This window comes from Variovorax sp. R-27 (assembly GCF_049913215.1).
GTDB lineage: Bacteria > Pseudomonadota > Gammaproteobacteria > Burkholderiales > Burkholderiaceae_C > Variovorax.
Genome location: NZ_CP183984.1, coordinates 6393742 through 6502590, shown reverse-complemented (window position 1 = coordinate 6502590; position 108849 = coordinate 6393742). Strand labels below are relative to the sequence as shown.

The following is a 108849-nucleotide window of genomic DNA, read 5'->3' as shown; positions in this document are numbered from 1 at the left end:
CGGCACGCACGTCTGAAAGGCCCGTCCACTGGTTGTGCGCCAGCTCGAAGAAGAAGCCGTGCGTGATCGTGCGGCCGCGCTGCGAGCGGTCGGGCGCGTCGAACACGTGGCTGGCCTTCATGCTGCCGTTGAGCACGGGCACGGGCACCTTGAGGCGGGTTTCTTCCTTCAGCTCGCGAACGGCCGCGTCCTGCAGGCGCTCGTGCTGACCAACGAAGCCGCCGGGCAGCGCCCAGGTGCCCTTGCCGGGATGGAACTTGCGCTGCACCAGCAGGATGTGGCCGGCCTCGACCACGATGGCGTCGACGGTGGTGTAGATCGGCGGAAAGTCGCTGCCCGCATAGCGGTACTTGTCGCGGTAGTCGACGAGGAAGGCACGTTCTTCGCAGAGATCGGCGTAGTCGGCCGTGGTGGTGAACTGCTCGAGAAAGGCGGCGGTGCCGTCGGGCAGGTCGGCGCGTGCGAGCTGGCCGCGGTTCTCGGGATCGAAGTAGAGGCCGCGCACGTCGGTGGCGTTGAGGCTTTCCACGCTGTTCTGGCCGACGAACTCCCAGTGCGGGAAGAGCTTGAGGTAGTAGCTCGATGCGTCCTTCAGGTGCCCCACCAGCGCGACCTTGGCCTTGGCGGGTGCATGGCCGTCCTGCACGATGAGCCGTTCGACCGCCGACTGGATCGACGCGATCCAGATCTGGTCGTTGTAGGGCGAGTCGCCCACGCCGACCACGCTCACGCGCATCTGCTCGGTGCCGCGCAGGCAGGCGCGCACCATGCGTTCGCGTTCGTCGAAGGTAAAGGGGTTCTTGACGCTGCGTGGCTTGCGGTCGGAGCCGACCACCACGATGACCCGATCGGCGGCGCGAAGGCCTTCTTCGATGAGTCGTTGATGTCCGAAATGAACGGGCTGGAAACGCCCGATGACGATGGCGTATTGAAACTTGCGTGTGCTCACTTGGGAATCCCCCAAAAAGGGCGCGATCAACTCGCGCTTGCGTTCAGGATAGCATCGGTGCCGCACATTGATCAAGCCTCCGATGACCGAGCCCTCTTCTCCCCCTACCGATGCCGTTCGCCTCAACAAGCGCATGGCCGAGCTCAAGATGTGCTCGCGCCGCGAGGCCGACGAGTGGATCGCCAACGGCTGGGTGAAGGTCAACGGCAAGCCGGCCGAGATGGGCGTGAAGGTCACGCCGTCCGACCGCATCGAGATCGACAAGGCCGCCAAGGGCCAGCAGGCGAACCAGGTCACCATCCTCATCAACAAGCCCATCGGCTACGTGAGCGGGCAGGCCGAGGACGGCCACGAGCCGGCGGTCACGCTCTTCACACCGCAGAACCGCTGGACGGAAGACAACGCGCGTTTCTTCTTCAGTCCCCAGCAGCTGCGCGGCCTGGCGCCGTGCGGGCGGCTCGACATCGACTCCATCGGCCTGCTGGTCATGACGCAGGACGGCCGCATCGCACGCCAGCTCATCGGCGAAGACTCCGTGATGGAGAAGGAATACCTGGTGCGCGTGGCCTACCACGGCCTGGGCCAGCCCGCGCCTACCGGCCAGCTGGTGCGCATGGACGACGACGACCCCGTCACCACCAACGTGCAGGCGGTCTTTCCGCCGGCCATGCTGGCCAGGCTGCGACACGGCCTGAGCCTCGATGGCCAGCCGCTCAAGCCGGCGCGCGTCGAATGGCAGAACCCCGAGCAGCTGCGCTTCGTGCTCACCGAGGGCAAGAAGCGGCAGATCCGCCGCATGTGCGAACTGGTCGGCCTGAAGGTGGTGGGCCTGAAGCGCGTGCGCATCGGCAAGGTGATGCTCGGCAACCTGCCAGTGGGCCAATGGCGCTACCTCGGGCCGCACGAGAAGTTCTGAGCCTGCGCGCGCTGAACCGCGCCACGCTGGCGCGGCAGATGCTGCTGGCACGGCGCAGGCTGACGGTGACGCAGGCCGTCGAACGCCTGGCCGGCCTGCAGGCGCAGGCGCCCAACCCACCCTACATCGGCCTCTGGAGCCGGCTCGAAGGTTTCCGGCGCGAGCAGCTGACCGAAGCACTGCAGAAGCGCCGCATCGTGCGCATGTCGACGATGCGCGCGACCCTGCACCTGATGACCGCGAGCGATGCGTTGGCGTGGCGTCCGCTGCTGGAGCCCGTGCACCAGCGCGGCCTGCTGGGCAACCACAAGAAGGCGCTCGACGGCATCGACCGCGCGGCGGTGGTCGAGGCAGGGCGTGCGCTGCTCGCCGAACGGCCGCACACCGGCGCCGAACTCGGGCAGGCCCTCGGCGTGCGATGGAAGGGCCGCGAGACGGCCTCACTGGCCGGCCTGATCCGCAACAACGTACCGCTGGCGCACCTGCCGCCGGCCGGCACCTGGAACTCGCACCAGAGCGCGCTGCTGCAGCCCCTCGGCGATTGGCTGGGGGAGGCCGTCGACGCAACCCCGGCCACGCAAGACGACCTGCTGCTGCGCTACCTTGCCGCCTTCGGCCCCGCCACGCTGGCCGACGCCGGCGCCTGGTCGGGCCTCACCGGCTGGAAGGCCGTGGCCGAGCGCCTGCGGCCGCAGTTGCGCGTGTTCACCGGCGAAGACGGCCAGGAACTGTTCGACCTGCCCCGCGCGCCGCGCCCTGACGCCGACACGCCCGCGCCGCCGCGCCTCGTGGCCGAGTGGGACAACCTGCTGCTCTCGCACGCCGACCGCAGCCGCGTGCTGAGCGAGGCGCACCGTGCTCGCGTGTTCACCGTCAACGGCATCGTGCGTGGCACGGTGCTGCTCGACGGCTTCGTGGCGGGCGTCTGGAAGATCGAGCGCGCGAAGAACACTGCCACCGTGGTGCTGGAGCCGTTCACGCGCTGGTCGAAGGCCGACCGCGTCGGCGTCGAGAAAGAAGCCCTCGATCTGCTGGCCTTTGCCTCGGACGGCGAAGGCGAACACCATGCCGTGCGTCTGCCTTGAACGGGCCATGACCAGGCCATGACCCCGTGGCGCACCCGCCGTCTAAGCGTGCCCTAAGTATTCGTTTCTACGCTGCGCCACGGCGCAGACACTTCCGATCATCCCGGTCGCGTGCTACCTTGCGGCCGAAGGAGTCGCCGCGATGCGCGTTCTACTGGTGGAAGACGATGAAATGATCGGGCGCAGCCTGAAGCAGGCGCTCGAGGGCGCGGGCTGGTCCGCGGACTGGGTGCGCGACGGCGAGCTGGCGCAAAGCGCGCTGGGTGACGGCGGCTACACCTGCGTGCTGCTCGACCTTGGCCTGCCCAGGCAGGACGGCACAGAAGTGCTGCGCCGCGCGCGCGAGCGCGGCGATGCCACCCCGGTGCTGGTACTCACCGCGCGCGACGGCCTCGACGACCGCATCCACAGCCTCGACCTCGGCGCCGACGACTACCTGCTCAAGCCTTTCGAATTCCGCGAGCTGCTCGCGCGCATGCGCGCCGTGGTGCGCCGCCGCGACGGCGCCGCGCATTCGCTGGTCGGCAGCGGCTCGTTGCAGCTCGACCTCACCACGCGCGAAGTGGTGGTCAACGGCGCGCGCGAAGCGCTCACCGCGCGCGAGTTCGCGCTGCTGCATGCGCTGCTGGAGCGGCCCGGCGCCATTCTTTCGCGCGAGCAACTCGAAAACCGCATCTACGGCTGGGGCGAGGAAGTCACCAGCAACGCAATCGACGTGCTGATCCACGGCATGCGCCGCAAGCTCGGTGCGGACGCGATCCGCAACGTACGCGGCCTGGGCTGGCGCGTAGCTGCATGACCGGAGCTCCGCGCAGCGGCGGCCGCTGGTGGCGGCCCCGTTCGCTGCGCACGCAACTGCTGCTGTGGCTCATCACGCTGCACCTGGGCGCGGCCGTGCTCACGGCGTGGTTCTCCTTCGAGGCCTACGGCAACCTCGTGCACAACGCGCTGGACGACCAGATGCGCCTGGTGGCCGAGTCGTACGAAGGCAGCGACCCGCAGAAGCTGCCGCACCCGATGGACGGCGAGGCCGCCTTCTCGCGCGGCGCTTTCATCGTGCAGATCTGGAGTGCCGACGGCCAGACGCTGCGCGCCACCTCGTGGCCCGTGCTGACGGTGCCCTTGCAACCCCAGCCCGGCTTCAGCGACGTGAACACGGGCGCGCATGCGGGCTCCGACTGGCGCGTGTTCACCGCCAAGCCCGGCACGCGCGCCGACCAGCCGCGCGTGCAGGTGCTGCAGAACGAGGACTACCGCCGCCGCCGCGCCCTGCGCCGCGCAATGTTCGAAGGCCTGCCGATCGCGCTGCTGCTGCCGCTGGCGCTGCTGATCCTGTGGATCATCGTGTCGGCGGCTTCGCGCTCGCTGCGCGCGGTGGCGCGCGACGTGGCCTCGCAGGACGAGCGCAGCCCCACCGAGCTGTCGCTCGCGCGCGTGCCCGACGAAATCGCGCCGCTGGTGGGCGCCTTCAACAACCTGCTGACACGCGTGCGCAATGCCTTCGCCACGCAGCGGCGCTTCGTGCAGGACGCGGCCCACGAGCTGCGCACGCCGATGGCCGCCATCGGCCTGCAGATCGAGAACCTGCGCGCGCACGTGCCGGCAGGCGAGGCCACCGAGCGTTTCAACCAGCTTGAGGCCGGCGTCACGCGCGCGCAGCACCTGATCGAGCAATTGCTGCATCTCTCGCGGCAGGACGCGCCGCAGAGCCTCGGCAATGCGCGCGAGCGCGTCGACATCGAAGTGCTGCTGCGCGAGAGCGTGAGCCAGCTGATGGTGCTGGCCGATGCGCGGCGCGTGGACATCGGCTTTGAGGGCAGCATTGCCGCGGTGGTGTTCGCGCCCGCGGCCGAACTGCGCAGCGTGTTCGACAACCTGATCGACAACGCGCTGCGCTACGCGCCCGAAGGCGGCGTGGTCGACGTGAAGCTGCACGAGGTCGATGGCCACGCGGTGGTCGATGTGCTCGACAACGGCCCCGGCATTCCGCAGGCCGTCATCGGCCGCGTGTTCGATCGCTTCTTCCGCGTGCCCGGCGCTGTGGCGGGCGGCAGCGGGCTGGGGCTGGCGATTGCGCGTACGGCGGCCGAGCGGCACGGCCTGCGCATCGAGCTGCGCAATCGCACCGGTGGGCCGGGGCTGATGGCGCGCGTGCATCTGCCCGTGCTGCCGGTGTAGCGAAGGCCTGCCGGCAAGCGAGGCACCTGCGGTCCAAAGTTTCAGGAAAAAGCGTGCTGCTCACGCGTGCGTAACTCTTCCCTCACATTCACCTCAGTCTGCGTGCCTAGAGTGCACTCAGGTCCTGCCACGCGCAGTTCGCGCGATGGCACGTGACCGGGGACAACCTGCAATCAGGAGAACACGTCATGCGCACTTCCTTCAAGCTTCTCGCCGTCGGTTCCTTTGCTGCGCTGGCAGCCATGGGCGCTGTCACCGCATCGGCCGAAACCACCGATGGTTCGGATTTCCATCCGCTGCAGATGAATTCGCCCGCGAACCCGGACGTCCAGGCCGGCGCGATGGCCGCGGCCCGTCCGAGCGGCACCGAGCCAATGGGCCAGTCGACCAGCGCACCCGCGATGAGCTCGACGATGCCGGTGGCCGACATCCAGGCCGGCGCCTATGGGGCGTCGCACCCGACCGGCACCGAGCCGATCGGGCAATCGACTTCACTGCCGATGGTGAAGTCGGGCAGCGGCAGCTGAACTGAAGCTGCGCTGCCGGTGATGACGACGAACAGCGATCAGTCGTCGTTGCCGTTGCTGAGCAGGGCGCGGTAGATCACCGCGCCGATGATGGCCCCCGCAATGGGCGCCGCCCAGAACAGCCACAGTTCCGACACCGCATAGGACGGCCCGAACAGGGCCGGGCCCGTGCTGCGCGCCGGGTTCACCGAAGTGTTGGTCACAGGGATCGAGATCAGGTGGATCAGCGTGAGGCACAGGCCGATCGCAAGACCCGCGAAGCCGCCGGCCGCGCGCTTGGCGGTGGAGCCGAGGATCACGATCAGGAACACGGCAGTCATCACCACTTCGCACAGCAATGCGGCCGTCATGCCGTACTTGCCGGGTGAGTGCTCGCCGTAGCCGTTGGTGGCGAAGCCGCCGATGTCAGCGCCCGGCTTGCCCGTGGCGATGAGGTACAGCACACCGGCCGCCGCGATGGCGCCGAGCACCTGCGCCACGATGTAGCCCGCGAGCTGCGAGGCCTTGAAGCGGCCCGCGGCCGCAAGGCCGATCGACACGGCCGGGTTGAAGTGCCCGCCCGAGATCGGGCCCAGTGCATAGGCGCCCGTCACCACCGTGAGACCGAAGGCCAGCGAGACCCCGAGCAGGCCGATGCCGACACCCGGAAAGGCCGCTGCCAGAACTGCGCTTCCGCAGCCTCCGAGCGTGAGCCAGAAAGTACCAATGAACTCGGCCGACCATTTTTTGTAGGTACTGTGTTCCATAACTCTCCATCCTGAAGTTGAGAAAGCGCGCAATGCACGAGGCCGTGCGCGGGCGGATTCTAGGAACGCCAGGAGGGGGCGTCGAGCGTGTAATTCGTACTAACGGAACCTGTTCACGGATGGCGCGGCTTTTGTGCAGCGCCGCAACTGCGTTGCGTCTTCGTTCAGAGCGTCACGACGATCTTTCCGAACGCACCGCGCTCGAGGTGATCGAGCGCGGCGGGCAGCGCATCGAAGCCGTACTGCGCGGCAATCACCGGCTTGAGCGCATTCGCATCGACGGCGCGCACCAGGTCTTCGAGCGCGCGACGGTGGCCCACGCCGATGCCCTGCACCGTCACGCGGCCCAGCACCATGGCGTAGAACGACGCGCTCAGCGTCTCGCCGCCGAGCATGCCGATGATCGACACGCGCCCGCCCTGCTTCACGGCCTGCAGCGAGCGATCGAGGTTGGGGCCGCTCGCGAGTTCGAGCACGTGGTCGGCGCCGCGGCCTTGCGTGAGCCTGCGCACTTCGGCGGGCCAGTCGCCGTCGCGCGCCAGCACGTGCGTGGCGCCGAGTGCGAGCGCCTGTGCGCGCTTGTATTCGCTGCCCGTGACGACGATGGCCTGCGCGCCATGCAGCCGCGCGATCTGCAGGCCGAACAGCGCGACGCCGCCGGTGCCGTGGATCAGCACCGTCTCGCCCGCGCGCAGCGCACCGGTCTCGGCGAGCGCGAACCACGCGGTGAGGCCTGCGCACGGCAGCGTGCTGGCTTCGGCCAGGCTCAGCGTCGTGGGCGCGGCCACGGCCCAGGCGGCGTCGAGCAGCACATGCGAGGCGAGCATGCCGGGGCCGGGTCCGCCGAGCAGCGTGGCCTCCGCGTGCCAGTGGCTGTCGATCCAGCCGCCCCAGAAGGTGTTGACGACCCGGTCGCCGACGGCGAAGCGCGTCACGCCGGGGCCGATGGCCGTCACGGTGCCCGCCATGTCGGAGCCGGGTGTGAAGGGCAGGTCGAGCGCCATGCCCATGCCGTCGCGAATCATCAGCAGGTCGCGGTAGTTGAGCGACACCGCGCCGACCTTCACGAGGATCTGGTTGGCGCCCGGCACGGGCAGCGGCGCTCCGGCCTGTTCGAGGTGGGCGCGGCCGAGCGTGGGGAGCTGCCAGCGGCGCAGCGTTCGAGGTTCCTGCATGAAAAGACTCCGCGGAAGGAAAAAGAAAAAAGAGGAGCCTTCATGCTATTGACGATGCCGGGTACCCGGTGGCGGATAATTTTCCTTTCACTGGTGCTTGAAAGTCTCCAATGGGCCAACGTCTGCAAGGCATCGAGGAATTCGTCGCGGCGGCCGAGGCGGGCAGCTTCGCGCTGGCCGCGCAGCGCCTGCATGTCACGCGCTCGGCCGTCGCCAAGAGCATTGCGCGGCTCGAAGCGCGCCTGAACACGCGGCTCTTCTTGCGCACCACGCGCAGCCAGAGCCTCACCGAGGAAGGCCACGGCTACTACGAGCGCTGCCGTCGCGTGCTGGCCGAGCTCGAGGCGGCCGAAGCCGTGACCGACGCCGCGCGCAGCACCGCCTCGGGCCTCGTGCGCCTGAGCATGCCGGCGATGCTGGGCCGGCTGAAGGTCGGGCCGCTGCTGCTGGCGCTGGCGCGCCGGCATCCGCAGCTGTCGCTCGAGCTCTCGTTCAATGACCGGCGCGTGGATCTCGTGGAAGAGGGGCTCGACCTGGCCATCCGCAGCGGCGAACTCGCCGACAGCGCGGAACTGGCTGCCCGGCCGGTCGGCATGCAGTGGATGGCGCTGTGCGCCTCGCCCGCCTACCTGCACGAACACGGGCATCCCGCGAACATCGATGACCTGAAGGAGCCGCACGAGGCCGTGCTCTATGCGCGCGACGGCCAGATCTCGTCCTGGCGCTTCCACGACACCGAGGGCCGTCTTGTCGACGTGACGCTGCCTTCAAGGCTGCGCTGCGACAGCGCCGAGGTGCTGCTCGAAGCAGCCATCGGCGGCATGGGCCTCGCGCGCCTGCCGGCCTGGCTCGCGGCCGATGCGCTCGCGGCAGGCACGCTGGTGCGCGTGTTCGACGAGCCGCGGCCCTTCGGCTTCGCGCTGCACGTGATCCGCCCGCGCAGCCGCTACCTGCCGCTGAAGACGCGGGTGGTGATCGACTGGCTCGCCGAGCACCTGCCGCCGCTGCTGGCCGCGCGCTGAAGCGGACGCTATCCTGCGCGTTCAAACAACGAACGAGGAGATCCGCGCATGCATCCTTTTGCCGTCCGACACATCGCCACCGCCGCATGCATTGCCACGGCGGCCCTGCTGGGGGTGTCGAACACCGCGGCGCAGGGCACCGTCAACGCGCTGTGCAGCACCGACGCGGGCTGGTGCGAGGCGGCGGCCACCGCATTCACGCGCGAGACCGGCATCAAGGTGCAGCAGGCCCACAAGGGCACAGGTGAAATCGGCGCGCAGCTGCGCGCGGAAGCCGCCAACCCCAAGACCGACATCTGGTGGGGTGGCACCGGCGACCCGTTCCTGCAGGCCGCCGAGCAGGGCCTGCTCGAACCCTACCGCCCGGCCTACATCAACGACCTGCACGACTGGGCGGTGCGCCAGTACGCGCTGTCGCAGAACATGGTGGGCGGCTTCTACACCAGTGCCATCGGCTTCGGCTTCAACACCGACCTGCTCAAGAAAAAGAAGCTGCACGAGCCCAGGTGCTGGGCCGACCTGATCAAACCCGAATACAGGGGCGAGATCGAGATCTCGCACCCGGCATCCAGCGGCACGGCCTACACCATCATCGCGGGCCTGGTGCAGCAGATGGGTGAAGAAGCGGCCTTCGAGTACCTGAAGAAGCTGCACCGGAACGTCACCAACTACACCCGCAGCGGCCAGGCCCAGGCGCCCAACGTGGCCAAGGGCGAAGTGGCCATCGGCGTGAGCTTCATCTTCGGCTTCGAGCGCTGGCGCTACGACAAATTTCCCGTGAAGACGGCCGCGCCCTGCGAAGGCACGGGATACGAGATCGGCGGCATCGCGCTCGTGAAAGGCGCGCGCAACAAGGAGAACGCCAGGCGCTACTACGACTGGCTCATGAGCCCCGCGGGCCAGGCCATCGGCGGGCAGTCGGGCAGCCTGCAGTCGCCGGCCAACAAGACCTTCAAACCCGACCCGCGCATCCCGTCGATGGCCGACGTGAAGCTCATCAAGTACGACTTCGAGAAGTACGGCAAGGCGGCCGAGCGCAAGCGCCTGATCGACCGCTGGACGCGAGAAGTGGAGTCACAGCCGAGGTAGGGCTCGCCCCCAGGCTTCGCGCACGCCTTCAGGACGTGCAGGCCTTGTTGTGCGAGGCGTGCATGCCCTTGGCTTTGGCATCGACCTCGCTCAGGTACTCGCCCTTCTTGGTCTTGCCGTAGTAGCGGTCGCCCATGCAGTGATAGACCTTGGTCTCGTCGTTCGCCCACACCTTGCCTGCGCCGCCACCGGGCGCGGCCGCCATCTTCGTGAGGTCGGGCGAGCCCGGCGTCCTGGTGGCCGTGCCGGTGCTCGGCGCCACACCGGTCTTGTCGACCTTCGCCGACTGGGTCTCGACCGCGGGTGCGGGTGTGGGCGCAGCCGCTGCGGCCGGCGCAGTTGCCGCCGCAGCACCGGCAGCAGCCGGCGCGGCCTTGCCGAACCAGGTCTTGATGCCCTTGTGACCACGGCAGGCGCCGGACTTGGTGTCGGGCGATGCGTAGCTGCCGTCCTTGCATTGCACGGTGGTGCCGGCGGGCGCATCGGCCGGAACCTGTGCCTGCGCGCCGAGCGAGGCGAGCCCGAGGAAGGCTGCGACGCACAGCACGCGGGATTTCTTGTTGTTCATGCAAAGCTCCTGGAGGGGTGAAGGAAAAGATCCACCGCGCAGCTTTGGCGAGCGATCCCAGCGCCAGCTGACTTGCACGCCGGAAAGAGCCAATCAGGGCGAACTGGCCGTGAAGGTGACTTGCCCGGTGTAGGTGCCGGCGGTGCGGCTGGCCAGGTTTGCGTACGAGAAGGTCCAGGTCGCGGTGCGCTGGGTGACGAGGTTGGCGAAGCTGGTGCCCACGACATTGACCGTGGTGCCCGTGCCCGAGTTGGGAATCGGCGGCGCGGGCAGGTTGCTGTCGCTGCTGGCGATCGTGATCTCCGACAGCGGGATCGTGTTTGCCCCGCTCGTGAGCGGCGCGGTCGCGGCTGCCCGCAGCGTGACCTGTCCTGCGTTGCTGCGCACCTCGACCGGCAGCGCGTTCCCGCTCGGCGTGACGCTGAAGGTCGGCGCCGCGCCGCTCCAGTTCACGGGCGTGTTGTTGCCCGCGACCGGCGTGGTGGGCCCGCCCGGGATCGACGGCGTCAGCACGAAGCTCACCGTGCTCGTGGTGCCGCCCGGCGTGGGCCACGCGCCGTCGCCGATGCGAAAGAAGATGAACTTGTCGATGGCGATCGTGAAGTCGAGGTTCACCAACCCGGTGGTCAGCGGCACCGAGGCGCTCGGGCCGACGGTGCTCGACGCGGCGTGCGTGGCCCCCATCGGCGCCATGCCGACGGCCGTGGCGAGCAGGCCCGAGAACGTGCCTGCCAGGGGGCCCATACGGTGCGTCACTTGAGCTCCATGTCCACCTTGAAGCTGCCCTTGTCCCAGTCCAGCGTACCGCTGGCCTTGACCGGGTAGGCGGGCTGCGGCGCGGGCTGGCCGCTCTCGCCCTTGGGCACCAGTGCCAGCGTGCGCGTCTGGCCCGGCAGGATGGGGGTGCCTTCGGGCACCAGCTCGAACGCGCGGCCCTTGCTGTCGGTGGCGTCCAGGCTGCCTTCGAGCCGGCCGTGCGCGTCGCCCGTGTTGCTCACGGTCACCAGCGTGCGGCGTGCGCCGTTTGTTTCTCCGCTGGCGATCTGCTTGATTTCGAGCTTGGGCTCGGCGCCGTTGAGCATGACGTACACCGCCACCGCGATGCGGCCCGTGACCGGCAGGCTCAGGCTGGCGCCGCCGCTCTGGATGACGGTCTGCTGCGCCGGCTCCGTGCCCTCGATGGCGATCATGAAGCGGCACTCGCCGCGCGGCGCGTCGGCCGGCGGATCGACCTGGAAGCGGAACGCCTTCTTGCTGCGCGCCGGCACCGAAACGCTGCGCCGCTCCAGCACCACCCACGGCCTGCAGCTGCCGGGCAGCAACTCGTCGTGGTAGCCGATGTTGCCTTCGGCCGAATAGCTCCAGTCGATGGTGCGCATCGTCACCTCGGTGGCGGTCGGCGCCAGGTTGTGGATGTCGAGCGACTGCCCCAGGCGCGCGCCGGCCTTGCCCGAGAGTTCGAAGCGCGACGGCGTGACCGCCAGCTCGAAGGGCGCGGCTGTTGCAGCGCCGGCCACTGCCAGCAGCAGGAGGACGAGAGAAGAGGGAGAGAGAAAAACGTTCATGGCAGGGTTTCGATTTCGAAGAACGACTCGAAGCTCAGCGCCGAGCCCGAAGGCATGCGCAGCTCGCGGGGGTCGACGCGCAGCGTCAACTCGAAGGTCTCGTTCATCCATGGCGCCTGGACCACGCCGTTCCACACCTGCACCCGGTCGCCGGGCCGGCCGCTGCCGCTTGCGAAGGCGCCGTTGCCGCGCCATTGCACCTGCATTCCGGCCGGCGAGCGCAGGCCCGCGACCATCGACGGAATCACATAGAAGATGCGCGCGCGCCGGCCCACATGGGGGGCGGTGGCCAGTCGGTACTCGATGCGCCCGAGGGGCAGCACGACCATGTTGCCGTCCATCCCCTGGGCGTTGCTGAAATCGCTGCGCACCTGTGCGCGCGGGGAGGCCGAATCGTCGAGCCGGGCGACCGCCGCCCATGCGGGGGCGAGCGCTGCACCGCAGAGCAGCAGTGCAGCGGCTGGCCATCGGCGAAGGCGCGGGGAGGTCATTCCATCGACGCCGTGAAGCGCACGGTGCCCTTGTAGTTGCCGCCCGGGTACACCACGTCGTTGTCGTAGGAGAACTGCAGCCGCGTGGCAGTCACGTTGCGCGACAGGTAGGTCCAGGTGCCGACGCCCAGGACGCAGGGCAGGCCGAGCAGGCCGACGCAGAAGGTGGCGTTCGCGTCGTAGCTCGCGATCGACTGGTTGGCGGCGGCGGTGAAGCGGCCGCCCTGGATGTCGCCCGAGGCGGCGTTGCTGTTGTTCGTGGCCACCCAGCTGATCTTGCTGAAGGGAATGGTCGTGGCGCCGCAGCCGCCCGACTGGCAGGTCAGCGCGATGGAGGAATCGACGCGCAGCGTCACCGGCCGAGCCACCGTGGTGTTGGCTATGGGGCGCACCGGCATCACCCAGACGTCGATGGTCGGCGCGCCGGTCACGGCCGTGGGGGTCAGCCCGGCGTTGGCGCCGGTCACGCTGAAGGCCACCGTGTCGATGGTCGCACCGGGCGATCCCACGCGCAGGGTCAGGCCGTAGCTGCTGCCCGTGTCGGTCACCGTGGTGATGACGGCGTGGGCGGGCGGGGCGAGGCTCGCCGCCGCCACGAGCGCCGTCGTGGCGATCGCCTGGCATCGGCGGCTGCGCGTCATCAAATGCCCTGGGCTGTGTACGTGATGGTGTTCGTGTACGTGTTCGCAGCCCAGCCGGCGGGCGTGCCACCCAGCGAGTAGGCCCAGGTGCCGGTGGCGACCGCGTTCGAGGGGAACGAGGTCGAGGCGCAGGCGCCGAGGTTGGCGCCCGGATGAGGCAGCGTGCCCGTTGCGGTGACCGTGAAGTCCGCGTTCGTCGGGCCGCCCGTGAGAGGCGCCCAGGCGCCCATGGCGCAGTTGATGGTGCCGGCGCCGGCGTTGGTCCAGGCGTACACGGTGAGCGTGCTCGCGGCGGACGTGGTCGTGACGGTGGGCGCCGCGCCGTTCCAGTCCACGTTGGTGTTGTTGCCCACTACCGGCGTAGTGGGCACGCCCGGAATGCTGAGGGCTGAAGTCCAGGTCACCGTGTCGACCGTGGTGTTGGTCGAGCCGACGCGCAGCAGGATCAGCTTGGGCACCGTCACGCTCAGGTTCACCTTGGCCTGCGCCGTGATCGTGCCCGTGCCGGAGCCGTATTGGCTCTCGGCCATGGCGGGTGCTCCGGCAAGGGCGAGGCCTGTGAGAGAGGCGGCCAGCGCGAGGCGGGCAATGGGTTTTCGGGTCATGAAGTCTCCTTGGGGTTGTGTATGCGGGGAAAAAAAGAAATCGAAAGGTCGGTGTCGTGGTTCATTCGCCCACCTTGACCACGGGAATCGCAGCAGTGGCCTGGCCACGCAGCGGCACGTTCACGCTCGTCCCGCTGTCGCCGGCCGCGCCCCAGGGCAGCGGCACGCTTTCGAGCGTGAGCGTCAGTTGATGGCGGCCGGTGGTCACCAGCGGAAATTCGAAGCGGCCGTCGCGATCGGTGATGGCGCGGTAGCGGCCGTCGAGCAGCACCTCGACGCCGGCCACGCCGCCTTCGCCCGACTGCTGCTCGCCGTCGCGGTTGGCGTCGTAGAACACACGGCCCGACACGCTGCCGCCGCCCGCACCCTCGCCGCGCGCGCCCACCGCCCGGTAGGCCGTGCCGGCGCTGCCCTCCCAGCGCAGATAGATGTAGGCGGTCTTCTCATTACTGCGATAGAGATTGGGTGCGGAATAAGAGGTCGGCAGCAGCGATGCGCGCGCCTGGTTGAAATTGGCCATGAAGCCCACGCGCCAGCCCGCGCCCAGCTCCTTCTCGGCCATGAGCGAGCCCGACAGGCCGCGGCTGGTGTAGAGGCCGCCGCTTTGCGAGGTGTAGCGCAGGTTGCCGCCGACGTTGAAGCCGCTGTCGATCCAGTAGCGGAACTGCAGGCCCGCCGTCGGGTAGCTGCGGGTGGTGCCGCCGCTGCTGTCGCGCGCATGGCCGAGGGTGGTGGTGAGCTCGGGGCGCATCGTCTCGTAGCGCCCGCCGATCCAGTCCTGCTCCCATTGCACTTCCTGGCCGGTGGCGGCGCTGTCGCCGAGCACGATCAGCTCGTTGCGCCGCACCGTCAGCGTGAAGCGGCTGCGCGGCCAGTCGAAGAAGCGGGTCTGGTAGAAGGCGCTGCCGTAGAGGCTGCGCCCGTCGCCGCTCGCTATGGCGTTGGCGGTGCCGCCGTCCGGCAGCCCGTCGTAGCGCGTGCGGTACGCGCTCAGGCTGCCGCCGACGGAGTTGTAGCGGTCGAACAGGTACTGGAAATTGCCGCTCGCGCCGAAGCGCCGGTAGCCCGAGAGATGGAAGCTGGTGTCTGGCGCCGCGCGCTCGTAGTCCAGGCCGGCGCCCCAGCTCATGCGGCTGGTGTTGCGGTCCACGCGCCAGTACGCGCCGCGCGTGCCGGTCGCCAGTGCGTAGTCGCCGAAGTACAGGTTGGGCCGCGCGGTGTAGATGCCGAATTCATGGCGGTACAGGCCGGTGCGCGCGCTCGCCTCGATGAAGAGGCCCTGCGAATTGCCGGTTGCCACGCCCGGCGTGGGCGAGTTCACGCGGCTGCCCACCAGCGTGGCGCGCGCCTTGAAGTCGCCGTCTCGCACCACCTCGCGGCCGTAGCCGATCGACGTTGCCCAGCTCGTGACGTCCTTGCGGCCGATTCCCATCGCCGTGATGGGGTCGATGTAGTAGGCCGGAATGTCGCGCGCCTGGTCGAGCTGGAACGAGGCGAACCATGGATCGCCCAGACGCAGCGTGGCCCCGAGCCAGCCGAGCGTGCCCTGGCTCTTCTCGAAGCCGGGGTACGGCCCGCCAGTGAGGTTGCCGCGCTGGCCGATGCCGGCGCGCACGTCGAGATCGGTGTTGAAGACGCGCGTCGAAGCGCCGCGCACCGTGGACGAGCCCAGCGTGAGCCTGTAGTTGCGCGCCAGGCCATCGGTGACTTCGCTGTAGATGTCGCCCACGGCGGTGTCGGCGAAGGTCTGCGTGGTCAGCGGAAAGCCGAGGTTGCGCAGCGTGAAGCGGCCGCTGGTGGCCTCGCGCGCATAGCCCAGCGAGCCGATGCCGATGCCGCTCGCGCTGTTGTCGCCGCCCAGGTGGCGGCCGTCGGCCTGCAGCACGAACTCGCCGTAGTTGAGGGTTTCGCGCCGGTACTCGAAGCGCTGGCCGAACTCGGTCGCGCGCTGGCGGCCGTAGCCGGTGGTCGTGGCGTCGCCGAAGCCGATGCGGCTTTCCACCAGCCAGGCGCGATAACCCTGCGGCTGCTCGGCTTCGGGCGTTGCGTCGGCCGCCGCGGTATCGGCATCGAGAGTCTCGAAGCGATCTTCGTAGGCCTTGGGCGCGGAGTCGACGAGCGCCTTCAGCCGCGCCTGCTCTGCCTGTGCACGGTCGAGGGTCTCGATGCGTGCGTCAGCCACGGCCTGTGGTTTCTGGGGCTCGGCCTGCGCCTGGGCGCAGGACAGCCATGCCAGGGCGGTCGTGCATTCGAGCCACGCGAGCACGCCCCTCGGATGCCACAGGGCTCCGACGGGACCAGGTACGGTCCACGGCGTTGTTCGAATCATCTGGCGACATCCCTGTTTTGTCTCCCGGGGTGTTGCGGCCCTGTTCCGGATCAGCGCAGGATATTTCAGAAGTGTTGACGACCGTTAATATTTCGTGACCCGGAAGGCTTCCCCGGGCGAGAACGTTGGTCTTACGCCTTCAGGGGTGCGCAAAATGGAGCCTTTCGACCCCATTTGCCTCTTGATGAGGTCGAAAGACCACCCATTTGAAGAAGTTGGCACAGCGTCACCGCATGGACGCCGTGCCCGGCATAGAATTTTTTGGCTTCGATATTTCTCTTTCCATGGCTGATTCCTCCAAAACCAAACTCCCCTTCCAGGCTGAAGTCGCGCAACTGCTGCACCTCGTCACGCATGCGCTGTATTCGAACAAGGAAATCTTCCTGCGCGAGCTGATCTCGAACGCATCGGACGCGTGCGACAAGCTGCGCTTCGAGGCGCTCGACCACCCCGAGCTGTATGAAGACCAGCCAGAGCTCGACGTGCGCCTGAGCTTCGACAAGGCCGCGCGCACCATCACCATCACCGACAAGGGCATCGGCCTGTCGCGCCAGGAGGCCATCGACAACCTCGGCACCATCGCCAAGAGCGGCACAAAAGACTTCATGAGCAAGCTCAGCGGCGATCAGAAGGCCGACGCACAGCTCATCGGCCAGTTCGGCGTGGGCTTCTACTCGGGCTTCATCGTGGCCGACAAGATCACCGTCGAATCGCGCCGCGCCGGCCTGCCGGCCGACCAGGGCGTGCGCTGGGCCAGCGGCGGCGCCGGCGACTTCGAGGTGGCCGACATCACGCGCGCAGAGCGCGGCACCAGCATCACGCTGCACCTGCGCGACGACGCTGACGAATACCTCAACGCCTGGAAGATCAAGCAGATCGTCGGCAAGTACTCCGACCACATCTCCCTGCCCATCCTGATGGAAAAGGAAGAGTGGAAGGACGGCGAGAACGACCAGCCCGGCGACATGGTGAAGACCGGCGAGTGGGAAACCGTCAACAAGGCCAACGCCCTGTGGAGCCGCCCCAAGAAGGACATCACCACCGAGCAGTACGAAGAGTTCTACAAGAGCATCAGCCACGACTATGAGGCCCCGCTCGCCTGGAGCCACAACCGCGTGGAAGGCAGCACCGAGTACACGCAGCTGCTGTACATCCCGGCCAAGGCCCCGTTCGACCTGTGGAACCGCGACAAGAGCGCGGGCGTGAAGCTCTACGTGAAGCGCGTCTTCATCATGGACGATGCCGAGGCGCTGATGCCCAGCTACCTGCGCTTCGTCAAGGGCGTGATCGACTCGGCCGACCTGCCGCTGAACGTGAGCCGCGAGCTGCTGCAGGAAAGCCGCGACGTGAAGGCGATCCGCGAAGGCAGCACCAAGCGCGTGCTCGGCATGCTGGAAGACCTGGCGAAGAAGCAGAAGACCGCGCCCGAGAGCGGCGAGGGCAAGATCGACGTGGGCTCCGGCGAATCGGTGCCGGCGCCTGAACCGACCGAAGGCGTGACCGATGTCGTCGACAAGAACACGCCCACTGCGGCCGAAACTGCTGCCGCGGCTGCCGATGAATCCGGCAAGTACGCCAAGTTCTACGCCGAGTTCGGCGCGGTGCTGAAAGAAGGCCTGGGCGAAGACATGGGCAACCGTGACCGCATCGCCAAGCTGCTGCGCTATGCCTCCACCACCACCGATGCGGTGAGTGTGAGCTTCGCGGATTACAAGGCCCGCATGAAGGAAGGCCAGGACGCGATCTACTACATCACGGCCGACACGCTCGCCGCTGCCAAGAACAGCCCGCAGCTCGAAGTCTTCAAGAAGAAGGGCATCGAGGTGCTGCTCATGACCGACCGTGTCGACGAGTGGGCGCTGAACTATCTCAACGAGTTCGACGGCACCCCGCTGCAGAGCGTGGCCAAGGGCGCGGTCGATCTCGGCAAGCTGCAGGACGAGTCCGAGAAGAAGGCCGCCGAGGAAGCCGCCGAGTCGTTCAAGCCCATGCTCGAGAAGCTCAAGGAAGCGCTCAAGGACAAGGCCGAAGACGTGCGCGTGACCACCCGCCTGGTCGACTCGCCCGCCTGCCTCGTGGTGCAGGACGGCGGCATGAGCACGCAGCTCGCGCGCATGCTCAAGCAGGCCGGCCAGCCCGCGCCCGAACTGAAGCCGGTGCTCGAAGTGAACGCCGAGCATCCGCTGGTGAAGAAGCTCGAGGGCTCGTCGCATTTCGACGATCTCGCGAACATCCTGTTCGACCAGGCGCTGCTCGCCGAAGGCGGGCTGCCAGCCGACCCGGCCGCCTACGTGAGGCGCGTCAACGCGCTGCTGGTGTGAACGACCGGCCGCGCGTCCCTCGTGCAGCAGCCGTCGTTCCGGCGGCGCTGCTGTTGCTTCTGGCGGGCGGCTGTTCTCACTATCACGTCGGTATTCCGCTGGTGCCCGGACTCTCGCTGGGGCTGGGCGCCACCAAGGACGGCAATTTCTCGGTGGGGCTCAACACCGGCTTCGGTCCGCTCGGTGCGGGCGTGGCCGTGAACAACGGCGGGCAGGTGTCGGGCTCGGCCGGCGTGGGTGTCGGCGTAGGGCCGGTGGCCACGGGGGTCAGCAAGGGCGCTGTGCTTTATGACCCCAAGGCCGCGCCTGCGGCTCCCGCTGCTGTGGCGGTCGCTCCGGCCGCTGCACCTGTAGCACCCGTGGCTTCGGCGCCGACCGCTGCGGGAACGCCGGCGACGGTTGTCCCCGTGCGCTATTCGACACCTGCCGATCCGTTCACGCCCATCGCCACTCCTGCTGCCGCGGCCCAGGCACCCGCTGCCTCCTCGGTGGCACGCACCGCGACACCGGCCCGGCCGCCCCTCGTCAAGATCACGCGTCCGCCCCCGGAGCCTCCGGCGCCCGCCGTGAACATCAAGTACCGCACCCCGGCCGTGGCTGCCGCCGCGGCCTCGGCCCGCGAAACCGGCACGCCCGGAAACCCCGTCGCGCCCTGATCGACGCGCCTTTCACACGAACACGCGACCCGGCCTAACATCGCGGCTGGTATCTCCTCCGGAGACAGTCGTCCATGACCCGTCGACCGCTGCTGCTGCACCTCTTGTCCATAGCCGCCCTCGCGGCCACGGGACTGCCCCGCGTAGCGAAGGCGCAGGCCGCATACCCCGCCAGGCCCATCCGCTGGATCGTGCCGTACCCCGCGGGGGCCGGCGCCGACATCGTCGCGCGAACCATCGGCACGCAGCTCGCCATCGACGCAGGCCAGCCGGTGATCATCGAGAACCGCGCAGGCGGCAACACCGCGCTCGGCGCCATCGAGGCCGCGCGCGCCCCGGCCGACGGCTACACGCTGCTGTCGGCCGACAACGGCACGCTGGTGTTCAACCCCGCGCTGTATCGCAACCTCAGCTACAACCCCTCGCGCGACTTCGCGCCCGTCACCCTGCTGGGCCGGCTGCCGATGGTGCTGCTGGTAGGCCCTTCCAGCGGCGTGAGGGACGCGCGCGCCTTCATCGACGATGCGCGCGCCTTTCCCGGCAAGGTCAGCTTTGCCTCGGCCGGCACCGGCAGTCCGCAGCACCTGGCGATGGAGCTGCTCGAACGCGAAGCCGGGCTGGAGATGGTGCACGTGCCCTACCGCGGCGCCGCGCCCGCGCTGGCCGACGTGGCGGGCGGCCAGTTGCCGGTGCTGATGTGCGACCTGGCCGCGTCGCGCCGCTTCATCCAGGGTGGCAAGCTGCGCGCGCTGGCGGTGGCGCACCCGCAGCGGCTGAAGGAACTGCCCAACGTACCCACCTTTGCCGAGCTAGGCATGCCGCGCGTCGAAGCTGCCGCGTTCATGGGCCTGGTGGTGCCCGCCAACACCCCGGGCGAGATCGTGACGCGGCTGCAGCAGTCGGTGGCCAGCGCCATCCACAACCCCGCCGTGCTGCGCAAGCTTGCCGAGTTCGGTGTCGAGCCGGTGGGCGATGCGCCTTCGCAGTTCGCGGCGCTGCTGCAGGGCGAGTCGGCGCGCTGGCATCCGCTGATCCGCGATCTCAATCTCTCGCTCGACTGAGCCGGTCCTTTACGGCAACTTTGCGCATGTGCCGAGCCTTCCTCACTTTGAACTAAGAGTCGCTGCCTAGATTGGCGCATCGCACAGAAAAGGTCGGCGAGGCGGGTCGCAAGGGGCAGGCCGGTCCTCCCGAGACCCATGACCACGAGCCGGTTCCACCACGTCATTTTTGCGGACGACTTCTTCCGCTCTCCAGCCAACGGGCTGCAGTATCACGCCGCCAACCGGCGCTTCCTCCGGGGCTTCTTCGACACCGCGCTGGGACGCCTGGGCCTGCCGGTGCGCGAGATCACGCCGCTGTCGGAAGGCGGCCGCATCGACGTCGAGCGCCTGATGGACCGGCTGGAGCTGCCCTGCACCCCGGTCGGCTGGGCGCGCGCTTGCATCGCCAACCTGTTGCCGCTGGCCGGGCGCGAGGGCCTGCCGATGTTCGACCCCGGCTGCCTCGTGATCGGCTGGGGCCTCACGCCCGCGCTGCAGCAGTGCATAGACCGCAGCGGCGCGAGCTACCTGGACATCGAGATCGATCCGCGCCGCTTCACCGAGCATCTGCACTTCTGCGCGCGCACCAATGACCCCGTGATCGAAGCCGTGCTGCTGTCGCGTCGCGTGGACGAAGAGCTGTTCTGGAACCACGCGAGCGCGCTCAAGGGCCGCTTCGCGCGCCACGGCGCGGCCTCGCTGTTCGACCCGCGGCTGCGCGTGGGCCTGTTCTTCGGCCAGAGCCTGGTCGACCTGTCGCTGGTCAGCGGTGGACGCACCATGCACCCGGCCAGCGTGATCGCACCGCTGCGCGAGCTGGCGAACAGCGTCGACCTGCTGGTCATCAAGCCGCACCCTTATGAGAATGCGTTGCACGACCTGGCGCCCATTGCGCGCGCCATTCCCAATGTGGCGTGGACAAAGGAGAACACGTACGCGCTGTTGTCCGCGGCAAACGTGCATTTCGCTGCCAGCCTGTCGTCTAGCGTGCTGACCGAGGCGCGCTACTTTCGCAAGCCCGCGCACGCGCTGATCCGCGCCGACCGCAATGCGGCCGGGTTGCTGCCTGAGACCTGCTCAGACTGGATCCCCGTGGGCGCCGCGTTGGGCGCGATGGATTTCATGGCCGCGGCCTGCGGCGCCGACGACAACAACAATGCCAGGCCGAGCCTCACGGCCTGGCCCGAAGCGGCGATCGACCGCGCCTTCCTCACGCGCTGGGGCCTCGACGACCAGACACAGGGCCTGCCCGAGGTGGCCGAGCTGCAGATGGGCCGTTCCTACCTGTTCCATCCCGGCAGCCCCGCGATGAGCTGGCTCAGTCATGGCTGGGCGGGCTTCGACGGCGATGGCGCGCGCAGCGAGGGCGAGCTGGCCTGCCTCGTCATTCCCCTGCCTTCGTTGGCGCAGTCACCTGTGCTGTCGCACCAGCGACCGTACCGGCTCGAGGTGAGCATCGACTACCGCAGCAACGCCAAGGCCACCAGCGTGCTCGCCATGTTCGACGGCACGGTGCTGCCGGGTCAGCGCGGCACTGGCGCACGGCGGCGCAGCCTGGTGTTCGAGATCGAACCGACGGCGGGACGCAAGTGCCTGGTGCTGCAGTTCGTCGTGGCCGCCGGCACGGGGCGCCGCATGGCCCAACCGGCCTTCACCATCAGGAAGCTGCAGGTGTCGCTGCGCATGGGCCGGGGAGTGATCTCCGCGCCGCCGAAGACGACAGCGAAGCAGTGGTCCGAGATGCATCCGGTGCGTGCGATGACGCGGGCGTTTCGCGCGTTGATCGATACGGCGCGTGGGGTTATCGGGTAGCTGTCGAGGCAAGGCCGTACAGCAGCGTAGTCCAGTGCCGGAGCCGTTCGATGGCCCCCTGTCGCCCCGCAGTGGAATCCGCCACGCTAGCCGGCAGTGCAAGCAATTCGCCGGCCGCGGCGGCAACTGCCCGCGCAAACTTCGGCGCATCGCCGCGCCACACCACCACGCGATGCGCCAGACCAAGCTGCGCCGCGCGCCCCGCGTTGATCGCCTGCTCCGGCTGGTCGGTCAGCAGCAGCAGGATCGGTTTTCGGTAGACCGCCGCGATAGACAGCGCCGCCATGCCCGGTGCCGAAACGATGAACGCGCTGTGCGCTGCCGCCTCTATCCAGTGCTCGTCGCGCGCATGCCAGTGCGGCCTGTGGGCATAGCCTTCGCCGACGAGATGTGCTGGCACGCCTGCGTCGGCAAGACCCTGTTCGAGGCCGTCGGCCAGTGCCGGCTCCTGGAAATGCGGGTTGAGGTACACGGCAGCCGCGCGCTGTGCCGCTTCGCTGTGGTCCACCGCATCGACCACCGCAACCGGCGTGGCCAGCCGGTGGCGGCCGTGGCCGTCGTGCTGCGGCTCGCCATAAGCGAAGTCGTGCTCGATGCGCGCGAGGCTGCGGTCGATCTGCCACGCCACGATGCCGCCGAACAGCTTTGCAATCGCGCCGGGCATCCGTCCCTTGAAATTGGTTTCGAGCGCGCGGCGCAGGCTGGCGCCGTACACGTGCACGACCTTGCGCCGCCAGAACGGCAGCCAGCCCATCAGCAGCAGCGCGGGGTGGAACGAGTCGTTCACCACCAGGTCGGCTTCACGAAAGCGTGCGCGCAGCCGCCACACGTCACGCAGCATGCGTTCGGGGCGGAACATGTAGTGCGCCACGTTGCGGTCGGTCTCGCGGCGCAGCATGTTCTGCTGCGTGTCGAACTGCACGGCGTAATGGCGCGAGAGCACTGGCGCATCGATGCCGAAGCCGGCGAGAAAGCGCGCGCCTTCGTCCGAGGTGGTGAGCACCTGCACCTGCGCGCCGGCTCCGCGCAGCGCATGGGCCAGCAGCTGCGCACGCATCAGGTGGCCGCGCGCGTCCGCGGTCGCGAGGTAGAGGATGCGCGGCGGCATCGCTCAGGCGTGATGCTGCTGCACCGGCCGCGCTGCGCCGGGGCGCAGCCGCAGCGCCACGCCGGCGATCCACATGCCTAGTGCGCCCGTGACGCCGAAGCCGCGCTCGGTGTCGCGCACCTCGCGCATCAGTTGCACGAGCCGCGCCTCTTCATGCGGCGCCACACAGCGCTGCAAGGTGTGGCTGCACAGACGGATGTGGCGGTCTTCATCAATCAGCACGCGCGACAGCAGCGGGTGCAGCGCATGTTGCGGGCCGATCAGCGCGCAATGGCGCTGCAGGATGCGCGAGGCCATCTGCTCCGCCGAGAGGCCGATGGCATAGGCCGGCACCAGCCCGCCGTGCGCAAAGTGCGGCGCATGGCGGCGAATGAGCGCCTGCCAGCGCGCGAGCTTGCGGCGGCTGAACCAGTCGGGCTGCGGCGCCTCTTCGGGTGAAGCTGCCGCCTGCGCGTTGCCGCCGCGCTCAACGATGGCCTGCGCGAACAGCCGCGCATGGTGTTGCTCGTCGGCCAGGTGCTGGTCGAGCTGGCGCGCCAGCCACTCGGGCGGGGCGATGCGCAGTTCGCGCTGCAGCGCCTGCTCGGACGATTCCTCGCCCACCAGATAGAAGCGCAGCAACAGCATCTCACCAGCATTGCTCGCATGCAGCTGGCGCAGTGCGGCGCGCTTGACGTGGTGCACGAGGCGGGCCTGCAGGGCCGGCCAGCCGCGCAAGGTGGGCGCAGAGAGGCAGTCGAAGCCGGCTGCGATGTCGTCGGGCGGCTCAGCGGCCATCGGCCTTGGCCTTCGTGGTCTGTGGTGTCTGCTGCTGCCAGCCCAGCACCAGCCCGATGAAGCTGTCCTGCAGGAAGGCGCGCGCGGCGGCATCGGCACCCGCGAATTCGCGTTGCTGGCCGTCGTAGCGCACATAGCCCTTGCCGTTGGTGGCGCCGAGCACGAGCTTCTCGTTCTTGCGGAAGCCGCGCTGCAGCAACGGCTGCAGCAGCGACTGCGATTCGAGCCCGTACAGGAACATGTCGCGCTGCACCACCTGGTGCGGGATCTGGCCGCTCAGCGCCTGCAGCTCCAGCGTCCAGTTGCCCTGCTGCATGGCCTCGGCCAGTTGCATCCCCCTGGCGGCCGGCGCATGAAAGCGCGCGCGCGCCACCGACTTCGAGGCCTTGCTCAGGCCGAGACCGATGGTGATGTCGGCGTCCCTTGCGCCATTCGTGCGGTTGTCTTCCACCTGCACCAGCACGTTGGCCAGGCGCGCGGTCAGCGAAGGCTTGGCCAGCGCCTCGACGACCTGGTCGGCTGTGAGCAGCACATGGTCGGTGGTCGCCTCGTTCACCGCCACGATCTGGTACGGGTCGATGCGGATGTCGCTGAACTCGCCGCCCATGGGCGAGTGGGCGTGGCTGCTCACCGACCACTCGCTGCCCGAACGGCTCACCAGCGCATGAAAGGTCAGCGGCACGCGCTGGCCGCTGCGCGCCTGGCCGGAACCTTGCAACAGCACGTCGCCGACGATGGTTTTCTCGTTGTAGCTGCGCGTGTTGACAAAGCGGATGGTGTGCGCGGCGCTGTCGAGCGCGGCACGGGTGTCGGGGTCGTCGAGGGCAAGGCGGTTGCAGTCGTTGCCGGGGCCCGCGAGCGCGGCGAAGGGGCAGCCGGCGTCGGACTTGAAGTTGAAGACGCCGCGGCCGACAAAGTCGGCTGCACTCGCCAGCGAGAAGGCGCCGGCGAGCGCGAGGCCGAGCGTCAGCTGGCGAGCGATGAATGAAGAGCGAATTGGCATGTTCTTGTCTTGTTGTTCTTCTGGAAGAGAAGGAAGGCGCGAAAGGCGTTCAGGGCCGGTGATACGAAAGCGCCTGCGCGTCGGCGTTGGTGCTGCCCGTGGTGTGCCACCCGATGCCGCGCGCGAACGCACCCAGCATGTCGACCGCCGAGAAGCCGAGGATCAGCGCCACGCCCGCGAGCCAGCGCAGCCCGCGCAGCGGCGGCAGGTCTTGATGATTGAGCGCCTTCACGCTGAACCCCAGCCGGGTGAACAGCACGGCCAGCGGCCCGATCGGCCCGCTCTTCGCGAGCCACTGCCAGCGCGGCGATACGTAGCTGCGCAGCAGGTGCGGCGTGAGCGAGTACGTGTCCTGCCCGCGCATCCAGCGCAGCTTGAGCGCCTCGGCGCGCGTGTCGGGCAGGCGGTGTTCGGTGTGGGCCTGTGCCGCGTAGTGGATCGGCACGCCCGCCGCCTTCAGCCGCATGCCCAGCACCTGGCAGTGCGCGCGGTACACGCCGTCGAGCGCCTGGTAGCTGTGCTGCTCGAACACGTCGCGGCGGAAGGCCACGTTGTTCGCGTAGAAGTTGCTCGTGGCGCCGGCATGGTCGGCATTGGGGAAGTACATGAAGTCGATGGTCGTGAGCGCTGTGCCGACCACGTTGGCCGCGTAGCTGGTGCGGCCAGCCACCACGGCGGGCGCGTCGCTCCACGTGAACGGCAGCAGCATCTGCAGCAGCCAGTCGTCGTCGGGCAGGCAGTCGGCGTCGGCGAACACCACGTGCGTGCAGCGTTGCGCATCGGTGGCCTCGAAGCCGACGTTCTTGGCGTCGTAATAACCGGTGGCGGCGTCGATGCGCACGAAGTCGACCGGGCAGCCTGCGAGCTTGCTCACGGCCTCGCAGGTGGCCGGGCTCAGCCCGTCGTGCGTGACGACCACCTGCGCGAGCGCGGTGAGCGGCAGTTTCTGCTTCGCCAGCAGGGCGACGAGACGCTGCAGGCTGGTGCCTGCTTTGGCCTCGGCATCGGCTCCGCCGCGCAGGTTGTTGGTCTCCAGGACCAGCGCGCAACGCGCGGCAACTTGATCGGGCATCATCGAATTTTCCTGTCCGGACATTGTTTTGAAGGCTTGCATCCTGCTTTTATCGCACAACCGCGCCCGCCACCAGTGCCGTGCGCCATGGGCTCGCCCATGAAAGTCAGCATCTTCGGCGCCGGCTACGTGGGCCTGAGCTTTGCCGCCTGCCTGGCCGAAGCGGGCCACGAAGTGCTGTGCGCGGACGCGGATTTGGCTCGCATCGAAGGGCTGCAGCGCGGCCTGATGCCCTTGCATGAACCGGACCTGGAGGCGCTGCTGGCCGCTGGCCTGGCCGCGGGAACGCTGCAGTTCACCGCCGACGAGCGCACGGCCTGCCTGCATGGCGACGTGCTCTTCATCGTGGTGAACACGCCGGCCGATGCCGAAGGCCGCGTCGACCTGCGCCATGTGATGGCCGTGGCCGCTGGCATCGGGCGGCACCGTGACCGCGAGGCGGTGGTCGTGTGCAAGTCGACCGCGCCGGTGGGCACTGCCGACCAGGTCGAGGCGGTATTGAGCGGCGAGCTTTCGCAACGCGGCGCGCGGCTTCGCATCGCGGTGGCGGCGAACCCCGAGTTCCTGCGCGAAGGCTCGGCCGTGCGCGACTGCCGGCGGCCCGACCGCGTGGTGATCGGCAGCGAAAACCCGTGGGCCGTCGACCTGCTGGCCCGGCTCTACGAACCCTTCATCGAGGACCCGAAGCAGATGCTGGTGATGGACCGCCGCTCCGCCGAGCTCACCAAGTACGCGGCCAACGCCATGCTCGCCACCCGCATCAGCTTCATGAACGAGATGGCCCGCCTGGCCGAGCATGCGGGTGCCGACATCGAGATGGTGCGACGCGGCATCGGCGCTGACCGGCGCATCGGGCCCGACTTTCTGCAGGCGGGCGCGGGCTATGGCGGCTCGTGCCTCGCGAAGGATGTGCGGGCGCTGAGGTACGCGGCCGACCGCGACGGCCATGCCTTGCGCATCCTCTCGGCGGTCGAGGCCACGAACCACGAGCAGAAGAGCCGGCTGTTCGACCTGATGACGCACCACTTCGAAGGCCGCATCGCGGGCAAGACCATCGCCGTGTGGGGCCTGGCCTTCAAGCCAGATACCGACGACATGCGCGATGCGCCGAGCCTCGTGCTGCTGGGGCGGCTGTGGGCCGCCGGTGCGCGCGTGCAGGTCTACGACCCGGCGGCAATGCCGAACGCACGCGGCCTCATCGGCGAGCGCGATGACGTGCGCTGGTGCGACACGGCGCAAGAGGCGCTGCAGGGCGCCGATGTGCTGGCACTCGTCACCGAGTGGGCGGAGTTCCGGCGGCCTGATTTCGCGGGCATCGCGAAGGCACTGCGCACGCCGGCGATCTTCGATGGCCGCAATGTCTACGACGCCGCGGAGGTCGAGTCCGTGGGCATCGCGTACTACGGCATCGGCCGCGGCCGATCGTCACTGCTCCATTGAGTCGTCCAGCGGCAGGAAGGCATCGCCCGGTGTGAGCGGCGCATGCCGGTAGCTTGCCGGCGTGCGACTCAGCTTCACCGGCGCGCCGATGCCGCGATATCCGCCGGGCATCTCCACCACCATCTCGCGGTGCAGCGTGTGCGGATGCTGCAGCGCGGCATCGACTGGCAGCACTGGCGCGGCGGGCACGCCGGCCGCCATCAGTTGCTCGACCAGCGCGCGGCCATCGAAGGCCGCCATCGCCGCCTCGAGTTGCTGCTTGAGTCCGTCGCGATGCACCGAGCGCGCGCCGGCCGTGCGGTAGAGCGGATCGTCCGCCAGATCGGGCAGCCCGATGCAGCGGCACAGGCTGGCGAACTGCCGGTCGTTGCCCACGGCCACGAACACCGGGTCGGTGCCGGTGGCCAGCGCGTCGTACGGGTAGATGTTCGGATGCGCATTGCCGGTGCGGCGCGGCTCGGTGCCGTCCATGAACCAGTTGGCCGCGTGCGGATGCAGCAGCGACAGGCCGCTGTCGTACAGCGCTGCCTCCACGAACTGCCCACGCCCGCTGCGCTGGCGCTCCTGCAGAGCGAGCAGCACGCCGATGACCGCGTTCAGCCCGGTCACCATGTCGACCACCGGCAGGCCCACGCGCAGCGGACCGCCGTCGGCTTCGCCGTTGATGCTCATGATGCCGGTCATGGCCTGCACGGCGGCGTCATAGCCCGGCAGCGCACCCAGCGGGCCGTCGGCGCCGAAGCCCGACACGCGGCACCACACGAGGCGCGGAAAGCGCTGCGACAGCGTTTCGTAGCCGATGCCCCAGCGTTCCATCGTGCCGGTCTTGAAGTTCTCGATCAGCACGTCGGCTTCGGCCACCAGCGCGAGCAGTGCAGTGCGGCCTTCTTCCGTCGAGAAGTCGAGGTGCTGCACGCGCTTGTTGCGGTTGAGCCCGTGGTAGTACGAGGCCACGCCTTCCCTGAAGGGCGGGCCCCATGTGCGCGTGTCGTCGCCCTGTGGCGGCTCGACCTTGAGCACGTCGGCTCCGTGATCGCCGAGGATCTGGCCGCAGTAGGGGCCGCCGAGGATGCGGGAGATGTCGAGGACGCGGATGCCTGCGAGGGCGCCTTGGGCTTGTGTCATTGCTGGTCCTTGGATTTGTTTTGTTCGTTCATTCGGGGCGAGTGCACAGGCCACCGGGTACTCCCCTCCGCGAATGTCCCCCGGCCTTCGGCCTCCTCCTTTATTTCGCTGCGGGGAGTACCCGGCGCCCTGTGCACAGGGAACGCCATGCTTGTTCCGGCGGTTTAACCGCTGCGCTGAACGATCACGCCGATGGGGTGCCTTGCGCAGCGAAATAAAGGAGGAGGCCGCAGGCCGGGGGACATTCGCGGAGCAAGGTACCCCGTCGGCGTGAGCGCGCCCCGAATGACGGCATCAATCGAGCTGCGCCCCCGACTTCTTCACCACGTCTTTCCACTTCACAGACTCGCTACCAATGAACTGCCCCAGCTTCTGCGGCGAAGTGTCGGCCGAAGCTTCGAGGCCTTGCGCCGCGAACATCTGCTTCACCTTGGGCGAGTTCAGCACTTCGGCGAAGGCATGGTTGAGCTTGCTCACGCGGTCGGCTGGCGTGCCGGCCGGCGCGACGATGCCGAAGAACACGCTCACGTCGTAGCCCTTGTAGCCCTGCTCCGAAATCGTCGGTACGTCGGGCAGCGCCTGCGAGCGCGCGACGGTGGCCACGCCCAGTGCGCGCAGCTTGCCGGCCTTGACGTAAGGCAGCGCGGTGAGGATGTCGGTGAAGGTCATGCTGACCTGGTTGCCCAGCAGGTCGTTGAGCGCAGGGCCGGTGCCCTTGTAGGGAATGTGCTGCAGGTCGGTGCCGGCCACCGAGTTGAAGAGCACGCCCGCGAGGTGCGACGACGCGCCGTTGCCCGACGATGCATAGCTGAGCTTGCCGGGGTTGGCCTTGGCGTAGGCCACGAGCTCCGGCACGGTCTTCACGGGCAGGGCGGGGTTCACCACCAGGATGTTGGGCAGGTAGCCGACCTGGATCACCGGCGCGAAGCTCTTCACCGGGTCGTAGTTGATCTTGCGGTACAGGCTCGCGTTGATGGCCAACGGGCCCGAGGTGCCGAACAGCAGCGTGTGGCCGTCGGCCTCGGCGCGCGCCACGTATTCGGCGCCGATGTTGCCGCCGGCGCCTGCGCGGTTCTCCACGATCATGGACTGGCCGAGGCGGTCTTTCATCTCGGCGGCCAGCGTGCGGGCCATCGCGTCGGTGGGGCCGCCGGGCGGGAAGGGAACGACCAGCATCAGGGGCTTGGTGGGGAAGGCGTCGGCGGCTTGCGCTGCGGGCATTGCTGTCAGCAGCGTGGCGCAGGCGGCCAGCAGGAAGGTGAGGCGTTTCAAGGGATGTCTCCGTTTTTGTAAGAGGGAAAGGAAGCTCAGGCCGGCACTGTCGCGGATTGAACGGTGGCGGCGTTCCAGTCCGCGGGCATGGCATCGGGCGAGAGCGGATCGCGCGGCAGCACGCGATGCAGCAGCACCAGTTGCGCCCAGCGCATGCGTGGTGCGGAGCCGCCGTGTGCGGCCTCCCAGGCCATCGCGATGGCGCTGGTGCAGTGATAAAGCGCCGATGCGGCCTGCCGCGCGAGCACGTCGCCGCCTTCACGCGCGGCGGTTTCGGTCAGCGCGGCGGCGCGGTCGAGCGCATCGCGCAAGGCCTTCGCGAAGCCAGGAGCGAGCGCCGCATCGCCCAGCAGCTTCGCGCAGTGCGCGCGCAGCACCGGCAGCGAGCCTTCGCGCTTCACCGCGCGAATCACGTCGAGCGCCACGATGTTGCTCGTGCCTTCCCAGATCGAGCCCAGGTGCGCGTCGCGCACGAGGCGCGCATCGCTCCATTCCTCGATGTAGCCGCAGCCGCCGCGCACTTCCATCGCGTCGCCCGTGACCTTGCGCGCATCGCGGCAGGCGCGGAACTTGATGAGCGGCGTGAGGATGCGCAGCAGCGCATACGCGTCGGGCTCGGCCGCGTCGGAACGCGCGAGCGCCAGGGCCGTCTGGCACACCATCGTGCGCGCCTGCTCGGCCGGCAGGCGCAGCTTGTCTAGTTGACGCTGCATCAGCGGCATCTGGTCGAGCGTGCGGCCGAAGGCGCGGCGCTCGGATGCGATGAACTCGGCCTCGGCCACCGCACGGCGCATCAGGCCGGCAGCGCGCACGCCGTTCGACAGGCGCGAGTTGTTGACCATGTCTGCCATCTGCACGAAGCCGCGGCCCGCTTCGCCCACGAGGTACGCGACCGCGCCTTCGAGGCGGATCTCGCCGCTGGCCATCGAGCGCGTGCCCAGCTTGTCCTTCAGCCGGATGATTCGGTAGTGGTTGAGGCTGCCATCTTCGAGCCGGCGCGGCAGCAGGAACAGCGACACGCCCTTCATGCCGGGCAAGCCGTCGTCGGCGCGTGCCAGCACCATCGCGAAGTCGGCATCGGGGTTGGAGCAGAACCACTTGTCGCCAGTGAGGCGCCAGCCGCCGTCGGCTTCCTGGTGCGCCATCGTGGCGGTGGCGGCAATGTCGGAGCCGGCGGCCTGCTCGGTCATGAACATCGCGCCTTGCGCCAGCTCGTCGAAGTCGAGAGAGGTCAGGCGCGGCAGGTACTTTGCGAGCAGCTCCGGGCTGCCGAACTTCTTCAGCGTGCGCGTGAGGGAGTCGGTCATCGACACCGGGCAGCACAGGCCGAATTCCGCCTGCACGAACAGGTAGGTCAGCACGTACTTGACCAGCGGCGGCATCTTGCCCTTCCAGCCCAGCGTGTCGTCGCGATGAGAGATGGCGGCCAGGCCGAATTCGCTGAGCGCGAGGCGTTCCATTTCGACGTAGGCGGGGTGCTTCACGACCTTCTGCTCGTCGAGGCCGGTGCGCGTGCGTTGCTTCAGCACGGGCGGGTTGCGGTCGGCGGTGCCGGCCAGCTCGTCGAGCAGGCCGCCCGCGAGGCCGCCCAGGCGCTCGAAGTGCGGCTGCATGTGGCGGCGCAGGTCGTCGGGCAGGTAGAGCGCGAGCAGTGCGTGCAGCTCGGCGTCGGTGGTGAACAGGTTCTGGCCGTGGCGATCGGGGATCGGATGGGCGTGCTCTGCGGACATGCGCTTTGTCTCCATGGTTTCCTTGGTTTGGCGCATTGTTGAAGCCGCGACGATCCGTGTCTAATATCGATTTGGTCTTGTTCGATTCGATCTGACTATCCATGGAACTGCGGCACCTGCGCTACTTCTCCGTGCTCGCCGAAGAACTGCACTTCGGGCGGGCAGCGCGGCGCCTGTCGATCTCGCAGCCGCCGCTGTCGGTGGCGATCCGGCAGCTGGAAGACAACGTGGGCGCGCGGCTGTTCGAGCGCAACAGCAAGGAGGTGCGGCTCACGCCCGCCGGCGAGGCGCTGCGCATTTCGGCACGGCGCGTGCTGCTGCAGGCGGAAGAAGCCGCCATCGAGGCGCGCGACGTGGCGCTGGGCTCGGCAGGGCGGCTGCGCATCGGCTTCGTGGGCGCGATGCTGTACCGGGGCCTGCCGCAGGCGCTGCGTGCCTTCCAGGCGAAGCACCCGGCGGTGCGCATCACGCTGAGCGAACTCAACTCCGGCGTGCAGATCACCGAGCTGCTGAACGACCGGCTGGACATCGGCTTTGCCCACACGCGCCGCGTGCCGCTCGAACTGCAGCACCGGCTGTTGCTGTCCGAACCCTTCGTGGCCTGCCTGCCGGCTGGGCATGCGCTGGCGCGCAAGCGGGTGCTGGCGCCGGCCGACCTGCGCGACCAGCCCTTCGTGCTGTTCTCGCGCGAGGCCTCACCCGACTATCACGAGCGCATCCTGTCGATCTGCGCCGATGCGGGCTTTCTGCCCGAGGTGCGCCACGAGGTGCGCCATTGGCTGGCCGTGGTCTCGCTGGTGTCGCAGGGCATGGGCGTGGCGCTGGTGCCGCAGGCGATGCGGCATTCGGCCCTGCGCGGCGCGGTGTTCAGGCCGCTCGACCGGGTGGTGGCGCAGTCGGAGGCCTATGGCATCTGGCGCAACGGACCGGCCAATGTGCTGGTCGAGCGGCTGCTGCAGGGCGTGGTCGACGCGCAGCCGGCCGCCGCCGGGCCGCCCCAAGGCGGCCGGGCCTCCCCCTTGGGGGGTGGAGAATTACACGCAGCGAAGCGGAGTGAAAAGCCGGGGGGCCGACATTTCTAGGCGTAAAGGGGCTCTTCGGCCATCTGCTCGCACTGGTCTTCCAGCACGAGGATCTGCCCCTTCCAGTAGTCGCTGGAGCCGAACCACGGAAAGTTGATCGGGAAGATCGGGTCTTCCCAGCGCCGTGCCAGCCAGGCGCTGTAGTGGATGAGCCGCAGCGTGCGCAGCGGCTCGATCAGCGCCAGCTCGCGGCGGTCGAATTCGCGGAACTGCTCGTAGCCGTCGAGCAGGCCCGACAGTTGCGACGTGCGCTGTGCGCGGTCGCCCGACAGCAGCATCCACAGGTCTTGCACCGCGAAGCCGGTGCGCGCGTCGTCGAGGTCGACGAAGTGCGGGCCGCCGCCGGGGCGGTCGGTGGGCGTCCACAGGATGTTGCCGGGATGCACGTCGCCATGCAGGCGCAGCTTGCGGGGCTTGAAGTCGGAGGCCGGTGGCTGCAGCGCGAGGGCGGTCGCGCGAACCATGTCCAGCGCCTCGTTGCAGATCTTTTCCCAGTCGCGCTGCATGTCGAGCGGAATCTTGTCGTTCTCCAGCAGCCAGTCGCGCGAGTCGAGGCCGAAGGTCTGCAGGTCGAGCGCGGGGCGGGCCTCGAAAGGCTTGGCGCTGCCCACGGTATGGATGCGCGCCAGAAAGCGGCCGACCCATTCGAGCACCTCGAAGTTATCGAGCTCTGGTGCGCGGCCGCCGCGGTAGGGGCTCACGCTGAAGGCGAAGCCGGCGTGGTGATGCAGCGTCTTGCCGTCGAAGGCCAGCGGCGGCACGGCCGGCACTTCGCCGGCGGCCAGTTCGAGCGAGAAGCCGTGCTCTTCGAGGATCTCGGCTTCGCTCCAGCGGCCGGGGCGGTAGAACTTGACCACCACGGCACTGCGATCCTCCAGGTAGACCTGGTAGACCCGGTTTTCATAGGAGTTCAGGCCTGTGAGCCGGCCGTCGCCGTACAGGCCGAGCGTCGCGAGCGCGTCGAGCACCACGTCTGGCGTGAGGCTCTCGTAAGGATGTGTGTTCGCGGGCGCCGCGGAAGAAAGGGTCATGCGGCGATTGTCGCCACACGGCGCCCCGCGGGCTCACGCGCTTGCAGGTTGTTTGTAAAGAGAAAGGATATGGCCCGTGCGCGGGTCGCCCTTGCCCGCGAGCACCTGCGCGTAGGCGGCCTGCACTGCCTCGCCGCCATCGTGGTGTTCGGCGTGCAGCCAGGGGGCCTTCGCATCGGTGACGGTGGCCAGGAAGTTGTGCCAGGCCGCGACCATGCGGCGCCCGAATTCGTCGGGGCCCCATTCGGTGGTGCGCTTCTTGATCTGCGCCGGTGCGAAGAACAGCGTGGCGCGCGGGCCCGACAAGTCCTTGCCCGCGCCCTTGGTTGCAAGCTGCTCGACGTGCGTGCCGCCGATGGAGCTGCTGTATGCGAGATTCGTGAAGCGCTCGTGGATGGCGTTGCGCAGCGCGCCGTTGCCGGCGAAGTCGACGTACACGCAGGGCGTGTCGGCCGCGATGGTGTCGAGTGCTTCGTAGGTCACCACGCGGTCGTAGCAGCCCAGGCTTTCGCAGAAGGCCACGTTGGCGGGCGAGGTCAGGCCGATCACCTCGATGCCCTCGCGCTGGTGCAGCTGGAAGGCGGTGCCGTAGGCCGTCTTGCTCGATGCGCTCGACAGCAGCATGGTCTTCGCGCCGAAGAAATCGTTGTCGGCCATGAAGTCGTCGATCAGCCACGAGGTGATGAACAGCGGGCGCAGCAGGGCCTGGGTGTCTTCGGTGTCGGCCGTGTAGAGCGGGTCGCTCGCGCAGCGGAAGTACTGGTTGTAGACGGCGGGCAGCTCTGCGCGGTGCGGCGCCACGTCGGTGAAGCGCTCGGGCGAGAGCCGCCCGGGGCTCAGCACCGCGGCTGAAGCCATTGGCCAGTAGCCGTAGAGCCGTTCGCCCACCGCCACGCCCGGGTGGAGCGACTGCACGACGCTCGCAAAGCCCCACACGGGAATGCTGCCCCAGCCCTCTTCGCCGCTCGGGAAGAACTGCCAGTAGCTCATCGCGTCGCCGAAGGCGGCATATGTGATGTTGTTGGAAGTGAGCGCAAAGCTGTCGATGCGCACGCGCACCTGGCCGCCGGCGAGCGCTTCGTCGGTGGCGGTGTGCAGGCGCGTGGTGGCGAGCTGGTCTTTGCGGATGAGGAAGCTGGTGGTGCTCATGAGCGAGGCTCCTGGCAGTTGGTGTCCAGCTACGTTAGCCAAGCTTGATGAAAGGCGCTATCTCGCGGCGGGTTTTGGCGTCACCCGTGAGACATCGGCGGGCATGAAAAAAGCGGCCCGGCTTGTGGCCGGACCGCTTGTTCGCGTGTGCTCGGGGGAGCTTAGGCGATGGTGAGTTCGACGTCGATGTTGCCGCGGGTGGCGTTCGAGTAGGGGCAAACCTGGTGAGCGGTGTCGACCAGCTTCTGCTTGGCATCTGCATCCAGGCCGGGCAGCGTGATCGCCAGCTTCACGGCGATGCCGTAAGCCGCGCCGCCGTTCGTCGGGCCAAGGGAAACGCTGGAGTCGATGGCGACGTCTTCAGGCACCTTCACGCCGATCTTCGGGCCGACGGCCTTCATCGCGCCGATGAAGCAGGCGGCATAGCCGACCGCGAACAGCTGCTCGGGGTTGGTGCCGGGCTTGCCGGAACCGGGCGAGCTCAGCTTGACGTCGATGGCGCCGTCGCTGGACTTGCCTGCGCCGTCACGGCCGCCGACGGTGTGAGCTTCTGCGGTGTAGAGAACTTTGTCGAGCTTGGTGGTCATGGTGATTCCTTTGGTGATGATGAAGTGGAGGGAGGTTGGTGAAAGGCTTCGTTCTCTCTTGATGGGATCGACCGAAGCGGGAGAAAAATGTTGCGCTGCGTCAGGCTGCCTTCTTGATGCGGTCGCGCAGGGTCTGGATCTGCTGGGTGAGCGAAATCAGTTCGGGCACCGAGCATTCGGTGGCGGCCATCAGGCAGGCCGGCACGTTGGATGCGCGGCTCTTGAGCCTGCGGCCGGCAGCTGTCAGCGTGATGTGCACGCGGCGCTCGTCGGTCACGTCGCGCACACGGGCCACGTAGCCGTTGGCTTCGAGGCGCTTGAGCAGCGGCGTGAGCGTGCCCGAGTCGAGCGAGAGCTTCTCGCCGAGCTCGGAGACCATGAGGCCGTCTTGCTCCCAGAGGGCGAGCATCACGAGGTATTGGGGGTAGGTGAGCTGCAGCTTTTCCAGCACCGGCTTGTAGAGCCGCGTCATGGCCAGGGAGGCGGAGTACACGGCGAAACACAGCTGGTTGTCCAGCTTGAGCATTTCGTCGGCGGGGACTGGGGTGGAGCGCATGAGCTGAATTGTAGCGAGCAATTAGATTGTGTGCAATCTAATTTGCAAGCGTTGGTTTCAACGGAGGCTACAGTCTGCCGGGAACGGGCATTCTGAACCTGCAAGGCCAGTGAATCCAACTTTCATGTCCGCCTGTTGACCCGGCCCCTGGGGCAGCCCTTAAAAAGGGAAGAACGTCGAAAAAGGTTCTCTTCATGCAATCCACCGCTCGCTCTTTCAGTCCATCCGAAGCCGCGAGGCGGCTCGGTGTTTCGGCCAAGGCCTTGCGGCTCTATGAGCAGCGCGGGTTGGTGGAGCCTGGTCGTACCGCGGCGGGGTGGCGGGCGTATGGTCAGAAGGAGATGGCCCGGGCAGCCGAGATCGTCGCGCTTCGCGCGCTCGGCTTCAGCCTTGCGCAGGTGGAGCGGGCGCTGGAAGGCAATTCCCAGGGACTGGAGCCAACGCTGGCGGCGCACCAGACAGCGCTGGAAGCGCAGCTTCGCCAGCTTGCTCGCACGGTCGACAAGGTCCGTGGCTTGCGAAGCGAACTGGCGCAAGGCCGGACGCCGAGCATCGGCGAACTCACCGGCCTGCTGGCACCTGCTGCAGAGGTCCGCATCGCATTCGAACTGCCGTGGCCATGGGGCGGGGAGCTCTTCGAGCTTCGCGACATCCGCTCCCTGAACTACATCATTGGTCCGCTAGGCAGTGGCAAGACCCGGCTGGCGCAGTGCCTCGCCAATGCACTGCCCAACGCCGCCATGCTGGGTCTGGAGAGGCTTGAAGATGACGAGGTGGCAGCAGCAAAGTCGCGGCTGGATGGCGATCCCCTGCTGAGGTCCCGCGTCGACGAAGCCCTGACCTGGCTCGTGGAAGACGGCGCCACGCCGTCGGATGCCTTGATCGCATTGCTCGCGGGGCTGCAGGCCGATTGGCCGGATGCTTTGGTCATCGACATGATCGAACAAGGCCTCGACCACGCAACCCAGGAGGCATTGATTGCCTGGCTGCGCCGCCGCGGGCCCGGCGTGCGGCCCCTCTTCATGCTCACCCGCTCCTGCGCCATTCTCGACCTGACTGCCGTCGGCCCGGACGAAACCATCATCCTCTGCCCCGCCAACCACAGCCCGCCGACCCAGGTGACGCCCTATCCCGGCGCGCCTGGCTACGAGGCGGTTGCCACTTGCCTGGCTTCGCCTGAAGTGCGAGCCCGGACCGCGGGAGTCATGCAGCTGCAGGTGATGAAGAGACCCAGCCTCACCCCTTGAACCGCTTGCGCGTCAACGCCAACGCAATCCAGAACGCCACTACCGCATATACCGCCAGCACCGCCGCATGCAGCCACCAGTCGGTCGGCCACTGGTCCATGAAAAGCGGCCGCACCAGCGCCACCGCATTCGTCAGGGGCAGCCACGCCGCCACGGCCTTGACTGCGGAGGGCAGCTGTTCGAGCGGAAAGAACACGCCGCTCAGGAACATCATCGGCGTCATGAACAGCGTGAAGTAGTACGTGAAGAAGTCGTAGCCCTTCGCCAGCGCATTGAAGATCAGCGCGATCGACGAGAAGGTGATGCCCGCCCCGATCAGCACCATCCACGCAACGATGAGCTTCGGGCTGTGGCTGATGCCCAGCCCGAGCATCACGAACAAGATGGCCGTCACGGTGAAGATCGACTTGAACGCCGCCCACAGCATCTCGGCCATCACGATGTCGTCGAGCCCGACGGGCGCGTTCATGATGCCGTCCCATGTCTTCTGCACGTGCATGCGCGAGAACGCCGAATACAGCGCCTCGAAGCTCGCCGCGTTCATCGCGCTCATGCAGATCGACCCGCTCGCCAGGAACAGGATGTAGGGCACCTTCACGCCGTCGACCGACACCTGCCCCACAAGCGCGCCCATGCCGTAGCCGAAGGCCACGAGCCAGATCAGCGGTTCGGCGATGTTTCCGATCAGGCTGGGGATGGCGAGCTTGCGCCACACCAGCAGGTTGCGCAAAAACACGGGCCACCAGCGCAGCGAGATTTCGGGCGGGCGCCACACTGAAGGCGAAGGAGGCGCGGTCGCTGCAATCGGTGCGGTCGTCGTTGTCGTCATGTTCATGATCTAGCCGTCCTCGCGAATCTGGCGGCCGGTGAGCTTGAGGAACAGGTCCTCCAGATTCGCCGGCCGATGAAAGGTGCGCAGGCCGCTGTGCTGCGTCAGCGCATCGAGCAGCCGCCGCGCGTCCTGCGTGTAGAAGAACACCGTCTCCCCACTGACTTCCACGCGTGCCGCCATCGCCTTCAGCTCGGGCGATTCGGCCAGCGACAGCGCGCCGTTGCCATACACCTCGACCACGTCGGGCTCCAGGTGCTCGGCGATCAGATCGCGCGGGCGGCCTTCGGCGATCTTGCGGCCATGGTCGAGCACCAGCAGGCGCGAGCACAGGCGCTCGGCCTCGTCCATGAAGTGCGTGGTCAGCAAGATCGACTTGCCCTGCTGCAGCAGCACCTGCAGCCGTTCCCACATCAGGTGCCGCGCCTGGGGGTCGAGCCCGGTGGTCGGTTCGTCGAGCAGCAGCAGCTTCGGGTCGTTGACCAGCGCACGCGCCAGCGACAGCCGCCGCCGCATGCCGCCCGAGAGCTCGCCCGGCTTCGCATCGGCCTTGTGCGACAGCGCCGCGAACTCCAGCAGCTGCGGCACGCGTGCGCGCACATGCGCCTTGCTGAAGCCGAAGTAGCGGCCGTACACCACGAGGTTCTCGGCGCAGCTGAAATCCGGGTCGAGCGTGTCGAACTGCGTGACCACGCCCAGTTGCGCCTTGATGGCCAGTGCGTCGCGCGGCATCTGCAGCCCGAGTGCGGAGATGTCGCCGCCGTCGGGCGCGGTGAGGCCCAGGCACATGCGGATGGTGGTGGTCTTGCCCGCGCCGTTCGGGCCGATCACGCCCAGGCATTCGCCGGGCGCGATCTCGAACGACAAGTCGTCGACGACCGTGGTGTCGCCATAGCGCTTGCGCAAGTGGCTGGCGTGAAAGAGAGGTGCGGGGGAAGGGGAAGAGGATGTGGGCGGCACACAACCATTCTGACGCAGTCACCTGAAAATCACGGGCGCTCCAAGCCCTCGATAACCCGAGTCGAACCACGCCCCGGCGGCCTCACAATCGACGCCCAGTTGCATTGCGCGGTGGGAGGCCCAAGGATGCTGCGTTTCTGGTTGGTGCTGTCGGCTGCGCTGCTGCTCAGCGCCTGCGCACCTTTTCATCGGCCCCTGGCGGCTGCGGACCGCAACAAGGTCCAGGAAGTCGACGTACGCGTCGTCGTCGCGCAGGAGAGCTTCATGTTCTCCGCGCAGCCCCCGGGCGTGAGCGCGGCCACCGGCGGCGGGCTGATCGGCGCGCTGATCGACTCGTCGGTGCAGCAAACGCGCCAGAAGGAGATGAGCGCCGAAGTGCAGGCCATCGTCGGCCCGCTGCTCGACTACGACTACCGCGTGGAGGCGGGCAAGGCGCTGACCACGCTGCTTGCCGAGCCGAGCTCGTTCCCGCTGAAGATCCGCTCCTCGCAGGTGCTCGCGGCGATGCCGCTGAAGGCCGAGCAGGAGGCCCGCATCGCTGCCACGAAGACTGGCCCCGCCTACATGGTGCTGTTGCTGCAATACGCGCTGGAGCCAGGCCTCGGTGCCTTCACCACGCGCACCTCGGCCCTGCTCTGGCAGGACGGCCGCAGCGAGCCGAGCTACCGCGCCTCTGCCATCTTCCAGACGCCCATCGGCGGCACCGCGCGCGCTGCCGTGCTGCGAAGGCTCACCGCGAACGACGGGAAGGTGCTGCGCGGCGTGATGCGCGAGTCGATGGCACAGACCCTGCATGCGGTCGCGCTGGACATTGCCGGCGCCCGTTCAGGTAGCGTTAAGACTGCGCGATTCAATGTCAACGGTTCGTGGGTGACACTGGCCGGCCAGAGCTTCGACGAGCAGCCCGGCCGCGTGCTGTTCCGCGACCAGGACGGCGCCATGTATTCGGTCAGGAACACCGCCCCATGAGGCCACGCCAAGGACTTGCCATCGCCACCACTCTGGCCATACTCTGCGCCATGCCCACTCTCTCGCATGCCGTCACCGAGAGCGAGCCGCTCCCCATGATTTTCGAGCCCGCGCCCGAGCCGGCCGAACGCCCCAACAGCGTGCCGGCCGTGTCGCTGCGACTCGCGCGCGGCTGCACGCTGTACCTGCCGTCGATCGAAGATGCGCGCAGCAACAAGGCCAATGCCGGCAACCTCACCGTGATGCTGCCGACTGTGCACGCCACGCCCCGGTCCGTGCAGTCGCTGCGCAGCGGCGATGCCACCGGATGGACGCGCGGCGCGCTGCAATCGACGAGCCGCTACGGGTTCCAGGCGGTGCTGGGCGCACCGCCCGCGAGCGCCGGTGCCAGGCAGGTGACTGCGGACGTGGCCCTGCGCCTGGCCCACGCGTGGTCGGTCGATCTGAACCTGGTTTCGCACGTCGTGCTCAAGGTGAACTACCGCCTGCCCGGCGGCGAGACTGTCTTGCGCCAGTACCACGGCATGGGCACGCGCACCAACTGGGCCAGCGCCAATGGCGAGTTCATGTCGGTGCTGAATCTCGGCCTCGAAGAGGCGGTGCGCGGCATGGCGAGCGATGCCGCCGCGCTCTGCGATGGCCTGCCTTTGCCTGCGCCGGTGGTCGTGCCATGAAGAGCAGGCTGGAACTTCACCTGACCTGCGATGTGCCGCACGAATCGCAGATCCCGTTCTTTGTCGCGGTGTGCGAGCAGATCGGGCTGCGGCCGCTGCTGATCGACCATCACCGCGACAACGGCGGCGAGCGAAATCGGCAGCTCTCGGCTACCGCCTGGTTGCGCGCCGATCTCGAAGAAGCCAAGGCCGAAGCGATGGCGCTGGCGCAATGGCTGGCGCGGGCGGGCATGGCAGTGCTGGGCGTGAAGGTCGATGCGCCTGTGCAGGACGCCGACCAGCTCGACTGCGACGGCCAGTATTTCGAGTGGCGCGGCAAGCTGCGCCAGCAACAGTGCGACATGTCTGCGCTGCAGCAGCTGTGCGAGGCGCACGGCGCGCAGTTGTCGCGAGACAGCCTGCGTGAGGAAGCCTGCACCTGCTTCGTGACGCTGCGCAGCTGCGAATCCCTGGAGGAATTCACGTCGCGCGTATCGGCCGTGACCGGACAGCTCGAGCGCGACGGCTGGCCGGTGCTGAAGCAGGACTCGGAAATCTGCCTGCTCGACAGCCGCGAATTGCCCCGCAACTGCAGCTGCAATGACAGCTGCACCTAGAGCCTGAGCCCGCTGAACTCCATCTTCATCCACTCGATGAACGCCCGCGTGCGCGCGGGCAGCAGCCGCGCATTGGGATAGATCACGCTCACCGGCCGCGGCGGCGGCTCGAAGTCTTCCAGCACCAGCTTCAGCCGTCCCTGCGCCACGTGCGGCATCACCTGGTACGAGAAGAAGGTGCCGAAGCCCATGCCCGCTGCGCACGACTCGATGGCCGGCGCAAGGTGATTGAACTCCAGGCGATTGTTCGGCGTGACGCTGATCATCTTGCCGCCTTCGTGGAACAGCCACTGCGCCGGCGCGTCGACGCGGCCTCGCACGCAGGGCGCGCCGTTCAGGTCGCGTGGATGCGTTGGCGTGCCGTGCCGCGCCAGGTAGTCGGGGCTCACGGCCACCACGCGGCGGATGGTGCCCAGCGTCTGCGCCACCAGCGACGAATCTTCCAGCGGGCTGATGCGAATGCCCACGTCGATGCCCTCTTCGAGCAGGCTCACGGTGCGGTCGTACAGCCGCACGCTGCAGCGCACTTTTTCGTAGCGCTGCATGAAGCGCACGATGGCCGGCGCCACGTACATGTGGCCGAAGAGCACCGGCGCGGTGATGGTGAGCTGGCCCGCCGGCTCGCGCGCCTCGGCCTTCAACGCGAGGTCGGCGGCGTCGGCCGCGAGCAGCACCTCGCGTGCGCTCGACAGGTAGTGACGGCCTTCCTCTGTGAGCGAAAGGCGGCGCGTGGTGCGGTGGAACAGGCGCACGCCCAGGTGTGCCTCCAGCGCGGCGAGCGAGCGCACTACCGCGGGCAGCGAGGTGCCGAGCGCCTCGGCGGCGCGGGTCAGGCTGCCCTGGTCGGCAATCTGCACGAAGGTCTGCATGGCCTTGAAACGATCCATGGGGGCGATTAAACCGGAAAACGCAGTAGTCAAATACAGGAATGGCTATTCATTCATTCGGCGCAAGAGAGAAGAATCGAGGCACTGTCCCAGCCATCTCGAAAAAGGAACGCCTCCATGAACGCCGCAGTCGCCAATCGCCCCGCCCAGCCCATCAAGCTCTACGGCACCACGCTCTCCGGCCACGTGCATCGCGTGCGGCTGTTCCTCACGATGCTCGGCCTGCCCTTCGAGAACGTCGAGATCGACATGCGCAAGCGCGACAACCGCGCGCCGGAGTTCCTGGCGCGCAACCCCTTCGGCCAGGTGCCGGTGATCGAGGACGGCGACCTTACGCTGGCCGATTCCAACGCCATCCTGGTCTACCTCAACGAGCGTTATGCACCCGACCCCGCGCGCTGGATGCCGCGCGATGCCGTCGGTGCGGCGCGCGTGCAGCGCTGGTTCTCGGTGGCGGCGGGGCCGCTGGCGTACGGCCCGGCGGCCGCGCGGATCATGGCGCTGTTCGGCCACACCACCGACCCGACGGAGACCGTCAAGCGCTCGCATGCGTTGCTCTCGGTGATGGAGATGCACCTGCAGCAGCAGCCCTTCCTTGCCGGTCCCGCCGCCACGCTGGCCGACATCGCGAACTACGCCTATGTGGCGCATGCGCCCGAAGGCAGCGTGGCGCTCGATACCTACCCGAACGTGCGCGGCTGGCTTGAGCGCGTGGAAGCCTTGCCGGGCTTCGTACCAATGGTGCGCACGCCCATCGGGCTTGCGGCGGTCGCATGATCGCCGCGCCCTTCCACGCGGGCGAGCGGGCGTTGCAGGCCCTGGCGGGCTCGCGCGAGCAGATGGAGGTGGCCGGGCCGCGCGTCATTCGCGACTACATGCCCGACCAGCACCGCGAGTTCTTCGGGCTGCTGCCGTTCCTCGTGGTCGGCAGCCTCGATGCGGAGCTGCAGCCCTGGGCCAGCGTGCTCGCGGCACCTGCCGGCTTCGCGCATTCACCAGATGCCACGCACCTGCGCGTCGATGCGCTGCCCGTGTCGGGCGATCCGCTCGTTGGCCAGTTGAAGCAGGGCGCCACGCTGGGCCTGCTCGGCATCCAGCCGCATACGCGGCGGCGCAACCGCATGAACGGCACGGTCGAGGCGCTCGATGACGCGGGTTTCATGGTCGCTGTGCAGCAGAGCTTCGGCAACTGCCCGCGCTACATCCAGGCGCGCGAGCCGGTGTTCGTTTCGCCGCGTGCCGATGCGGCGCCGCAGGCGCAATGGCTCGACAAGCTCGACCTTGCGGCGCATCGCCTTATCGGCAGTGCCGACACGTTGTTCATCGCCACCGCCTATCCGAACGAGGTTGCGGCGGGCGACGAGGCCGATGCGAGTTCGCACGGCGTCGATGTGTCGCACCGCGGCGGTCGCCCTGGCTTCGTGCGCGTCGACGGCGATGACGTGCTCACCGTACCGGACTTCAACGGCAACCGCTTCTTCAACACGCTCGGCAACCTGGCGGCGCATCCGCGCGCGGGGCTGCTGTTCGTCGACTTCGACAGCGGCGATCTGCTGCACGTGGCGGTCACGGCAGAGATCGTTTGGGACGGGCCCGAGGTGGCTGAATTCGAGGGCGCGGAGCGGCTGATGCGCTTCCACGTCACGCATGCCTTGCGTCGCCCGGCGGCGTTGCCGCTTCGCTGGGGCGATGCGCAGCTGTCGCCTCACCTGGCGGGCACGGGTCAGTGGAATACGGGAATGCGCCCGTTGACCGACGGCCGGTAGCTCCAGCCGCGCAGGCGTTGCGCATCGAGGTCGGGCGCGCGACGCAGCAGGGCGTCGAGGCTGGCCGCTGCCAGCGTGCATGCCAAGGCCTGGCCGGGACACGCATGCATGCCGTGGCCGAAGCCGAGCATACGGCGACGGGCGCGCACGAGCATGAAGCCGTCGGGGTCGGGGTTGAACGCCGCGTCGCGATTGGCCGACGCCAGCAGCACCAGCACCGCATCGCCTGGGGCCAGCGGTGTGCCGGCGATGGTGACGGCTTCGGCGGCAAAGCGCCGTGTGTTGTGCACTGACGGATCATGCCGCGCCGTTTCTTCGACGATGGCCTGCAGGCCATCGCGCGTGTGAGTCGACGTGCGCAGCGAAGGCTCGCGCATCAACGCGATCAGGCTGTTGCCAACCAGGCCCGCCGTTGCATCGCAGGTCTGGGACAGCAGGCCGGCCACGTTCGCCAGCAGCGAGCGTGACAGCGTTGCGTCGCCCGCACTTTCGGCGAGCACGGCGGCGAGCAGCGTGCCGTGCCGTGGCGACTCGCTTGCCACCAGAACTTCAAAGCGCGTCATCAATTCGCCCGCCGCGGCGCTCGCACGCTGCAACTGCTCGGGCGTGGACAACGGCGACAGGCAGGCCACGAAGTCGCGCATCCACCGGTCCACCTGCGGCAGCGCGTCGTCGGCAAAACCCAGCAGGTGCGCGACGGCCTGCACAGGCATCGAGAACAGCGCGTCGGACAGCGGCTGCTGCTGCGGAACCCGCAGCGCTATCTGCAGGGCTGCCGCGTGCACCGCGTTCAGATCGAGCCCGGCCAGTGCGCGTTGCAGCGCGGGCCGGTGCGCCTGGTGCGCCACGCCGTCGTTCATGCGCACCAGATGGCCGAAAACCTCGCCGGCCGCACTGCCCACGATGGCGCGGGGCACCGGCTCGGCGGTCGGCCGTACACGCAACGCACCGTGCGCGAGCAGCACCTCTTCGATCACGTCCGCGCGGCTCGCGACCCAGAGCCGCAGCTTCTCGTTCCAAGCGAGCGGTGGCCCGTCGCGAAGGGCGGTGTAGTACGGATAGGGATCGGCATGCGTGACGGCCGCGACCGGGTCGGTGGGCATGTCGGCAAGAGTGGGGCTGTTGCTTTCGTTCATGGCGTCAGTGTGCGATCGAAGCCGCCGCCACACTTCGTCCGCGAACGAAGTGTCGGATGCGCCGCCGTCTTACGATGGGCGCATGGACACCACTGCTTCATCCGCCGATTTCCAATTGGCCCGCCTGGCCGGCGCCATCGCCGAACCGGCGCGCGCCCGCATGTTGAGCTGCCTGATGGACGGCCACGCGCGCACTGCCACCGAGCTCGCCACCGTGGCCGAAGTGGCCGCATCGACCGCCAGCGCGCACCTCGCGCGCCTGAAGGACGAACGGCTGGTCGATCTGCTGGTGCAGGGCAAGCACCGCTACTTCCGCCTCGCCAACGACGACGTCGCCGCCGCGCTCGAAAGCCTGATGGTGGTGGCCGGCGCGCCGCGCACGCCAGAGTTCAAGCCGAACACGCCGAGCCGCCTGCGCAGCGCGCGCACCTGCTACGACCACATGGCGGGCACGGCGGGTGTCGCGCTGCACGACAGGCTGCATGCGCAGGGCTGGCTCAGCGGCCTGCAGAGCGGCTCGTACGAACTCACGTCCGAAGGCGCGATCGCGCTGGAGAGCCTGGGCGTGGAGGTCGATGCGGTGCGGCGCTCGCGCCGCCGCTTTGCCTGCGCCTGCCTCGACTGGAGCGAGCGCCGTCCGCACCTGGGCGGTGCGCTGGGCGCTGCATGGCTGCAGCTGTCGCTGCGCCGCGGATGGGTGAGGCAGGAGCTCGACGGGCGGGCGCTCACGCTCACGCCGAAGGCGCAGCGCGAAATGCCCGAGCTTTTCGCGTGATGCTTCGAGCGATCAGGCCTTCAGCTTGAGCAGATAGATCAACGGCCCGGCCATCGCCGTATCGAGATCGAGGAAGCTCTCGAAGTCCTTGCCCGCCATCCAGTACGCGTCCCAGTTGTTGCGCTTGATGGTCTTCTGCCAGACATCGGCCGTGGTGGCGCGGCGCACGGCTTCGAGCAGCACGGCCTTGCGCTCGACCGGGACCTTCTTGCCGGTGAGCACGCCGCGCCAGTTGGCGAGGTCGGCGTCCACGCCCTGTTCACGCACCGACGGAATGCCCAGGAATGGCCGCTTCGACGACACGCCGATGGCGCGCAGCTTGCCGCTGGCCAGGTGATCGCTGAATTCGCTGTAGCCCGAGATGCCGGCGGCCGCCTTGCCCGTTTCGAGCGCCTCGACCACCTGTGCGCCGCCGGGGTGCGGCAGGTAGACCAGAGCCCCCGCGTTGCCGGCCACACGCGCCAGCATGCCGGCGTACATGTGGTCCACGCCGCCGGCCGAGCCGCCCGCGATGACCGTCTTTGCAGCATCGGCGCGCAGCTGCGCGATCAGGTCCTTCGGGGTCTTGATGGGCGAGTCGGCCTTCACCGCCACCACTTCGTAGTCGCTGGTGAGCCGTGCCACCGGCGCGACCTGCGCCATCGTGACGGCGGGCTTCTGCAGCGCCACCGCGCCGACCATGACCATGCCGCTCATCAGCAGGGTGTCGGGGTCGGCGTCGTATTTCTCGACGTACTTCGCCAGGCCGATGGTGCCGCCCTTGCCGCCGATGTTCTCGTAGCTGATGTCGCCCACCGCGCCCGACGCGATCATCGCGGCGCCGAGGGCGCGGCCGGTCTGGTCCCAGCCACCGCCTTCATTGGCGGGAATGACGATGCGCAGCTTGGTGGCGAGCTGCGGTTCGGCCGCGCTGGCCATCGTGGGCCAGAGCGCTGCGGGCATTGCGCCCGCGGCAGCTGTCGATGCGATCCATGCCGCAAGGCTGCGGCGAGAGAGGCCGGTCGGCACGAAATGCGACATTTTGTTTCCAGTTCCCTGTAAAAGTAACCGGATGATGTCCGAAAAACGTGTCAATCCCTTGCCTTCGTGGCCTAGGGAAAACCCGCAGGAGCGGGCGCTCTCAGGCTTTCAGCTTGAGCAGATAGATCAGCGGGCCGGCCATTGCGGTGTCGGTTTCGAGGAAATTCTCGAAATCCTTGCCCTCCATCCAGAAGGGGTCCCAGTTGTTCTGTTTGATGGCTTTTTGCCACACATCGGTGGCGGTGGCGCGCCGCACCACCGTCAGCAGCGCCGCCTTGCGGTACGGCGGCACCTTGCGGCCGGTGAGCACGCCGCGCCAGTTGGCAAGGTCGGCTTCCACGCCCTGCTCGCGCACCGAGGCGATGCCCTGGAACGGCCGCTTCGACGACACGCCGATGGCGCGCAGCTTGCCGCTGGCCAGGCCCTCGCTGAACTCGCTGTAGCCGGAGATGCCGGCTGCGGCCTTGCCGGTTGCCAGCGCCTCGACCACTTCGGCGCCGCCGGGGTGCGCCTGGTAGACCAGCGACTGCGAAGCGTCGGCCACGCGCGCCAGCATGCCTGCGTACATGTGGTCCACGCCGCCGGCCGAGCCGCCCGCGATGACGGTGTTGGCTGCATCGGCGCGCAGCTGTGCGATCAAATCCTTCGGCGTCTTGATGGGCGAATCGGCCTTCACCGCCACCACCTCGTAGTCGCTGGTGAGGCGTGCGATCGGCGCCATGTTGGCCATCGTCACGGCGGGCTTCTGCAGCGCGACCGCGCCGACCATGACCATGCCGCTCATCAGCAGGGTGTCGGGGTCCGCATCGTATTTCTCGACGTACTTCGCCAGTCCGATGGTGCCGCCCTTGCCGCCGATGTTCTCGTACACCACGCTGCCGACCGCGCCGGACGCCAGCATCGCGGCGCCGAGCGCGCGACCCGTCTGGTCCCAGCCGCCGCCTTCATTGGCGGGAATCACGATGCGCAGCTTGCTGCTCACGGGTGCGTCGGCGGCGGAGGCGGTGCGCGGCCACAGTGCGGCATGTCCTGCGCCAGCGGCTGCGGCCGAGGCCGCGATCCATGCAGAGAAGCTGCGGCGGGAGAGGGGAACGGAACGCGACTGGGTCATCTTCTTTCCGGTTGCTGTGGGGTAAACCGGATGATGTCCGCGAAACGGCGCAATCCCGCGCGATGGCGGGCAGGACAAACCCTGAGGGCCCGACCTCTGTCGGGGCCCTCCGGAAGCCCTTCTTCTTACTGGAACGCCACCTCGGCAAAGCTGCGCAGCTTGCGGCTGTGCAGCCGCGTCGAGCCCTCTTCGCGCAGGATCTCGATGGCCCGCATGCCGATGCGCAGGTGCTGCTCCACGCGCTCGCGGTAGAAGTGGTTGGCCATGCCGGGCAGCTTGATCTCGCCGTGCAGCGGCTTGTCGCTCACGCACAGCAGGGTGCCGTAGGGCACGCGAAACCGGAAGCCGTTGGCCGCGATGGTCGCGCTTTCCATGTCGAGCGCCACCGCGCGGCTCTGGCTGAAGCGGCGCTGCGGCTGGTTGCCGGGCAGCAGTTCCCAGTTGCGGTTGTCGGTGCTGGCCACGGTGCCTGTGCGCATGATCTTCTTCAGGTCGGGCCCCTCGTAGCGCGTGACGTCGGCCACGGCCTTCTCCAGCGCGAGCTGGATTTCCGACAGCGCCGGAATCGGCACCCACAGCGGCAGCTCTTCGTCGAGCACGTGGTCTTCGCGCACGTAGGCGTGGGCCAGCACGTAGTCGCCGAGCTGCTGCGTGTTGCGCAGGCCGGCGCAGTGGCCCAGCATCATCCACGCATGCGGGCGCAGCACGGCGACGTGGTCGGTGATGGTCTTGGCATTGGCCGGGCCGACGCCGATGTTGACCATGGTGGTGCCGCTGCAGTCTTCGCGCACGAGGTGGTAGGCCGGCATCTGCGGCAGGCGCGGCGGCGCGGTGCCCTGGCTGCCGTCGAGCAGGTGGCCGTAGGTGGCGCTCGAACCGGCCGGCAGCCCGCGCCGGCGCGTGACAACGTTGCCGGGCTCGATGAAGGCGACGTACTCGCTGTTCTCGTCGGCCATGGCCTCGTGGCCCAGGCGCACGAACTCGTCGATGTAGAACTGGTAGTTGGTGAACAGCACGAAGTTCTGGAACCACTCGGGCGCAGTGCCCGAGTAGTGGCGCAGGCGGTGCAGCGAGTAGTCCACCCGCGCGGCCGTGAAGAGCGACAGCGGCTGCGCCTCGCCGTCGCGCGCCTCGTAGGTGCCGTTGGCGATGCCGTCGTCCATCACGCCCAGGTCGGGCAGGTCGAACACGTCGCGCATGAGGGCGCGGCGCTCGGCGCTCATGGTGCCTTCGATGTGGTCGTTCTCGGCAAAGGAGAAGTGGATGGGAATGGGCTGTGTGCTGGTGCCTACCTCGAGCTCGACCTGATGGTTTTCGAGCAGCAGGCGGAACTGGTCGAGGTAATAGCGCGAGAACAAATCGGGCCGCGTCAGCGTGGTCTCGTAGCGGCCGGGGCCAGCCACGAAGCCGTAGCTCAGACCAGCGTTGGCCGGCGGCGTGTGGCGCGAGACGGTGTGCGTGTGCACCCGCACGAAGGGGTAGCAGGCCCGCACCCGGCCCGGCAGCGCCTCGCCGGCAACGAAGCGCAGCATCGATTCGCGCAGATGGGCGAGGCCGCCCTGGTAGATGGCCTTGACCTGTTCGAGTGCAGCGGCGGCATCGGTGAAGCGGGCGGGAGCGACAAAGGTGGGCATGTAGGGCATGACGGCATTGTGCAATGCGGCCGCCGCTTCAGCCGGGGGCAGTCATGCCAGCAGGCAGGCGAGCACTTTTGTGAGCATGTCTTCTACATCGGTGGCCTGCACCGCGCCGGGCAATGCCACATCGCCATGCATCACGAACACCGGCTTGCCCCACTTGAGCCCCAGCGCCATCTCTGACAGCGTGCCCATGTTGCCGCCGATGGCGACCAGGCACACGCCGCTGCGCGCGACGATGCCGTTGCGCATCTCGCCCATGCCCGTGGGGATGGCCACGCTGAGCCATTCGTTGGCGTTGCGGTCGTCGTCCTCGGGCAGGATGCCCACGACGATGCCGCCGGCCTCCACGGCTCCGCGCGAGGCCGCGGCCATCACGCCGCCGCGCCCGCCGCAGACCACGGACATGCCCGCGCCGGCCAGCGCATGCGCCACCGCGTGGGCAGCCTCGCATTCGGCCGGGCCGCCGTCACCCGGGCCGATGATGGCCACGGGCTGGCGGTAGCGCTCGGGCCCCCGCTGCTTCTGCGCGAGGCGCGCCAGCGCCTCAGTGACTGGCGCCGACAGCACCACGCTCGCGCCTTCGCGTAAAGACATCGCCCACTCCCATCACGATCACACACACCACCATCAGTACCAGCGACAAGGCCGCCGCCACCGCGAAATCGGAACCGCCGTCGCCCACCTGCGCGAGCAGCATCAGCGGCAGGATGTTGAGCTGCGTGCCCACCAATGCCAGCGCCGTGCCGTAGGTGCCCATCGCGATCGCGGCCACCATGCAGGCGTTCGACAGCACCGAGGGCATCACCTCGGGCACCACCGTGTCCCAGAAGGCACGCGCTTTCGAAGCGCCCAAGGTGCGCGCCGCCTGCGCCGGGCGCAGGTCGAGGTTGGCGAACACCGGGTACAGCGACAGCGCCACGCGCGGGATCAGGTAGTAGGCATAGGCAAAGCCCAGGCCCGACACGCTGTAGATCCAGCTGCCGATGGCGGCCGGGTCACCGCCGAGGCCCGCGAGCAGCTGCGTCACGAAGCCCGCGCGGCCGAAGGCCAGGATGAAGCCGTAGGCAATCACCAGCCCCGAGAAGGCCAGCGGCAAGCCCAGCAAGGTCATCATCCATTGGCGTCGGCCTTCGGGCTGGCGTGCCAGTTCGATGGCGATGCAGGTGCCCACCAGCGCCGAGATCGCGCCCGCCGCGAGGCCGAGGCCCAACGTATTGCGCAGCGCGCCCAGGAACAGCGGGTTGCCGAACAGCCGCCCGAAGGCGCTGCCGCCCTCGGCGAAGGCTTCGGGCAGCAGCGCTGCGAGCGGCACCGCGAAGAAAAGCGCCATGAAGGCCCATGCGGGCCAGGCGCCAAAGCGTCGCATCACGGCCTGCTTACTTGCCCAGCGCGGCCTGCGCCCAGAGCTTGTCGACTTCGGCCTTGCGCTCGGAGGCCTTCACCACGTCGAGCGGCTTGATCTGCGGCGCGGCCGGCATCTTGGCCGCCACGTCGGCGCTCAGCGGCGTGCCCGGCACGGCGGGCCGCACGAAGCCCTGCGCGAACAGCGACTGGCCTGCCTCGCTCATGATGAAGTTGAGCCACAGCTTGCCGGCGTTCGGGTTCGGGCCGTTCTTCACGAGGCTGATGGCGTAGGGTGCGGCCACGCTGGCTTCCTTCGGGATCACGACTTCCACCGCGTCGCCCATGCCATCGACGTGCTTGGCCTTGAGGCCGTCGTTCTCGTAGCTGATCCACACCGGGATCTCGCCTTTCAGGAACTTGGCGTACGGCGTTGTGCCTTCCACGCGCAGCACATTGCCGGCCGAATGCAGCTTGCCGAGGTAGTCGGTGCCGGGCTGCACGTTGTCGACGCTTCCGCCGTTGGCGTAGGCCGCTGCAAAGGTCAGTACCTGGCCGATACCGGTGGAGCGCGGGTCGAGGTAAACCACCGTGCTCTTGAACTCCGGCTTGAGCAGATCGGCCCAGCCGGTGGGCACGGTCTTCACCAGCTTCTTGTTGACCAGGAAGGCGATGTTGAGCGTGTGGATGGTGAACCAGCGGCCCTCGGCCTCGCGGAACACGGGCGGCAGCTTGTCGAAGTTGACAGGCTTGAAGGGCGCGACCACGTCCTTCTTCGCGGCGTCGACGGCCGAGGCGGCGAAGTAGTAGGCGGTGTCGGCCTGCGGGCGGCGCTTGGTCTTCTCGAGCGCGACCACGGTGGCGGCGGAGCCGATGTCGTTGTAGGTCAGCTCGATCTCGGGATAGCGCTTCTTGAAGTCGCGGAACAGCGACTTCCAGTTGGCCCATTCGGGGCCGGTGTCGAAGGAGACGCACAGGCCTTCCTTCTGAGCCTCGGCGTACAGCGCCTTCTCGCCTGCGTAGAGCTCGGGGCCGTCGAAGGCGAAGGCGGTGCGTGCCGCGAGGGTTGCCAATGACAGTGCGGGCAGTGCGCCGGCGGCCTGGATCAGATGTCTGCGTTGCATGGTGGCTCCTTGAAGGAAAGGGTCAGTGGTCAAGTAAACGAAGGTGTTCGGGCGCGATGGCGATGGCTTCTGCAGCCGGCGCTGCCGACTCGGCAAGGAATGGCTTGCCCGCACCCGGCACCTCGAAGTCGTAGCGCGTGAGCGCACCCAGGTAGCGCTGCGCGCCGGTGCGGCCCGCGAGGCGGTTCACGGCGTCGGGCGCCGGGTCGGGCCGGATGTGTTCGGGGCGCACCAGCACGTGCAGCGCGGTGCCGAAGGGGCGGTGGCCGGTGTCGGCGAAGACTTCGGCAAAGCCCAGGTCCAGCCGGCCCGGCGAGGCCACCTTCGCGGGCAGGATCGTCGAGAGCCCGACGAACTCGGCCACCGCGCGGCTCGCGGGGTTCTCGTAGATCTCGCGCGGCGTGGCGATCTGCAGCAGCCGGCCGTCTTTCAGCATGGCCACGCGGTCGGCCATCACCAGCGCTTCTTCCTGGTCGTGCGTGACCAGCAGCGTGGTGGCGTTGAAGCGTTGCTGTATCGAGCGGATCTGGTCGCGCAGATGGCCGCGCACGCTGGCGTCGAGGGCCGACAGGGGCTCGTCGAGCAGCAGGGCGCGCGGGTCGATGGCCAGCGCGCGGGCAAGGGCCACACGCTGCTGCTGCCCGCCCGAGAGCTGTGCCACGGCGCGCTGCGAGAAGTCGCCCAGCCCCACGATGTCGAGCAACTCCTGCGCGCGCTTGCGCCGCTCGGCCGTTGCCAGCTTGCGCAGCTTGAGCCCGTAGGCCACGTTGTCGAGCACGCTCAAGTGCGGAAAGAGCGCATAGCTCTGGAACACCATGCCGATGTGGCGCTGGTGCACCGGCGTGCGCGACATGTCTTCGCCGCCGAGCATGATGCGGCCGGTGTGGCCCGTCTCCAGGCCCGCCACCAGCTTGAGCAGCGTCGACTTGCCCGAGCCGCTGGGCCCGATCACCGCCACGAGCTCGCCGGTGCGTACGTCGAGCGACACGTCGTGCAGGCCGTGCGTGCTGCCGGGGTAGTTGTAGCTGACGTTGTCGAACAGAAGACTCATGTGCGCTGCTTTACAAGGGAAGAAGAAAGAAGCGCCGACGCACTGGCCAGCACAAGAAGGATCACCGTGGCCGCGCAGGCAAAGCCCGTGGCGCCGTAGAAGGCCTGCAGCAGCACCACCGGGTAGGTGCGGTTCTGGAAGCTCGTGAGCAGGTTCGACACGCCGAACTCGCCCACCGAAATGGCAGCGACCATCACCAGCCCGCTGATCAGGCTCTGCCGCAGGCTCGGCAGCACGATGCCCGTGAACTGCTGCCAGCCCGAGGCGCCGAGCGTGGCGGCTGCCTGTTCGAGCCGGCCAAGGTCGAGGTGGCGCAGGTCGGTGAGCAGCGTGTTGGTGAGGTAGGGCAGGGTGAGGATCGCGTGCGCCGCGATCAGCAGCGGCATCGAGCCCAGCCAGGGCGCGAGGTCGGTGTTGAACACGATCATGTAGCCGAAGGCCAGCGTAATGGCCGGCACCGCCACCGGCGTGGCGCTCACGATGCGCGCCGCCAGGCTGCCGCCGCGCCGCGCGCCGTGATACAGCGCATAGGCCAGCGGCAGCGCCAGCACGGTGTTGATGGCGCAGGCAGCCATTGCCACCACGAGGCTGCTCACGAAGGCCTTGCGAAAGGAGGTGTCGAGCCAGAGGTCGACATACCACTGCCCCGTGATGCCCGTGGGCAGCAGCGTGTTGGTCCAGTTGCCGCCCACGCTGCCTACCAGCAGCAGGGCGATGGGCAGCAGCAGGTACAGGCCGTAGATGAGCGAGATGCCGCGGATCAAGGTTGTCTCCAATGTCATGGACACCCGGCATACTTTCCGGATGCGCTACTGTCCGCGCCGAGCATGCCGCCGCGTTGCCTCGAATTCTAGGAACCGCATGCGTACTTATGGGTGAAAGTTGGATGACGACACTTGAGCAATCGGAAAGCGTTTTTCATGCAGCTTTCACGAAGCGGAGCCATGCATGAAGCGCGACTGCCCCACCATCCAGGAGCTGCTGGCCTTCGACGCCGTGGCGCGCCACCAGAGCATCACGCTGGCGGCCGGCGCCCTGTGCATCACCGTGAGCGCTGTCAGCAAGCAGATCGCGGGGCTTGAGGCCTTCCTCGGCCGCGAGCTGCTGCAGAAGAACGGGCGCGGCGTGCAGCTCACGCCGCAGGGGCGCGTGTACTGGCAGAAGATCTCGGGCGGCCTGCGCGCCATAGAAACAGCGACTTTCGAGGCGCGCTCGGGCGACGCGGGCGCCGGGCTGCTCACGCTGGCAAGCGTGCCCACCTTCCTTACCAAGTGGCTGATCCCGCGCCTGCCCGCCTTCAGCCAGAAGAGCCGCCACGTGATGCTGAGCTTCAGCCGTCACCTGGAGCCGAGCGACGGCATTCCGGCGGGCGTGGACGCCGCGATCCGATACGGCCCCGACGGCTGGCCCGGCGTGGTGTCCGAATACATCGCGGGGCGCGAGTTCGTGTTGATCGTGGCGCGCTCGCTGGTCGAGGGGCGGCACCGCATCGCGCAGCCCGCCGACATCGTCGGCCACACGCTGCTGCATCACGAGGGTGCGCCCAGCGCCTGGCGCCAATGGGCCGCGCAGCACGGCGTGCCCGAAGTGCAGATCGTGGCCGGCCCGCGCTTCGCGCAGTATTCGGCGCTGATACAGGCGGCGCTCAACGGGCTGGGCATCGGCCTCGTGCCGAAGCTGCTGGTGCAGGAAGAACTCGCCGAAGGCTCGCTGCTGAGCCCGTGCGGCACGCCGGTGAGCGTGAACCAGGGTCACTACCTCTGCTACCGGCCCGACCGGCTCGACCTGCCGGCCTTCGCGGCGTTTCGCGAATGGCTGCTGGACGAAGGTCTGAAATCGCGCGGCGTGGAGACCGAGGCATGATCGCCGCGACAACCAAGGAATCGAACCGATGAAAGTCGCAGTCATGGGCGCCGGCGCAGTCGGCTGCTACTACGGAGCCATGCTGGCGCGCGCCGGGCATGAGGTGGTGCTGGTGGGGCGGCCTTCGCACGTAGAGGCCGTCAACGCCAAGGGGCTCCGGCTGGAGACCAAGGCCTTCGACGAATTCGTGAAGGTGGCTGCGAGCACCGAAGCCGATGCGGTGCAGGGCGCGGACCTCGTGCTGTTCTGCGTGAAGTCGACCGACAGCGAAGTGGCCGCCGCGCAGATCAAGCCGCATCTCGCGCCCGGTGCTCTGGTGCTCACCTTGCAGAACGGCGTCGACAACGACGAGCGCGTGCGCTCGGTGCTGCCGGCGAACGAGGTTGCCGCGGCGGTCGTCTACGTGGCGACCGAGATGGCGGGGCCGGGCCACGTGAAGCACCACGGGCGCGGCGAACTGGTGATCGCGCCCTCGCGCATGAGCGAACAGGTCGCGCAGCAACTCGTTGCCGCCGGCGTGCCCACGCAGATCTCGGGCAACGTGCGCGGCTCGCTGTGGGCCAAGCTGATCCTCAACTGCGCCTACAACGCGCTCTCGGCCGTCACGCAGCTGCCCTACGGCGTGCTCGCGAAGGGCCCGGGCGTGACCGACGTGATCCGTGACGTGGTGGCCGAGTGCTTCGCGGTTGCGAAGGCCGAAGGCGTCGAAGTGCCCGGCGATACCGACGCCGCCGTGCGCGGCATCGCGCAGAGCATGCCCTCGCAGTATTCGTCGACCGCGCAAGACCTCGCGCGCGGCAAGCTCAGCGAGATCGACCACCTCAACGGGCTGGTCGTACGGCGCGGCGAGGCGCTGGGCGTGCCCACGCCGGCCAATCGCGTACTGTTCGTGATGGTGAAGCTGCTCGAGGGCAAGCAGCAGGCGGTGCGCGCCTAGCCGGGCATCGGCTCGCGCATCGTCACAAATTCTTCAGCGGCCGTCGGGTGAATGCCCACGGTGCTGTCGAAGATCGCCTTCGTCGCACCCGCACGCATCGCCACCGCAAAGCCCTGCACCACTTCGCCCGCGTCCGCGCCCACCATGTGCAGGCCCACCACGCGGTCGCTCGCCTTGTCCACGATCAGCTTCATGAACGTGCGCTCGCTGCGGCCCGACAGCGTGTGGCGCAGCGACTTGAATTCGCTCGAGAACACCGTCACCTCGCCGAACTTCGCGCGTGCGTCGAGCTCGCTGTAGCCGCAGGTGCCGATGTTCGGGTGCGTGAATACGGCAGTGGGAATGAATTCGTAGTCGAGCCGGCGCTTGCCTTTGCCGAAGAGCTCGTCGACCACCACCATCGCCTCGGCCAGTGCCACCGGCGTGAGCTGCACGCGCGTGGACACATCGCCCACCGCGTAGATCGACGGCACCGAGCTGCGGTAGTGCGCATCGACCGCGATCGCGCCGCGCTCGTCGAGCTTCACGCCCGCTGCTTCGAGGCCGAGCCCCTGCGTGTTGGGCACGCGGCCGGTGGCAAAGAGCACCGTGTCGGCCTCGATCTGCTGGCCGCGCGCCAGCGTGACCGTGAGTCCGTGCGGCCCGCGCGTGACCGAGGCGGCTTCGCAGTTCAGCCGGATGTCGACGCCGGCCTTGCCCATCTCGTTCGCCAGGAACTGCCGCACGTCGTCGTCGAAGCCGGTGAGCAGGTGCGCGCGGCGGTGCAGCTGCGTGACCTTGGAACCCAGCCCGTTGAAGATCGATGCGAATTCACAGGCAATGTAGCCGCCGCCCACCACCAGCAGGCGCTTGGGGAACGGGTCGAGGTCGAACATCGCGTCGGAGGTCACGATGTGCTCGCGGCCCGGAATGTCGGGCACGAAGGGCGTGCCGCCGGTGGCCACCAGCAGGTGGCGCGCGGTGTGGCGCCGGCCGTCGATTTCCACCGTGTGGGCATCGACCAGCTGCGCCCATCCGGTGACGAGCGTGACGCCCGAGTTCTTCAGCAGCGAGGCATAGATGCCGTTGAGCCGCGTGATCTCTTTTGCGCGCTGCGCCTTCAGGTGCGCCCAGTCGAACTGCGGCGCCCCATGCAGCTTCCAGCCGTAGCCCGCGGCTTCCTCGAAAGACTCGGCATAGCCGGCCGCATAGCTGTAGAGCTTCTTGGGAATGCAGCCCACGTTGACGCAGGTGCCGCCGAGTTCGGCGGCCTCTGCGATGGCGACGCGGGCGCCGGTGTGCGCCGCCATGCGAGCGGCGCGAACGCCCCCGCTGCCGCCGCCGATGACGAAGAGATCGAAGTCGAATGTGGGCATGAAAGGCTTGCTCCTTGGCCGCCGACTGTAGCGGCGGGGCGAAGGCAGCGCTTTCAGCGGGGCTTGCGGTGGGGCGTTCTCAGCGCGAGTCCGGCGAGGTCCAGAGCTTGCGCGGATCGTCGCTGCGTTGGCCTTGCGGCTGCGGTTGGGGTGCGATGCCGCGCTGCTGCTGGAGCGCGCGCAGCTGGGCCTCCTGCGCCTGGCGCATTGCGTTCTGCTGGGCCTGCTGCTGGGCCTGCACCTGCTGCTGCGCCTGCGCGGCGCGCAACTGCATTTCCTGTTGCTGGCGGAGCATCTGTTGCTGGGCCAAGGCCTGCTGTTGGGCCGCGCGCTGTTGCTGGAGCTGCATCTGCTGCATTTGCTGTTGTTGAAGCAACTGTTGCTGCTGCTGGGCTTGGGCTTGTGCGGCACGCTGCTGCATTTCCTGCTGTTGACGCAGCGCCTGTTGCTGCTGGACCTGCAGTTGTTGTTGCTGCTGTTGCTGTTGCCAGCGCTCCTGCTCGCCGCGCTGGCGCCAGTCTTGTTGCGCCCGCCAATCCTGCTGTTGGCGCCATTCCTGTTGCTGACGCCCGCCCTGCTGGCGCTGCCATTCCATCTGCTGTTGTTGCTGCAGTTGCTGCTGTTGTTGAATCTGTGCGGCCTGCGCTGCGCGCTGCTGCATCAACTGCTGCTGTTGCGCCTGCTGGAACTGGACCTGCTGCTGCCGCGCCATCAGCGCCGCCGCCGGCGGCATCACCGCGGCGGGCCGGCCGAAGCCGCCGCCGAAGCCGTTGATGGCGATGCCCGGCGTGGGCGCCACCGGCCCGCGCGAGAAGCGGTCGTCCGGCAGCCGCACCAGGTCGCGCCGCCCGAAAGAGCCGCGGCCGAAACGGTCGGCGGGCAGCACAGTCACGGCGCCCGGCATCTGCTGGTTGGCATAGAAGTCGTTGCGGGCCTGCCGGTTGTAGATGGCCATGCGGTTCACCTGGTCCACATAGCGCTGGCTCGCGTGGTAGCCAGGGCGCCATTGCTCGCCCGGGGCCAGCGGGAACCAGCCCACGCCGTTGCGGCCGTTGCCGATCTGCACGCCAGCATTGGCACCGCCACCCACGAAGCCCACCAGCGCGGGCGAATACACCGGCCGCCCGTTCGGCCGCCCCGGCACCCAGCCCCAGCGCGGACCCACGCGCGCCCAGCGGCCGTAGTGGAAGGGCGCGAAGCCCCACGGCGCGGCGTCGACCCAGGTCAGCCCCCAAGGCGCGACATTGACCCACTGGCCGTCGCGGTACGGCGCCCAGTCGGCATCGACGTTGCGCGGGAACCAGACGTCGCCATAGGTGGCGTCGCTTTGCCAGTCGCCGTAGTTGTCGAGCTGCTGGTAGCCGACCACCTCGCGCGACACATAGCGCGCGGAGACCGACTGGTCTTCGAGGCGGTTGCGCTCGGCCACCCAGGCTTCAAAACCGCCGGTCTGCTGCGGCGCCCCGCCCACGGCCGAAAGGTCGCGGCCCGACACGGTGAGCTGCTGCCGCGCGCCCAGCGATTGAGATTGGCCGTTGTCGCCGTAGAGCGTGACGCGGCCCGAGGCCACCGCCACCCAGGTGGTGCCGGCGGCCGGATCGGATGCGATGCGGTATTCGCCCGGCTCGTCGATCACCACCGCGAGATTGCCGGTGTCGACCTCGACGCGCTGGCCCGCCAGATCGTCGCGCACGCGCAGCTGGAGGTTGCCCTGGTTCGAGGTGATGCGCGCCGTGTCGTCGTCGAGTTCGGAAAACTCCACATGCGTCTGCCCGTCGAGCCGCAGTGCCGCCGAGCCGATGTACAGCTCGGCCCGCGCGTTGCGGTCGGTCCAGAGGCGGTCACCGGTGGTGATGGGGCGGTTGGGCTGCGCGTCGTACCAGCTGTCTTCGCCGGCAGGCGCGAAGCTCACCGTGCCCTGCTGGAAGTTGAGGCGGGCGACGCGGCCCGGCGGGTCTTGCTGCGCGCTGGCCGCGAGGCCGACGCACAGCAGCGCCAGGCCGAGCAGCCATCGGCGCGGGGCGGAAAGCATGGAAATGGCGGGTTGGCTCATGGCGTTGTTCTCTGATCCTCGGGACGATGCGAAAGCGCTGTGTTTGTAACGCGCGAGAATCCGCTGCCGCTGTCACCGCCTGCCCACTGCTTGGTGAAGCGCGCGTGCATTCGGCAACCGGCTGTAAGGAGGGATACCCATGAAAGACCAGAAAAACGCATGCCCCACGAGCGTCGCGCGCTCCCGAAACAATAGCGTGACTGCGCTGTGCCTCGTGGCCGCGGCGGTAACTCTTGCGGCCATTCCCGCGACCGCCATTGCCCAACTGGCGCGCAAGCCGTCTTACTACCAGCAGCAGAACCAGCCGCAGCCTGAAGGCCCGGCCGCGCAGCTCGTGCCGCGCCCTTCGGTGCCGTCGTCGCTGCCCGCGCTGCGCAGCCAGGGCGACTTCGACCAGATGGCGCGCGTCTATGACGCCGGCACGCCCATGCAGCTCGCGCACGTTCTGTTCGCCATCGACCGGCAGGCCAAGCCGGCGCGCATGTACTACATCGACACGCCGCGCTACCAGCTGCACGTGCGCTTCCTGCGCGACACCCGGCTGGTGCCGAGCACCGCCAAGCGCGAGATCGACCGCAACTACCTCGTGCCCGACCGCCGCTTCCTGTTCGGCACGCTGAGCTGGCAGCAGAACATCGGCACCTTCACCTACGAATTCTGGGAAGGCGACCGGCTCACCGCGCCGCTGCTGCGGCAGGCCGACGCGCAGGTCAAGGCCAGCTTCTTCGCGCCGGTGAAGTTCAAGACCAACTCCACGCTGCACGAGCGCGTGGCGAAGGAAGCCGGCATCGACTCCGTGAGCCAGGAGGCGCTGATCCGCGAGCAGCCTTTTCTGCCGCTGAACCTGGGCACCGCCACCGGCCGCGTGCGCATCGTGGATGATGAATCCGGTATCAACGCGCTGCTGCCCGACGACATCGCCGTGCTGCGCCAGGTGCCGATCAGCCTGCCGCCGGTGGCGGGCGTGCTGACCGAGCGGCCCTCGACCGCGCTCTCGCACGTCAACCTGCTGGCCAAGGGCTGGGGCATTCCGAACGCCTATGTGCGCGACGCCGCCACGGTGCTGAAGGCGCACGCGGGCCAATGGGTCGCGTTGAAGGTGGCTGCCTCGGGCTACCAGGTGCGCCGCCTCACGCCTGAAGAGATCGCGGCGCTGCCACCGCGCGCCGTGCGCACAGCGTCCACCGGCGCCACGCCCGGCAGCGCGCGCGCCGTCAAGCCCGACCTGCGCGAAACCCGCCTGCTGCCGCTGGCGTCACTGCGTGCGCGCAACAACGCGCAGTGCGGCACCAAGGCCGCGAACCTCGGCGCCATGCTGGCCGCGCACATTCCGGGCACCTCGGTGCCCGACGGCTTCTGCATTCCGTTCGCGCACTACGACCGCTTCATGCGCGCCAACGGCCTGGCCGAGCGCATCGCGCGCATGCAGCAGCAGCCCGGCTTCGCGAGCGATCCGAAGATTCGCCAGAAGGCGCTGGCGCAGTTGCGCGACGAGATCGTGCAATGGCCCGTCGATGCCGCCACCGCGGCGGCATGGCGTGCCGCGTGGCAGTCGCAGCTGGGCGGTAGTGGCGTGTTCGTGCGCAGTTCGTCCAACTCCGAAGACCTGCCCGGCTTCAGCGGCGCGGGGCTCTACACCACGGTGCCCAACGTCAAGACCGGCGACGCGCTCGAAGTTGCGGTGAAGAAGGTCTGGGCCTCGGTCTTCAACCCCGAAGCCTGGGAAGCCCGCAGCGCCGCGGGCTTCGGCGCAGAGTCGGTACTGATGGGCGTGTTCGTGCAGACCGCCATCGACTCGACCAACGCCGGCGTGATGATCACGCGCGACCCCTTCGACGCGGGGCATCCGCACGTCACCTACATCTCGGCCAAGCGCGGCATCGGCATCCGCGTGGTCGAGGGGCAGCGCGTGGCGGAGCAGGTGATGTACTCGAGCTGGTCGAAGGCTATCCAGGTGCTGAGCCGCTCGGCCGAAGAAACCTCGTTGCAGCTCGACAAGGAGGGCGGGGTGAAAGAGGTGCCGGTGGAGGTGGGGCGCAACGTGCTTACGGACGAGCTGGTGGTGCGGCTTGCCAACGTGGGCGCGGCTGTGAAGCGAACGTTCAACGCGGTCGATCAGGACATCGAGTGGGCCACCGTGGGCGACCGCATCGTGCTGCTGCAGGCTCGGCCGTATGTGGAGCGGCGGCGCTGAGCCAGCGTTGCGCAGGCTCTGGTCGCCGCCCACCGGCGTCGGCCTTCAACCGTACAGATACTGCGGCAGCCAAAGCGTCAGCCCCGGCCAGATGTACATGAACACCATGCACAGGATCACGATCAGCATGTACGGCATCATCCCCGCGAAGATCTGGTTGATCGTCACGTGCGGTGGCGACACTCCCTTCAGGTAGAAGGCCGACATCGCCACCGGCGGCGAGAGGAATGCCGCCTGCAGGTTCACGAACACCAGCACGCCGAACAGCAGCGGGTCGATCTGGAAGTGCGCGAGCAGCGGCAGGAAGATGGGCACGAAGATCACGATGATCTCGGTCCACTCCAGCGGCCAGCCCAGCACGAAGATGATCGCCTGCGACAGCAGCAGAAACTGCAGCGGGGTGAGGTTCATGCCCATCACCCACTCTTCGATGATGCGCTGGCCGCCCAGCAGCGCGAACACCGCCGAGAACAGCGCCGAGCCCACGAACAGCCAGCAGACCATCGAGGTGGTCTTGAGCGTGAGAAACACCGCCTCCTTGGTCTTCTTGAAGTCGAGCGTGCCGGCTTGCCATGCCATGAGAAAGGCGCCGGCCGCGCCGACCGCGGCCGACTCGGTGGCGGTGGTGATGCCGAACAAGATCACGCCCAGCACCACCAGCGTCAGCGTGGCCAGCGGCATGACCGACGACACCAGCATGCGCAGGATCTCGAATTGCTCCGCGTCCATGCGCCAGTAGTACCAGGAGAGCAGTGCGAGCGTGAAGAGACTGGCCAGCAGGAAGCCTGTGTAGAAGGCTTCGGGCACTGCGGCGGTCTTCGGTGCATCGACGGCTTCGCCTAGTTGTTGCAGGCCACCTTCCGCAGCAGGCGGCGCTGAAGGGGCCTCGCTGCCGGGTGGTTCCTCGACGCCGCCGGGAGGCTCCTGCAGGCCGCCTTCCGATGCGGACTCTTTCGGCTCGTCGGACGTGGGTGGTTCAGCGAGCCCGGTGCCGGAGGCCTCGGGCGATGCAGCAGCGGCCGGGGCTTCGGCCTTCTGCGTCGCCTGTTGCTCCGCGACCGTCGGTGCGTTGTTGTCCTTCTGCGAGTAGATCGTCACGTACCACCACACCGAGCCCAGCGTCGCAACTGCGAGCGCCAGCGGCACCAGCGCATTCAGCAGGCTGCGCAGCAGCAGCCACCAGGTGATGCGCACGCCTTCCGCCGCACCGCGCATGGCACGCGCGGGCGACACCACGGCCGCGAACAGCGCCGGCAGCATGCGCGGCGAATAGCTCGCCGCAATGTGCGCAACCCACGGCGTGACCGGCGCGCGCTGCTGGTCGGGCGGCAGCTTGGGCGCCACCTTCGGCTGCAGCAGCGCCCAGCCGATCACGTAGAGCAGGTAGAGAAATGCGAGGAAGAAGCCCGGGAACATGGCAGCCGCATAGAGCTTGACCACCGACTGCCCGGCCACTGCCGCGTACACGATGATCATCACCGAGGGCGGAATGAGGATGCCGAGCGTGCCGCCCGCGGTGATCACGCCGGCCGCGAGCCGCGTGTCGTAGCCTGCGTTGAGCATCGGCCGCATCGCGATCACGCCCATCAGCACCACCACCGCGCCGACCAGGCCGCTGGCGATGCCCCAGAAGGTGCAGACGATCAGCGTGGTCACCGCGAGAGAGCCCGGCACGCGGCGGAACGCGAGCTGCACGCTGTGGAACATCTTGTCCACCAGCGCGCCGCGCTCCATCACGTAGCCCATCAGCACGAACAGCGGTATCGAGAGCAGCGTCTCGTTGGTCATGGCGCCGAAGGCGCGCTGCACCATCAGGTCGAAGACCTTGTTGTCGAGCCAGGGCGAGGCAGGGTCGTAGAAGGCGATGAAGCCGAAGAACATGCCCAGCCCCATCAGCGTGAACGCCGTGGGAAAGCCGAGCATGATCACGACCACGATCAGCCCAAGCATCAGGAGGCCGAGTGCGGGTTCGCTCATGCCGCACCTCCAGTCGTGTCGCTCTTGCGCTGCTGCGCGGCCTGCTCGATGGCCTTGGCCTTGTCGATCACCTCGCGCTTGTCGGCTTCATCGACGTAGCTGCTGCCGGCGAGCTGCTCGCCGACCACGTCCATTTCTTCCGCGTCCTTCAGGCGGGGTGTCCACACGCCGGTCTTCAGGCACAGCGCGCAGCGCACCATCTCGGCGATGCCCTGCAGCAGCAGCACCGCGCCGGCCACGGGAATCACGAACTTGAACGGGTACACCGGGATCGGGTCGGCGTTGAAGGTCTGCTCGTGCATCGCCAGCGATTCGCCGAAGTAGGTCCAGCCCGACCAGGTGAGCGCCACCACGCCGGGCAGGAAGAAGAGCGCGAACAGCACGAGATCGAGCGCGGCCTGCGTGCGCGGCTTCATGCTGCCGTAGAAGAAGTCGCCGCGCACATGGCCGGCCTGTGAGAGCGTGTAGGCGCCGCCCATCATGAAGAGCGTGCCGTAGAGCATGTTGTTGGCGTCGAAGATCCAGGCGGTGGGCGCGTTGAGCGCATAGCGCTTGAACACCTCGCCGCACACCAGCAGCATCAGCGCCACGATGAACCACGAGAAGGTCTTGCCCACGACCATGCTGAACCGGTCGACGGTGTGGAGGAAGCGTTGGATGGTCATGAAGGCACGGGAAAACAGCAAAGCACGCATCGGAAAGCCAGCCATCCGGAGCGTTCCGTGTGGCCGGCGCGAACTGTCACCGAGAGATTCTTCAGGCCTTCTTTTTACTGAAGTAGTGGTTGTAGGCCATCTTGAAATCGACGCCGTAGTCGTTCTGCCACTGCAGCGCACGCTCTGCGAACACGCGCTGCGACTCCAGCACCTTCTTGAACAGCGGGTTCTCCTCGGCCTTCTTCGCCACGGTCTTGTCCCAGGCCGCGAGCTGCGCGCGCAGCACTGCGTCAGGCGTCTTGTAGAACTTGATGCCGGCCTTCTTCATGTCGGCGTAGTCCTGCGAGTTGCGCTGCACCGCCTTCCAGCTCATGTCGGCGCTCGCGGCCTGCACCGCGTAGTCGATGATCGAGCGCAGCTCCTGCGACAGCGCGCTGTACTTGCCCTTGTTGAACAGCACCTCGAACTGCTCGCCCGACTGGTGGAAGCTCTGCAGCATGCAGTTCTTCACCACGTCGGGGAAGCCCAGCGTGCGGTCGCTCGACGCGTTGTTGAACTCGGCCGCGTCGATCAGCCCGCGGTCCAGCGCGGGCACGATCTCGCCGCCGGGCAGCGGGTTCACCGCCGTGCCCATCTCGGTGAACATGTCGACCGCCAACCCGACGGTGCGGAACTTCAGGCCCTTCATGTCCTCGACCTTGGCCACCGGCTTCTTGAACCAGCCCAGCGGCTGCGTGGGCATCGGGCCGTAGAGGTACGACACCACTTCCATGTTCAGGCTCTTGTAGATCTCGTCGAGCAGCGCCTTGCCGCCGCCGTAGTTGTGCCAGGCCAGCACGGTGTTGGCATCCATGCCGAAGCCCGGGCCCGAGCCCCACAGCGCGAGCGCCGAGTTCTTGCCGTAGTGGTAGGCCACCACGCCATGGCCGCCGTCGAGCGTGCCCTTGTTCACCGCCTCCAGCAGCTGGAAGGCGGGCACCACGGCGCCCGAGGGCAGCACTTCGATCTTGAGGCGCCCGCCAGCCATGTCATTGACCTTCTTGGCGAAGTCATTGGCGTACTCGTGGAAGATGTCCTTGGCGGGCCAGGTGCTCTGGAAGCGCAAGGATGTGGTCTGAGCCACGCTGACCATCGGCACCGACATGGCGCCTGCGGCCACGGCTGCACCCTTGAGGAGGTTGCGGCGGCGGGGTGATTTGCTGTCTGTCATGTTGTCTCTCTCCAAACAAGTTCTGATGACGAAGAAACCCTGCCCGCCCCTTGGAGTTATGTTTGGCAGGTCCAAGCCGCATCTTTGGCGCGCAGGAAAACGTGACAAACAGGGTTTTCACGAACTGGTGAAAAATTCCACCATCCGGCGAGGGCATCGGGCAACGTAAAGACGGCCGCTGCCTGGGAAGTAACCCTATTCATTTGAAGGACGCAGAGAAATGACTGAACCAGTTGGGGAAAAAGGCTATGCCGGCGACGTGACGCCCGAGCAGGCCGCGCAGTGGGTGGCCAGCGGCGAGGCCGTGTTGGTCGACGTGCGCACCGACGCCGAACGCGAATGGGTCGGCTACGTGCCCGGCGCCGTGCCTCTGGCCTGGAAGCAATGGCCGGGCATGGCGATGAACGCCGCGTTCGACGACGGCATCCGCGCCGCCGCCGAAGGCAAGAAGAAGCTGGTGCTGCTGTGCCGCAGCGGCGTGCGCTCCATCTCCGCCGCCAAGCGCGCGACGGAACTGGGTGTTGAGGCCTACAACATCCTCGAAGGCTTCGAGGGGAACCCGGACGAGCAGGGGCATCGTGGGCAGATTGGCGGCTGGCGCAAGCGTGGGCTGCCCTGGAAGCAGAACTAGGGATTCCTGTTCGGGGCGCGCTCACGCCGACGGGGTACCTTGCTCCGCGAATGTCCCCCGGCCTTCGGCCTCCTCCTTTATTTCGCTGCGCAAGGCACCCCATCGGCGTGAGCGTTCAGAGCACTGGTTGATCGGCCAGCACCGCAGCCGCGCCCATGTGCGAATGGCACCGGGTGCTCCCCGTAGCGAAATAAAGGAGGAGGCCGAAGGCCGGGGGACATTCGCGGAGGGGAGTACCCGGTGTCATTCGCACGCACCCCGGAAAGAAACAAAAAAGGCCCACCGAAATCGGTAGGCCTTTTGCCGATCGAAGAACGAAAGATCAGCTCAGCGCAGGAATGCGCAACTTCTGCCCCGGATAGATCTTGTCCGGGTGCGTCAGCATCGGCTTGTTGGCCTCGAAGATCGCGTTGTATTTGTTGGCATCGCCGTAGTACTTCTTCGAGATGGCCGACAGCGTGTCGCCCCTTACCACGTCGTGGTACTGCGCGGGCGGCGCGGCCGGAGCGACGAGGTTGTTCTCGACACTTGTCACATTGGCAACGTTGCCAGCGGCCAGCGAGGCTTTCTCGCTGGCTTCCTGCGAGGGCGCCTGGCCGGCGAGGGTGACCACGCCGCTGCTGGCCGTGTAGGTAACCTCGAGGCCCGTGAGGCCGAGGTTCTGCGTCTCGATGTAGGTCTTGATGGCTGCTGCCGCCGCAGCATTGGCGTCGGGCGTGGCGGCCTGCGCCGACGATCCGCCGAACAGTTTCTCGCCCGCCTCCTTGATGAAACTCAGCAATCCCATGGCTTTCTCCTTGTGCGGTGGTGGATGGAATTGGCGAATGTAGCGGCGGAACACCGAGGGCCGGCGTAGGCCCATGCCGCGTGTGTCAGCGACGCGCCAGCAGGAATAGACACAAAGTCGCAATAATCCCGCGCATGTCATCCCCCTTCCTCGCCATCGACATCGGCAACACCCGCCTCAAATGGGCGCTCTACGACTCGGCCCGCCCCGGCGCCGCGTTGCAGGCGCAGGGCGCCGAATTCCTCGACCACATCGAACGGCTGGCCGACGGCCCCTGGGCCGACCTGCCTTCGCCCGGCTCCATGCTGGGCTGCGTGGTGGCCGGCGACGCGGTGCGGCGGCGCGCCGAAGAACAGATCGTCGAGCGCTTCGACTGCACTCCCCGCTGGGTGATGCCCAGCGCTGGCGAGGCCGGCATCGTCAACGGCTACGACCATCCCACGCGCCTGGGCGCCGACCGCTTCGTGGCGATGATCGGCGCGCGCCACCGCATGCTGGCCGAGAGACCCGGGCAGCCGCCGCGGCCGATGGTGGTGGTGCTGATCGGCACGGCCGTGACCGTCGAGGCGATCGACACCGAAGGCAAGTTCCTTGGCGGCCTGATCCTGCCGGGCCACGGCATCATGCTGCGCGCGCTGGAGTCGGGCACGGCGGGGCTGCACGTGCCCACCGGCGAAGTGCGCGAATTTCCCACCAACACCAGCGATGCGCTCACCAGCGGCGGCACCTACGCCATTGCCGGCGCGGTCGAACGCATGGTGCAGCACGTGCGCTCGCACTGCGGCATGGAGCCGGCCTGCTACATGACCGGCGGTGCGGGCTGGAAGATGGCGCCCGTCATGAACGGGCACTTCGAGCTGGTCGAGAGCCTGATCATGGACGGCCTCCTGGTCATTGCCCGCGAGCGGGCATCGGCCTGAGCTTCAGGGGCGCATCAGCGCCTCGGCCATCGCCTGGAACGCGGGCAGCGTCAGCGGATCGTTCGCGCCGTTGGCCGCTACCGGGTGCGCCGCATAGCGAACGATCACCATCTCGGCCTTCGGGTCCACATAGATGCTCTGGCCGTGGATGCCGCGCGCCATGTATGCACCGTGCGGGTTGTGCGACACCCACCACATGTCGCGGTACGACCAGCCCTTGAGCAGCGGATAGCCGGCCTTCACGAACTTCGCCGGGTCGCCGCCGCGCTGGATGTCTTCCACCACCGCCTTCGGAATGGCCTGCTGCCCGTTGGGTGCACGGCCGCCGTTGCGCATGGTCTCGCCGAAGCGCGCGAGGTCGCGCAGCACGGTGTTGAAGCCACCGCCGCCCGACTCGGTGCCGATGCGGTCGACCATGAAGTAGGCGTCCTGCTCGGCGCCGATGCGGCGCCAGATCTTCTCGCTCAGCAGATCGGCCAGCGACTGGTTGCTGGCGCGGCGCACGATCCAGGCCAGCACCTCGGCGTTGACGGTCTTGTAGGCGAACGCGTCACCGTGCTCGCCTTCCTTCTTCAGCGTGACCAGGAATTCGTAGAACGACTTGGGGCCGGTGTAGTTCTGGCCCTGGGTGAGCATGCCGCCGGCACGGGCGTAGTCCCAGATCTCGGCCTTGGGGTCGGCGTAGTTCTCGGAGTAGTGCACGCCCACGGTCATGTCCATCACCTGGCGCACGGTGGCGTCGCCGTAGGCCGTGTCCTTGAGCTCGGGGATGTACTTGGTGACGGGCGCGGCCGGGTCCAGCTTGCCCTCGTCAGCGAGGATGGCCGCCAGCGTGCCCACGAAGGACTTGGTGACCGACATCGCGATGTGCGGACGCTCGGCCGTGAGCGCGCCGAAGTACTTCTCGTAGACCACCTTGCCGCGGTGCAGCACCAGGATGCCGTCGGTGTAGGTGCCGGAGATCATCTGGGCGAAGTTGAGCGTCTGGTCGCTGCCCAGGGGTTTGAACGTGACGGCCTCGATCTGGACCGGCGAGGTGCCCGACGGCAGCGGGCTGGCCGCGCCGTTGCCGCGCCACACGTTGGCGGTGGGCACCGTCTCGCGCACGTGCGAGAAGCTCCAGCGCGTGCGCGGAAACACGCCGCCGGCCGGGTTGTCGAAGGTGATGAGCTTGTCGGGCGCGGGCGGGAAGCCCTTCATCCAGCCCAGCGCGTCGACCGAGGTGGCCGCGGGGTCTGGCAGCGCGGGGGGCGTGGGCGTCTGGGCGGAGGTTGTGTTCACGGCGAGCAGGGTGAAGGCGGCGGCAAGCGCCGTGCGAATGAAGAGGGACATGTTGTTGTTCTGGATGAAGAAGGGGATCAACGGCCGCTGAACCGCGCCGGGCGGCGCTCGATGAAGGAGCGCACGCCCTCGGCGGCATCCTCGCTGTTCGACAGGCGCTTCTGCGTCTCGATGAACTCCGACACCGCTGCCAGCGGCCCCTGCTCGACCGCCTTGATCACATTGAGCCGCGTGGCCACCACCGCCAGCGGTGCCTGTGCCGCGATGCGCTGCGCAATGGCCAGCGCCGCATCGAGCTCCTGCCCGGCCGGCACCACCTTCTGCACGAAGTTGAGGCGATAGGCCTCGGCGCTGTCGAACTCATCTGCCGTGAGCAGGTGCAGCATCGCGTTGCCCACGCCCGCGCGCTCGGCCATGCGCAGCGTGGCGCCGCCCGTGGCCATGATGCCGCGCTGCACTTCCATCTGCGAGAAGCGGCAGTTGTCGGCCGCCACCACGATGTCGGCGCCCAGCATCAGCTCGATGCCCACCGTGAAGCAGATGCCTTTCACCGCCACCACCATCGGCTTGGTGCGGCGGCGGTAGTCGGGCAGGCCGAAGTCGTGCGGCTCCACCAGGCCGGCCGGAATGGCCTTCTCGCCGCGCTTCATGTACTCGGTGACCGCCGGCAGGTCGAGGCCCGCCGTGAAGTGGTCGCCGAAGGCGTGCAGCACGCCCACGCGCAGGTTCGGGTCGTCGTCGAGCCGGGTGTAGGCCTCGGCCAGCTGCTTGAACATCGGCGGCGTCCAGCCGTTGCGCTTGGCGGGGCGGTTGATGCCGATCAGCAGCACGTGGTCGAGCACCTGGGTGTCGATGCAGCCTTCTGCCGGTGGGGTGGTGGGGGTCGCAGTCATCGGTCTTGTCTCCATGTTGTTGTTATGGCTGCGCGGCTCAGTACGTGTACACGCCGCGGCCGGTCTTGCGGCCGAGCTGGCCGGCTGCCACCATTTCCTTCAGCAGCGGGCAGGGGCGGTACTTGGAATCGCCGAACTGCTCCAGGTACACCTCCATCACGGCCAGGCACACGTCCAGGCCGATCATGTCGGCCAGTGCCAGCGGGCCGATGGGCTGGTTGCAGCCCAGCTTCATGCCGGCATCGATGTCTTCCGCCGTGGCGATGCCCTCGGCCAGCACGAAGAAGGCCTCGTTGATCATCGGCACCAGGATGCGGTTGACCACGAAGCCCGGCGCGTTCTTCACCGTGATCGGCGACTTGCCGAGCGTCTCGGCCAGCGCCTTCACCGCGTCGTGCGTGGCGTCGCTCGTGAGGTAGCCGCGAATCAGCTCCACCAGCGCCATCATCGGCACCGGGTTGAAGAAGTGCATGCCGATGAAGCGGTCGGGGCGCGAGGTGGCGGCCGCCAGTTGCGTGATCGAGATCGACGAGGTGTTCGACGCGATGATCACCTCGGGCGCCAGCATGTCGTCGACCTGCTTGAGGATCTTGAGCTTGAGCGCGTGGTTCTCGGTGGCGGCCTCGATCACCAGCTGCGCGCTCTTCAGGTCTTCGTAGTTGGTCGAGCCCTGGATCAGCGCCAGCGCGGCGGTCTTCTGCTCGGTGGTGAGCTTTTCCTTCTTGATCAGGCGGTCGAGGCTGCCCGACACGGTGGCCAGGCCCTTGTCGACCGCCGCCTGGGCGATGTCGACCATCACCACCTTCACGCCGGCCACCGCGCAGGCCTGCGCGATGCCGTTGCCCATCGTTCCGGCGCCGATGATGCCGACAGTCTGGATAGCCATGAGAGAACTCCTTGAAGAAAACAAAAAGGGGGGTGCACGCAGCTGGCGCCACGGCAAAACATCGATTGTGAAGCAGCCCCGCAGCCGCGCCGTTGCCGTGTGCGACACCGGCGGCCCGCCGGTGGCTTACAGTGCGGCGTTGCTTTTCCCTGCTCGTTTTCCCGCTCTTTTCGACCCTCCGACCATGACCACCCTCGGCACCCCCCTTTCCCCCTCTGCAACCCGCGTGATGCTCCTGGGCTCCGGCGAACTAGGCAAGGAGGTGCTGATCGCCCTGCAGCGCCTCGGCGTCGAGACCATTGCCGTCGACCGCTATGAGAACGCCCCCGGCCAGCAGGTGGCGCACCACGCGCGCACCATCACCATGAGCGACCCCGAGCAGCTCAAAGCGCTGATCGAGGCCGAGAAGCCCACGCTGGTGGTGCCAGAGATCGAGGCCATCGCCACGCCCATGCTGCAGCAGCTCGAAGACGCCGGCGTGGTGCGCGTGATTCCCACGGCCCGCGCCGCCCGCCTGACGATGGACCGCGAAGGCATCCGCCGCCTGGCCGCCGAGACGCTGGGCGTGCCGACCAGCCCCTACAAGTTCTGCGACTCGCTGGCCGAGCTGCAAGCGGCCATCGACGGCGCGGACGGGAAAGGTATTGGCTACCCCTGCATCGTCAAGCCCGTGATGAGCAGCTCCGGCAAGGGCCAGAGCAAGATCGACGGCCCCGCCGACGTGCAGAAGGCCTGGGACTACGCCATGGCCGGCGGCCGAGTGAGCCATGGCCGCGTGATCGTCGAGGGCTTCATCGACTTCGACTACGAGATCACGCTGCTTACCGTGCGCGCCAAGGATGCCGGCGGCGCTGTGCAGACGCAGTTCTGCGACCCCATCGGCCATGTGCAGGTGAGCGGCGACTACGTGGAAAGCTGGCAGCCGCACCCCATGGCGCCCGCCGCGCTGCAGAAGGCCCAGCAGATCGCACAGGCCGTGACGGCCGACCTGGGCGGCCAGGGCCTGTTCGGCGTCGAGCTGTTCGTGAAGGGCGACGAGGTCTGGTTCAGCGAAGTCAGCCCGCGCCCGCACGACACCGGCATGGTCACCATGGCCACGCAGTGGCAGAACGAGTTCGAACTGCATGCGCGCGCCATCCTCGGCCTGCCGGTCGACACCTCCCTCAAGAGTCCGGGTGCCAGCGCGGTGATCTACGGCGGCGTGGACGCCACCGGCATCGCCTTCGACGGCGTGGCCGAGGCGCTGCAGGTGCCCGGCAGCGACATCCGCCTGTTCGGCAAGCCCGAGAGCTTCCTGAAGCGCCGCATGGGCGTGGCGCTGGTGCACGCGGCCGACATCGACACGGCCCGCAAGCTCGCCAAGGAAGCCGCCTCGCGCGTGAAGCCGCGCAAGGCATAGCCAGTTTTCGCAAGCCGCGCCGCAACGGCGCGGGCATGGTCGAGTGGTTCCACCGGAGACACCATGCTGCACCCCCAGGCTCGCGCCTTGCTCGACTTCATCGAGGCGCGCGGCATTCCGCCGACGCACACCCTGTCGCCCGCTGACGCGCGGACCTTCTACCGTGAGCGCCGCGTCGCCACGCAGCCGCTGCCGGCCGAAGTGGCCGAGGTGCGCGATCTGGCCGCCGACGGCCCGCACGGCACCATTCCGGTGCGGCTCTACCGGCCGCTCGGCTCTGGCGCAGGCCCGCTGCCGGTGCTGGTGTACTACCACGGCGGTGGCTGGGTCATCGGCGACCTCGACACGCACGACGTGCTGTGCCGCGAGCTGGCCAACGGCGCGGGCTGCGCTGTCGTCGCGGTCGACTACCGCATGGGCCCGGAGCACCGCTTTCCCGCCGCCGTCGACGACGTGCTGGCCGCTACCCGGTGGGTGCGCCGCGAGGCCGCGGCGCTGGGGCTCGATGCGAGCCGGCTCGCAGTCGGCGGCGACAGCGCCGGTGGCAACCTTGCGGCGGTGGTGTCGATCGCCGCGCGCGATGCTGGCGACCTGCCCATTGCCTTCCAGTTGCTGATCTACCCGGCCACCGACATGCGGCGCGGCCATGCCTCGCACCAGACGAACGGCCAGGGCTATCTGCTGACGGCAGACACCATCCGCTACTTCCACGACCACTACATCACCGACCCGGCGCACGACCTCGACTGGCGCGCTTCGCCGCTGTTGCACACCGACCTGTCGAAGCTGCCGCCCGCACTGGTGCTCACGGCCGGCTACGACCCGCTGCGCGACGAAGGGCTGGCCTATGCGGAGGCGCTCACGGCCGCGGGCAACCGCGCCATGTACGTGTGCTTCGAGCGCCAGATCCATGGCTTCGTGCCCATGGGCAAGGTGCTCGACGAGGCCAACACCGCAGTGGCGCTTTGCGCCGCCGAACTGCGCCGCGCACTGGCACCGGCCTAGGGAAAGTCCCCGCGCAAATCGATATCGCGCAGGCGGCTCGCGCCGCTACGATCCAGCCAACAAAGACGCCACCCCGCAGTGGCAGTCCACCGATGCAGGAGACAAACACCATGCAGCGAACGAGGACGACGCCGCCCGAGCGCGGCGCCGCACGGCAGGGGGAACGCCTGATGTGGCTCACGCCGCATCGCGTGTTCTATGCCGGCCTGCTCGGCGCCGCCGCCGAGCGCACGATGGGGGGGCACGGCGTGTACGTGTCGCCCGCCGGCGCGCCGCCCAACCGCATCCGCATCGGCGGCGGGGCGTGGATGACCGGTGAATTCATCGTGGTGCCGCCGCACGTGCTGCACCAGGTGGAGAGCGCGCACCCGCTGATCTTCAACCTGCTGATCGAGTCGGAGTCGGTCGATCCCGCGCGCATGCCGGCCTTTTTGCAGCACTGCGGCCCGGTCGAGGCACCGGCCTTCGTGCAGCGCTTGCGAGAGGCCCATGCGCACCTGCTGGCGGCCTCGGCGCGCGGCATGAGCTTCGAGGGCTTCGACTTCGATGCGATGTTCTTCGGCGAAGCGCTGGCGCCGCGCGCGCTCGATGCGCGCATCCGCAAGGTGGCCGACGCCATCAACGCCGACCCCGCCACGCCGATGTCGGCCGAAGAGTGCGCTGCCTCGGTGCACCTGTCTTTCTCGCGCTTCCTGCACTTGTTCAAGCAGGAAACGGGCATGGCCTTTCGCGCCTTCCGCGCATGGAAGCGTGCGCGCAGCCTGCTGCGCTACGTGCAACAGGGCAGCACGCTGACCGACATCGCGCTCGACACCGGCTACCCCGACTCGACGCACTTCAGCCACTCGATCCGCCAGGTCTACGGCCTCAAGCCCAGCGACATCGTGGCCGGCTCGCGCCGCCTTGCGCTGCACGACGCGGCCGGCGGCTTCAGGCAGTAGGCGCGGCGCAGGGGCCCCATGCAGATCCTTCAACTCCTGCTGTCGGGCATTGCGCAAGGTTGCATCTACGGCCTGATCGCGCTGGGCTTCGTGCTGATCTACAAGGCCACCGAGACGGTGAGCTTCGCGCAGGGCGATCTGATGATGCTCGGTGCCTTCGGCGCGTTCGCCGGCATGTCGCTGTTCGGCATGCCGTTCTGGCTCGCGGCGATCTTCGCGGTGGTGGCGATGGCGGCCTTCGGTGTGCTGCTCGAACTGGTGGTGATACGGCCCATCCTCGGGCAGCCGCAGTTCTCCATCGTGATGCTGACCATCGGCATCGCCTACGTGGCGCGGGGGCTCATCACCATGGTGCCGGGCATCGGCACCGAAACCCACACGCTGGCCGTGCCCTACAAGGACCAGATCTGGAAGCTCGGTGAGCTGGTGGTCAACCTGGAGCAGCTGGCGATCATCATCGCCACGGCCATCCTGTGCGGGCTGCTGTTCGCGATGTTCCGCTACAGCAAGCTGGGCATCGCGATGCAGGCCTCGTCGCAGAACCAGCTGGCGGCCTACTACATGGGCATTCCGGTGAAGCGGCTCAATGGGCTGGTGTGGGGGCTCGCGGCAGCGGTCGCGGCCATTGCGGGCATGCTGCTGGCGCCCATCACCTTCGTGCACGCGAACATGGGCTTCATCGGGCTGAAGGCTTTTCCGGCGGCGGTGGTGGGGGGCTTCGGCAGCCTGCCGGGTGCCATCGTCGGCGGGCTGGTGATCGGCATCGTCGAGTCGTTCGCGGGCTTCTACCTGCCCGACGGTTTCAAGGACACGGCGCCGTACATCGTGGTGCTGCTGATGCTCATGATCAAGCCGAACGGTCTGTTCGGCGAGAAGCTGCGCAAGAAGGTGTAAGTCTCATATGCGCTTCATCTTCAAGACCAGCTATGACCAGGACATCCGGCTCGCGCGCCACGGTGGGCATGTGTTCTGGTATGGCTTGCTCATTGCGTTCCTCATCGTCGCGCCGTGGGTCATCGACGAGTACTGGCTGGCGCAGCTGACCTTCGTGCTGATCTACGGCATCGTCGGGTTGGGGCTGATGCTGCTGGCCGGCTTCACGGGGCAGTTTTCCATCGGGCATGCGGCGTTCCTCGGCACGGGTGCGTACACGCAGGGGGTGCTGACGAATCTCGGCGTGCCGTTTCCGCTGGCGCTGGTGGCGGCTGCTGCGTTGTCGGCGGCGGTGGGCGTGGTGGTCGCGCTGCCGGCGTTGCGCGTGAAGGGCATCTACCTCGGCATTGCGACGCTGTCGTTCGGCTTCATCGTCGAGGAAGTGTTCGCGCGGTGGGAGAGCGTGACGGGCGGCAATGCGGGGCTGCACGTGAAGTCGCCGCAGCTCTTCGGCTGGTCGCTGGGATCGGGCGACGGGTTCTACTTTCTGTGCCTGGTGGTGGCGGTGCTGAGCACGCTGGGCATCCTGAACCTGCTGCGCTCGCCGACGGGGCGGGCCTTCGTCGCGATTCGTGATTCGGAAATTTCGGCGCAGAGCATGGGCATTCACCTCGCGCGCTACAAGACGATGTCGTTCGCGATCTCGGCCGCGCTCGCGGGGCTGGGCGGGGCGTTGTATGCGCACAAGCTCAGCTTCATCTCGCCGGACCAGTTCAGCATCCTGCAGTCCATCGACCTGCTGCTGATGGTGGTGATCGGCGGGCTCGGTTCGGTGCACGGCGCGTTTCTGGGGGCGATCTTCCTGATCGCGATGCCGCAACTGATCTCCATTGGCAAGGACTGGCTGCCGGCGGTCATCGGCCAGGCGCCGGGCCTGCAGGGGCTGGTGTATGGCGTGGTGCTGATCGCCTTTGTGCTGTTCGAGCCGCTGGGGCTGTACGGACGCTGGCTGAAGATCCGCACCTGGCTGCAGCTCTTTCCGTTCTACCGCAGGGGGCTGTTCAAGCGGCAGAAGTCGTTCACCAAGTCGGACCGGTTGCGATGAACGGCGACATTCTTCTCTCCGCGAAAGAGCTGAGCGTGCGCTTCGGCGGTGTGCTGGCGGTCAACAAGGTGAGCTTCGACGTGCGGCGCGGCGAGGTGTTCACGCTGATCGGCCCGAACGGCGCGGGCAAGACGACGGTGTTCAACCTGATCAGCCGCATCTACACGCCGACCACGGGCGAGATCACGTGGCATGGCGAGGAGGGCGGCCCGATTGCGCTGACGCAGCAGGCGCCGCATGCGATTGCTGCGCTGGGCATTGCGCGTACTTTCCAGAACATCGAGTTGTTCGAGCACGCGACGGTGTTGCACAACCTGCTGATCGGTCGCCACACGCACCGGCAGACGGGGTTCTGGAGCGAGGTGTTCTTCACGCCCGCCACGCGGCGAGCAGAGATTGCTGCGCGCGAGAAGGCGGAGCAGGTGATCGAGCTGCTGGATCTTCAGCATCACCGCGATTCGATGGTGGCGGGGCTGCCCTACGGCGTTCGCAAGGTGGTGGAGCTGGCGCGTGCGTTGTGCACGGAGCCGAAGTTGCTGTTGCTCGATGAGCCGTCCTCCGGTCTGAATGTCGAAGAGACGGCGGACATGGCGTTCTGGATTCAGGACATCCAGCATGAGCTGGGTGTGTCGGTGCTGATGGTCGAGCACGACATGTCGCTTGTTTCCAAGGTGTCCGACCGGGTGCTTGCCATGAACATGGGGGAGGTGCTGGCTACAGGAACTCCCGGTGAGGTGCAGGCTGATCCGCGTGTTGTCGAGGCCTACCTTGGGACTGTGGACGACGTGAGCAGCTTGAGGAGGGTGGCGGCGTGAATGCTTCGTTCGTTGCCTCTTTGGGGACGCCCGGTGTGCGGTGCGGTGCGATCGCCCCCACTATGCCGGCCCTTCGGGCTCCCTTCCGGTGCTCGCTTTCCGCGGGGTCCCGCCCAAACTCGCTTCGCTCAAACAAGGGCGGGCCCTTGTCCGCGGAAAGCTGCGCTCCTCAGCGGCACAGAGGGGGCGCCCACACCGCACCGCACACCGGGCTTGGCCGGAGGTGGAAATGCACTGAGCGTGCCCACGGCGTTGGGGCCCCTGTCCCCCGCGGGCCGTTGAGGCACCGCCGAGCAGCGCAGCGACGGGCGGATCAGGGCTCGCAGCTGTTTGAGCGAAGCGAGTTCTGCGAGACCCCGCCCGTCGTGAGCAGCGCAGGGAAGCCCGAAGGGCCGGTGACGTCGGCCCGCGGGGGACAGGGGCTCCAACGCCGCTCCCCGGCCGAAGGGGCGAAAAAATGAGCGATGCCGTACTCCAGCTCCTCAACGTAGAGAGCGCCTACGGCCCCATCAAGGCCATCAGAGGCGTGAGCCTGAAAGTCCGTCAGGGCGAAATAGCAACCGTGCTCGGCTCCAACGGCGCAGGCAAGACAACGATCTTGAAGACCATCTCGGGAATCATCGACCCTCGCAAGGGCAGCATCGAATTCCAGGGCAAGGACATCACCGCCAAGGACCCGGCCTACATCGTCCAGCAGGGACTGAGCCACGTGCCCGAGGGCCGCGAAGTGTTTCCGCTGCTGTCGGTGAAGGACAACCTGCTGATGGGCGCCTACACCCGCAAGGACCGCGACGGCGTGGCGCGCGACATGGAGACGGTCTACACCTACTTCCCGATCCTGCGCGAACGGGCCACGCAGGACGCGGGCCTGCTGTCGGGTGGCCAGCAACAGATGCTGGCCATCTCGCGCGCGATCATGGCCGCGCCGCATCTCATTCTTCTGGACGAGCCCAGCCTCGGCCTGAGCCCGAAGCTGACGAAGGAGATCTTCGAGATCGTCGTGCGCATCAACCGCGAGCGTGGCACCACGATCTTGCTGGTCGAGCAGAACGCCAATATGGCGCTCAACGCGGCCGACCATGGCTACGTGCTGGAGAACGGCCGCATCGTGATGGAAGACTCCTGCGAGCGCCTGAGGGAGAAGGAAGACATCAAGGAGTTCTACCTCGGCGTGAAAGATGACGGCGTGCGCGGCGAGCGGCGCTGGAAGAAGAAAAAGACCTGGAGGTAGCCACCATGCAAGGACTCTGGGAACTCAACACATTCGAACCCCGGCTCGACATCGTCGTGCCCGGCGACACCATTCCCGCGATGTTCTGGAATGCCGTGAAGCAGCGCGGCGACAACATCTGGATGCGGCAGAAGGAGCTGGGCATCTGGCGCAGCTGGAGCTGGCACCAGACGGCCGACGCGGTGCGCGAGATCGCGGCCGGGCTGCAGGCCATCGGCTTTGCGCCGGGCGAGTGCGCGTCGATTTTGTCGAACACCGTCATCGAATGGGTGCTCGCCGACCTGGCCGTGCTCAGCTGCGGTGGTGTGTCCAACGGCATCTATCCGACCGACGCGGCTTCGCAGGTGCACTATCTTTGCGAAGACTCGCGCACCACCGTGCTCTTCGTTGAAGACGACGAGCAACTCGACAAGGCGCTCGAAGTGCGCGCCGGCCTGCCGGGCCTGCGCTGCGTGATCGTGTTCGACATGGAAGGCCTGCGCGACCTCGACGATGCGGCGGTGATGAGCCTCGACGCGCTGCGCACCCTCGGCCGCGCGCACCTGGCCGCAGATCCGCAGGCCGTCGAGCGCACGGTGGCCGCGTGCCGGCCCGAAGACCTCGCCATCCTCGTCTACACCTCGGGCACCACCGGCAAGCCCAAGGGCGCGATGCACAGCCATGCGGGGCTCGTGTACACCGCGCGCGGCTACAACACGCTCATCGCGCAGGACGAGCGGGACGAGCGCATGTGCTTCCTGCCGCTGTGCCACATCGCCGAGCGCATGGGCGGCGAGTACTTCGCGATGTATACCGGCTCGATCCTCAACTTTGTCGAGAACCCCGAGACGGTGCCCGAGAACGTGCGCGAGATCGCGCCCACCGTGTTCACGGCAGTGCCGCGCGTGTGGGAGAAGTTCTATTCGGGCGTGATGATCGCGCTGAAGGAGGCCAGCCCGCTGCAGCAGGCCGCCTACAAGTGGAGCATTGGCGTGGGCGAGGAGATCGCCAATCGCGTGCTGGCGGGCGAAGACGTCGGCCCGGTGCTGAAGTTCAAGTTCAGGCTGGCGCGCGTGCTGGCGCTGGACAACGCGCGCAAGCTCATCGGCATTCACCGGTCGCGCTTCCTGGTGACGGGCGCGGCGCCCATTTCGCCCGAGCTGGTCAAGTGGTACCTCGCGCTCGGCGTGCCGATGCTGGAGGTGTGGGGCATGACGGAGTCGTGCGGCGCTTCTACCGCCGTGCCGGCCACGCGCATCAAGCCGGGCTCGATCGGGCCGGCCACGGGCTACAACGAGGTGCGCATCGACGCTGCCACCAGCGAAATCCTGGTGCGCGGCCCCAATGTCTTCATGGGTTACCTCAACCTGCCCGAGAAGACCGCCGAGACCATCGACGCCGAAGGCTGGCTGCACACCGGCGACGTGGGCGTGATGGACGAGGACGGGTATTTCCGCATCACCGACCGGATGAAAGACATCATCATCACGGCGGGTGGGAAGAACGTGACGCCGAGCGAGCTGGAGAACGAGCTCAAGTTCAGCCTCTACATCACCGATGCCGTGGTCATCGGCGACAAGAAGCCCTACCTCACGGTGATCGTCATGATCGACCAGGAGAACGTCGAGAAGTTTGCGCAGGACCACGACGTGCCGTTCAGCAACTACGAGAGCCTGACGCGCACGAAGGAAGTGCAGGATTTGATCCAGGGCGAGATCGATCGCGTCAACGCCAGGTTCGCGCGTGTCGAGCAGATCAAGAAGTTCTTTCTGCTCGAAACGCAGCTCAGCGCCGAGGACGAGGAGCTCACGCCCACGATGAAGCTCAAGCGCAAGCTGGTGCAGACCAAGTACGCCGAGCGCATAGAAGCCATGTACCGGTGATTCGTTTTTTCCGTCAACCCGAGGAGACAACCGCATGAAGCTCAAGACACTGACGACGCTGGCCGTGCTGGGCCTGATCGCGACGCTTGCGTCCGCTCAGCAGCAGGGCGTGAGCAAGGACGAGATCCGCATCGGCACAATCCAGGACCTGTCGGGTCCGCTCGCGGGCTTTGGCAAGCAGGCGCGCAACGGCATGCAGCTGCGGGTGGACGAACTCAACGAGCAGGGCAGCCTCAACGGCCGCAAGCTCAAGCTGTTCGTCGAAGACTCGGGCTACGACCCGAAGAAGGCGGTGCTGGCTGCACAGAAGCTGGTGAACCAGGAAAAGATCTTCATCATGGCCGGCCACATCGGCACGGCGCAGAACATGGCGGCGATGCCGGTGCAGTTCGACAAGAACGTCGTCAACTTCATGCCCATTACCGCGGCGCGCGAAATGTACGAGCCGCTGAACCGGCTGAAGTATTCGTTCGCTGCCACCTACTACGACCAGATCCGCCTGGCCCTGCCGAAGATGATCAAGGACAAGGGCGCCAAGAAGGTCTGCACCATCTACCAGGACGACGAGTTCGGGCTCGAGGTGCAGCGCGGCGCAGAGGCGGGCCTGAAGGCCGCGAACATGGAGCTGGCCGAGAAAACCTCGTTCAAGCGCGGCGCCACCGACTTCAGCTCGCAGGTCGCGAAGATGAAGGCAGCCAACTGCGACCTCGTGGTGCTCGGCACCATCATCCGCGAGACCATCGGCACCGTGGGCGAGTCGCGCAAGACCGGCTTCAACCCGACCTTCCTGGGTTCGAGCGCGTCCTACACCGACCTGATCCACAAGCTGGGCGGCAAGGCGATGGACGGCGTCTACGCCACCATGACGGTGCAGAACCCCTACACGGACGAGCAGTCGCAGCCGCTGCGCTTCTGGGCCAACAAGTACAAGACCAAGTTCAACGAAGACCCGACGGTGTTCTCGGTGTACGGCTACGTGATCATCGATTCGTTCATCAAGGCGGCGACCAAGGCCGGCCCGAACCTCACGACCGACAGCTTCATCAAGGCCATGGACAGCATGACCTTCGAGCCCGACATGTTCGGCAGCCCGAAGAGCAGCTACACGGCCACCAAGCGCCTGGGCAACGACCAGTCACGCCTGTCGCAGATCAAAGACGGCAAGTGGGTCGTGGTTTCGGACTATGTGACACCATGACGGGACCATGCCCAATTACTGGTTGATGAAATCCGAGCCCGACGAGGTCTCGATCGACGATGCACTCGCCGCACCCGGCGCCACTGTGGCGTGGACCGGCGTGCGCAACTATCAGGCACGCAACTTCATGCGCGACGGCATGAAGGTCGGCGACGGCGTGCTGTTCTATCACTCGAGCTGCCCGGAGCCGGGCATTGCCGGCATTGCGCGAGTGGCCTCGGGCATCAAGCCCGATCCGACGCAGTTCGACGCGAAGTCGCCCTACTACGACGCAGGCTCGAAGAAGGACGATCCGCGCTGGCTGCTGGTGGACGTGCAGGCGGTGCGCAAGACGCGGCTGCTGGCGCTGCCCGAGTTGCGCGCCAGGCCCGAACTGGCCGAGCTGATCGTGCTGCGCAAGGGCAACCGGCTGTCGATTACGCCGGTAGAGTCGGCGCACTGGAAGATCATCGAGAAGATGCTGGCCTGACGGCTCAGCCGATCTTGTTCAGGATCGGGAACAGCTTGCCCAGGCCGTCGGCCATCACCTCGACCGCGAGCGCGGCGAGGATCAACCCCATCAGCCGCGTCATGATGTTGATGCCGGTCTTGCCGAGCACACGCGCGATCGGCTGCGCGAGCGAGAAGGCCAGGGCGGTGGCCAGCGCCACCACCACGCCATAGCCCACCAGAATTGCAAGCTCCCACAGGTGCTGCGCTTTGTCGGCGTAGATGACCACGGTGGAGATGGTGGCCGGGCCGGTGAGCAGCGGAATGGTGAGCGGCACCACCGCGATCGACGCGCCCATCGACGCCTTCACCTCGGTGGCGCGCAGCTCCTCGACGTTGGTCTTGCTCTCGGCCGGCTGGGCGTTGAGCATCGACAGCGAACTCATGAGCAGCAGCAGCCCGCCGCCAACCTGGAAGCTCGCGATGGAAATGCCGAAGAAGGACAGCAGCTGCAGGCCCAGCAGCGCGCTCACCGCGATGACCACGAACGCGCTGAAGGCCGACATGCGCACCGTGTGGCGGCGCTGCGCGTCGCTGTAGCCCTGCGTGTAGTGGATGAAGAAGGGCACGATGGCCAGCGGGTTGACGATGGCCACCAGCGTCACCAGCGGCTTGATCAGGTCCATGGAGGTGCTCATGGTCAGCGACCTCCGGTGACGTCGAGCAGGGCCATGGTGGTATAGCTGGCCTCGGGCGAGAGCAGCCACAGGATGGCGCCGGCAATCTCGTCGGCGCTGCCGGTGCGCTGCATGGGTACGGTGGGCGCGAGGTCGGAGGCGCGGTCGGGCATGCCGCCGGAGGCGTGGATCTCGGTGTCGATCAGGCCGGGGCGCACCGCGTTGACGCGGATGCCTTCGGCGGCCACTTCCTTGGCCAGGCCGATGGTGAAGGTGTCGATGGCGCCCTTGCTGGCGGCGTAGTCGACGTACTGGTCGGGCGAACCCAGCCGCGCAGCGCCGCTGGAAATGTTGACGATGGCGCCACCCGTGCCGCCGTACTTGGTGCTCATGCGCCGCACGGCCTCGCGCGCGCAGATGAAGCTGCCGATCACGTTGATGCGGAACATGCGCTCCAGCCGCGCCACGCTCATGTCGGCGACGCGCGCCTGCACGTCGACCACGCCGGCGTTGTTGACCAGCGCCGTGAGACGGCCGAACCTTGCGTCGACCTTCTGGAACATGGCTAGCACCTGCGCCTCGTCGCCCACATCGGCCTGCACCGCCATGGCGGCGCCGCCGTTTGCGCGGATGGTGCGCACCACCTCGTCGGCGGCCAGCGAATTGCTGGCGTAGTTGACGGCCACCGCATAGCCGCGCTGCGCGGCGAGCAGGGCGGTGGCGGCGCCGATGCCGCGGCCGCCGCCCGTGATCAAGAGCACCTGGTCCAAAACCTACCTCCTGCAGAGAAACTGCGTGTCAGTTAAAACCGTCGGCTTGGATTACATCATTGGGGCACGCGCATGAGCACCAGCAAGACGATTGACTACTACTTTGCGCCACAGAGCCCGTGGACCTATCTGGGGCATTCCCGCTTTGCGGCGATTGCTGCGGCCGCGGGCGCCACGGTGCGCGTGCGGCCCATCGACATGGGCAGCGTGTTTCCTGTGTCCGGCGGGTTGCCGCTGGGCAAGCGCGCGCCGCAGCGGCAGGCCTATCGGCTGGTCGACCTCGCGCGCTATTCGAGCTATCTCGGCCTGCCGCTGAACGTCAAGCCGAAGTTCTTCCCGGTGGCCAGCGACGACGCGGCGCGGGTCATCATCGCGGTCGACATGCACGACGGCACCGAGGCTGCCATGCGCATGTGCGAGGCGGTGTTCGCGGCCGTGTGGGTGCAGGAGCGCAACATCGGCGACCCGAAGGTGCTCGATTCGCTGATCGTCGAGTGCGGGCTGTCGCCCAAGCGTGGCGAGCAGTCGCTGAGCCAGGCGGTCCAGGAGCGCTACGAGGCCTACACGCAGGAGGCCATCGACATCCAGGTGTTCGGTGCGCCCAGCTACGTGATCGACGGCGAAATTTTCTGGGGGCAGGACCGTCTCGACTTCGTCGAACGGGCGCTGCGCCCATAACCCGGCACTTACTTATTTGCCATCAAGGAGCAAGACAACATGGGTCAATTCATCGATCTCAAGGCCAAGGACGGCTTCACCTTCCCCGCCTACGTGGCCGAACCGGCGGGCAAGCCGCGCGGCGCGGTGGTCGTGGTGCAGGAAATCTTCGGCGTGAACTCGCACATCCGCTCGGTGGCCGACGGCTATGCGGCCGAGGGCTACCTGGCCGTGGCGCCGTCGACCTTCCAGCGCGTCAAGCCGGACGTGGAACTGGGCTACTCGGACGACGACATGAAGAACGGCTTCGGCCTGAAGACCGCTGTCGAGGCGCTGCCGGCGCCGGGCGTGCTGCAGGACATCGAGGCGTCGATCGCCTACGCGTCGAAGGCTGGCAAGGTCGGCATCGTGGGCTACTGCTGGGGCGGCCTGCTGGTGTGGCGCTCGGCGGCGCTGCTGCCGGGCCTGGCTGCTGCCGCGCCTTACTACGGCGGCGGCATGACCTCGCCGGAAGAAACGGCGCGTCAGCCCAAGGTGCCGGTGCTCGCGCACTTCGGCAACCAGGATCACTGGATTCCGCTGGACACCATCGAGTCGTTCAAGAAGGCGCATCCGGAGGTGGAAGTGCATGTGTATCCGGTCGGCCACGGTTTCAACTGCGACCAGCGCGGCTCGTACAACGCCGACGCGGCCAAGCTGGCGCGCGAGCGCACGCTGGCCTTCTTTGCGAAGCACCTCGGCTGAGTCTGGCGCTCGCTCTTCAATGAAAAAACCCGGCACTGCCGGGTTTTTTCATTTCATGAATGGCTCGGCTTGCGTGCCGTGGCGCCCGGGCCGACCCGGGTCTGAAGGAAGTCGAGCAGCGCGCGCAATGCAGCGCTGTTGTGGCGCCGCTGCAGGTAGGCGGCCGAAAACCACACGTCCTTGCGCGCGTAATCCTGCAGCACGGGCACCAGCTCGCCGTGGTCGAGGTGCGATTGCACGAGGATCGACGGCAGGTAGATCACGCCGAATCCATGCATGGCCACGCGGATCAGCGGCGCGCCTTCGGTGCAGTCCATGCGGCTTTTCACCGGTACGTCGATCGGCGTGCCGTTGTCGTCGAAGCGCCACGCGGGCTGCTGGCCCTGCGCCGAGAACGTGAGCGCGTCGTGGCCCGACAGGTCGCGCGGATGCTCGGGCTTGCCGTGCTTCTTCCAGTAGACCGGCGAGGCGCAGACCACCATGTTCATGAGCCGCAGCTTGCGCACGATCAGGTTCGCGTCCTCGATGGGGCCGCTGCGCAGTTCGACGTCGATGCCTTCCTCGGCGAGGTCGACGGCCCGGTTGGTCAGCTGCAGGCTGATCGTCACGTCGGGGTAGTAGCGCATGAAGTCGGCCAGCAGGTTCGGAAACTCGCCGCTGCCCATGCCGTGCGGGGCCGAGATGCGCAGCCGCCCGCCGGGCTGGCTGGCGCGGTCCTGCAGCTCGGACTGGGTCAGTTCGACCATCTCTAGCATCGGGGTGCTGCGGTCCAGCAGCAGCTGGCCGGCATCGGTGAGGCTCACGGAACGGGTGGAGCGGTTGAGAAGACGCACGCCGAAGCGGGTTTCCAGCTCGGCCACATACTTGCTGACAGTGGCCTTCGACATGTCGAGCCTCTTGGCTGCCTGGGAAAAACTGCCGTGCGAGGCGACTTCCCGGAAGGTTCTGATCAGATCGAGACTGTCCATGTGAATGAGTCCATTGTTTCCGTTTTGGGAACGCGATGGTTCGATTCTCCCGGGTTTTTCCTAACCAGCTTGGGCGACACTTCGGTTACTCGCCGACGTCGCCAGCCCGGTTGGACCGTTGGAAGGAACTGAAATGAAGACCCCGAACATCATTGCCGCTGCCGTCCTGTTGCTGCTCGCCGCCTCCGGCGCGCAGGCGCAGGGTGCCCAACAGGGCTTCGAGCCGGTGCAGCCGCTCAGGGCCGTCACCAGTCGCAGCGATGTGGTGGCCGGCGCCGATGCTGCGGCGCGCGGTGGCAATGTCTACGGCGACGTCGTGGCGGCGCCGCTGGTCTCGCGGCCGAGTTCGCTCGACCGGGCGTCGGTCCGCGCCGAGGCCGTGGCCGCCGCCCACGCGCCGAACCAGAACCTGGACCGCCGCGCCTTCGTCAACAGCGAAGTGCCGCCGCAGTTCCAAGCCTCGCAGCGATAAGCCGGAAGTCTTCTCCTGCAAGGCCGGGCCGGTGCAAACCGGGCCCGGCTTTTTTCTGCTGGCATGCCTTGATGTCGGCATTGTTTCAATAGAGGAAACACCGTGTCTCTGAACAGAGTGTTTTGGCATGGCAGTTCGCCCGGAAACTCGCCGCACAGGCAAGCGAACCAGCAAGCCTGGTGGACGAACCATCCAACGAACATCCTAGGAGAACTGAATATGAAGACCTCGCAAATCCTCGCCGCTGCCGCCCTGACCCTGCTGGCTGCCGTTGGCGCCCAAGCCGAAACGTACCAAGGCGTGAACACCGCCGTCTCGACCAAGAGCCGTGACGAAGTCAACGCCGAAGCCGTGCGCGCCGCATCGGCTCCGAACCAGAACGTGACCCGCGGTTCGCGCGGCCCGGAAACGGTTGCCGTGTCGAAGGACCGCGCAATCGTCCAAGCCGAAGCCGTTCGCACCTCCTACGCTCCCGACCAGAACGTGACTGGCGGCTCGCGCGTCAACAGCCGCGTCATCTCGACCATGCAAAACCCGATGGACGCTCGCGTTCAGGCCGAACAAGGTTCGGGCGCTGTCGCCAAGTAATTGAAGCGGTCCCTCGGGGCCGTCGAAATGCAAAAGGGCCACGCGAAAGCGTGGCCCTTTTTCTTTGGTTGGCGATTCCGGTATCAGCGCGTACGCGCGAGATAGCGCTTGCGCCAGAAGATCAGCACCAGCACCACCGCGATGACCAGCATCGACGTCATCGCGATCCAGAAGCCGTCTGCCTTGTGCACCAGCGGGATGAATTCGAAGTTCATGCCGAAGATGCCCGCGATGAGGTTCAGCGGCAGGAACACGGCGGTGAGCACCGTCAGCACCCGCATGATGTCGTTGGCGCGGTGGCCCTGGACGCTGAAGTGCATCTGCACTGCAGTCTCGGCGTTCTGCTCCAGCCGGTGCACGTGGTGCACCACGCGCTCGATGTGCTCGAGCACGTCGCGGCTGCGGATCATGATGAGCTCGCGCTCGCGCTGCTCCGTCTCGCCCTTGGGCACGGGGAGCGTTTCAAGCGAGTCGATCCAGTCCTGCATGGCGGCGCGCTGGTCTTCGCAGATCTCGTCCAGGTGGTGCAGCGACTGGCGCGCCTCCATCAGCGCACCCCAGTTGGTGAAGCGGCTGCGTGGGTCGATCAGCTCGGTCTGCCAGTGATCGAGCTGCTTGGTGAGTTCGCGCCGCAGGTCGAGGTAGCCGTCGACGATCTGGTTGATGACGCGCAGCATCAGGTCCGAAGGGCTGGTTGGCAGGCGGGCCGAGGTGGCGCGCACGTCGAGCGCAGGGGCGCCGCGGTCGTCGGGCGAGGCAGCCGCCAGCAGGCGCGTGGCGAAGGCGTCGCGCACCGCGCCGTCTTCCGGGTGCACCGACAGCAGCACGCGGTCGAACACCGCGAAGCCGACCGGGCGGGTGTCGACTCGACGCAGCACGGGCGGGCCGCTGCGGGACAAGGGCGGGGCCTCGCTGCCATTGCCCTTGCCGTTGCCCAGCGCCGCCTGGCCCTGTCCGTTGGCCAGCCGCCGGAACACCAGCACGTCGTACTGCGAGGTGTAGTCGTAGTGGGAGGGCAACTGGTCGTTGAGCAGGTCGGCCACGTGCAGGTCGACCAGTTGCGTGAGGCACAGCGTCTGCAGGATCTGCTGCACCTCGGCCAGCGAAGCCCGGAATTCCTCGCGTGTGAGCGAGATCCACAGGTAGCCGCCGGTGCCGCACGCGCCCGGTACGGTGAGGGGTGCCAGTGCGGCGTGCTCGCTGACCTGCGAGCGGTTGACTTCGAAGATGCGCATGCCGGCGCTGTTACTTCTGCAGCAGCCGCGCGGCGTCGAGCGCGAAATAGGTCAGCACGCCATCGGCGCCGGCGCGCTTGAAGGCCAGCAGGCTTTCGAGCACCACGGCGTCGTGGTCGAGCCAGCCGTTCTGGGCGGCGGCCTTGAGCATCGCGTATTCGCCGCTCACCTGGTAGGCGAAGGTCGGAACATGGAACTGGTCCTTCACGCGGCGCACGATGTCGAGGTAGGGCATGCCGGGCTTCACCATCACCATGTCGGCGCCTTCGGCGATGTCGATGGCGACTTCGCGCAGGGCCTCGTCGCTGTTGCCGGGGTCCATCTGGTAGACCTTCTTGTTGCTCTTGCCGAGTGTGGCGGCCGAGCCCACGGCGTCGCGGAAGGGGCCGTAGAAGGCGCTGGCGTACTTGGCGCTGTAGGCCATGATGCGCGTGTGAATGTCGCCGCGGGCTTCGAGCGCGGTGCGGATGGCGCCGATGCGGCCGTCCATCATGTCACTCGGCGCCACAATGTCCACGCCGGCCCGTGATTGTGTGAGCGCCTGCTTCACAAGCACTCCGACGGTCGCGTCGTTGAGGATGTAGCCGGTGTCGTCGAGCAGGCCGTCCTGGCCGTGGCTGGTGTAGGGGTCGAGGGCAACGTCGGTCATCACGCCCAGTTCGGGGAAGCGCGCCTTGAGGGCGGCCACCACGCGGGGAATCAGCCCGTCGGGGTTGAAGGCTTCGCGGCCATCGGGTGTCTTGAGGCTGGCGTCGATCACCGGGAACAGCGCCATCACCGGGATGCCGACCGCCACGCACTGCTCGGCCACGGGCAGCAACAGGTCGAGGCTCAGGCGGTCCACGCCGGGCATCGAGGGGACGGCATCGCGACGTTTCTCGCCTTCCTGAACGAACACCGGGTAGATCAGGTCGTTGACCGTCAGGGCGTGTTCTCGAACCAGATTGCGGGTGAAAGCGTCGCGGCGCAGGCGCCGCGGCCGCCCGGCGGGGAACATGGCCGGAGGGGAAGATGATGACGTCATATATACAAAATTGTGCCTGAAGCGATCTTTCACAGACCTTCTCTCCGAGTGTCCAGTTGTCTGACAACTACGGAAATTCGTAGAACCAAGGTACTCAAATTTTTGCTTCAAATGTCAAAGAAAGTGCCTCAGTCGCTTGAAACCTTGTTTCGTCTTTGTTAAATTCTGAAGCGGGCGGCTTGCCGCTCCCCGCTTTTCCTCCCTGAGCGGGTGCCTTGATGTGTGACAGCAAAAGGGCTTCCCAGCCCGACGTGAAGACGTCGGGCTTTTTTTTGCCCGTCGTACAGGGGCATCGCCGCAAAAGAGGGGTCGGCGAGAGGGGCGCCACTAAACTGCCGCCATGCTCTGGGTCAAATCTCTTCACATCGTCTTCGTTGCAAGCTGGTTCGCGGGGTTGTTCTACCTGCCCCGGATCTTTGTCAATCTGGCGATGGTGCCGCCCGAGTCGGTGGCCGAGCGGGAGCGGCTGCTGTTGATGGCACGCAAGCTCATGCGATTCACGACTTTCCTGGCGGTTCCCGCGCTTGGCTTCGGCCTGTGGCTCTGGCTGGGTTATGGCATCGGGCGCGGCCCGGGCAACGGGTGGATGCACGCCAAGCTGGCGCTGGTGCTGGTGGCCATCGGCTATCACCACGGCTGCGGCGTGCTGCTGCGCCGTTTCGCGGCGGGCGAGAACCGGCGCAACGACCGCTGGTTCCGCTGGTTCAACGAGCTGCCGGTGCTGCTGCTGCTGGGCATCGTGATCCTGGTGGTCGTCAAGCCGTTCTGAGCCCGGTGCACACGGTGGAGAGGCCGCACAAGTCCGCCGCGCTCCCCCTGGCGCTCGCGTACGCGGCGCTGATCGTCTACGCCAGTCTCTATCCGTTCGCCGACTGGCGCGACCAGGGGATCGCGCCGTGGGCCTACTTGTCGGCGCCCTGGCCCAAGTACTGGACGGGCTTCGATTTCGCCATCAATGTGGTGGGCTACGTGCCCTTCGGCTTCCTGTGCGCCCTGGCGGTGCTGCGCACGCGCCCGGCCACCAGCGTCTGGCATGCGGTGCTGCGCGCCACCGTGGCGGGGGCGGCAATCTCGTTCGCCATGGAGACGCTGCAGAGCTACCTGCCCGCGCGCATTCCCTCCAACGTGGACCTGGGGTTCAACACGACGGGTGCGGTCCTTGGTGCCGTGCTGGCGGCGGGGCTGGAGCGGCTGGGCGCGGTTGCGCACTGGAGCCGCGCGCGTTCGCAGTGGTTCACCGAGGACTCGCGCGGCGCGCTGGTGCTGCTCGCGCTGTGGCCTTTTGCGCTGCTGTTCCCGGCGGCCGTCACCTTCGGGCTGGGGCAGGTGTTCGAGCGGCTCGAAGTGGCGATCTCCGAGTGGCTGCTCGACACGCCCTTCATCGACTGGCTGCCGCTGCGGCAGTTCGAGCTCGAGCCGCTGGTGCCGGCGGTGGAACTGCTGTGCGTGATGCTCGGCGCGCTGGTGCCGTGCCTGCTGGGCTATCTGGTGGCGCGCTCCGTGGTCCAGCGCGCGGTGCTGCTGCCGCTGACGCTGCTGGCCGGCATCGCGGCCTCGGCGCTGTCGGCGGCATTGAGCTATGGGCCCGAGCACGCATGGGCGTGGCTGGGCCTGCCTGTGCAGGTCGGCATGGCCGCGGCGTTCTTTGCTGGCGTGCTGTTGCTGTTCGCGCCGCGCCGCTTGTGTGCGGCGCTGCTGCTGGTGGGGCTCGTGCTGCAGCTGAGCTTGCTGAACCAGGCGCCCGAGAGCGCGTACTTCGCGCAGACGCTGGCCACCTGGGAGCAGGGGCGCTTCATCCGCTTCCACGGGCTGGCGCAGTGGCTGGGCTGGACCTGGCCCTTCGCGGTACTGGCGTATGTGGTGGTCGCTCTGTCGCGCCGGGGCCGGCCCAATGCCGCTGCGACGGCCTGAACGTTTGAAGGTATCGACACGGGGCTAAGGGGCGGTCACTAAAATCTGCCGATGCCCAGCTCCTCCCCCGCCGCGCCGTCCGGCTATTACGGCCGCCACATCTTCTTCTGCCTCAACGAGCGCAAGAACGGCGAAGACTCCTGCTCCATGCACAACGCGCAGGAAGGCTTCGACCGCTGCAAGGCGAAGGTCAAGGAGGCGGGGCTATCCGAGCCCGGCAAGGTGCGCGTCAACAAGGCCGGCTGCCTCGACCGTTGCGCGGGCGGGCCGGTGGCTGTGGTGTACCCCGAGGCCGTCTGGTACACCTTCGTCGATGGCGATGACATCGACGAGATCGTCGAGTCGCACTTGAAGAACGGCCAGGTCGTCGAGCGGCTGCTGCTGCCTCCCGATGTCGGACGCTGAACTTTTCCGCCGACCCTCCGCTCGTACCTTGCGCCAATGAATTCCCAGACCGAAAAGATCAGCCTCCAGGGCGCCGCCGGCGCAATCGAGGTTCAGCGCGACCAGCCTGCCGGCACCCCGCGCGGCATCGCGGTAATCGCCCATCCCCACCCGCTGTTCGGCGGCACGATGGACAACAAGGTGGTGCAGACGCTGGCACGCGCATTCGTCGCCAGCGGGTGGACCACGGTGCGCTTCAACTTCCGCGGCGTGGGCGCCAGCGAAGGCGTGCACGACGAAGGGCGTGGCGAGCTGGAAGACATGCTGAATGTCGTCGGCCAGCTCGCGCCCGAGGGGCCGCTGGCGATCGCCGGATTTTCGTTTGGCGCGTTCGTTGCGACCGGTGCCGCCGCAAAGCTCTGGACCGAACGCGACATCCGCCAGATCGTGCTGGTAGGCACGGCCGCCGCGCGCAACACCGTGGCCACGCTGCCGGCCGAGGCGCACGAGCGCATGCTGGTGGTTCATGGCGAAGCCGACGACACCGTGCCGCTGTCCGCCGTGATGGACTGGGCGCGGCCGCAGTCACTTCCTGTCACAGTCGTCCCCGGGGGCGGCCACTTCTTTCACGGACAATTGCCGCTGCTCAAAAGTCTCGTGGTCCGCCATCTGCGCGCGGACATCGCTTGAAAGCCTCGCAGGCTTGTTTTCGTCTCTTTCCAAACTCCCCATGAATCGTTTTCTTGGCGCGCTCCGCGCGCTGGTCTTTACCGCCGCCGCATCCGTCAGCCTGATCGCCGCCGCCCAGGTGCCGGCTCCGCCTGAAATCGCCGCGCGCAGCTACCTGCTGCTTGACGTGACCGCGAACCAGATCCTGGCCCAGAAGGACATCGACAGCCCGGTCGAGCCGGCTTCGCTCACGAAGCTGATGTCTGCCTACCTGGTGTTCGATGCGCTGCGCACCAAGAAGATCACGCTGACCCAGACGCTGCCGGTCAGCCCGCGCGCCTGGAAGATGCCCGGTTCGCGCATGTTCATCGACCCCAAGATGCAGGTGCCGGTGGAAGACCTGATCAAGGGCCTGATCGTGCAGTCGGGCAACGACGCCACGGTGGCGCTGGCCGAAGGCGTGGGCGGCACGGTCGAGCACTTCGTCGAGATGATGAATGCCCAGGCCAAGGCGCTGGGCATGAAGAACACGAGCTACAAGAACCCCGAAGGCCTGACGGCGCCCGGCCACACCACCACGGCTCGTGACCTGAGCATTCTGGCGACCCGCCTGGTGCGCGACTTCCCCGAGGAAGCCAAGTACTACGCGATCAAGAAGTACCGCTACCCGGGCACTCCGTCGACCAACGACACCAATCGCAATCTGCTGCTGTTCCGCGACCCGACCGTCGACGGCCTGAAGACCGGGCACACCGAGGCGGCCGGCTACTGCATGATCGCCACCGCCAAGCGCGATTTCCCCAACCTGACCGGCGGCCGCCGCCTGCTGTCGATCGTGCTGGGAACCACGGGCGAGACCGTGCGCGCCAACGAGTCGCAGAAGCTGCTGAACTGGGGTTACACGGCCTACGACGCCGTTCGCCTGTTCGACGCCGGCCAGCCGGCCGCCACCCCGGCCGTCTGGAAGGGCAAGGCGAACACGCTGAAGCTGGGCCGCCCGGAAGCCATCGTGGTCGCGGTGCCCGCCGGCACCGCCAGCAAGATCAAGACGCAGGTGTCGCGCCCCGATCCGCTGGTGGCGCCGTTCACCAAGTACCAGGCCGTCGGTTCGCTCAAGGTCACCCTGGACGACCAGCCGGTCGCCGACGTGCCCCTGGTCGCCCTGGAAGCCGTCGAGCAGGCAGGGATATTCGGCCGCGCATGGGATGCCGTGCGGCTCTGGATCAAGTAAATCCGAAGGGGTGGCAAGGCGGTTGGCAGCTCTCCGCTGCGGCTGACCTTGCCGTTTCAGACTCGTTTGCTATACTCGTGGGCTTTTCGGAAATTTCCGAAGGGTTTCACGTTTTCGTTATTCCCGGCTTCCTTGCCTTGCGTCACGTCAAGGACCAAGGGCGGTTTTGCAACCAGGGCCGGGTTGTTTTGGGACTAATTCATTCATGCCAACCATCAATCAACTGGTGCGTCAGGGTCGAACGGTCGAAAAGATCAATTCGAAGAGCCCTGCCATGCAGAACTCGCCGCAACGTCGCGGTGTCTGCACCCGCGTCTACACCACGACGCCCAAGAAGCCCAACTCGGCGCTTCGTAAAGTTGCCAAGGTCCGTCTGACCAATGGCTTCGAAGTCATCTCCTACATCGGCGGCGAAGGCCACAACCTCCAGGAACACAGCGTCGTGCTGGTTCGCGGCGGTCGTGTCAAGGACTTGCCCGGTGTGCGTTACCACATCGTGCGCGGTTCGCTCGACCTGCAAGGCGTGAAAGACCGCAAGCAGTCGCGTTCCAAGTACGGCGCGAAGCGTCCCAAGAAGGCTTAAGCCTTCCTGTCGTCAAAAAACAAACGGTGTTCGGTTGCCTTGGCGGGCACATCGAACGAAGTGACCCACTGTCGGGTCGAGTAAGTGAGAGTCCTGACTGGCTCTCGCGGTGCCGGAAACGGTGCCAACTGAAGCAAAGAGGTTAGAAAAATGCCACGTCGTCGCGAAGTCCCCAAACGTGAAATCCTGCCGGATCCCAAGTACGGCAATGTCGAGCTGTCCAAATTCATGAACGTGATCATGGAAGGCGGCAAGAAGGCGATCGCCGAGCGCATCATTTACGGTGCTCTCGACTTCATCGAAAAGAAGAACCCGGACAAGGACCCCCTCGAAGCTTTCACCGTTGCCATCAACAACGTGAAGCCGATGGTCGAAGTGAAGTCGCGCCGCGTTGGCGGTGCGAACTATCAGGTGCCGGTCGAAGTCCGCCCTGTCCGTCGCCTCGCCCTGTCGATGCGCTGGATCAAGGAAGCTGCCCGCAAGCGCGGTGAAAAGTCGATGGCCCTGCGTCTGGCCAACGAACTCATGGAAGCTACGGAAGGCCGTGGCGGCGCCATGAAGAAGCGCGACGAAGTGCACCGCATGGCGGAAGCCAACCGGGCGTTCAGCCACTTCCGCTTCTAAAAATCAAACTTCGCTTGGGCGTTGGGTGCTGAGTGTCGGGTGTTGTGCCCGTGCTCGGGGCCCAGCGCTCAACGCATTTCAACCCGAAAGTAAATCATGTCCCGCAAGACCCCCATCGAGCGCTACCGCAACATCGGCATCTCCGCGCACATCGACGCTGGCAAGACCACGACGACCGAACGTATCCTGTTCTACACCGGTGTGAACCACAAGATCGGTGAAGTGCATGACGGCGCCGCCACGATGGACTGGATGGAGCAAGAGCAAGAGCGCGGTATCACGATCACGTCCGCTGCCACCACCTGCTTCTGGAAGGGCATGGCTGGCAAGTTCGACGAACACCGCATCAACATCATCGACACCCCCGGCCACGTGGACTTCACCATTGAAGTCGAGCGGTCGATGCGCGTGCTGGACGGCGCCGTCATGGTGTACGACGCCGTCGGCGGCGTGCAGCCCCAGTCGGAAACCGTCTGGCGCCAGGCCAACAAGTACAAGGTTCCGCGTCTCGCGTTCGTCAACAAGATGGACCGCACCGGCGCCGACTTCCTGCGCGTGCGCCAGATGATGGTGGACCGCCTGAAGGCCAACCCCGTCGTGATCCAGATCCCGATCGGTGCCGAAGAGCACTTCCAGGGCATCGTCGACCTCGTGAAGATGAAGGCGATCATCTGGGACGAAGACAAGGGCGTGACGTTCCAGTACGGCGAGATCCCCGCCAACCTGGTCGATGTCTGCAACGAATACCGCGAAAAGCTCGTCGAAGCGGCTGCCGAAGCCAGCGAAGAGCTGATGAACAAGTACCTCGAAGGCGGCGAGCTGAGCGAGGAAGAAATCAAGAAGGCCATTCGCCAGCGCACCATCGCCGGCGAAATCCAGCCGATGCTGTGCGGCTCGGCCTTCAAGAACAAGGGCGTGCAAGCCATGCTCGACGCCGTCGTCGAATACATGCCCGCACCGACCGACATTCCCCCGGTCAACGGCCTGGACGAAGACGAAGCGCCTGTCATCCGCAAGGCTGACGACAACGAGAAGTTCTCGGCCCTGGCATTCAAGCTGATGACCGACCCGTTCGTGGGCCAGTTGACCTTCGTGCGCGTCTACTCCGGCGTGCTGACCAAGGGCGACAGCGTCTACAACCCGGTTCGCGGCAAGAAGGAACGTATCGGCCGTATCGTGCAGATGCACGCCAACAACCGCGAAGAAGTCAACGAAATCCGCGCTGGCGACATCGCTGCCTGCGTGGGCCTGAAGGAAGTCACCACGGGCGAAACCCTGTGCGACCCGACGGCGATCGTGACGCTTGAGCGTATGGTGTTCCCGGAATCGGTGATCTCGCAGGCCGTCGAGCCGAAGACCAAGGCCGACCAGGAAAAGATGGGCATCGCCCTGCAACGCCTGGCTCAGGAAGACCCCTCGTTCCGCGTCAAGACCGACGAAGAATCGGGCCAGACCATCATCGCCGGCATGGGCGAGCTCCACCTTGAAATCATCGTGGACCGCATGAAGCGCGAATTCGGCGTGGAAGCCAACGTGGGCAAGCCGCAAGTGGCTTACCGCGAAACGATCCGCAAGACCGTCGAAGAAGCCGAAGGCAAGTTCGTTCGCCAGTCGGGCGGCAAGGGCCAGTACGGTCACGTCATCCTGAAGCTCGAGCCGCAAGAGGCTGGCAAGGGCTTCGAGTTCGTCGACGCCATCAAGGGCGGTGTGGTTCCTCGCGAATACATCCCCGCGGTGGAAAAGGGCGTCGTGGAAGCGCTGACGCAAGGCGTGCTGGCGGGCTATCCCGTCGTGGACGTCAAGGTCACGCTGCACTTCGGTTCGTACCACGACGTGGACTCGAATGAAATGGCGTTCAAGATGGCCGCGATCTTCGGCTTCAAGGAAGGCGCCCGCAAGGCCAACCCCGTGATCCTCGAGCCGATGATGGCCGTGGAAGTCGAAACGCCTGAAGACTACGCCGGCAACGTGATGGGCGACCTGTCGTCCCGCCGCGGCATGGTGCAGGGCATGGACGACATGGTCGGTGGCGGCAAGGCCATCAAGGCCGAAGTGCCGCTGTCGGAAATGTTCGGCTACTCGACCACGCTGCGCTCGATGTCGCAAGGCCGCGCAACGTACACGATGGAGTTCAAGCACTACGCCGAAGCTCCCCGTAACGTCGCCGAAGCCATCGTGGCCGCCCGCGCCAAGTAAGTATTCAATTTCGAATCTGTCTGCGACCGTGTGCCCCTCGCTGCCCGTGGCGAGGGAACCAGCAATGCGGTGCAGACATAAAACCCAATCACGGGCACTGCTCTTTCAAGGATTGAAAAATGGCAAAAGGTAAATTCACCCGCACCAAGCCGCACGTGAACGTGGGCACGATCGGTCACGTTGACCACGGCAAGACGACGCTGACGGCTGCGATCGCGACGGTTCTGTCGGCCAAGTTCGGCGGCGAAGCCAAGGCCTACGACCAGATCGACGCTGCGCCTGAAGAAAAGGCCCGCGGCATCACGATCAACACCGCGCACGTCGAGTACGAAACGGCCAACCGCCACTACGCACACGTCGACTGCCCCGGCCACGCCGACTACGTGAAGAACATGATCACCGGCGCTGCCCAGATGGACGGCGCCATCCTGGTGTGCTCGGCCGCTGACGGCCCGATGCCCCAGACCCGTGAGCACATCCTGCTGGCTCGCCAGGTGGGCGTGGGCTACATCATCGTGTTCCTGAACAAGTGCGACATGGTCGACGACAAGGAACTGCTCGAGCTGGTCGAAATGGAAGTTCGCGAACTCCTCGACAAGTACGAATTCCCCGGCGACGACACCCCCATCATCCACGGCTCGGCCAAGCTCGCCCTGGAAGGCGACAAGGGCGAACTGGGCGAAGGCGCCATCATGAAGCTGGCCGAAGCCCTGGACACGTACATCCCGACGCCCGAGCGCGCCGTGGATGGCACGTTCCTGATGCCCGTGGAAGACGTGTTCTCGATCTCGGGTCGCGGCACGGTGGTGACCGGCGCAGTCGAGCGCGGCGTGATCAAGGTTGGTGAAGAAATCGAAATCGTGGGCATCCGCCCGACGGTCAAGACCACCTGCACCGGCGTGGAAATGTTCCGCAAGCTGCTGGACCAAGGCCAGGCTGGCGACAACGTCGGCGTGCTGCTGCGCGGCACGAAGCGCGAAGAAGTCGAGCGCGGCCAAGTGCTGTGCAAGCCCGGCTCGATCAAGCCGCACACGCACTTCACCGCCGAGGTGTACGTTCTGTCGAAGGACGAAGGCGGCCGTCACACGCCGTTCTTCAACAACTACCGTCCGCAGTTCTACTTCCGCACGACGGACGTGACCGGCGCGATCGAGCTGCCCAAGGACAAGGAAATGGTCATGCCTGGCGACAACGTCAGCATCACCGTCAAGCTGATCAACCCGATCGCGATGGAAGAAGGCCTGCGCTTCGCCATCCGTGAAGGCGGCCGTACCGTGGGTTCGGGCGTCGTGGCCAAGATCCTCGACATCTAAGCCGGACGCAAAGGAATCACCATGGCTACCAAGCAAAAAATCCGCATCCGCCTGAAGGCATTCGACTACAAGCTGATCGACCAGTCGGCAGCCGAGATCGTCGACACCGCCAAGCGCACCGGCGCGATCGTCAAGGGTCCCGTGCCCCTGCCGACCCGCATGAAGCGTTTCGACATCCTGCGTTCGCCGCACGTCAACAAGACGTCGCGCGACCAGCTGGAAATCCGCACGCACCAGCGCCTGATGGACATCGTCGACCCGACCGACAAGACCGTGGACGCGCTGATGAAGCTCGACCTGCCGGCCGGCGTGGACGTCGAGATCAAGCTGCAGTAATCCGTTCGACCTCGCGTCGCGGTTATTTGTGAAGCCCGCCTGCAGAAATGCAGGCGGGCTTTGTGCTTTATGTCACGCAGATGTGGCATCCTCGCCGGACGACAGCCTCCCTCCATCGAGGCGTCGGACAGCTGAAACGAGGGCAGCACAGCTATGAGACAAAGCATCTCTTTTGCGTCGGGTTTGGTGGCTTGCATCGCGGCGGCGTTGTTGACCGCGTGTGGCGGCGGTGGGGGAGGTGGCGGTGGCGGCATTCCCTTGCTGCCCGTGCTTCCGGCGACGCCAGTTGCCCTGAGCGGTACGGCCACCTATGAGTCGGTGCCCAATCCCAGTGGCCGCCTCGTGTATTCCGATATCTCGATCAAACCGGTGCGTGGTGCTTTTGTCGAAGTACTCGACGCCACCAGTGGCAGCCAGCTGGCCACGACTTCCACCGATGACAACGGCGCCTACTCGGCGAGCGTTCCGTCAAACGCGAACGTCGTTGTCCGCGTGCGCGCTCAACTGACCCGCACTGGCGCGCTTCCGAGCTGGGACGTCACCGTGCGTGACAACACGCAGTCGAACGCGATCTATTCCATGCAGTCGTCGGCATTCTCCACCGGCACCGCGGCGCTCACCCGCGACCTGCGCGCCGGCAGTGGATGGGGCGGGTCGAGCTACACCAGCCAGCGTGTGTCCGGGCCGTTCGCCGTGATGGACACGGTCTACACCGCGATGCAGAAAGTGCTGTCGGTGGCTCCGGCGACGGCGTTTCCGTCGCTGAAGGTGTTCTGGAGTGTCAACAACACCAACTCCGGCGGCAGCATCGCGCTGGGCCAGATTGGCACCACGTTCTTCATCGGAAGGAGTTCGGGTGCCGAAATCTACGTGCTCGGCAAGGAAGATGTGGATACCGACGAATTCGACGCGCCCGTGATCGCGCACGAATGGGGGCACTACTACCAGGCCTCCTTCAGTCGCGACGATTCGCCGGGCGGCGCGCACTCCACGAGTGAACTCATCGACCGCCGCCTCGCTTTCTCCGAAGGATGGGGCAACGGCTGGTCGGGCATTGCGTTGGGGCGCAGCAACTATGTCGATTCGGGTGGCCCTGGCCAGGCCCAGGGCGGCAGCCTCGATCTCACGCAGGGGCCGGCGACCAACCGAGGATGGTTCCGCGAATCCTCGATTCAGTCGATCTTCTGGAATCTGAATCAGCAGGTCGGTTTCAAGCCGATCCACGACACGATGACGGGGGCGCTATTCAGGAGCGGTGCGCCGGTCACGTCGATTCATCCGTTCGCCGTGGCATTCAACGCGACAGCGCAGGGCAGTGCATCTACGCTGGCCGCGTTGCTCACGGGGCAGAGCATCACGGTCAATGATGCCTACGGCGCGGGGGAGGGCAATGATGGCGGCGTGTCGATCGCGTTGCCGATGTACAAGCAGGCAGTGGTTGGTACGGCCACTTCGGCCTGTGTGACGAACGCTGCGGATCCTCAGCGTGACGGAAACAAGCTCGGAAGCTTCGCGTACCTGCGTTTCACGGCGCCCACCAACCGTGGTTACCAGTTCACGATCTCCCCGCCGGGGGGCGCTAATCCCAACTACGCGATCTATCGGGGTGGCGTGGTGAGCCGAAACACCAGTTCGGTCAACCTGTCGACTGGCGACTATGTTCTGGTTGTCAACGATCTCAACAATTCCGCCACCAGCACCTGCTTCGGCGTGATCATTCAGTAGCAGCGAGGAAGGCCGCCATGAACCTCCGTTCCAGTTCGACGATTGCCGTTGTGGCATGCCTGACGCTAGCCGCCGCGTCGGCGCCGGTCTTTGCAGATGGCGTGCCGGCGCCCCGCACCGCGAAGCACGCAGCCTCGTCCCGCAATGCTGCGCCTATGACGGTCGCGGCACGCAAGCCCAACGATTCCGGTGTCGTGATCCAGTTCAGGGTAGAGGGCACGCCCCAGGTTGGCCGGCCGGTCTCTGTTGTTCTGCAGTTCGACGGCGTGAGCGATCCGGCGGGTGCCACCGCGCGCCTGACGACCGATGCCGGCCTGACCCTGGCCACAAGCAGCAGCCTGGCCCTTCCCGCTGGCCAGCGTACGATCGCCACCGCCACGGTGACGAGCGACCGCGAAGGCCTTGCCTACCTGAACGTCTTTGTCACGCAGAACGGCGCCATGAGCATCGTCGCCATCCCCGTGCAGACCGGCTCGGCCGCCCCGGCCATGAAGGCTGCAGGCGAGATGAAGTCGTCCGCGGAAGGCGAAAAAATCATCTCGCTGCCGGCCAAAGAGCCGAAATAAGCCGCGAAAGACCCCGGAAACGGGGCTTCGGCGCCCTCAAAACGGCCACAACTGCAGTGCTTGCGCGGAGCCCGCATCGCGGGCTATAATCGCTGGCTCTGCCCTTGCTGCGTCCGCATGGGTGTCGTTCTGGCAGAGATTTATCAACCTTCTTACGCTGTCGGGGAAGCCCGGCAAACGTTGTCGCCAATTGAAGTGGCAGCGGCGTAGGGAGTTTCCATTTTTGGAGAAAACAAATGAGTCTGAGCAACTCCCTCGGGTTGCTGGGCCGCAAGGTGGGGATGATGCGTCTCTTCACCGATGACGGGGACGCAGTTCCTGTCACGGTGGTGGATGTGTCCAACAACCGTGTGACCCAGATCAAGTCCCAAGAGACCGATGGCTACGTCGCCCTGCAGGTGACGTTCGGTTCGCGCAAAGCATCGCGCGTGACCAAGCCCGAAGCCGGCCACCTCGCCAAGGCAGGTGTCGAAGCAGGCGAAATCATCCAGGAATTCCGCGTTACCGCCGATACCGCTGGTCAGCACAAGGCTGGCGGCGTAATCGCAGTGACGAGCGTCTTCTCCGTGGGCCAGAAGGTGGACGTGCAAGGCACTTCCATCGGCAAGGGCTACGCTGGCACGATCAAGCGTCACAACATGAGCTCGCAACGCGCGTCGCACGGTAACAGCCGTTCGCACAACGTTCCCGGCTCGATCGGTATGGCACAAGACCCCGGTCGCGTGTTCCCCGGCAAGCGTATGACGGGCCACCTCGGCGACGTCACCCGCACGACGCAAAACCTCGACGTGTTCCGCATCGACGAAGCACGTCAACTGCTGCTCATCAAGGGCGCGATTCCGGGTTCGAAGGGTGGCTTCGTCACCGTGCGTCCCGCCGTCAAGGCCAAGCCGCAAGCGGCCCAAGGAGCGAAGTAATGGAACTCGAACTCCTGAACGAACAAGGCCAGGCCGCGTCGAAGTACGACGCCCCCGAGACCGTGTTCGGCCGTGACTACAACGAAGACCTGGTTCACCAGATCGTCGTTGCATTCCAGGCCAACGCACGCCAAGGCACGCGCGCCCAGAAGGACCGCGAACAGGTCAAGCACTCGACCAAGAAGCCTTTCAAGCAAAAGGGAACGGGCCGCGCCCGTGCCGGTATGACGTCCTCGCCGCTGTGGCGCGGGGGTGGCCGGATTTTCCCGAACATGCCTGACGAAAACTTCTCGCAGAAGATCAACAAGAAGATGTATCGCGCCGGCATGGCGTCCATCTTCTCGCAGCTGGCTCGCGAAGGCCGTCTGGCCGTGGTCGATTCGATCAAGGTCGACTCGCCCAAGACCAAGCCGCTGGCAGCCCGTTTCAAGGCGATGAATCTCGAGTCCGTGCTCGTGATCGCCGAAGAAGTCGACGAAAACCTGTACCTTGCCTCGCGCAATCTGGTCAACGTTCTCGTGGTCGAACCCCGCTACGCCGACCCGGTGTCGCTGGTTCACTACAAGAAGGTGCTGGTCACCAAGGGTGCCGTCGACAAGCTCAAGGAGATGTTCGCATGAGCCGCGTGAACCCTACCGCCGCTGAACGTACGTTCGAAGAAGGCCGCCTGATGGCGGTGCTGGTCGCACCGATCGTGTCCGAAAAGGCCACGATGGTCGGCGAGAAGTCGAACGCTGTCACTTTCAAGGTGCTGCAAGACGCCACCAAGCCCGAGATCAAGGCCGCTGTCGAACTGATGTTCAAGGTCGAAGTCCAGGGCGTGTCGGTGCTCAACACCAAGGGCAAGACCAAGCGCTTTGGCAAGTCCATCGGCCGCCGCGACAACGTTCGCAAGGCCTATGTGACGCTGAAGGCCGGTCAAGAGCTCAACCTCGTCGGGGAAGGCGCTTAATCATGGCCGTCATCAAGATGAAACCCACTTCGCCGGGCCAACGCGGCGCGGTGAAGATCTCGCGTGACCACCTGTTCAAGGGTGCTCCTCACGCAGCCCTGCTGGAACCCCAGTTCCAGAAGGCCGGCCGTAACAACAACGGTCACATCACGATCCGTCACCGTGGCGGTGGTTCCAAGCACCACTACCGCGTTGTCGACTTCGTGCGCAACAAGGACGGCATCCCGGCCAAGGTCGAACGCATCGAGTACGACCCGAACCGCACCGCCCACATCGCTCTGGTCTGCTACGCCGACGGCGAGCGCCGCTACATCATCGCCCCGCGCGGTCTTGAAGCCGGTGCAACGCTGCTGTCGGGCGCCGAAGCCCCGATCCGCGCCGGCAACACCCTGCCGATCCGCAACATCCCGGTCGGCTCGACGATCCACTGCATCGAACTGCAACCCGGCAAGGGCGCGCAGATCGCACGTTCGGCCGGTACGTCGGCCACGCTGCTGGCCCGTGAAGGCGTTTACGCCCAGGTCCGCATGCGTTCGGGCGAAGTCCGCCGCATTCACATCGAATGCCGCGCGACCATCGGCGAAGTTGCCAACGAAGAGCACAGCCTGCGCCAGCTCGGCAAGGCAGGCGCCAAACGCTGGAAGGGTATTCGCCCGACCGTTCGCGGCGTCGTGATGAACCCGGTCGACCACCCGCACGGTGGCGGCGAAGGCAAGACTGGCGAAGGCCGCCATCCTGTCGACCCATGGGGCAATCTGACCAAGGGCTATCGCACCCGTAACAACAAGCGCACGCAGGTCTTCATCGTGTCGCGTCGCAAGAAGTAAGGGATAGCCAATGACTCGCTCTCTCAAAAAGGGTCCTTTCGTCGACCACCACCTCGTGGCCAAGGCCGACAAGGCCGTGACGACCAAGGACAAGAAGCCGATCAAGACCTGGTCGCGCCGCTCGATGGTCCTGCCCGAATTCATCGGTCTGACCATCGCTGTGCACAACGGCAAGCAACACGTGCCCGTGTACATCACCGACCAGATGGTCGGCCACAAGCTCGGCGAATTTGCGCTCACGCGCACGTTCAAGGGGCACCCCGCGGACAAAAAAGTCCAGAAGAAGTAAGGAACGACCATGTCTGAAACACGTGCAGTCCTCCGCGGTGTCCGCCTGTCGGTCGACAAGGGCCGTCTGGTCGCGGATCTCATCCGCGGCAAGAAGGTCGATCAAGCGCTCAACGTTCTGCAGTTCACGCAGAAAAAGGCCGCTGTGATCATCAAGAAGGTGCTCGAGTCGGCAATTGCCAACGCCGAGCACAACGACGGTGCCGACATCGACGAGCTGAAGGTCAAGACCATCTACGTCGAGCAAGGTGCAACGCTCAAGCGCTTCACGGCGCGGGCCAAGGGTCGCGGCAATCGCATCAGCAAGCCCACGTGCCATGTGTACGTGACGGTTGGCAACTAAGAAGGCCTGGAAGAAATATGGGACAGAAAATCCACCCAACCGGGTTCCGCCTTGCGGTCACCCGTAACTGGTCCAGCCGTTGGTACGCAAGCGACCGCGATTTCGCGGGCATGCTGGCCGAAGACATCAAGGTTCGCGAATACCTGAAGAAGAAGCTGAAGAACGCTTCGGTCTCGCGCGTCATGATCGAGCGTCCCGCCAAGAACGCACGCATCACGATCTACTCGGCACGTCCGGGCGTCGTGATCGGCAAGAAGGGCGAAGACATCGAGAACCTCAAGCGCGAACTGGGCAAGCAGCTCGGCGTGCCGGTTGCGGTCAACATCGAAGAAGTGCGCAAGCCCGAAATCGATGCGCAGCTGATCGCCGACAGCATCACGCAGCAGCTCGAAAAGCGGATCATGTTCCGCCGCGCCATGAAGCGCGCCATGCAAAACGCCATGCGTCTGGGTGCCCTGGGCATCAAGATCATGTCGGCTGGCCGCCTGAACGGCATCGAAATCGCACGTACCGAGTGGTACCGCGAAGGCCGCGTGCCGCTTCACACCCTGCGCGCCGACATCGACTACGGCACCTCGGAAGCCAAGACCACCTACGGCGTCATCGGCGTCAAGGTCTGGGTCTACAAGGGCGACACGCTGGGTCGTAACGACCTGCCGGCCGTCGAAACGCCGCGTCCTGAAGAAGAACGTCGTCCGCGCGGTCCGCGCCGTGATGGCCGCCCTGGTGGCGACCGTCCGGGCAGCGACCGTCGTGGTCCCGGCCCGCGCGCCGGTGCCCGTGGCCCGATCGGTGGCAACACCGCCCCGGCCGATGGCAGCGACAAGCCCGCAGAAGCAACCGGCGGTGCCGGTGCAGACTCGAAACCCGCCGTTAAGCGCGTCCGCAAAGCCGCGCCCGCTGCAGCAGCGGACGGTGCCAAGACCGAGTAATCGGTCGCTCCCGGGCACGCAAGTGCCTGGGGCCCTCACGGAGTAACAAAACATGCTGCAACCTGCACGCAGAAAGTTCCGCAAGGAACAAAAGGGCCGCAACACCGGCATCGCAACCACGGGTAACTCGGTTGCGTTCGGTGACTTCGGTCTCAAATGCACCGACCGCGGCCGCCTCACGGCGCGCCAGATCGAAGCCGCTCGTCGCGCGATTTCGCGTCACGTGAAGCGCGGTGGCCGTATCTGGATCCGCGTGTTCCCGGACAAGCCAATCTCTACCAAGCCCGCTGAAGTGCGGATGGGTAACGGTAAGGGCAACCCCGAGTACTACGTCGCTGAAATCCAGCCTGGCAAGATCGTGTTCGAGATCGTCGGCGTGCCCGAAGAACTCGCCCGCGAAGCGTTCCGCCTGGCCGCCGCCAAGCTTCCGCTGCGTACGACGTTCGTCGCTCGCCAGCTCGGCGCCTGAGAGGAGAACATCCATGGCAACACGTAAGAAAAAAGAAACCGCGGCTCCGGCCAAGGTGACGAAGGCCGCAACCCTGCGCACGAAGGACGTCGCGGGCCTGCAAGCCGAAATCAAGGATCTGCAGAAGGCCCATTTCGGCCTGCGCATGCAGAAAGCCACGCAACAGCTGTCGAACACCTCGACGCTGCGCGTCACGCGTCGCGACATCGCACGCGCCAAGACCATTCTTGCTCAGAAGCAGCAAGAAACCCCCGCCGCCAAGTAAGGAGTGAACATGACGGAAGCTAAAAAATCCCTCAAGCGCACCTTGATCGGCAAGGTGGTCAGCGACAAGCGTGCCAAGACCGTGACCGTGCTGGTCGAGCGCCGTGTGAAGCACGAGCTCTACGGCAAGATCGTGGCCAAGACGAGCAAGTACCACGCCCATGACGAAAAGGGCGAGTACAAGCTGGGCGACACCATCGAGATCACGGAAAGCCGTCCGATCTCGAAGACCAAGAACTGGGTCGTGACCCGTCTGGTCGAGAAGGCCGTTCTGGTCTGATCATCCCCGGCTCGATACAGCCCATCCGGAAACGGCCCACAATGTGGGCCGTTTTTCTTTTTCAGGAGCACATTCAATGATCAAAGTCGGCGACACCCTTCCTTCGGCCACCCTGCAGGAATATTCCGAGGTCGAGGGCGAAGGCTGCAGCATCGGCCCGAACGCCGTGGACGTGAGCAAGGCTTCGGCGGGCAAGACCATCGCGCTGTTCGCGTTGCCCGGCGCCTTCACGCCCACCTGCTCGGCCAAGCATGTGCCGGGCTACGTGCAGCACTTCGACGACTTCAAGGCCGCCGGCGTGGACGAGATCTGGTGCGTGAGCGTGAACGATGCCTTCGTGATGGGCGCGTGGGCGCGCGACCAGAAGACCGGCGCCAAGGTGCGCATGCTGGCCGACGGCAGCGCCGATTTCGCCAAGGCCACTGGCCTCACGCTCGACCTGACCGGGCGTGGCATGGGCCTTCGCAGCAACCGCTATTCGATGCTCGTGAAGGACGGTAAGGTCGCGACGCTGAACGTCGAGGCACCGGGCAAGTTCGAAGTCAGCGACGCCGACACCCTGCTGGCCCAGGCCCGCGGCTGATCGGCCGCTCCGGTCAGAGATCCACCTTGAGATAGTGGGCCCCGGCGACGGGGTTGTGATAGTAGGGCGGCACCTCCGCGAAGCCCAGGTCTTCGTAGAGGGCCCGCGCCGACTCCATGTCGTCGAGCGTGTCGAGCAGCACGCAGCCATATCCCGCGCTGCGTGCTGCATCGATGATCGCCTCGGCCAGTTGACGGCCCAGGCCAAGGCCGCGGAACCCGGGGCGTACGTACAGGCGCTTCATTTCCGCGGCGTTCGCGTAGTCCGCGCTGTCGAGCGGCCGCAGCGCGCAGCACCCCGCCACATGCGCCAGCGTGCCGTCGGCGCGCTGCAGCGTCGGCGCCTGGCGCCCGGCGTCTTCCGACACATTGACCGGATCGACCAGCGCCAGCAACAGCGTGCCGCGCGGCTCGGCGTATTCGCCGGGCAACTGCGCCAGTTCGCTGTCGAAATCCTGAAAGTCCAGATCGATGCCCAGCGAGCCCGCATAGTCGCTGAAGATCGCGCGCGCGGCCTCGATCTCGTGCGCCTCCTCGGGCGTGAGCAACACGACAGCCGGCATCGCCGACAGCGGCAGGGGGCGTGACACAGAGAAGCTCATACGCGCAACGAAGAAACCCAATAAGCCACGCCCGCGCACAGCGCGAACAACACCAGCGCAAGCCAGCGCGAGGCCGCGTCGTCGCGGCTCGGCGCTACCTGCCCGCTCTCTGCGGAAACCAGCTTGTCGCCCGTCACCATCGGCCGCACCAGGCGATGCCGCTTGACGAGCACGTAGAACAACACCGCCAGCACATGCAGGCTCACGAGCGCAATCACGGCCCACTTGCCCTGCGCCTTGTGCCAACCCGTGGCCAGGCTCACTACCTCGCCCGAGACAAAACGAGTGAGCGGCCCCGACGCCGAGATTTCGTCGTCCGCCATCAGCCCGGTAGCGACCTGCAACGCCAGGATCGCCAGCACCGCAAACACTGACAGCGCGCCCAGTGGCGTGTGCCCGATCAGATGGTCCGGATGCGCCCGTCCGCGCAGGTACGCGACAACAGACCCCGGCCCGTAGACGAAAGCCGCGAAGCGCGACCAGCGGCCGCCGACGAAACCCCAGAGCAGCCGGAACAGCAGCAGCGAAAGCACCGTGTACCCAAGGCGGAAGTGCCATTCCATGACGCCGCCCAGGCCGGTGCCGATCATGCCGATGACGGCGATGGCCAGCGCGCAGTGGAAAAGGCGCGTCGGCAAGTCCCAGACCCGTGTGCGGGCACCGGGGCCGGAGGCCGCGCGAAAGGCGGCCACGGAGGAGTCGGTCATCGAAGAAGGCGCCAAGGGGGCGCAATGCTGCGGAAGGCGCAGATTAGCAAAGTCCGGGCCCCAGTCTGCTTCGGGTTGTTGCTATGCGCTGGACACGGGCCGCCCCTACACTCGCCGGCAGTGCCGCATTCGACGGCGCTTTCCCCACAACGAGGACCCACGATGACCAGACTAGCTTCGTTCGCCCTTGCAGCCGCCTGCGCTGCCATGTCTCTTCCCGCCGCGGCCCAGTTTGCCAAGCCCGAGGACTCCATCAAGTACCGCCAGAGCGCGCTGTTCGTGATGAGCCAGCATTTCGCTCGCCTCGGCGCCATGGCCAATGGCCGTGCGCCCTACGACGCCAGCGTTGCCGCGGCCAATGCCGAAGTGGTCGCCGACATGGCGAAGCTGCCCTGGGCCGGCTTTGGTGCCGGCACCGAGGGCGGCAAGGCCAAGCCCGAAGTCTGGAAGGAAGACGCCAAGTTCAAGGAGCGCCAGCAGAAGCTGATGGAAGAAACCGGCAAGCTGGTGACCGCTGCCAAGGCCGGCAACCTCGACGCGCTCAAGGCCCAGTTCGGCCCGACCGCCGCAAGCTGCAAGGCCTGCCACGACAGCTTCCGCAACCAATAAGCAAGCCGCTTCGCCAAAACAAAAGGCGCTCTTTCGGAGCGCCTTTTTCGTTGGGAAGACCGGAGATCAGGCTTCGGCCAACAGCTTTTCGATCAATTTGTGCAGTTCGGCGAAATCCGGCTCGCCCACATAGCGCTTCACGATCTCGCCGCGCTTGTTGACCAGGTAGGTGGTCGGCGTGAGCTTCACGTCGCCCCAGGCCTGCGCCACGCTGCCGGTGTTGTCGATCGCCACCTTGAACGGCAGCTTGCGCGTCTGGGCGAAATTGACGACGTAGCTCGGCGGGTCGTAGCTCATGGCCACGGCCAGGGTGTCGTAGCCCTGCGCCTTGTATTTGTCGTAGGTGGCGATGACCTTGGGCATCTCGCCGACGCAGGTCACGCAGCTTGTGGCCCAGAAGTTGACCAGCGTGACCTTGCCTTTCAGGTCCGCCGTGCTCTTTTGCGTGCCGTCGAGCAGCACGAAGGTCGAGGCCGGCGCGGCGGTGGCGCCGGAGCCGAGGTACACGCCCACGCCGGTGGCCAATGCGATGACGACGGCGGCAGCGGCGATGTATTTTTTCATGGCTTCATGCAAGAGAAGGGCGGCGCGATTTTAGTTCCGCGTGCCGGATCGTGCTGGCGGCGTTCCGGCGGCCCTCGCGCAGTTCGATAATCGCTGCCCCATGCCGTCGTCGCCCGCTTTCTCTTCTTCCTGGCTGGCGCTCGCCGCGGCAGCCCTGCTCGCAGCCTGCAGCCCCACTTTCAACTGGCGCGAAGTGCCGGTCGCCGAATCGGGCCTGATCGCGCTGCTGCCCTGCAAGCCGGACCGCGCAAGCCGCGCCCTGCCGCTGGGCGCCGAATCGGTGCAGGTCGACATGGCGGGTTGCGAAGCCGGCGGCGCGACCTTCGCCATCGCGCATGCCTCCGCCAAAGGCCCCGAACAGGCCGAGGCCTGGCTCAACGCATGGCGCGCTGCCACGCGCGGCCAGCTGGGAGAAGCGCAGCAGATGACGCAAGCCCCCGCCAGCGTGCAGCGCGCGACCGCCACACCCGCCCCGTTGCGGCTCGATGCCCAGCCAAAGCAGCAGGGCGCCGCGCCGGTACAGGTGCTCTGGTTCGCCCAGTCGCAAAAAGACGGCACCGTGG

The 108849-nt window shown here is 67.0% G+C and carries 114 protein-coding genes (2 of these 114 cut by a window edge); 64 read left to right on the top strand and 50 right to left on the bottom strand.

Going from position 1 to position 108849, the window contains the following annotated elements; translation table 11 throughout:
• Positions 1-949 carry the 5' portion of a bifunctional nicotinamide-nucleotide adenylyltransferase/Nudix hydroxylase gene (locus ACN9MV_RS30570; protein WP_097197729.1) on the bottom strand. 122 nt of this gene lie to the left of the window's left edge, so 949 of the gene's 1071 nt are visible here — the first part of the coding sequence; its start codon is at positions 947-949; its stop codon lies off the left edge, out of view.
• 82 nt (positions 950-1031) lie between these two features.
• Between ACN9MV_RS30570 and ACN9MV_RS30565 the strand changes: the two genes are divergently transcribed.
• From ACN9MV_RS30565 to ACN9MV_RS30545, 5 genes are all read left to right on the top strand, one after another.
• Positions 1032-1865, top strand: coding sequence for a pseudouridine synthase (locus tag ACN9MV_RS30565; protein WP_426390690.1), 834 nt, complete (start codon positions 1032-1034; stop codon positions 1863-1865).
• The gene (locus ACN9MV_RS30560; protein WP_426390689.1) at positions 1832-2950 is read left to right on the top strand and encodes a winged helix DNA-binding domain-containing protein; all 1119 of its coding nucleotides are present in this window, start codon (positions 1832-1834) and stop codon (positions 2948-2950) included. The genes ACN9MV_RS30565 and ACN9MV_RS30560 overlap by 34 nt, the downstream gene beginning before the upstream one ends.
• Positions 2951-3092: 142 nt before the next feature.
• On the top strand, positions 3093-3749 hold the full coding sequence (locus tag ACN9MV_RS30555) for a response regulator (RefSeq protein WP_093058650.1): 657 nt from the start codon (positions 3093-3095) through the stop codon (positions 3747-3749).
• Entirely contained in the window at positions 3746-5128 is a 1383-nt protein-coding gene (locus tag ACN9MV_RS30550) for a sensor histidine kinase (protein WP_093080933.1), read from the top strand. Before ACN9MV_RS30555 ends, ACN9MV_RS30550 begins: the two co-directional genes overlap by 4 nt.
• 188 nt (positions 5129-5316) lie before the next feature.
• Positions 5317-5655 carry a hypothetical protein gene (locus tag ACN9MV_RS30545; RefSeq protein WP_093080935.1) on the top strand — a complete coding sequence of 113 codons (339 nt, stop codon included), beginning with the start codon at positions 5317-5319 and terminating at the stop codon, positions 5653-5655.
• A 38-nt stretch (positions 5656-5693) separates the two neighbouring features.
• Here ACN9MV_RS30545 and aqpZ read toward each other — a convergent pair whose 3' ends face one another.
• Both aqpZ and ACN9MV_RS30535 read right to left on the bottom strand, forming a co-directional pair.
• Positions 5694-6401, bottom strand: coding sequence for an aquaporin Z (gene aqpZ / locus ACN9MV_RS30540; RefSeq protein WP_093058653.1), 708 nt, complete (start codon positions 6399-6401; stop codon positions 5694-5696).
• A 164-nt stretch (positions 6402-6565) separates the two neighbouring features.
• Entirely contained in the window at positions 6566-7576 is a 1011-nt protein-coding gene (locus ACN9MV_RS30535) for a zinc-dependent alcohol dehydrogenase family protein (protein WP_426390688.1), read from the bottom strand.
• A 110-nt stretch (positions 7577-7686) separates the two neighbouring features.
• Here ACN9MV_RS30535 and ACN9MV_RS30530 point away from each other — a divergent pair, with 110 nt between their 5' ends.
• Together ACN9MV_RS30530 and ACN9MV_RS30525 are read left to right on the top strand one after the other, a co-directional pair.
• Positions 7687-8598: a LysR substrate-binding domain-containing protein gene (locus tag ACN9MV_RS30530; protein ID WP_426390687.1), complete on the top strand. Its 912-nt coding sequence runs from the start codon at positions 7687-7689 to the stop codon at positions 8596-8598.
• A gap of 48 nt (positions 8599-8646) precedes the next feature.
• Complete coding sequence (locus ACN9MV_RS30525) at positions 8647-9687, top strand: ABC transporter substrate-binding protein (RefSeq protein ID WP_426390686.1); 1041 nt, start codon at positions 8647-8649, stop codon at positions 9685-9687.
• A 28-nt stretch (positions 9688-9715) separates the two neighbouring features.
• Here the strand turns inward: ACN9MV_RS30525 and ACN9MV_RS30520 are convergent, their stop codons facing one another.
• The 7 genes from ACN9MV_RS30520 to ACN9MV_RS30490 form a co-directional block, all read right to left on the bottom strand.
• Positions 9716-10255: a DUF3761 domain-containing protein gene (locus tag ACN9MV_RS30520; RefSeq protein ID WP_426390685.1), complete on the bottom strand. Its 540-nt coding sequence runs from the start codon at positions 10253-10255 to the stop codon at positions 9716-9718.
• A 93-nt stretch (positions 10256-10348) separates the two neighbouring features.
• The gene (locus ACN9MV_RS30515) at positions 10349-11011 is read right to left on the bottom strand and encodes a hypothetical protein (protein WP_256331047.1); all 663 of its coding nucleotides are present in this window, start codon (positions 11009-11011) and stop codon (positions 10349-10351) included.
• Positions 11008-11820 carry a hypothetical protein gene (locus tag ACN9MV_RS30510; protein WP_093179772.1) on the bottom strand — a complete coding sequence of 271 codons (813 nt, stop codon included), beginning with the start codon at positions 11818-11820 and terminating at the stop codon, positions 11008-11010. The genes ACN9MV_RS30515 and ACN9MV_RS30510 overlap by 4 nt, the downstream gene beginning before the upstream one ends.
• Positions 11817-12311, bottom strand: coding sequence for a hypothetical protein (locus tag ACN9MV_RS30505; RefSeq protein ID WP_097197738.1), 495 nt, complete (start codon positions 12309-12311; stop codon positions 11817-11819). Before ACN9MV_RS30505 ends, ACN9MV_RS30510 begins: the two co-directional genes overlap by 4 nt.
• Positions 12308-12952, bottom strand: a complete 645-nt coding sequence (locus ACN9MV_RS30500; RefSeq protein ID WP_426390684.1) for a hypothetical protein — start codon at positions 12950-12952, stop codon at positions 12308-12310. Before ACN9MV_RS30500 ends, ACN9MV_RS30505 begins: the two co-directional genes overlap by 4 nt.
• Complete coding sequence (locus tag ACN9MV_RS30495; RefSeq protein WP_093080952.1) at positions 12952-13557, bottom strand: hypothetical protein; 606 nt, start codon at positions 13555-13557, stop codon at positions 12952-12954. Before ACN9MV_RS30495 ends, ACN9MV_RS30500 begins: the two co-directional genes overlap by 1 nt.
• Before the next feature lie 61 nt (positions 13558-13618).
• The gene (locus tag ACN9MV_RS30490; RefSeq protein WP_426390683.1) at positions 13619-15886 is read right to left on the bottom strand and encodes an SdrD B-like domain-containing protein; all 2268 of its coding nucleotides are present in this window, start codon (positions 15884-15886) and stop codon (positions 13619-13621) included.
• 284 nt (positions 15887-16170) lie between these two features.
• On the opposite strand from ACN9MV_RS30490, the gene htpG reads away from it, so the two are divergent.
• The 4 genes from htpG to ACN9MV_RS30470 all read left to right on the top strand — a co-directional run bounded on the left by htpG (position 16171) and on the right by ACN9MV_RS30470 (position 21718).
• Entirely contained in the window at positions 16171-18207 is a 2037-nt protein-coding gene (gene htpG, locus ACN9MV_RS30485) for a molecular chaperone HtpG (protein WP_426390682.1), read from the top strand.
• Positions 18204-18863: a hypothetical protein gene (locus tag ACN9MV_RS30480; protein ID WP_426390681.1), complete on the top strand. Its 660-nt coding sequence runs from the start codon at positions 18204-18206 to the stop codon at positions 18861-18863. Before htpG ends, ACN9MV_RS30480 begins: the two co-directional genes overlap by 4 nt.
• Before the next feature lie 74 nt (positions 18864-18937).
• Positions 18938-19924, top strand: coding sequence for a Bug family tripartite tricarboxylate transporter substrate binding protein (locus ACN9MV_RS30475; protein ID WP_426390680.1), 987 nt, complete (start codon positions 18938-18940; stop codon positions 19922-19924).
• A 138-nt stretch (positions 19925-20062) separates the two neighbouring features.
• Positions 20063-21718 carry a hypothetical protein gene (locus ACN9MV_RS30470; protein ID WP_426390679.1) on the top strand — a complete coding sequence of 552 codons (1656 nt, stop codon included), beginning with the start codon at positions 20063-20065 and terminating at the stop codon, positions 21716-21718.
• Here the strand turns inward: ACN9MV_RS30470 and ACN9MV_RS30465 are convergent.
• Genes ACN9MV_RS30465 through ACN9MV_RS30450 form a run of 4 tightly spaced genes read right to left on the bottom strand, consistent with a single transcriptional unit; the run spans position 21708 to position 25681 of the window.
• Positions 21708-22826: a hypothetical protein gene (locus ACN9MV_RS30465; RefSeq protein WP_426390678.1), complete on the bottom strand. Its 1119-nt coding sequence runs from the start codon at positions 22824-22826 to the stop codon at positions 21708-21710. The two genes, ACN9MV_RS30470 and ACN9MV_RS30465, sit on opposite strands and share 11 nt — an antisense overlap.
• Before the next feature lie 3 nt (positions 22827-22829).
• Positions 22830-23603, bottom strand: coding sequence for a hypothetical protein (locus ACN9MV_RS30460; RefSeq protein WP_426390677.1), 774 nt, complete (start codon positions 23601-23603; stop codon positions 22830-22832).
• The gene (locus ACN9MV_RS30455) at positions 23593-24606 is read right to left on the bottom strand and encodes a hypothetical protein (RefSeq protein WP_426390676.1); all 1014 of its coding nucleotides are present in this window, start codon (positions 24604-24606) and stop codon (positions 23593-23595) included. The genes ACN9MV_RS30460 and ACN9MV_RS30455 overlap by 11 nt, the downstream gene beginning before the upstream one ends.
• A gap of 49 nt (positions 24607-24655) precedes the next feature.
• Positions 24656-25681 (bottom strand): glycosyltransferase, encoded by a 1026-nt coding sequence (locus ACN9MV_RS30450; RefSeq protein WP_097197749.1) that lies wholly within the window; start codon positions 25679-25681, stop codon positions 24656-24658.
• A gap of 96 nt (positions 25682-25777) precedes the next feature.
• Between ACN9MV_RS30450 and ACN9MV_RS30445 the strand changes: the two genes are divergently transcribed.
• On the top strand, positions 25778-27118 hold the full coding sequence (locus tag ACN9MV_RS30445) for a UDP-glucose dehydrogenase family protein (RefSeq protein WP_426390675.1): 1341 nt from the start codon (positions 25778-25780) through the stop codon (positions 27116-27118).
• On the opposite strand, the gene ACN9MV_RS30440 is transcribed toward ACN9MV_RS30445, so the two are convergent.
• The 3 genes from ACN9MV_RS30440 to ACN9MV_RS30430 form a co-directional block, all read right to left on the bottom strand.
• On the bottom strand, positions 27104-28243 hold the full coding sequence (locus ACN9MV_RS30440; RefSeq protein WP_426390674.1) for a CaiB/BaiF CoA transferase family protein: 1140 nt from the start codon (positions 28241-28243) through the stop codon (positions 27104-27106). The two genes, ACN9MV_RS30445 and ACN9MV_RS30440, sit on opposite strands and share 15 nt — an antisense overlap.
• 294 nt (positions 28244-28537) lie before the next feature.
• Complete coding sequence (locus tag ACN9MV_RS30435; RefSeq protein WP_426390673.1) at positions 28538-29515, bottom strand: Bug family tripartite tricarboxylate transporter substrate binding protein; 978 nt, start codon at positions 29513-29515, stop codon at positions 28538-28540.
• A 35-nt stretch (positions 29516-29550) separates the two neighbouring features.
• The gene (locus ACN9MV_RS30430; RefSeq protein ID WP_426390672.1) at positions 29551-31245 is read right to left on the bottom strand and encodes an acyl-CoA dehydrogenase family protein; all 1695 of its coding nucleotides are present in this window, start codon (positions 31243-31245) and stop codon (positions 29551-29553) included.
• A 101-nt stretch (positions 31246-31346) separates the two neighbouring features.
• Here ACN9MV_RS30430 and ACN9MV_RS30425 point away from each other — a divergent pair, with 101 nt between their 5' ends.
• Complete coding sequence (locus ACN9MV_RS30425) at positions 31347-32327, top strand: LysR family transcriptional regulator (RefSeq protein ID WP_426390671.1); 981 nt, start codon at positions 31347-31349, stop codon at positions 32325-32327.
• Here the strand turns inward: ACN9MV_RS30425 and ACN9MV_RS30420 are convergent.
• From ACN9MV_RS30420 to ACN9MV_RS30405, 4 genes are all read right to left on the bottom strand, one after another.
• Positions 32324-33358 carry a serine/threonine protein kinase gene (locus ACN9MV_RS30420; RefSeq protein ID WP_426390670.1) on the bottom strand — a complete coding sequence of 345 codons (1035 nt, stop codon included), beginning with the start codon at positions 33356-33358 and terminating at the stop codon, positions 32324-32326. The genes ACN9MV_RS30425 and ACN9MV_RS30420 overlap by 4 nt on opposite strands.
• A 33-nt stretch (positions 33359-33391) precedes the next feature.
• Positions 33392-34507, bottom strand: coding sequence for a DUF2855 family protein (locus ACN9MV_RS30415; protein ID WP_426390669.1), 1116 nt, complete (start codon positions 34505-34507; stop codon positions 33392-33394).
• A gap of 161 nt (positions 34508-34668) precedes the next feature.
• On the bottom strand, positions 34669-35094 hold the full coding sequence (locus ACN9MV_RS30410) for an organic hydroperoxide resistance protein (protein WP_093058675.1): 426 nt from the start codon (positions 35092-35094) through the stop codon (positions 34669-34671).
• 100 nt (positions 35095-35194) lie between these two features.
• A complete protein-coding gene (locus ACN9MV_RS30405; RefSeq protein ID WP_093080987.1) occupies positions 35195-35650 on the bottom strand; it encodes a MarR family winged helix-turn-helix transcriptional regulator in 456 nt (151 codons plus the stop codon).
• A gap of 194 nt (positions 35651-35844) precedes the next feature.
• Here ACN9MV_RS30405 and ACN9MV_RS30400 point away from each other — a divergent pair, with 194 nt between their 5' ends.
• Positions 35845-36897 (top strand): MerR family transcriptional regulator, encoded by a 1053-nt coding sequence (locus ACN9MV_RS30400; protein WP_426390668.1) that lies wholly within the window; start codon positions 35845-35847, stop codon positions 36895-36897.
• Here ACN9MV_RS30400 and ACN9MV_RS30395 read toward each other — a convergent pair.
• Both ACN9MV_RS30395 and ACN9MV_RS30390 read right to left on the bottom strand, forming a co-directional pair.
• Positions 36887-37732 carry an ABC transporter permease gene (locus tag ACN9MV_RS30395; protein WP_426390667.1) on the bottom strand — a complete coding sequence of 282 codons (846 nt, stop codon included), beginning with the start codon at positions 37730-37732 and terminating at the stop codon, positions 36887-36889. The two genes, ACN9MV_RS30400 and ACN9MV_RS30395, sit on opposite strands and share 11 nt — an antisense overlap.
• Positions 37733-37735: 3 nt before the next feature.
• On the bottom strand, positions 37736-38686 hold the full coding sequence (locus tag ACN9MV_RS30390; protein ID WP_307616927.1) for an ATP-binding cassette domain-containing protein: 951 nt from the start codon (positions 38684-38686) through the stop codon (positions 37736-37738).
• Positions 38687-38812: 126 nt separating this feature from the next.
• Between ACN9MV_RS30390 and ACN9MV_RS30385 the strand changes: the two genes are divergently transcribed.
• Genes ACN9MV_RS30385 through ACN9MV_RS30375 form a run of 3 tightly spaced genes read left to right on the top strand, consistent with a single transcriptional unit; the run spans position 38813 to position 40925 of the window.
• A complete protein-coding gene (locus ACN9MV_RS30385) occupies positions 38813-39655 on the top strand; it encodes a hypothetical protein (protein ID WP_426390666.1) in 843 nt (280 codons plus the stop codon).
• A 50-nt stretch (positions 39656-39705) separates the two neighbouring features.
• A complete protein-coding gene (locus ACN9MV_RS30380; RefSeq protein ID WP_426390665.1) occupies positions 39706-40329 on the top strand; it encodes a hypothetical protein in 624 nt (207 codons plus the stop codon).
• A complete protein-coding gene (locus tag ACN9MV_RS30375; RefSeq protein WP_256331048.1) occupies positions 40326-40925 on the top strand; it encodes a hypothetical protein in 600 nt (199 codons plus the stop codon). The genes ACN9MV_RS30380 and ACN9MV_RS30375 overlap by 4 nt, the downstream gene beginning before the upstream one ends.
• Here the strand turns inward: ACN9MV_RS30375 and ACN9MV_RS30370 are convergent.
• Positions 40922-41812, bottom strand: coding sequence for a LysR family transcriptional regulator (locus tag ACN9MV_RS30370; RefSeq protein ID WP_426390664.1), 891 nt, complete (start codon positions 41810-41812; stop codon positions 40922-40924). The two genes, ACN9MV_RS30375 and ACN9MV_RS30370, sit on opposite strands and share 4 nt — an antisense overlap.
• Positions 41813-41929: 117 nt before the next feature.
• Here ACN9MV_RS30370 and ACN9MV_RS30365 point away from each other — a divergent pair, with 117 nt between their 5' ends.
• Positions 41930-42589: a glutathione S-transferase family protein gene (locus ACN9MV_RS30365; RefSeq protein ID WP_426390663.1), complete on the top strand. Its 660-nt coding sequence runs from the start codon at positions 41930-41932 to the stop codon at positions 42587-42589.
• Positions 42586-43578, top strand: coding sequence for a pyridoxamine 5'-phosphate oxidase family protein (locus ACN9MV_RS30360; protein WP_426390662.1), 993 nt, complete (start codon positions 42586-42588; stop codon positions 43576-43578). Before ACN9MV_RS30365 ends, ACN9MV_RS30360 begins: the two co-directional genes overlap by 4 nt.
• Here ACN9MV_RS30360 and ACN9MV_RS30355 read toward each other — a convergent pair.
• Positions 43536-44714 carry a cytochrome P450 gene (locus ACN9MV_RS30355; protein WP_426390661.1) on the bottom strand — a complete coding sequence of 393 codons (1179 nt, stop codon included), beginning with the start codon at positions 44712-44714 and terminating at the stop codon, positions 43536-43538. The two genes, ACN9MV_RS30360 and ACN9MV_RS30355, sit on opposite strands and share 43 nt — an antisense overlap.
• Before the next feature lie 82 nt (positions 44715-44796).
• On the opposite strand from ACN9MV_RS30355, the gene ACN9MV_RS30350 reads away from it, so the two are divergent.
• Positions 44797-45489, top strand: a complete 693-nt coding sequence (locus ACN9MV_RS30350) for an ArsR/SmtB family transcription factor (RefSeq protein ID WP_093058685.1) — start codon at positions 44797-44799, stop codon at positions 45487-45489.
• 12 nt (positions 45490-45501) lie between these two features.
• Here the strand turns inward: ACN9MV_RS30350 and ACN9MV_RS30345 are convergent, their stop codons facing one another.
• From ACN9MV_RS30345 to ACN9MV_RS30310, 8 genes are all read right to left on the bottom strand, one after another.
• Positions 45502-46509 (bottom strand): Bug family tripartite tricarboxylate transporter substrate binding protein, encoded by a 1008-nt coding sequence (locus ACN9MV_RS30345; RefSeq protein WP_426390660.1) that lies wholly within the window; start codon positions 46507-46509, stop codon positions 45502-45504.
• A gap of 100 nt (positions 46510-46609) precedes the next feature.
• A complete protein-coding gene (locus ACN9MV_RS30340) occupies positions 46610-47620 on the bottom strand; it encodes a Bug family tripartite tricarboxylate transporter substrate binding protein (RefSeq protein ID WP_176928987.1) in 1011 nt (336 codons plus the stop codon).
• Positions 47621-47745: 125 nt separating this feature from the next.
• On the bottom strand, positions 47746-49263 hold the full coding sequence (locus tag ACN9MV_RS30335) for an AMP nucleosidase (protein WP_426390659.1): 1518 nt from the start codon (positions 49261-49263) through the stop codon (positions 47746-47748).
• Positions 49264-49305: 42 nt separating this feature from the next.
• Entirely contained in the window at positions 49306-49854 is a 549-nt protein-coding gene (locus ACN9MV_RS30330; protein WP_426390658.1) for a TIGR00725 family protein, read from the bottom strand.
• Positions 49805-50626 (bottom strand): ABC transporter permease, encoded by an 822-nt coding sequence (locus ACN9MV_RS30325; RefSeq protein WP_093058689.1) that lies wholly within the window; start codon positions 50624-50626, stop codon positions 49805-49807. The genes ACN9MV_RS30330 and ACN9MV_RS30325 overlap by 50 nt, the downstream gene beginning before the upstream one ends.
• Before the next feature lie 10 nt (positions 50627-50636).
• The gene (locus ACN9MV_RS30320; protein WP_093179806.1) at positions 50637-51725 is read right to left on the bottom strand and encodes an extracellular solute-binding protein; all 1089 of its coding nucleotides are present in this window, start codon (positions 51723-51725) and stop codon (positions 50637-50639) included.
• 22 nt (positions 51726-51747) lie between these two features.
• Positions 51748-52776 carry an ABC transporter ATP-binding protein gene (locus ACN9MV_RS30315; protein WP_426390657.1) on the bottom strand — a complete coding sequence of 343 codons (1029 nt, stop codon included), beginning with the start codon at positions 52774-52776 and terminating at the stop codon, positions 51748-51750.
• Entirely contained in the window at positions 52773-53558 is a 786-nt protein-coding gene (locus ACN9MV_RS30310; RefSeq protein ID WP_093058692.1) for an ABC transporter permease, read from the bottom strand. Before ACN9MV_RS30310 ends, ACN9MV_RS30315 begins: the two co-directional genes overlap by 4 nt.
• Before the next feature lie 166 nt (positions 53559-53724).
• On the opposite strand from ACN9MV_RS30310, the gene ACN9MV_RS30305 reads away from it, so the two are divergent.
• On the top strand, positions 53725-54639 hold the full coding sequence (locus ACN9MV_RS30305; protein WP_093179812.1) for a LysR substrate-binding domain-containing protein: 915 nt from the start codon (positions 53725-53727) through the stop codon (positions 54637-54639).
• A 28-nt stretch (positions 54640-54667) separates the two neighbouring features.
• Positions 54668-55576, top strand: coding sequence for a ketopantoate reductase family protein (locus ACN9MV_RS30300; protein ID WP_426390656.1), 909 nt, complete (start codon positions 54668-54670; stop codon positions 55574-55576).
• Here ACN9MV_RS30300 and gorA read toward each other — a convergent pair.
• Both gorA and ACN9MV_RS30290 read right to left on the bottom strand, forming a co-directional pair.
• Positions 55573-56931 carry a glutathione-disulfide reductase gene (gene gorA / locus ACN9MV_RS30295; protein ID WP_093179816.1) on the bottom strand — a complete coding sequence of 453 codons (1359 nt, stop codon included), beginning with the start codon at positions 56929-56931 and terminating at the stop codon, positions 55573-55575. The genes ACN9MV_RS30300 and gorA overlap by 4 nt on opposite strands.
• 79 nt (positions 56932-57010) lie before the next feature.
• Entirely contained in the window at positions 57011-58984 is a 1974-nt protein-coding gene (locus tag ACN9MV_RS30290; RefSeq protein ID WP_426390655.1) for a DUF6600 domain-containing protein, read from the bottom strand.
• Positions 58985-59123: 139 nt separating this feature from the next.
• Here ACN9MV_RS30290 and ACN9MV_RS30285 point away from each other — a divergent pair, with 139 nt between their 5' ends.
• A complete protein-coding gene (locus ACN9MV_RS30285; protein WP_426390654.1) occupies positions 59124-61178 on the top strand; it encodes a PEP/pyruvate-binding domain-containing protein in 2055 nt (684 codons plus the stop codon).
• Positions 61179-61223: 45 nt separating this feature from the next.
• Here ACN9MV_RS30285 and ACN9MV_RS30280 read toward each other — a convergent pair whose 3' ends face one another.
• From ACN9MV_RS30280 to ACN9MV_RS30270, 3 genes are all read right to left on the bottom strand, one after another.
• On the bottom strand, positions 61224-63155 hold the full coding sequence (locus ACN9MV_RS30280) for a TRAP transporter large permease (protein WP_093081035.1): 1932 nt from the start codon (positions 63153-63155) through the stop codon (positions 61224-61226).
• A complete protein-coding gene (locus tag ACN9MV_RS30275) occupies positions 63152-63820 on the bottom strand; it encodes a TRAP transporter small permease subunit (protein WP_426390653.1) in 669 nt (222 codons plus the stop codon). Before ACN9MV_RS30275 ends, ACN9MV_RS30280 begins: the two co-directional genes overlap by 4 nt.
• Before the next feature lie 91 nt (positions 63821-63911).
• On the bottom strand, positions 63912-65021 hold the full coding sequence (locus ACN9MV_RS30270) for a TRAP transporter substrate-binding protein (protein WP_093058699.1): 1110 nt from the start codon (positions 65019-65021) through the stop codon (positions 63912-63914).
• A gap of 220 nt (positions 65022-65241) precedes the next feature.
• Here ACN9MV_RS30270 and ACN9MV_RS30265 point away from each other — a divergent pair, with 220 nt between their 5' ends.
• On the top strand, positions 65242-65652 hold the full coding sequence (locus ACN9MV_RS30265) for a rhodanese-like domain-containing protein (RefSeq protein WP_093058700.1): 411 nt from the start codon (positions 65242-65244) through the stop codon (positions 65650-65652).
• A gap of 322 nt (positions 65653-65974) precedes the next feature.
• Here ACN9MV_RS30265 and lysM read toward each other — a convergent pair whose 3' ends face one another.
• Positions 65975-66439: a peptidoglycan-binding protein LysM gene (gene lysM, locus ACN9MV_RS30260; protein ID WP_093058701.1), complete on the bottom strand. Its 465-nt coding sequence runs from the start codon at positions 66437-66439 to the stop codon at positions 65975-65977.
• A gap of 134 nt (positions 66440-66573) precedes the next feature.
• Here lysM and ACN9MV_RS30255 point away from each other — a divergent pair, with 134 nt between their 5' ends.
• The gene (locus tag ACN9MV_RS30255; RefSeq protein ID WP_093058702.1) at positions 66574-67359 is read left to right on the top strand and encodes a type III pantothenate kinase; all 786 of its coding nucleotides are present in this window, start codon (positions 66574-66576) and stop codon (positions 67357-67359) included.
• A gap of 3 nt (positions 67360-67362) precedes the next feature.
• On the opposite strand, the gene ACN9MV_RS30250 is transcribed toward ACN9MV_RS30255, so the two are convergent.
• The 3 genes from ACN9MV_RS30250 to ACN9MV_RS30240 are packed head-to-tail and all read right to left on the bottom strand — an operon-like array spanning position 67363 to position 70419.
• A complete protein-coding gene (locus ACN9MV_RS30250) occupies positions 67363-68691 on the bottom strand; it encodes a serine hydrolase domain-containing protein (protein ID WP_426390652.1) in 1329 nt (442 codons plus the stop codon).
• 26 nt (positions 68692-68717) lie between these two features.
• The gene (locus ACN9MV_RS30245; RefSeq protein ID WP_093208455.1) at positions 68718-69533 is read right to left on the bottom strand and encodes a crotonase/enoyl-CoA hydratase family protein; all 816 of its coding nucleotides are present in this window, start codon (positions 69531-69533) and stop codon (positions 68718-68720) included.
• Positions 69534-69570: 37 nt separating this feature from the next.
• On the bottom strand, positions 69571-70419 hold the full coding sequence (locus ACN9MV_RS30240; RefSeq protein WP_093058704.1) for a 3-hydroxybutyryl-CoA dehydrogenase: 849 nt from the start codon (positions 70417-70419) through the stop codon (positions 69571-69573).
• A gap of 184 nt (positions 70420-70603) precedes the next feature.
• Here ACN9MV_RS30240 and purT point away from each other — a divergent pair, with 184 nt between their 5' ends.
• The 10 genes from purT (at position 70604) to ACN9MV_RS30190 (ending at position 81317) form a co-directional block, all read left to right on the top strand.
• Complete coding sequence (gene purT, locus ACN9MV_RS30235; RefSeq protein WP_093081045.1) at positions 70604-71818, top strand: formate-dependent phosphoribosylglycinamide formyltransferase; 1215 nt, start codon at positions 70604-70606, stop codon at positions 71816-71818.
• A 63-nt stretch (positions 71819-71881) separates the two neighbouring features.
• Positions 71882-72823 carry an alpha/beta hydrolase gene (locus tag ACN9MV_RS30230; protein WP_093058706.1) on the top strand — a complete coding sequence of 314 codons (942 nt, stop codon included), beginning with the start codon at positions 71882-71884 and terminating at the stop codon, positions 72821-72823.
• A 110-nt stretch (positions 72824-72933) separates the two neighbouring features.
• Positions 72934-73764, top strand: a complete 831-nt coding sequence (locus tag ACN9MV_RS30225; RefSeq protein WP_093058737.1) for a helix-turn-helix domain-containing protein — start codon at positions 72934-72936, stop codon at positions 73762-73764.
• An 18-nt stretch (positions 73765-73782) separates the two neighbouring features.
• Positions 73783-74658: a branched-chain amino acid ABC transporter permease gene (locus tag ACN9MV_RS30220; RefSeq protein WP_093058707.1), complete on the top strand. Its 876-nt coding sequence runs from the start codon at positions 73783-73785 to the stop codon at positions 74656-74658.
• A 7-nt stretch (positions 74659-74665) separates the two neighbouring features.
• Positions 74666-75742: a branched-chain amino acid ABC transporter permease gene (locus tag ACN9MV_RS30215; RefSeq protein ID WP_093058708.1), complete on the top strand. Its 1077-nt coding sequence runs from the start codon at positions 74666-74668 to the stop codon at positions 75740-75742.
• A complete protein-coding gene (locus ACN9MV_RS30210; RefSeq protein WP_426390651.1) occupies positions 75739-76557 on the top strand; it encodes an ABC transporter ATP-binding protein in 819 nt (272 codons plus the stop codon). Before ACN9MV_RS30215 ends, ACN9MV_RS30210 begins: the two co-directional genes overlap by 4 nt.
• A gap of 457 nt (positions 76558-77014) precedes the next feature.
• Positions 77015-77788 (top strand): ABC transporter ATP-binding protein, encoded by a 774-nt coding sequence (locus ACN9MV_RS30205; RefSeq protein WP_093058710.1) that lies wholly within the window; start codon positions 77015-77017, stop codon positions 77786-77788.
• A 5-nt stretch (positions 77789-77793) separates the two neighbouring features.
• A complete protein-coding gene (locus tag ACN9MV_RS30200) occupies positions 77794-79650 on the top strand; it encodes an AMP-dependent synthetase/ligase (protein ID WP_093058711.1) in 1857 nt (618 codons plus the stop codon).
• A 34-nt stretch (positions 79651-79684) separates the two neighbouring features.
• On the top strand, positions 79685-80848 hold the full coding sequence (locus ACN9MV_RS30195) for an ABC transporter substrate-binding protein (RefSeq protein WP_426390650.1): 1164 nt from the start codon (positions 79685-79687) through the stop codon (positions 80846-80848).
• 7 nt (positions 80849-80855) lie between these two features.
• The gene (locus ACN9MV_RS30190) at positions 80856-81317 is read left to right on the top strand and encodes an EVE domain-containing protein (RefSeq protein ID WP_093058713.1); all 462 of its coding nucleotides are present in this window, start codon (positions 80856-80858) and stop codon (positions 81315-81317) included.
• A 4-nt stretch (positions 81318-81321) separates the two neighbouring features.
• On the opposite strand, the gene ACN9MV_RS30185 is transcribed toward ACN9MV_RS30190, so the two are convergent.
• Both ACN9MV_RS30185 and ACN9MV_RS30180 read right to left on the bottom strand, forming a co-directional pair.
• Complete coding sequence (locus ACN9MV_RS30185; protein WP_093058714.1) at positions 81322-81975, bottom strand: MarC family protein; 654 nt, start codon at positions 81973-81975, stop codon at positions 81322-81324.
• Positions 81976-81977: 2 nt separating this feature from the next.
• Entirely contained in the window at positions 81978-82724 is a 747-nt protein-coding gene (locus ACN9MV_RS30180) for an SDR family oxidoreductase (protein ID WP_093058715.1), read from the bottom strand.
• A 72-nt stretch (positions 82725-82796) separates the two neighbouring features.
• Here ACN9MV_RS30180 and ACN9MV_RS30175 point away from each other — a divergent pair, with 72 nt between their 5' ends.
• Together ACN9MV_RS30175 and ACN9MV_RS30170 are read left to right on the top strand one after the other, a co-directional pair.
• A complete protein-coding gene (locus ACN9MV_RS30175; protein WP_093058716.1) occupies positions 82797-83402 on the top strand; it encodes a 2-hydroxychromene-2-carboxylate isomerase in 606 nt (201 codons plus the stop codon).
• A gap of 39 nt (positions 83403-83441) precedes the next feature.
• Complete coding sequence (locus ACN9MV_RS30170) at positions 83442-84125, top strand: dienelactone hydrolase family protein (RefSeq protein ID WP_426390649.1); 684 nt, start codon at positions 83442-83444, stop codon at positions 84123-84125.
• 53 nt (positions 84126-84178) lie between these two features.
• Here ACN9MV_RS30170 and ACN9MV_RS30165 read toward each other — a convergent pair whose 3' ends face one another.
• Positions 84179-85093, bottom strand: coding sequence for a LysR family transcriptional regulator (locus tag ACN9MV_RS30165; RefSeq protein ID WP_093058718.1), 915 nt, complete (start codon positions 85091-85093; stop codon positions 84179-84181).
• 133 nt (positions 85094-85226) lie between these two features.
• On the opposite strand from ACN9MV_RS30165, the gene ACN9MV_RS30160 reads away from it, so the two are divergent.
• Entirely contained in the window at positions 85227-85565 is a 339-nt protein-coding gene (locus tag ACN9MV_RS30160; RefSeq protein WP_426390648.1) for an alpha/beta hydrolase, read from the top strand.
• Positions 85566-85784: 219 nt separating this feature from the next.
• Positions 85785-86153, top strand: coding sequence for a DUF4148 domain-containing protein (locus tag ACN9MV_RS30155; RefSeq protein ID WP_093058720.1), 369 nt, complete (start codon positions 85785-85787; stop codon positions 86151-86153).
• 83 nt (positions 86154-86236) lie between these two features.
• Here the strand turns inward: ACN9MV_RS30155 and ACN9MV_RS30150 are convergent, their stop codons facing one another.
• Together ACN9MV_RS30150 and hemB are read right to left on the bottom strand one after the other, a co-directional pair.
• On the bottom strand, positions 86237-87388 hold the full coding sequence (locus ACN9MV_RS30150; RefSeq protein ID WP_426390647.1) for a magnesium transporter CorA family protein: 1152 nt from the start codon (positions 87386-87388) through the stop codon (positions 86237-86239).
• Between the two features lie 10 nt (positions 87389-87398).
• Positions 87399-88385, bottom strand: a complete 987-nt coding sequence (gene hemB, locus ACN9MV_RS30145; protein ID WP_426390646.1) for a porphobilinogen synthase — start codon at positions 88383-88385, stop codon at positions 87399-87401.
• A 367-nt stretch (positions 88386-88752) separates the two neighbouring features.
• Here hemB and ACN9MV_RS30140 point away from each other — a divergent pair, with 367 nt between their 5' ends.
• The 23 genes from ACN9MV_RS30140 to ACN9MV_RS30030 all read left to right on the top strand — a co-directional run bounded on the left by ACN9MV_RS30140 (position 88753) and on the right by ACN9MV_RS30030 (position 105805).
• Positions 88753-89181, top strand: coding sequence for a CopD family protein (locus tag ACN9MV_RS30140; RefSeq protein WP_426390645.1), 429 nt, complete (start codon positions 88753-88755; stop codon positions 89179-89181).
• Positions 89182-89195: 14 nt separating this feature from the next.
• Positions 89196-90323 (top strand): VanZ family protein, encoded by a 1128-nt coding sequence (locus tag ACN9MV_RS30135; RefSeq protein ID WP_093081091.1) that lies wholly within the window; start codon positions 89196-89198, stop codon positions 90321-90323.
• A gap of 51 nt (positions 90324-90374) precedes the next feature.
• Positions 90375-90728 (top strand): (2Fe-2S) ferredoxin domain-containing protein, encoded by a 354-nt coding sequence (locus ACN9MV_RS30130; RefSeq protein WP_426390644.1) that lies wholly within the window; start codon positions 90375-90377, stop codon positions 90726-90728.
• Between the two features lie 36 nt (positions 90729-90764).
• Entirely contained in the window at positions 90765-91397 is a 633-nt protein-coding gene (locus tag ACN9MV_RS30125; RefSeq protein WP_093058725.1) for an alpha/beta hydrolase, read from the top strand.
• Positions 91398-91437: 40 nt separating this feature from the next.
• Positions 91438-92607 (top strand): D-alanyl-D-alanine carboxypeptidase family protein, encoded by a 1170-nt coding sequence (locus tag ACN9MV_RS30120; RefSeq protein ID WP_093058726.1) that lies wholly within the window; start codon positions 91438-91440, stop codon positions 92605-92607.
• Between the two features lie 205 nt (positions 92608-92812).
• Positions 92813-93190: a 30S ribosomal protein S12 gene (rpsL, locus tag ACN9MV_RS30115; RefSeq protein ID WP_013543948.1), complete on the top strand. Its 378-nt coding sequence runs from the start codon at positions 92813-92815 to the stop codon at positions 93188-93190.
• A 150-nt stretch (positions 93191-93340) separates the two neighbouring features.
• Complete coding sequence (gene rpsG / locus ACN9MV_RS30110; protein WP_013543947.1) at positions 93341-93814, top strand: 30S ribosomal protein S7; 474 nt, start codon at positions 93341-93343, stop codon at positions 93812-93814.
• Between the two features lie 96 nt (positions 93815-93910).
• Positions 93911-96010, top strand: coding sequence for an elongation factor G (fusA, locus tag ACN9MV_RS30105; RefSeq protein WP_093058727.1), 2100 nt, complete (start codon positions 93911-93913; stop codon positions 96008-96010).
• Positions 96011-96129: 119 nt separating this feature from the next.
• Entirely contained in the window at positions 96130-97323 is a 1194-nt protein-coding gene (gene tuf, locus ACN9MV_RS30100; protein ID WP_093060175.1) for an elongation factor Tu, read from the top strand.
• Between the two features lie 21 nt (positions 97324-97344).
• Positions 97345-97659: a 30S ribosomal protein S10 gene (gene rpsJ / locus ACN9MV_RS30095; protein ID WP_007838118.1), complete on the top strand. Its 315-nt coding sequence runs from the start codon at positions 97345-97347 to the stop codon at positions 97657-97659.
• Positions 97660-97812: 153 nt separating this feature from the next.
• Positions 97813-99384, top strand: coding sequence for a hypothetical protein (locus ACN9MV_RS30090; RefSeq protein ID WP_426390643.1), 1572 nt, complete (start codon positions 97813-97815; stop codon positions 99382-99384).
• 17 nt (positions 99385-99401) lie between these two features.
• Positions 99402-99950: a hypothetical protein gene (locus ACN9MV_RS30085; RefSeq protein WP_093178551.1), complete on the top strand. Its 549-nt coding sequence runs from the start codon at positions 99402-99404 to the stop codon at positions 99948-99950.
• 236 nt (positions 99951-100186) lie between these two features.
• A complete protein-coding gene (rplC, locus tag ACN9MV_RS30080) occupies positions 100187-100867 on the top strand; it encodes a 50S ribosomal protein L3 (protein WP_093057774.1) in 681 nt (226 codons plus the stop codon).
• A complete protein-coding gene (rplD, locus tag ACN9MV_RS30075) occupies positions 100867-101487 on the top strand; it encodes a 50S ribosomal protein L4 (RefSeq protein ID WP_019657681.1) in 621 nt (206 codons plus the stop codon). Before rplC ends, rplD begins: the two co-directional genes overlap by 1 nt.
• The gene (gene rplW / locus ACN9MV_RS30070; RefSeq protein ID WP_093057773.1) at positions 101484-101819 is read left to right on the top strand and encodes a 50S ribosomal protein L23; all 336 of its coding nucleotides are present in this window, start codon (positions 101484-101486) and stop codon (positions 101817-101819) included. Before rplD ends, rplW begins: the two co-directional genes overlap by 4 nt.
• 2 nt (positions 101820-101821) lie before the next feature.
• Positions 101822-102646, top strand: a complete 825-nt coding sequence (rplB, locus tag ACN9MV_RS30065) for a 50S ribosomal protein L2 (RefSeq protein WP_093057772.1) — start codon at positions 101822-101824, stop codon at positions 102644-102646.
• Between the two features lie 10 nt (positions 102647-102656).
• Complete coding sequence (rpsS, locus tag ACN9MV_RS30060; RefSeq protein ID WP_007838132.1) at positions 102657-102935, top strand: 30S ribosomal protein S19; 279 nt, start codon at positions 102657-102659, stop codon at positions 102933-102935.
• A 9-nt stretch (positions 102936-102944) separates the two neighbouring features.
• On the top strand, positions 102945-103277 hold the full coding sequence (rplV, locus tag ACN9MV_RS30055) for a 50S ribosomal protein L22 (protein WP_007838134.1): 333 nt from the start codon (positions 102945-102947) through the stop codon (positions 103275-103277).
• Positions 103278-103294: 17 nt separating this feature from the next.
• A complete protein-coding gene (gene rpsC, locus ACN9MV_RS30050; protein ID WP_093057771.1) occupies positions 103295-104209 on the top strand; it encodes a 30S ribosomal protein S3 in 915 nt (304 codons plus the stop codon).
• Between the two features lie 52 nt (positions 104210-104261).
• Positions 104262-104678 (top strand): 50S ribosomal protein L16, encoded by a 417-nt coding sequence (rplP, locus tag ACN9MV_RS30045; protein WP_007838137.1) that lies wholly within the window; start codon positions 104262-104264, stop codon positions 104676-104678.
• A 55-nt stretch (positions 104679-104733) separates the two neighbouring features.
• The gene (gene rpmC / locus ACN9MV_RS30040; protein WP_056589463.1) at positions 104734-104943 is read left to right on the top strand and encodes a 50S ribosomal protein L29; all 210 of its coding nucleotides are present in this window, start codon (positions 104734-104736) and stop codon (positions 104941-104943) included.
• Between the two features lie 9 nt (positions 104944-104952).
• Complete coding sequence (rpsQ, locus tag ACN9MV_RS30035; protein ID WP_015867662.1) at positions 104953-105222, top strand: 30S ribosomal protein S17; 270 nt, start codon at positions 104953-104955, stop codon at positions 105220-105222.
• A gap of 76 nt (positions 105223-105298) precedes the next feature.
• Entirely contained in the window at positions 105299-105805 is a 507-nt protein-coding gene (locus ACN9MV_RS30030; protein WP_093079077.1) for a peroxiredoxin, read from the top strand.
• A 13-nt stretch (positions 105806-105818) separates the two neighbouring features.
• On the opposite strand, the gene ACN9MV_RS30025 is transcribed toward ACN9MV_RS30030, so the two are convergent.
• Both ACN9MV_RS30025 and ACN9MV_RS30020 read right to left on the bottom strand, forming a co-directional pair.
• Positions 105819-106406, bottom strand: a complete 588-nt coding sequence (locus ACN9MV_RS30025; RefSeq protein WP_093057769.1) for a GNAT family N-acetyltransferase — start codon at positions 106404-106406, stop codon at positions 105819-105821.
• The gene (locus tag ACN9MV_RS30020) at positions 106403-107113 is read right to left on the bottom strand and encodes a cytochrome b/b6 domain-containing protein (protein WP_426390642.1); all 711 of its coding nucleotides are present in this window, start codon (positions 107111-107113) and stop codon (positions 106403-106405) included. Before ACN9MV_RS30020 ends, ACN9MV_RS30025 begins: the two co-directional genes overlap by 4 nt.
• A 162-nt stretch (positions 107114-107275) precedes the next feature.
• Here ACN9MV_RS30020 and ACN9MV_RS30015 point away from each other — a divergent pair, with 162 nt between their 5' ends.
• Positions 107276-107722 carry a c-type cytochrome gene (locus tag ACN9MV_RS30015; protein WP_093057767.1) on the top strand — a complete coding sequence of 149 codons (447 nt, stop codon included), beginning with the start codon at positions 107276-107278 and terminating at the stop codon, positions 107720-107722.
• Positions 107723-107788: 66 nt separating this feature from the next.
• Here the strand turns inward: ACN9MV_RS30015 and ACN9MV_RS30010 are convergent, their stop codons facing one another.
• On the bottom strand, positions 107789-108286 hold the full coding sequence (locus ACN9MV_RS30010) for a TlpA disulfide reductase family protein (RefSeq protein ID WP_093057766.1): 498 nt from the start codon (positions 108284-108286) through the stop codon (positions 107789-107791).
• A 100-nt stretch (positions 108287-108386) separates the two neighbouring features.
• Between ACN9MV_RS30010 and ACN9MV_RS30005 the strand changes: the two genes are divergently transcribed.
• Positions 108387-108849, top strand: partial view of a hypothetical protein gene (locus ACN9MV_RS30005; protein ID WP_426390641.1) — the 5' portion only. 83 nt of this gene lie beyond the right edge of the window; the window shows 463 of its 546 coding nt (coding positions 1-463); it begins with the start codon at positions 108387-108389; its stop codon lies off the right edge, out of view.

Bases quoted from the DNA above. Each gene is read 5' to 3' on its own strand.
- ACN9MV_RS30565 (WP_426390690.1), top strand. From the start codon at position 1,032: ATGACCGAGCCCTCTTCTCCCCCTACCGATGCCGTTCGCCTCAACAAG.
- ACN9MV_RS30560 (WP_426390689.1), top strand. From the start codon at position 1,832: ATGGCGCTACCTCGGGCCGCACGAGAAGTTCTGAGCCTGCGCGCGCTG.
- ACN9MV_RS30555 (WP_093058650.1), top strand. From the start codon at position 3,093: ATGCGCGTTCTACTGGTGGAAGACGATGAAATGATCGGGCGCAGCCTG.
- ACN9MV_RS30550 (WP_093080933.1), top strand. From the start codon at position 3,746: ATGACCGGAGCTCCGCGCAGCGGCGGCCGCTGGTGGCGGCCCCGTTCG.
- ACN9MV_RS30545 (WP_093080935.1), top strand. From the start codon at position 5,317: ATGCGCACTTCCTTCAAGCTTCTCGCCGTCGGTTCCTTTGCTGCGCTG.
- aqpZ (WP_093058653.1), bottom strand. From the start codon at position 6,401: ATGGAACACAGTACCTACAAAAAATGGTCGGCCGAGTTCATTGGTACT.
- ACN9MV_RS30535 (WP_426390688.1), bottom strand. From the start codon at position 7,576: ATGCAGGAACCTCGAACGCTGCGCCGCTGGCAGCTCCCCACGCTCGGC.
- ACN9MV_RS30530 (WP_426390687.1), top strand. From the start codon at position 7,687: ATGGGCCAACGTCTGCAAGGCATCGAGGAATTCGTCGCGGCGGCCGAG.
- ACN9MV_RS30525 (WP_426390686.1), top strand. From the start codon at position 8,647: ATGCATCCTTTTGCCGTCCGACACATCGCCACCGCCGCATGCATTGCC.
- ACN9MV_RS30520 (WP_426390685.1), bottom strand. From the start codon at position 10,255: ATGAACAACAAGAAATCCCGCGTGCTGTGCGTCGCAGCCTTCCTCGGG.
- ACN9MV_RS30510 (WP_093179772.1), bottom strand. From the start codon at position 11,820: ATGAACGTTTTTCTCTCTCCCTCTTCTCTCGTCCTCCTGCTGCTGGCA.
- ACN9MV_RS30505 (WP_097197738.1), bottom strand. From the start codon at position 12,311: ATGACCTCCCCGCGCCTTCGCCGATGGCCAGCCGCTGCACTGCTGCTC.
- ACN9MV_RS30500 (WP_426390684.1), bottom strand. From the start codon at position 12,952: ATGACGCGCAGCCGCCGATGCCAGGCGATCGCCACGACGGCGCTCGTG.
- ACN9MV_RS30495 (WP_093080952.1), bottom strand. From the start codon at position 13,557: ATGACCCGAAAACCCATTGCCCGCCTCGCGCTGGCCGCCTCTCTCACA.
- ACN9MV_RS30490 (WP_426390683.1), bottom strand. From the start codon at position 15,886: ATGATTCGAACAACGCCGTGGACCGTACCTGGTCCCGTCGGAGCCCTG.
- htpG (WP_426390682.1), top strand. From the start codon at position 16,171: ATGGCTGATTCCTCCAAAACCAAACTCCCCTTCCAGGCTGAAGTCGCG.
- ACN9MV_RS30475 (WP_426390680.1), top strand. From the start codon at position 18,938: ATGACCCGTCGACCGCTGCTGCTGCACCTCTTGTCCATAGCCGCCCTC.
- ACN9MV_RS30470 (WP_426390679.1), top strand. From the start codon at position 20,063: ATGACCACGAGCCGGTTCCACCACGTCATTTTTGCGGACGACTTCTTC.
- ACN9MV_RS30465 (WP_426390678.1), bottom strand. From the start codon at position 22,826: ATGCCGCCGCGCATCCTCTACCTCGCGACCGCGGACGCGCGCGGCCAC.
- ACN9MV_RS30460 (WP_426390677.1), bottom strand. From the start codon at position 23,603: ATGGCCGCTGAGCCGCCCGACGACATCGCAGCCGGCTTCGACTGCCTC.
- ACN9MV_RS30455 (WP_426390676.1), bottom strand. From the start codon at position 24,606: ATGCCAATTCGCTCTTCATTCATCGCTCGCCAGCTGACGCTCGGCCTC.
- ACN9MV_RS30450 (WP_097197749.1), bottom strand. From the start codon at position 25,681: ATGATGCCCGATCAAGTTGCCGCGCGTTGCGCGCTGGTCCTGGAGACC.
- ACN9MV_RS30445 (WP_426390675.1), top strand. From the start codon at position 25,778: ATGAAAGTCAGCATCTTCGGCGCCGGCTACGTGGGCCTGAGCTTTGCC.
- ACN9MV_RS30440 (WP_426390674.1), bottom strand. From the start codon at position 28,243: ATGACACAAGCCCAAGGCGCCCTCGCAGGCATCCGCGTCCTCGACATC.
- ACN9MV_RS30430 (WP_426390672.1), bottom strand. From the start codon at position 31,245: ATGTCCGCAGAGCACGCCCATCCGATCCCCGATCGCCACGGCCAGAAC.
- ACN9MV_RS30425 (WP_426390671.1), top strand. From the start codon at position 31,347: ATGGAACTGCGGCACCTGCGCTACTTCTCCGTGCTCGCCGAAGAACTG.
- ACN9MV_RS30420 (WP_426390670.1), bottom strand. From the start codon at position 33,358: ATGACCCTTTCTTCCGCGGCGCCCGCGAACACACATCCTTACGAGAGC.
- ACN9MV_RS30415 (WP_426390669.1), bottom strand. From the start codon at position 34,507: ATGAGCACCACCAGCTTCCTCATCCGCAAAGACCAGCTCGCCACCACG.
- ACN9MV_RS30410 (WP_093058675.1), bottom strand. From the start codon at position 35,094: ATGACCACCAAGCTCGACAAAGTTCTCTACACCGCAGAAGCTCACACC.
- ACN9MV_RS30405 (WP_093080987.1), bottom strand. From the start codon at position 35,650: ATGCGCTCCACCCCAGTCCCCGCCGACGAAATGCTCAAGCTGGACAAC.
- ACN9MV_RS30400 (WP_426390668.1), top strand. From the start codon at position 35,845: ATGCAATCCACCGCTCGCTCTTTCAGTCCATCCGAAGCCGCGAGGCGG.
- ACN9MV_RS30395 (WP_426390667.1), bottom strand. From the start codon at position 37,732: ATGAACATGACGACAACGACGACCGCACCGATTGCAGCGACCGCGCCT.
- ACN9MV_RS30385 (WP_426390666.1), top strand. From the start codon at position 38,813: ATGCTGCGTTTCTGGTTGGTGCTGTCGGCTGCGCTGCTGCTCAGCGCC.
- ACN9MV_RS30380 (WP_426390665.1), top strand. From the start codon at position 39,706: ATGCCCACTCTCTCGCATGCCGTCACCGAGAGCGAGCCGCTCCCCATG.
- ACN9MV_RS30375 (WP_256331048.1), top strand. From the start codon at position 40,326: ATGAAGAGCAGGCTGGAACTTCACCTGACCTGCGATGTGCCGCACGAA.
- ACN9MV_RS30370 (WP_426390664.1), bottom strand. From the start codon at position 41,812: ATGGATCGTTTCAAGGCCATGCAGACCTTCGTGCAGATTGCCGACCAG.
- ACN9MV_RS30365 (WP_426390663.1), top strand. From the start codon at position 41,930: ATGAACGCCGCAGTCGCCAATCGCCCCGCCCAGCCCATCAAGCTCTAC.
- ACN9MV_RS30360 (WP_426390662.1), top strand. From the start codon at position 42,586: ATGATCGCCGCGCCCTTCCACGCGGGCGAGCGGGCGTTGCAGGCCCTG.
- ACN9MV_RS30355 (WP_426390661.1), bottom strand. From the start codon at position 44,714: ATGAACGAAAGCAACAGCCCCACTCTTGCCGACATGCCCACCGACCCG.
- ACN9MV_RS30350 (WP_093058685.1), top strand. From the start codon at position 44,797: ATGGACACCACTGCTTCATCCGCCGATTTCCAATTGGCCCGCCTGGCC.
- ACN9MV_RS30345 (WP_426390660.1), bottom strand. From the start codon at position 46,509: ATGTCGCATTTCGTGCCGACCGGCCTCTCTCGCCGCAGCCTTGCGGCA.
- ACN9MV_RS30340 (WP_176928987.1), bottom strand. From the start codon at position 47,620: ATGACCCAGTCGCGTTCCGTTCCCCTCTCCCGCCGCAGCTTCTCTGCA.
- ACN9MV_RS30335 (WP_426390659.1), bottom strand. From the start codon at position 49,263: ATGCCCTACATGCCCACCTTTGTCGCTCCCGCCCGCTTCACCGATGCC.
- ACN9MV_RS30330 (WP_426390658.1), bottom strand. From the start codon at position 49,854: ATGTCTTTACGCGAAGGCGCGAGCGTGGTGCTGTCGGCGCCAGTCACT.
- ACN9MV_RS30325 (WP_093058689.1), bottom strand. From the start codon at position 50,626: ATGCGACGCTTTGGCGCCTGGCCCGCATGGGCCTTCATGGCGCTTTTC.
- ACN9MV_RS30320 (WP_093179806.1), bottom strand. From the start codon at position 51,725: ATGCAACGCAGACATCTGATCCAGGCCGCCGGCGCACTGCCCGCACTG.
- ACN9MV_RS30315 (WP_426390657.1), bottom strand. From the start codon at position 52,776: ATGAGTCTTCTGTTCGACAACGTCAGCTACAACTACCCCGGCAGCACG.
- ACN9MV_RS30310 (WP_093058692.1), bottom strand. From the start codon at position 53,558: ATGACATTGGAGACAACCTTGATCCGCGGCATCTCGCTCATCTACGGC.
- ACN9MV_RS30305 (WP_093179812.1), top strand. From the start codon at position 53,725: ATGAAGCGCGACTGCCCCACCATCCAGGAGCTGCTGGCCTTCGACGCC.
- ACN9MV_RS30300 (WP_426390656.1), top strand. From the start codon at position 54,668: ATGAAAGTCGCAGTCATGGGCGCCGGCGCAGTCGGCTGCTACTACGGA.
- gorA (WP_093179816.1), bottom strand. From the start codon at position 56,931: ATGCCCACATTCGACTTCGATCTCTTCGTCATCGGCGGCGGCAGCGGG.
- ACN9MV_RS30290 (WP_426390655.1), bottom strand. From the start codon at position 58,984: ATGAGCCAACCCGCCATTTCCATGCTTTCCGCCCCGCGCCGATGGCTG.
- ACN9MV_RS30285 (WP_426390654.1), top strand. From the start codon at position 59,124: ATGAAAGACCAGAAAAACGCATGCCCCACGAGCGTCGCGCGCTCCCGA.
- ACN9MV_RS30280 (WP_093081035.1), bottom strand. From the start codon at position 63,155: ATGAGCGAACCCGCACTCGGCCTCCTGATGCTTGGGCTGATCGTGGTC.
- ACN9MV_RS30275 (WP_426390653.1), bottom strand. From the start codon at position 63,820: ATGACCATCCAACGCTTCCTCCACACCGTCGACCGGTTCAGCATGGTC.
- ACN9MV_RS30270 (WP_093058699.1), bottom strand. From the start codon at position 65,021: ATGACAGACAGCAAATCACCCCGCCGCCGCAACCTCCTCAAGGGTGCA.
- ACN9MV_RS30265 (WP_093058700.1), top strand. From the start codon at position 65,242: ATGACTGAACCAGTTGGGGAAAAAGGCTATGCCGGCGACGTGACGCCC.
- lysM (WP_093058701.1), bottom strand. From the start codon at position 66,439: ATGGGATTGCTGAGTTTCATCAAGGAGGCGGGCGAGAAACTGTTCGGC.
- ACN9MV_RS30255 (WP_093058702.1), top strand. From the start codon at position 66,574: ATGTCATCCCCCTTCCTCGCCATCGACATCGGCAACACCCGCCTCAAA.
- ACN9MV_RS30250 (WP_426390652.1), bottom strand. From the start codon at position 68,691: ATGTCCCTCTTCATTCGCACGGCGCTTGCCGCCGCCTTCACCCTGCTC.
- ACN9MV_RS30245 (WP_093208455.1), bottom strand. From the start codon at position 69,533: ATGACTGCGACCCCCACCACCCCACCGGCAGAAGGCTGCATCGACACC.
- ACN9MV_RS30240 (WP_093058704.1), bottom strand. From the start codon at position 70,419: ATGGCTATCCAGACTGTCGGCATCATCGGCGCCGGAACGATGGGCAAC.
- purT (WP_093081045.1), top strand. From the start codon at position 70,604: ATGACCACCCTCGGCACCCCCCTTTCCCCCTCTGCAACCCGCGTGATG.
- ACN9MV_RS30230 (WP_093058706.1), top strand. From the start codon at position 71,882: ATGCTGCACCCCCAGGCTCGCGCCTTGCTCGACTTCATCGAGGCGCGC.
- ACN9MV_RS30225 (WP_093058737.1), top strand. From the start codon at position 72,934: ATGCAGCGAACGAGGACGACGCCGCCCGAGCGCGGCGCCGCACGGCAG.
- ACN9MV_RS30220 (WP_093058707.1), top strand. From the start codon at position 73,783: ATGCAGATCCTTCAACTCCTGCTGTCGGGCATTGCGCAAGGTTGCATC.
- ACN9MV_RS30215 (WP_093058708.1), top strand. From the start codon at position 74,666: ATGCGCTTCATCTTCAAGACCAGCTATGACCAGGACATCCGGCTCGCG.
- ACN9MV_RS30210 (WP_426390651.1), top strand. From the start codon at position 75,739: ATGAACGGCGACATTCTTCTCTCCGCGAAAGAGCTGAGCGTGCGCTTC.
- ACN9MV_RS30205 (WP_093058710.1), top strand. From the start codon at position 77,015: ATGAGCGATGCCGTACTCCAGCTCCTCAACGTAGAGAGCGCCTACGGC.
- ACN9MV_RS30200 (WP_093058711.1), top strand. From the start codon at position 77,794: ATGCAAGGACTCTGGGAACTCAACACATTCGAACCCCGGCTCGACATC.
- ACN9MV_RS30195 (WP_426390650.1), top strand. From the start codon at position 79,685: ATGAAGCTCAAGACACTGACGACGCTGGCCGTGCTGGGCCTGATCGCG.
- ACN9MV_RS30190 (WP_093058713.1), top strand. From the start codon at position 80,856: ATGCCCAATTACTGGTTGATGAAATCCGAGCCCGACGAGGTCTCGATC.
- ACN9MV_RS30185 (WP_093058714.1), bottom strand. From the start codon at position 81,975: ATGAGCACCTCCATGGACCTGATCAAGCCGCTGGTGACGCTGGTGGCC.
- ACN9MV_RS30175 (WP_093058716.1), top strand. From the start codon at position 82,797: ATGAGCACCAGCAAGACGATTGACTACTACTTTGCGCCACAGAGCCCG.
- ACN9MV_RS30170 (WP_426390649.1), top strand. From the start codon at position 83,442: ATGGGTCAATTCATCGATCTCAAGGCCAAGGACGGCTTCACCTTCCCC.
- ACN9MV_RS30165 (WP_093058718.1), bottom strand. From the start codon at position 85,093: ATGGACAGTCTCGATCTGATCAGAACCTTCCGGGAAGTCGCCTCGCAC.
- ACN9MV_RS30160 (WP_426390648.1), top strand. From the start codon at position 85,227: ATGAAGACCCCGAACATCATTGCCGCTGCCGTCCTGTTGCTGCTCGCC.
- ACN9MV_RS30155 (WP_093058720.1), top strand. From the start codon at position 85,785: ATGAAGACCTCGCAAATCCTCGCCGCTGCCGCCCTGACCCTGCTGGCT.
- ACN9MV_RS30150 (WP_426390647.1), bottom strand. From the start codon at position 87,388: ATGCGCATCTTCGAAGTCAACCGCTCGCAGGTCAGCGAGCACGCCGCA.
- hemB (WP_426390646.1), bottom strand. From the start codon at position 88,385: ATGTTCCCCGCCGGGCGGCCGCGGCGCCTGCGCCGCGACGCTTTCACC.
- ACN9MV_RS30140 (WP_426390645.1), top strand. From the start codon at position 88,753: ATGCTCTGGGTCAAATCTCTTCACATCGTCTTCGTTGCAAGCTGGTTC.
- ACN9MV_RS30130 (WP_426390644.1), top strand. From the start codon at position 90,375: ATGCCCAGCTCCTCCCCCGCCGCGCCGTCCGGCTATTACGGCCGCCAC.
- ACN9MV_RS30125 (WP_093058725.1), top strand. From the start codon at position 90,765: ATGAATTCCCAGACCGAAAAGATCAGCCTCCAGGGCGCCGCCGGCGCA.
- ACN9MV_RS30120 (WP_093058726.1), top strand. From the start codon at position 91,438: ATGAATCGTTTTCTTGGCGCGCTCCGCGCGCTGGTCTTTACCGCCGCC.
- rpsL (WP_013543948.1), top strand. From the start codon at position 92,813: ATGCCAACCATCAATCAACTGGTGCGTCAGGGTCGAACGGTCGAAAAG.
- rpsG (WP_013543947.1), top strand. From the start codon at position 93,341: ATGCCACGTCGTCGCGAAGTCCCCAAACGTGAAATCCTGCCGGATCCC.
- fusA (WP_093058727.1), top strand. From the start codon at position 93,911: ATGTCCCGCAAGACCCCCATCGAGCGCTACCGCAACATCGGCATCTCC.
- tuf (WP_093060175.1), top strand. From the start codon at position 96,130: ATGGCAAAAGGTAAATTCACCCGCACCAAGCCGCACGTGAACGTGGGC.
- rpsJ (WP_007838118.1), top strand. From the start codon at position 97,345: ATGGCTACCAAGCAAAAAATCCGCATCCGCCTGAAGGCATTCGACTAC.
- ACN9MV_RS30090 (WP_426390643.1), top strand. From the start codon at position 97,813: ATGAGACAAAGCATCTCTTTTGCGTCGGGTTTGGTGGCTTGCATCGCG.
- ACN9MV_RS30085 (WP_093178551.1), top strand. From the start codon at position 99,402: ATGAACCTCCGTTCCAGTTCGACGATTGCCGTTGTGGCATGCCTGACG.
- rplC (WP_093057774.1), top strand. From the start codon at position 100,187: ATGAGTCTGAGCAACTCCCTCGGGTTGCTGGGCCGCAAGGTGGGGATG.
- rplD (WP_019657681.1), top strand. From the start codon at position 100,867: ATGGAACTCGAACTCCTGAACGAACAAGGCCAGGCCGCGTCGAAGTAC.
- rplW (WP_093057773.1), top strand. From the start codon at position 101,484: ATGAGCCGCGTGAACCCTACCGCCGCTGAACGTACGTTCGAAGAAGGC.
- rplB (WP_093057772.1), top strand. From the start codon at position 101,822: ATGGCCGTCATCAAGATGAAACCCACTTCGCCGGGCCAACGCGGCGCG.
- rpsS (WP_007838132.1), top strand. From the start codon at position 102,657: ATGACTCGCTCTCTCAAAAAGGGTCCTTTCGTCGACCACCACCTCGTG.
- rplV (WP_007838134.1), top strand. From the start codon at position 102,945: ATGTCTGAAACACGTGCAGTCCTCCGCGGTGTCCGCCTGTCGGTCGAC.
- rpsC (WP_093057771.1), top strand. From the start codon at position 103,295: ATGGGACAGAAAATCCACCCAACCGGGTTCCGCCTTGCGGTCACCCGT.
- rplP (WP_007838137.1), top strand. From the start codon at position 104,262: ATGCTGCAACCTGCACGCAGAAAGTTCCGCAAGGAACAAAAGGGCCGC.
- rpsQ (WP_015867662.1), top strand. From the start codon at position 104,953: ATGACGGAAGCTAAAAAATCCCTCAAGCGCACCTTGATCGGCAAGGTG.
- ACN9MV_RS30030 (WP_093079077.1), top strand. From the start codon at position 105,299: ATGATCAAAGTCGGCGACACCCTTCCTTCGGCCACCCTGCAGGAATAT.
- ACN9MV_RS30025 (WP_093057769.1), bottom strand. From the start codon at position 106,406: ATGAGCTTCTCTGTGTCACGCCCCCTGCCGCTGTCGGCGATGCCGGCT.
- ACN9MV_RS30020 (WP_426390642.1), bottom strand. From the start codon at position 107,113: ATGACCGACTCCTCCGTGGCCGCCTTTCGCGCGGCCTCCGGCCCCGGT.
- ACN9MV_RS30015 (WP_093057767.1), top strand. From the start codon at position 107,276: ATGACCAGACTAGCTTCGTTCGCCCTTGCAGCCGCCTGCGCTGCCATG.
- ACN9MV_RS30010 (WP_093057766.1), bottom strand. From the start codon at position 108,286: ATGAAAAAATACATCGCCGCTGCCGCCGTCGTCATCGCATTGGCCACC.